Source organism: Pseudonocardia zijingensis, from assembly GCF_042657305.1.
GTDB classification, from domain to species: Bacteria; Actinomycetota; Actinomycetes; order Mycobacteriales; family Pseudonocardiaceae; genus Pseudonocardia; species Pseudonocardia zijingensis.
The window spans coordinates 57672-164616 of the sequence record NZ_JBHSKO010000019.1 but is presented as its reverse complement, the minus strand read 5'-3'; the positions used below and the strand labels follow the sequence as shown (position 1 = coordinate 164616).

101 protein-coding genes, 1 tRNA gene and 5 pseudogenes (1 of these 107 running past the window's edge) are annotated in these 106945 nt (G+C 72.4%); 59 read left to right on the top strand and 48 right to left on the bottom strand.

All coding sequences use genetic code 11. The features are described 5' to 3' along the window. Positions 1 to 113 precede the first annotated feature (113 nt). The 3 genes from ACFPL3_RS29770 to ACFPL3_RS29760 are packed head-to-tail and all read right to left on the bottom strand — an operon-like array spanning position 114 to position 1488. Positions 114 to 482 carry a helix-turn-helix domain-containing protein gene (locus tag ACFPL3_RS29770; protein ID WP_343945116.1) on the bottom strand — a complete coding sequence of 123 codons (369 nt, stop codon included), beginning with the start codon at positions 480 to 482 and terminating at the stop codon, positions 114 to 116. 51 nt (positions 483 to 533) lie between these two features. After that, positions 534 to 854 (bottom strand): epoxide hydrolase N-terminal domain-containing protein, encoded by a 321-nt coding sequence (locus tag ACFPL3_RS29765; RefSeq protein ID WP_379589772.1) that lies wholly within the window; start codon positions 852 to 854, stop codon positions 534 to 536. 25 nt (positions 855 to 879) lie between these two features. Continuing rightward, positions 880 to 1488 (bottom strand): NADPH-dependent FMN reductase, encoded by a 609-nt coding sequence (locus tag ACFPL3_RS29760; protein WP_343945115.1) that lies wholly within the window; start codon positions 1486 to 1488, stop codon positions 880 to 882. A gap of 80 nt (positions 1489 to 1568) precedes the next feature. Here ACFPL3_RS29760 and ACFPL3_RS29755 point away from each other — a divergent pair, with 80 nt between their 5' ends. Continuing rightward, positions 1569 to 2237, top strand: a complete 669-nt coding sequence (locus ACFPL3_RS29755) for a TetR/AcrR family transcriptional regulator (RefSeq protein ID WP_343945114.1) — start codon at positions 1569 to 1571, stop codon at positions 2235 to 2237. 46 nt (positions 2238 to 2283) lie between these two features. Here ACFPL3_RS29755 and ACFPL3_RS29750 read toward each other — a convergent pair whose 3' ends face one another. The 4 genes and pseudogenes from ACFPL3_RS29750 to ACFPL3_RS29740 form a co-directional block, all read right to left on the bottom strand. Next, positions 2284 to 2754 carry a GNAT family N-acetyltransferase gene (locus ACFPL3_RS29750; protein ID WP_343945113.1) on the bottom strand — a complete coding sequence of 157 codons (471 nt, stop codon included), beginning with the start codon at positions 2752 to 2754 and terminating at the stop codon, positions 2284 to 2286. Further along, entirely contained in the window at positions 2751 to 3257 is a 507-nt protein-coding gene (locus ACFPL3_RS42100; RefSeq protein ID WP_465269436.1) for an avidin-fold protein, read from the bottom strand. Before ACFPL3_RS42100 ends, ACFPL3_RS29750 begins: the two co-directional genes overlap by 4 nt. A gap of 61 nt (positions 3258 to 3318) precedes the next feature. Further along, positions 3319 to 3420: pseudogene (locus ACFPL3_RS42095) on the bottom strand (DUF6196 family protein); the annotation flags it as partial. 435 nt (positions 3421 to 3855) lie between these two features. Beyond that, complete coding sequence (locus tag ACFPL3_RS29740; protein ID WP_343945112.1) at positions 3856 to 5085, bottom strand: serine hydrolase domain-containing protein; 1230 nt, start codon at positions 5083 to 5085, stop codon at positions 3856 to 3858. A gap of 136 nt (positions 5086 to 5221) precedes the next feature. Here ACFPL3_RS29740 and ACFPL3_RS29735 point away from each other — a divergent pair, with 136 nt between their 5' ends. Both ACFPL3_RS29735 and ACFPL3_RS29730 read left to right on the top strand, forming a co-directional pair. Continuing rightward, entirely contained in the window at positions 5222 to 5890 is a 669-nt protein-coding gene (locus ACFPL3_RS29735) for a response regulator transcription factor (RefSeq protein WP_343945111.1), read from the top strand. After that, the gene (locus ACFPL3_RS29730) at positions 5875 to 7089 is read left to right on the top strand and encodes a sensor histidine kinase (protein WP_343945110.1); all 1215 of its coding nucleotides are present in this window, start codon (positions 5875 to 5877) and stop codon (positions 7087 to 7089) included. Before ACFPL3_RS29735 ends, ACFPL3_RS29730 begins: the two co-directional genes overlap by 16 nt. 1017 nt (positions 7090 to 8106) lie before the next feature. Here the strand turns inward: ACFPL3_RS29730 and ACFPL3_RS29725 are convergent. The 4 genes and pseudogenes from ACFPL3_RS29725 to ACFPL3_RS42090 form a co-directional block, all read right to left on the bottom strand. Continuing rightward, a complete protein-coding gene (locus ACFPL3_RS29725) occupies positions 8107 to 8796 on the bottom strand; it encodes a GntR family transcriptional regulator (RefSeq protein ID WP_343945109.1) in 690 nt (229 codons plus the stop codon). A gap of 66 nt (positions 8797 to 8862) precedes the next feature. Then, complete coding sequence (locus tag ACFPL3_RS29720; protein WP_379589770.1) at positions 8863 to 9897, bottom strand: D-cysteine desulfhydrase family protein; 1035 nt, start codon at positions 9895 to 9897, stop codon at positions 8863 to 8865. Positions 9898 to 11485: 1588 nt separating this feature from the next. After that, the gene (gene bla / locus ACFPL3_RS29715; RefSeq protein ID WP_379589769.1) at positions 11486 to 12403 is read right to left on the bottom strand and encodes a class A beta-lactamase; all 918 of its coding nucleotides are present in this window, start codon (positions 12401 to 12403) and stop codon (positions 11486 to 11488) included. Between the two features lie 235 nt (positions 12404 to 12638). After that, positions 12639 to 13631, bottom strand: a pseudogene (locus tag ACFPL3_RS42090) (pyridoxal-phosphate dependent enzyme); the annotation flags it as partial. A gap of 58 nt (positions 13632 to 13689) precedes the next feature. On the opposite strand from ACFPL3_RS42090, the gene ACFPL3_RS29700 reads away from it, so the two are divergent. The 4 genes from ACFPL3_RS29700 to ACFPL3_RS29685 all read left to right on the top strand — a co-directional run bounded on the left by ACFPL3_RS29700 (position 13690) and on the right by ACFPL3_RS29685 (position 16050). Then, on the top strand, positions 13690 to 14319 hold the full coding sequence (locus ACFPL3_RS29700) for a LysE family translocator (RefSeq protein ID WP_343945106.1): 630 nt from the start codon (positions 13690 to 13692) through the stop codon (positions 14317 to 14319). Positions 14320 to 14530: 211 nt separating this feature from the next. After that, positions 14531 to 15022, top strand: a complete 492-nt coding sequence (locus ACFPL3_RS29695; protein WP_379589767.1) for a DUF2165 family protein — start codon at positions 14531 to 14533, stop codon at positions 15020 to 15022. Positions 15023 to 15033: 11 nt separating this feature from the next. Next, positions 15034 to 15459 (top strand): VOC family protein, encoded by a 426-nt coding sequence (locus tag ACFPL3_RS29690; RefSeq protein WP_343945104.1) that lies wholly within the window; start codon positions 15034 to 15036, stop codon positions 15457 to 15459. A 54-nt stretch (positions 15460 to 15513) separates the two neighbouring features. Beyond that, the gene (locus ACFPL3_RS29685; protein WP_343945103.1) at positions 15514 to 16050 is read left to right on the top strand and encodes a TetR/AcrR family transcriptional regulator; all 537 of its coding nucleotides are present in this window, start codon (positions 15514 to 15516) and stop codon (positions 16048 to 16050) included. A 340-nt stretch (positions 16051 to 16390) separates the two neighbouring features. Here ACFPL3_RS29685 and ACFPL3_RS29680 read toward each other — a convergent pair whose 3' ends face one another. After that, positions 16391 to 17326 carry a LysR family transcriptional regulator gene (locus ACFPL3_RS29680; protein WP_343945102.1) on the bottom strand — a complete coding sequence of 312 codons (936 nt, stop codon included), beginning with the start codon at positions 17324 to 17326 and terminating at the stop codon, positions 16391 to 16393. A gap of 113 nt (positions 17327 to 17439) precedes the next feature. Here ACFPL3_RS29680 and ACFPL3_RS29675 point away from each other — a divergent pair, with 113 nt between their 5' ends. The 12 genes and pseudogenes from ACFPL3_RS29675 to ACFPL3_RS42070 all read left to right on the top strand — a co-directional run. Then, positions 17440 to 18099 (top strand): flavodoxin family protein, encoded by a 660-nt coding sequence (locus tag ACFPL3_RS29675; RefSeq protein WP_343945101.1) that lies wholly within the window; start codon positions 17440 to 17442, stop codon positions 18097 to 18099. 15 nt (positions 18100 to 18114) lie between these two features. Next, positions 18115 to 19392 carry a serine hydroxymethyltransferase gene (locus ACFPL3_RS29670; protein ID WP_343945119.1) on the top strand — a complete coding sequence of 426 codons (1278 nt, stop codon included), beginning with the start codon at positions 18115 to 18117 and terminating at the stop codon, positions 19390 to 19392. A 37-nt stretch (positions 19393 to 19429) separates the two neighbouring features. Further along, positions 19430 to 21844, top strand: coding sequence for an ABC transporter permease subunit (locus ACFPL3_RS29665; RefSeq protein WP_343945100.1), 2415 nt, complete (start codon positions 19430 to 19432; stop codon positions 21842 to 21844). A gap of 58 nt (positions 21845 to 21902) precedes the next feature. Next, the gene (locus ACFPL3_RS29660) at positions 21903 to 22280 is read left to right on the top strand and encodes an ectoine synthase (protein WP_343945099.1); all 378 of its coding nucleotides are present in this window, start codon (positions 21903 to 21905) and stop codon (positions 22278 to 22280) included. Positions 22281 to 22316: 36 nt separating this feature from the next. Next, entirely contained in the window at positions 22317 to 23459 is a 1143-nt protein-coding gene (locus ACFPL3_RS29655; protein WP_343945098.1) for a Glu/Leu/Phe/Val family dehydrogenase, read from the top strand. A gap of 26 nt (positions 23460 to 23485) precedes the next feature. Further along, positions 23486 to 24988 (top strand): 2-oxoadipate dioxygenase/decarboxylase, encoded by a 1503-nt coding sequence (gene hglS, locus ACFPL3_RS29650; RefSeq protein WP_343945097.1) that lies wholly within the window; start codon positions 23486 to 23488, stop codon positions 24986 to 24988. A gap of 743 nt (positions 24989 to 25731) precedes the next feature. After that, positions 25732 to 26127, top strand: a complete 396-nt coding sequence (locus ACFPL3_RS29645; protein ID WP_343945096.1) for a GntR family transcriptional regulator — start codon at positions 25732 to 25734, stop codon at positions 26125 to 26127. Beyond that, a complete protein-coding gene (locus tag ACFPL3_RS29640; RefSeq protein WP_343945095.1) occupies positions 26120 to 26986 on the top strand; it encodes an ABC transporter ATP-binding protein in 867 nt (288 codons plus the stop codon). The genes ACFPL3_RS29645 and ACFPL3_RS29640 overlap by 8 nt, the downstream gene beginning before the upstream one ends. After that, positions 26983 to 27975, top strand: coding sequence for a hypothetical protein (locus ACFPL3_RS29635; RefSeq protein WP_343945094.1), 993 nt, complete (start codon positions 26983 to 26985; stop codon positions 27973 to 27975). The genes ACFPL3_RS29640 and ACFPL3_RS29635 overlap by 4 nt, the downstream gene beginning before the upstream one ends. Before the next feature lie 41 nt (positions 27976 to 28016). Then, entirely contained in the window at positions 28017 to 28772 is a 756-nt protein-coding gene (locus tag ACFPL3_RS29630; RefSeq protein WP_343945093.1) for a sulfite exporter TauE/SafE family protein, read from the top strand. 7 nt (positions 28773 to 28779) lie between these two features. Then, positions 28780 to 29063, top strand: a pseudogene (locus tag ACFPL3_RS29625) (IS30 family transposase); the annotation flags it as partial. A gap of 9 nt (positions 29064 to 29072) precedes the next feature. Further along, positions 29073 to 29657 (top strand): annotated as a pseudogene (locus ACFPL3_RS42070) (transposase); the annotation flags it as partial. A gap of 46 nt (positions 29658 to 29703) precedes the next feature. On the opposite strand, the gene ACFPL3_RS29615 reads toward ACFPL3_RS42070, so the two are convergent. The 4 genes from ACFPL3_RS29615 to ACFPL3_RS29600 all read right to left on the bottom strand — a co-directional run bounded on the left by ACFPL3_RS29615 (position 29704) and on the right by ACFPL3_RS29600 (position 32282). Beyond that, positions 29704 to 30579 carry a hypothetical protein gene (locus ACFPL3_RS29615; protein ID WP_343945092.1) on the bottom strand — a complete coding sequence of 292 codons (876 nt, stop codon included), beginning with the start codon at positions 30577 to 30579 and terminating at the stop codon, positions 29704 to 29706. Further along, positions 30576 to 31625, bottom strand: a complete 1050-nt coding sequence (locus ACFPL3_RS29610; protein WP_343945091.1) for a tyrosine-type recombinase/integrase — start codon at positions 31623 to 31625, stop codon at positions 30576 to 30578. Before ACFPL3_RS29610 ends, ACFPL3_RS29615 begins: the two co-directional genes overlap by 4 nt. Further along, the gene (locus ACFPL3_RS29605) at positions 31622 to 31993 is read right to left on the bottom strand and encodes an AbrB/MazE/SpoVT family DNA-binding domain-containing protein (RefSeq protein WP_379589766.1); all 372 of its coding nucleotides are present in this window, start codon (positions 31991 to 31993) and stop codon (positions 31622 to 31624) included. The genes ACFPL3_RS29610 and ACFPL3_RS29605 overlap by 4 nt, the downstream gene beginning before the upstream one ends. Positions 31994 to 32198: 205 nt before the next feature. Further along, positions 32199 to 32282, bottom strand: a tRNA-Leu gene (locus ACFPL3_RS29600). Positions 32283 to 32353: 71 nt separating this feature from the next. On the opposite strand from ACFPL3_RS29600, the gene ACFPL3_RS29595 reads away from it, so the two are divergent. Genes ACFPL3_RS29595 through ACFPL3_RS29585 form a run of 3 tightly spaced genes read left to right on the top strand, consistent with a single transcriptional unit; the run spans position 32354 to position 34814 of the window. Next, positions 32354 to 33670: a M20/M25/M40 family metallo-hydrolase gene (locus tag ACFPL3_RS29595; RefSeq protein ID WP_343945089.1), complete on the top strand. Its 1317-nt coding sequence runs from the start codon at positions 32354 to 32356 to the stop codon at positions 33668 to 33670. Continuing rightward, positions 33670 to 34440, top strand: a complete 771-nt coding sequence (locus ACFPL3_RS29590; RefSeq protein WP_379589765.1) for an SDR family oxidoreductase — start codon at positions 33670 to 33672, stop codon at positions 34438 to 34440. Before ACFPL3_RS29595 ends, ACFPL3_RS29590 begins: the two co-directional genes overlap by 1 nt. Beyond that, positions 34425 to 34814 (top strand): hypothetical protein, encoded by a 390-nt coding sequence (locus ACFPL3_RS29585; RefSeq protein ID WP_343945087.1) that lies wholly within the window; start codon positions 34425 to 34427, stop codon positions 34812 to 34814. The genes ACFPL3_RS29590 and ACFPL3_RS29585 overlap by 16 nt, the downstream gene beginning before the upstream one ends. Positions 34815 to 34821: 7 nt before the next feature. Here the strand turns inward: ACFPL3_RS29585 and ACFPL3_RS29580 are convergent, their stop codons facing one another. Beyond that, positions 34822 to 35688, bottom strand: a complete 867-nt coding sequence (locus ACFPL3_RS29580) for an aldo/keto reductase family oxidoreductase (RefSeq protein WP_343945086.1) — start codon at positions 35686 to 35688, stop codon at positions 34822 to 34824. Between the two features lie 101 nt (positions 35689 to 35789). Here ACFPL3_RS29580 and ACFPL3_RS29575 point away from each other — a divergent pair, with 101 nt between their 5' ends. Further along, entirely contained in the window at positions 35790 to 36626 is an 837-nt protein-coding gene (locus tag ACFPL3_RS29575; RefSeq protein WP_343945085.1) for a helix-turn-helix domain-containing protein, read from the top strand. A gap of 4 nt (positions 36627 to 36630) precedes the next feature. On the opposite strand, the gene ACFPL3_RS29570 is transcribed toward ACFPL3_RS29575, so the two are convergent. Beyond that, positions 36631 to 36870 carry a DUF5703 family protein gene (locus tag ACFPL3_RS29570; protein ID WP_343945084.1) on the bottom strand — a complete coding sequence of 80 codons (240 nt, stop codon included), beginning with the start codon at positions 36868 to 36870 and terminating at the stop codon, positions 36631 to 36633. A 112-nt stretch (positions 36871 to 36982) separates the two neighbouring features. Then, positions 36983 to 37927, bottom strand: coding sequence for an aldo/keto reductase (locus ACFPL3_RS29565; RefSeq protein WP_343945083.1), 945 nt, complete (start codon positions 37925 to 37927; stop codon positions 36983 to 36985). A gap of 50 nt (positions 37928 to 37977) precedes the next feature. Between ACFPL3_RS29565 and ACFPL3_RS29560 the strand changes: the two genes are divergently transcribed. Next, positions 37978 to 38799, top strand: a complete 822-nt coding sequence (locus tag ACFPL3_RS29560) for an undecaprenyl-diphosphate phosphatase (protein WP_343945082.1) — start codon at positions 37978 to 37980, stop codon at positions 38797 to 38799. Positions 38800 to 38818: 19 nt separating this feature from the next. On the opposite strand, the gene ACFPL3_RS29555 is transcribed toward ACFPL3_RS29560, so the two are convergent. Continuing rightward, positions 38819 to 39664, bottom strand: a complete 846-nt coding sequence (locus ACFPL3_RS29555; protein WP_343945081.1) for an NAD(P)H-binding protein — start codon at positions 39662 to 39664, stop codon at positions 38819 to 38821. Between the two features lie 91 nt (positions 39665 to 39755). Between ACFPL3_RS29555 and ACFPL3_RS29550 the strand changes: the two genes are divergently transcribed. Genes ACFPL3_RS29550 through ACFPL3_RS29535 form a run of 4 tightly spaced genes read left to right on the top strand, consistent with a single transcriptional unit; the run spans position 39756 to position 42284 of the window. Then, positions 39756 to 40154: a winged helix-turn-helix transcriptional regulator gene (locus ACFPL3_RS29550; RefSeq protein ID WP_343945080.1), complete on the top strand. Its 399-nt coding sequence runs from the start codon at positions 39756 to 39758 to the stop codon at positions 40152 to 40154. Continuing rightward, positions 40151 to 40858, top strand: coding sequence for a histidine phosphatase family protein (locus ACFPL3_RS29545; RefSeq protein ID WP_343945079.1), 708 nt, complete (start codon positions 40151 to 40153; stop codon positions 40856 to 40858). Before ACFPL3_RS29550 ends, ACFPL3_RS29545 begins: the two co-directional genes overlap by 4 nt. Positions 40859 to 40908: 50 nt before the next feature. Further along, positions 40909 to 41478 carry a DUF3090 domain-containing protein gene (locus ACFPL3_RS29540; RefSeq protein ID WP_343945078.1) on the top strand — a complete coding sequence of 190 codons (570 nt, stop codon included), beginning with the start codon at positions 40909 to 40911 and terminating at the stop codon, positions 41476 to 41478. 11 nt (positions 41479 to 41489) lie between these two features. Further along, the gene (locus ACFPL3_RS29535; protein ID WP_343945077.1) at positions 41490 to 42284 is read left to right on the top strand and encodes an SCO1664 family protein; all 795 of its coding nucleotides are present in this window, start codon (positions 41490 to 41492) and stop codon (positions 42282 to 42284) included. A gap of 2 nt (positions 42285 to 42286) precedes the next feature. Here the strand turns inward: ACFPL3_RS29535 and pdxR are convergent, their stop codons facing one another. Beyond that, a complete protein-coding gene (gene pdxR, locus ACFPL3_RS29530; protein ID WP_343945076.1) occupies positions 42287 to 43693 on the bottom strand; it encodes a MocR-like pyridoxine biosynthesis transcription factor PdxR in 1407 nt (468 codons plus the stop codon). Between the two features lie 28 nt (positions 43694 to 43721). Here pdxR and ACFPL3_RS29525 point away from each other — a divergent pair, with 28 nt between their 5' ends. Next, positions 43722 to 44411, top strand: a complete 690-nt coding sequence (locus tag ACFPL3_RS29525) for a B3/B4 domain-containing protein (RefSeq protein ID WP_343945075.1) — start codon at positions 43722 to 43724, stop codon at positions 44409 to 44411. A 76-nt stretch (positions 44412 to 44487) separates the two neighbouring features. After that, entirely contained in the window at positions 44488 to 45354 is an 867-nt protein-coding gene (locus tag ACFPL3_RS29520; RefSeq protein WP_343945074.1) for an LLM class F420-dependent oxidoreductase, read from the top strand. A gap of 63 nt (positions 45355 to 45417) precedes the next feature. Here ACFPL3_RS29520 and rpsT read toward each other — a convergent pair whose 3' ends face one another. Together rpsT and ACFPL3_RS29510 are read right to left on the bottom strand one after the other, a co-directional pair. Then, positions 45418 to 45678: a 30S ribosomal protein S20 gene (gene rpsT, locus ACFPL3_RS29515; RefSeq protein WP_343945073.1), complete on the bottom strand. Its 261-nt coding sequence runs from the start codon at positions 45676 to 45678 to the stop codon at positions 45418 to 45420. Between the two features lie 150 nt (positions 45679 to 45828). Beyond that, entirely contained in the window at positions 45829 to 47547 is a 1719-nt protein-coding gene (locus tag ACFPL3_RS29510; protein WP_379589764.1) for a GGDEF domain-containing protein, read from the bottom strand. 253 nt (positions 47548 to 47800) lie between these two features. Here ACFPL3_RS29510 and mscL point away from each other — a divergent pair, with 253 nt between their 5' ends. The 3 genes from mscL (at position 47801) to ACFPL3_RS29495 (ending at position 50795) form a co-directional block, all read left to right on the top strand. After that, positions 47801 to 48259 (top strand): large conductance mechanosensitive channel protein MscL, encoded by a 459-nt coding sequence (mscL, locus tag ACFPL3_RS29505; protein ID WP_343945071.1) that lies wholly within the window; start codon positions 47801 to 47803, stop codon positions 48257 to 48259. A gap of 65 nt (positions 48260 to 48324) precedes the next feature. Next, entirely contained in the window at positions 48325 to 50163 is a 1839-nt protein-coding gene (lepA, locus tag ACFPL3_RS29500) for a translation elongation factor 4 (protein ID WP_343945070.1), read from the top strand. A gap of 62 nt (positions 50164 to 50225) precedes the next feature. Beyond that, positions 50226 to 50795 (top strand): Uma2 family endonuclease, encoded by a 570-nt coding sequence (locus tag ACFPL3_RS29495; RefSeq protein WP_343945069.1) that lies wholly within the window; start codon positions 50226 to 50228, stop codon positions 50793 to 50795. A 6-nt stretch (positions 50796 to 50801) separates the two neighbouring features. On the opposite strand, the gene ACFPL3_RS29490 is transcribed toward ACFPL3_RS29495, so the two are convergent. Continuing rightward, positions 50802 to 51176, bottom strand: coding sequence for a hypothetical protein (locus tag ACFPL3_RS29490; RefSeq protein ID WP_343945068.1), 375 nt, complete (start codon positions 51174 to 51176; stop codon positions 50802 to 50804). A gap of 69 nt (positions 51177 to 51245) precedes the next feature. On the opposite strand from ACFPL3_RS29490, the gene ACFPL3_RS29485 reads away from it, so the two are divergent. Genes ACFPL3_RS29485 through ACFPL3_RS29475 form a run of 3 tightly spaced genes read left to right on the top strand, consistent with a single transcriptional unit; the run spans position 51246 to position 53357 of the window. After that, the gene (locus ACFPL3_RS29485) at positions 51246 to 51626 is read left to right on the top strand and encodes a hypothetical protein (protein ID WP_343945067.1); all 381 of its coding nucleotides are present in this window, start codon (positions 51246 to 51248) and stop codon (positions 51624 to 51626) included. Between the two features lie 55 nt (positions 51627 to 51681). Then, positions 51682 to 52713 carry a nitronate monooxygenase gene (locus tag ACFPL3_RS29480; protein ID WP_343945066.1) on the top strand — a complete coding sequence of 344 codons (1032 nt, stop codon included), beginning with the start codon at positions 51682 to 51684 and terminating at the stop codon, positions 52711 to 52713. Further along, a complete protein-coding gene (locus ACFPL3_RS29475) occupies positions 52710 to 53357 on the top strand; it encodes an MOSC domain-containing protein (protein WP_343945065.1) in 648 nt (215 codons plus the stop codon). Before ACFPL3_RS29480 ends, ACFPL3_RS29475 begins: the two co-directional genes overlap by 4 nt. A gap of 39 nt (positions 53358 to 53396) precedes the next feature. Here ACFPL3_RS29475 and ACFPL3_RS29470 read toward each other — a convergent pair whose 3' ends face one another. Together ACFPL3_RS29470 and ACFPL3_RS29465 are read right to left on the bottom strand one after the other, a co-directional pair. Continuing rightward, positions 53397 to 53807 (bottom strand): MarR family winged helix-turn-helix transcriptional regulator, encoded by a 411-nt coding sequence (locus tag ACFPL3_RS29470; protein WP_343945118.1) that lies wholly within the window; start codon positions 53805 to 53807, stop codon positions 53397 to 53399. Positions 53808 to 53958: 151 nt separating this feature from the next. Further along, complete coding sequence (locus ACFPL3_RS29465; RefSeq protein ID WP_343945064.1) at positions 53959 to 54924, bottom strand: zinc-binding dehydrogenase; 966 nt, start codon at positions 54922 to 54924, stop codon at positions 53959 to 53961. A gap of 74 nt (positions 54925 to 54998) precedes the next feature. On the opposite strand from ACFPL3_RS29465, the gene ACFPL3_RS29460 reads away from it, so the two are divergent. Together ACFPL3_RS29460 and ACFPL3_RS29455 are read left to right on the top strand one after the other, a co-directional pair. Continuing rightward, complete coding sequence (locus ACFPL3_RS29460; protein ID WP_343945063.1) at positions 54999 to 55205, top strand: hypothetical protein; 207 nt, start codon at positions 54999 to 55001, stop codon at positions 55203 to 55205. A gap of 152 nt (positions 55206 to 55357) precedes the next feature. Beyond that, on the top strand, positions 55358 to 56677 hold the full coding sequence (locus ACFPL3_RS29455; protein ID WP_343945062.1) for a lipopolysaccharide biosynthesis protein: 1320 nt from the start codon (positions 55358 to 55360) through the stop codon (positions 56675 to 56677). Positions 56678 to 56869: 192 nt separating this feature from the next. Here the strand turns inward: ACFPL3_RS29455 and ACFPL3_RS29450 are convergent, their stop codons facing one another. Further along, positions 56870 to 57703 carry an NAD-dependent protein deacetylase gene (locus ACFPL3_RS29450; RefSeq protein WP_379589763.1) on the bottom strand — a complete coding sequence of 278 codons (834 nt, stop codon included), beginning with the start codon at positions 57701 to 57703 and terminating at the stop codon, positions 56870 to 56872. A gap of 76 nt (positions 57704 to 57779) precedes the next feature. On the opposite strand from ACFPL3_RS29450, the gene ACFPL3_RS29445 reads away from it, so the two are divergent. Together ACFPL3_RS29445 and ACFPL3_RS29440 are read left to right on the top strand one after the other, a co-directional pair. Further along, complete coding sequence (locus ACFPL3_RS29445) at positions 57780 to 58367, top strand: TIGR03086 family metal-binding protein (RefSeq protein WP_343945061.1); 588 nt, start codon at positions 57780 to 57782, stop codon at positions 58365 to 58367. After that, positions 58364 to 58804, top strand: a complete 441-nt coding sequence (locus ACFPL3_RS29440; RefSeq protein WP_343945060.1) for a nitroreductase/quinone reductase family protein — start codon at positions 58364 to 58366, stop codon at positions 58802 to 58804. Before ACFPL3_RS29445 ends, ACFPL3_RS29440 begins: the two co-directional genes overlap by 4 nt. 7 nt (positions 58805 to 58811) lie before the next feature. Here the strand turns inward: ACFPL3_RS29440 and ACFPL3_RS29435 are convergent, their stop codons facing one another. Genes ACFPL3_RS29435 through ACFPL3_RS29425 form a run of 3 tightly spaced genes read right to left on the bottom strand, consistent with a single transcriptional unit; the run spans position 58812 to position 62360 of the window. Continuing rightward, a complete protein-coding gene (locus ACFPL3_RS29435; protein ID WP_343945059.1) occupies positions 58812 to 59582 on the bottom strand; it encodes an enoyl-CoA hydratase-related protein in 771 nt (256 codons plus the stop codon). Then, positions 59579 to 61507, bottom strand: coding sequence for an ABC transporter ATP-binding protein (locus tag ACFPL3_RS29430; protein ID WP_379589762.1), 1929 nt, complete (start codon positions 61505 to 61507; stop codon positions 59579 to 59581). Before ACFPL3_RS29430 ends, ACFPL3_RS29435 begins: the two co-directional genes overlap by 4 nt. Before the next feature lie 55 nt (positions 61508 to 61562). After that, positions 61563 to 62360, bottom strand: coding sequence for a helix-turn-helix transcriptional regulator (locus tag ACFPL3_RS29425; protein WP_343945057.1), 798 nt, complete (start codon positions 62358 to 62360; stop codon positions 61563 to 61565). Between the two features lie 85 nt (positions 62361 to 62445). Here ACFPL3_RS29425 and ACFPL3_RS29420 point away from each other — a divergent pair, with 85 nt between their 5' ends. Then, the gene (locus tag ACFPL3_RS29420) at positions 62446 to 62853 is read left to right on the top strand and encodes a PaaI family thioesterase (RefSeq protein ID WP_343945056.1); all 408 of its coding nucleotides are present in this window, start codon (positions 62446 to 62448) and stop codon (positions 62851 to 62853) included. Between the two features lie 190 nt (positions 62854 to 63043). Then, on the top strand, positions 63044 to 63982 hold the full coding sequence (locus ACFPL3_RS29415) for an NADP-dependent oxidoreductase (protein ID WP_343945055.1): 939 nt from the start codon (positions 63044 to 63046) through the stop codon (positions 63980 to 63982). Here ACFPL3_RS29415 and ACFPL3_RS29410 read toward each other — a convergent pair. Next, positions 63972 to 65222: a sensor histidine kinase gene (locus ACFPL3_RS29410; protein WP_343945054.1), complete on the bottom strand. Its 1251-nt coding sequence runs from the start codon at positions 65220 to 65222 to the stop codon at positions 63972 to 63974. The two genes, ACFPL3_RS29415 and ACFPL3_RS29410, sit on opposite strands and share 11 nt — an antisense overlap. Next, the gene (locus tag ACFPL3_RS29405; protein WP_343945053.1) at positions 65219 to 65893 is read right to left on the bottom strand and encodes a response regulator transcription factor; all 675 of its coding nucleotides are present in this window, start codon (positions 65891 to 65893) and stop codon (positions 65219 to 65221) included. Before ACFPL3_RS29405 ends, ACFPL3_RS29410 begins: the two co-directional genes overlap by 4 nt. Before the next feature lie 157 nt (positions 65894 to 66050). Here ACFPL3_RS29405 and ACFPL3_RS29400 point away from each other — a divergent pair, with 157 nt between their 5' ends. Continuing rightward, positions 66051 to 66392 carry a hypothetical protein gene (locus ACFPL3_RS29400; protein WP_379589761.1) on the top strand — a complete coding sequence of 114 codons (342 nt, stop codon included), beginning with the start codon at positions 66051 to 66053 and terminating at the stop codon, positions 66390 to 66392. Between the two features lie 40 nt (positions 66393 to 66432). Here the strand turns inward: ACFPL3_RS29400 and ACFPL3_RS29395 are convergent, their stop codons facing one another. Then, entirely contained in the window at positions 66433 to 67626 is a 1194-nt protein-coding gene (locus tag ACFPL3_RS29395; protein WP_379589760.1) for a coiled-coil domain-containing protein, read from the bottom strand. Between the two features lie 509 nt (positions 67627 to 68135). Between ACFPL3_RS29395 and ACFPL3_RS29390 the strand changes: the two genes are divergently transcribed. Further along, a complete protein-coding gene (locus tag ACFPL3_RS29390; RefSeq protein ID WP_343945869.1) occupies positions 68136 to 69071 on the top strand; it encodes a M23 family metallopeptidase in 936 nt (311 codons plus the stop codon). Here the strand turns inward: ACFPL3_RS29390 and ACFPL3_RS29385 are convergent. Next, entirely contained in the window at positions 69028 to 70353 is a 1326-nt protein-coding gene (locus ACFPL3_RS29385; protein ID WP_343945870.1) for a sulfatase family protein, read from the bottom strand. The genes ACFPL3_RS29390 and ACFPL3_RS29385 overlap by 44 nt on opposite strands. Then, positions 70350 to 71681: an MFS transporter gene (locus ACFPL3_RS29380; protein ID WP_343945871.1), complete on the bottom strand. Its 1332-nt coding sequence runs from the start codon at positions 71679 to 71681 to the stop codon at positions 70350 to 70352. The genes ACFPL3_RS29385 and ACFPL3_RS29380 overlap by 4 nt, the downstream gene beginning before the upstream one ends. Before the next feature lie 81 nt (positions 71682 to 71762). Between ACFPL3_RS29380 and ACFPL3_RS29375 the strand changes: the two genes are divergently transcribed. Next, positions 71763 to 72782 carry a LacI family DNA-binding transcriptional regulator gene (locus ACFPL3_RS29375; protein WP_343945872.1) on the top strand — a complete coding sequence of 340 codons (1020 nt, stop codon included), beginning with the start codon at positions 71763 to 71765 and terminating at the stop codon, positions 72780 to 72782. Positions 72783 to 72785: 3 nt separating this feature from the next. Here the strand turns inward: ACFPL3_RS29375 and ACFPL3_RS29370 are convergent, their stop codons facing one another. Both ACFPL3_RS29370 and sthA read right to left on the bottom strand, forming a co-directional pair. Then, positions 72786 to 73694 (bottom strand): EamA family transporter, encoded by a 909-nt coding sequence (locus ACFPL3_RS29370; RefSeq protein WP_343945873.1) that lies wholly within the window; start codon positions 73692 to 73694, stop codon positions 72786 to 72788. Positions 73695 to 73732: 38 nt separating this feature from the next. After that, complete coding sequence (gene sthA / locus ACFPL3_RS29365; protein ID WP_343945874.1) at positions 73733 to 75139, bottom strand: Si-specific NAD(P)(+) transhydrogenase; 1407 nt, start codon at positions 75137 to 75139, stop codon at positions 73733 to 73735. A gap of 299 nt (positions 75140 to 75438) precedes the next feature. Between sthA and ACFPL3_RS29360 the strand changes: the two genes are divergently transcribed. Then, on the top strand, positions 75439 to 76473 hold the full coding sequence (locus ACFPL3_RS29360) for a DUF4192 domain-containing protein (protein WP_379589759.1): 1035 nt from the start codon (positions 75439 to 75441) through the stop codon (positions 76471 to 76473). Positions 76474 to 76511: 38 nt separating this feature from the next. Here the strand turns inward: ACFPL3_RS29360 and galE are convergent, their stop codons facing one another. Both galE and ACFPL3_RS29350 read right to left on the bottom strand, forming a co-directional pair. After that, a complete protein-coding gene (gene galE / locus ACFPL3_RS29355) occupies positions 76512 to 77471 on the bottom strand; it encodes a UDP-glucose 4-epimerase GalE (protein WP_343942070.1) in 960 nt (319 codons plus the stop codon). A gap of 84 nt (positions 77472 to 77555) precedes the next feature. Then, complete coding sequence (locus ACFPL3_RS29350) at positions 77556 to 78281, bottom strand: metal-dependent transcriptional regulator (protein ID WP_343942069.1); 726 nt, start codon at positions 78279 to 78281, stop codon at positions 77556 to 77558. 81 nt (positions 78282 to 78362) lie between these two features. On the opposite strand from ACFPL3_RS29350, the gene ACFPL3_RS29345 reads away from it, so the two are divergent. The 4 genes from ACFPL3_RS29345 (at position 78363) to ACFPL3_RS29330 (ending at position 84648) form a co-directional block, all read left to right on the top strand. After that, positions 78363 to 79238 carry a sulfurtransferase gene (locus ACFPL3_RS29345; RefSeq protein ID WP_343942068.1) on the top strand — a complete coding sequence of 292 codons (876 nt, stop codon included), beginning with the start codon at positions 78363 to 78365 and terminating at the stop codon, positions 79236 to 79238. After that, the gene (locus tag ACFPL3_RS29340; RefSeq protein ID WP_343942067.1) at positions 79235 to 80404 is read left to right on the top strand and encodes an acetoin utilization protein AcuC; all 1170 of its coding nucleotides are present in this window, start codon (positions 79235 to 79237) and stop codon (positions 80402 to 80404) included. Before ACFPL3_RS29345 ends, ACFPL3_RS29340 begins: the two co-directional genes overlap by 4 nt. 5 nt (positions 80405 to 80409) lie before the next feature. Beyond that, positions 80410 to 83109 (top strand): bifunctional acetate--CoA ligase family protein/GNAT family N-acetyltransferase, encoded by a 2700-nt coding sequence (locus ACFPL3_RS29335; RefSeq protein WP_343942066.1) that lies wholly within the window; start codon positions 80410 to 80412, stop codon positions 83107 to 83109. A 213-nt stretch (positions 83110 to 83322) separates the two neighbouring features. Next, positions 83323 to 84648 (top strand): ferredoxin reductase family protein, encoded by a 1326-nt coding sequence (locus tag ACFPL3_RS29330; protein ID WP_343942065.1) that lies wholly within the window; start codon positions 83323 to 83325, stop codon positions 84646 to 84648. Between the two features lie 25 nt (positions 84649 to 84673). On the opposite strand, the gene ACFPL3_RS29325 is transcribed toward ACFPL3_RS29330, so the two are convergent. Continuing rightward, positions 84674 to 86323 (bottom strand): fumarate hydratase, encoded by a 1650-nt coding sequence (locus ACFPL3_RS29325; RefSeq protein ID WP_343942064.1) that lies wholly within the window; start codon positions 86321 to 86323, stop codon positions 84674 to 84676. A 209-nt stretch (positions 86324 to 86532) separates the two neighbouring features. Here ACFPL3_RS29325 and ACFPL3_RS29320 point away from each other — a divergent pair, with 209 nt between their 5' ends. The 5 genes and pseudogenes from ACFPL3_RS29320 to ACFPL3_RS29300 all read left to right on the top strand — a co-directional run bounded on the left by ACFPL3_RS29320 (position 86533) and on the right by ACFPL3_RS29300 (position 93520). Then, positions 86533 to 88902 carry a xanthine dehydrogenase family protein molybdopterin-binding subunit gene (locus tag ACFPL3_RS29320; RefSeq protein WP_343942063.1) on the top strand — a complete coding sequence of 790 codons (2370 nt, stop codon included), beginning with the start codon at positions 86533 to 86535 and terminating at the stop codon, positions 88900 to 88902. A gap of 221 nt (positions 88903 to 89123) precedes the next feature. Beyond that, on the top strand, positions 89124 to 89954 hold the full coding sequence (locus tag ACFPL3_RS29315) for a fumarylacetoacetate hydrolase family protein (protein ID WP_343942062.1): 831 nt from the start codon (positions 89124 to 89126) through the stop codon (positions 89952 to 89954). Positions 89955 to 89965: 11 nt separating this feature from the next. Continuing rightward, complete coding sequence (locus ACFPL3_RS29310) at positions 89966 to 90694, top strand: maleylpyruvate isomerase family mycothiol-dependent enzyme (protein ID WP_343942061.1); 729 nt, start codon at positions 89966 to 89968, stop codon at positions 90692 to 90694. Between the two features lie 192 nt (positions 90695 to 90886). Continuing rightward, a pseudogene (locus tag ACFPL3_RS29305) lies at positions 90887 to 92301 on the top strand (RNB domain-containing ribonuclease). Positions 92302 to 92419: 118 nt separating this feature from the next. Further along, complete coding sequence (locus tag ACFPL3_RS29300; RefSeq protein WP_343942059.1) at positions 92420 to 93520, top strand: glutamate-cysteine ligase family protein; 1101 nt, start codon at positions 92420 to 92422, stop codon at positions 93518 to 93520. Positions 93521 to 93533: 13 nt separating this feature from the next. Here the strand turns inward: ACFPL3_RS29300 and panB are convergent, their stop codons facing one another. After that, positions 93534 to 94367: a 3-methyl-2-oxobutanoate hydroxymethyltransferase gene (gene panB / locus ACFPL3_RS29295; RefSeq protein WP_343942058.1), complete on the bottom strand. Its 834-nt coding sequence runs from the start codon at positions 94365 to 94367 to the stop codon at positions 93534 to 93536. Between the two features lie 301 nt (positions 94368 to 94668). Between panB and ACFPL3_RS29290 the strand changes: the two genes are divergently transcribed. The 3 genes from ACFPL3_RS29290 to ACFPL3_RS29280 all read left to right on the top strand — a co-directional run bounded on the left by ACFPL3_RS29290 (position 94669) and on the right by ACFPL3_RS29280 (position 98767). Continuing rightward, a complete protein-coding gene (locus ACFPL3_RS29290) occupies positions 94669 to 96270 on the top strand; it encodes an alpha/beta hydrolase (protein WP_343942057.1) in 1602 nt (533 codons plus the stop codon). A gap of 188 nt (positions 96271 to 96458) precedes the next feature. Beyond that, the gene (locus ACFPL3_RS29285; RefSeq protein ID WP_343942056.1) at positions 96459 to 97802 is read left to right on the top strand and encodes a glutamine synthetase family protein; all 1344 of its coding nucleotides are present in this window, start codon (positions 96459 to 96461) and stop codon (positions 97800 to 97802) included. 131 nt (positions 97803 to 97933) lie between these two features. After that, positions 97934 to 98767 carry a GNAT family N-acetyltransferase gene (locus ACFPL3_RS29280; RefSeq protein ID WP_343942055.1) on the top strand — a complete coding sequence of 278 codons (834 nt, stop codon included), beginning with the start codon at positions 97934 to 97936 and terminating at the stop codon, positions 98765 to 98767. A 66-nt stretch (positions 98768 to 98833) separates the two neighbouring features. On the opposite strand, the gene ACFPL3_RS29275 is transcribed toward ACFPL3_RS29280, so the two are convergent. From ACFPL3_RS29275 to ACFPL3_RS29245, 7 genes are all read right to left on the bottom strand, one after another. After that, positions 98834 to 100435 (bottom strand): alpha-L-arabinofuranosidase C-terminal domain-containing protein, encoded by a 1602-nt coding sequence (locus tag ACFPL3_RS29275; protein ID WP_343942054.1) that lies wholly within the window; start codon positions 100433 to 100435, stop codon positions 98834 to 98836. Positions 100436 to 100454: 19 nt separating this feature from the next. Further along, positions 100455 to 101279 carry a carbohydrate ABC transporter permease gene (locus ACFPL3_RS29270; RefSeq protein WP_343942053.1) on the bottom strand — a complete coding sequence of 275 codons (825 nt, stop codon included), beginning with the start codon at positions 101277 to 101279 and terminating at the stop codon, positions 100455 to 100457. Next, complete coding sequence (locus ACFPL3_RS29265) at positions 101280 to 102218, bottom strand: carbohydrate ABC transporter permease (protein ID WP_343942052.1); 939 nt, start codon at positions 102216 to 102218, stop codon at positions 101280 to 101282. Positions 102219 to 102236: 18 nt separating this feature from the next. After that, positions 102237 to 103529, bottom strand: a complete 1293-nt coding sequence (locus tag ACFPL3_RS29260; protein WP_343942051.1) for an extracellular solute-binding protein — start codon at positions 103527 to 103529, stop codon at positions 102237 to 102239. Beyond that, on the bottom strand, positions 103526 to 104992 hold the full coding sequence (locus tag ACFPL3_RS29255) for a sulfatase family protein (protein WP_343942050.1): 1467 nt from the start codon (positions 104990 to 104992) through the stop codon (positions 103526 to 103528). The genes ACFPL3_RS29260 and ACFPL3_RS29255 overlap by 4 nt, the downstream gene beginning before the upstream one ends. Then, the gene (locus tag ACFPL3_RS29250) at positions 104989 to 106116 is read right to left on the bottom strand and encodes an ROK family transcriptional regulator (protein WP_343942049.1); all 1128 of its coding nucleotides are present in this window, start codon (positions 106114 to 106116) and stop codon (positions 104989 to 104991) included. Before ACFPL3_RS29250 ends, ACFPL3_RS29255 begins: the two co-directional genes overlap by 4 nt. A gap of 72 nt (positions 106117 to 106188) precedes the next feature. Next, the gene (locus ACFPL3_RS29245; RefSeq protein WP_343942048.1) at positions 106189 to 106416 is read right to left on the bottom strand and encodes a hypothetical protein; all 228 of its coding nucleotides are present in this window, start codon (positions 106414 to 106416) and stop codon (positions 106189 to 106191) included. Positions 106417 to 106522: 106 nt separating this feature from the next. Between ACFPL3_RS29245 and ACFPL3_RS29240 the strand changes: the two genes are divergently transcribed. Further along, positions 106523 to 106945, top strand: the 5' portion of a protein-coding gene (locus tag ACFPL3_RS29240; RefSeq protein ID WP_343942047.1) for a helix-turn-helix domain-containing protein. It continues 417 nt past the right edge of the window; the window shows 423 of its 840 coding nt (coding positions 1-423); the start codon lies at positions 106523 to 106525; its stop codon lies beyond the right edge, outside the window.

The window sequence follows — 106945 nt, the reverse complement described above, 5'->3', positions numbered from 1 at the left end:
CCATCCGAGACCCACTCCCGCCACTGACCCGCTGTCGACACCGACAGTGAAGCCCTCGCCCCGCCAGTCAGGGACGTTGCCCGGCGTGTCGCCAACCCGGTGAACGTTCATGGTCAACGCACTAGCGACCAGGTGGAGAACGCGGTGATGCCCCAGTCGGCGGGGGACGTCCGGGCGATCAGGCAGATCCACTCACGGACCTGTTCACCGATCTTCTTCCGGCGTCCCCCGCTCGGTTTTGGGTCCAGCGCGTCGAACCCCCGCTCGTTGAACGCGTGGATCACATCGCGGACGTAGTCGTCGCTGACCTGCAGCAACGACGTGATGTCCCAGACGGTCTGGCCCTGGGCGGACATCAGGACCACGATCGCGCGGCGCATCCGGATCGGGTTCTTGGCGGTCCGCGGGATGCGCTGAAGCTTGCGGCCTCCGTCCATCGCCAACGGCCGCACGAACACGCTCGGTCTGCGCGCCACCTTCACCTCCCGCACTCGACGTGCGGGCAGCCTCCCGAGACCAGCAGGCAAGATCAATTACCTGGTCAACACTGCGTGTCGAGCCACTAGTAGCGGGAGCGCGTGTGGGGGCTCGGCCGGTCGGGAGATCATCGTATGCACGCTCAGGCCGTCGACCTCCGCCCAGATGTGCCGGTAGCGGTTGAGCGAGGCCTCGCGGGCTCGCCAGTCGAAGCTGTGCCGCCAGCGTTTCGCGAGAGTGTGCACAAGCTCCGGGTCGATGCCGTCAGACCAGCTGGAGCGGACCGGAACCGTGGGCCGGCGTGTGCCATCCAGCCGGCGCGCCAGGTCGGCCAGGACGTCGTCACTGATGTGGACCCGTTGTTCGCGAAAGCTCATTCGATCGATTTTCCCATGCGTGCTCTCAGCCGCCGACTGCCTGGGCGCGCACCGGGGCCAGTGCGCGACTCCAGACGGTGACCTCTTCCAGTAGCTTCGCCAGGTCCCCGGCGTGGCGCTCGGCGGGCGCAAAGACACCGGTGACGGTCGGTTCGGTGATGTCGATGTCGGTGTAGTCGAAGTCGGTGAAGGTGCTCAGCGTGACCTGGGCGGCGACGTCGGCGAGCTTGAGTTCGGCGGCGATCTGGCGAAGCTGCTCGACCGCGCGCACCCCGCCGTTGACGCCGTAGCTGACGAACCCCGCCGCCTTGTCGTTCCACTCGTAGAACAGGTAGTCGATGGCGTTCTTCAGCGGCCCCGGCACCCCGTGGTTGTACTCCGGTGTGACGAACACGTAGCCGTCATAGGAAGCGATCGCCTCAGACCAGCGCTTGGTGTGCCCGTGCGCGTAGATGCCCCAGGCGCCCGATGCTGGCTCGTCGAGTACTGGCAGGTTGAAGTCGGCCAGGTCGACCAGTTCGACCTCCACGCCTTCGGGGGCAACGTTCCGGGCGGTTCTCAGTGTCCAGTCGGCCACGGCGTTCCCGCGGCGGTGCATGCGGGTGCTGCCAGCGATGATGGCGATACGAGTCACGGCGCCCTCCTTGGGGAGATGTAAAGTACAACGGTGACTTTACCATGGGCGCGGGCGTTCAGCGGAGGGATGGAGCCATCATGAGCCAAGAAGGAGCCGCACCCGAGCAGCCGACCAGCCGGCTACGGCCAGAGAAGCACGAGGCGATCATGATCGGCGGCCGCGAGGTCTTCGCACGTGACGGCTACGCGCGTGCCAGCATCGATGCCGTCGCGACAGCCTCGGGGGTTTCGACACGCACGATCTACAAGCACTTCGCCGACAAGCCTAGGCTGTTCGCCGCGGTCATCGTCGACTCCGCCACGCAGGTCGCCAATGCCGAGATCGCGCTCGTCGAACGTCGTCTATCGCGGGTGATGTCCGCTGAGGAGGTCGAGCCGGCTTTGCTGGCATTCGCGACCGACTGGCTTGACGACACCGGTGACTGGTTGGCCGGCATGGCGCACTCTGCGGCCCACCGGGCATTGATCGGCCAGGTCCAGGCCGAGGCTGCACACCTCGGCTCCGAGGTCATCGCCGAGTGGTGGCAGGCAGGTGCCGGACGGGTCCGCGCGGAGCTGGCCGCCGTTCTCGGCCGGTGGGCCGAGGCCGGGCTGCTGAGTGTCCCCGATTCCGAGCGCGCGGTGGTGCACTTCTCCCGTCTCGTCTCGGCAGTACCCGGTTCGCCGGCATCGACCATCACCGCGGGCGAGCGTTCGGCCTGGATCGCCGACGGCGTGCGCGTGTTCGTGCGCGCATACCAGGCGTGACCCGCGGGGCACCCCTCGCCTCGGGTTCCTCACGAGCTGGGCGTCATCAGTCGAGACGGTAGATGTCTTCGACGACATCACGACGTAGCCCCTCCGCCCACGCCGATTCCCGACCGATGCGCGCGAAGCCTGCGCGGGCAACCACGGTAGCGGAACCGAGATTATGTCGAGCAACGCGGGCGAAGAGCGGCCGTATGGGCTCGATCAGCAGGAAGGCCTGCACGCCCGCTGAGGCGATGCCGCGTCCCCACAGCCCGGGATCCACCCAGTACGTCAGTTCGCGGTCGCCCTCCACGGTGAAACTCCCGATCATGCCGACGAGACGCCGGTCTTCCTCGATCGCTCGCAGCATGACGTCAGGATTGGCCATAATGCGTTCGTAGTGGCTGTCGAACGCGGATCGGTCAGACGGATCCGATCGGGTGAATGCCGCCATCGTGACGGCTTCGCGATTGCTCTCCCAAAGGAACAGCGTACGGAGATCCCTCGGGGTCAAGTGTCGCAACTGGATTGTCACCGTCGGACTGCAGCTCCCCATATCGAACCGAGTCGGCGAAACTCAGCCGGCTCCACCGACTCCCAACGCCACCGGTGACGAGGGTACCTGCTCTGAACCCCTCGAGTTGGCATCCGGCTACAGGCTCGGGGTCGGGGGCAATCAGCACTTGCCTCCTGGAGGTGATTGGTGCCGCTGCCCTCGCCAGAGGACCAGGTGAAGTGTTCGGTGAGCTGCCATCGTCCGTCCTCGGAGCGGGCGAGCTCGGCGATCGACTCGCCGGCCTCGACGCTGCCGTCGACGCTGACCTGCAGGTAGTGGAACCGGGTCTTTGACGTGGCCGGGTCGAGAACACCGACGAGCCAGCCCTGGGCCACCGCGCCGCTACCGTACCGGGCGCTCAGGCGCGGTCCGTCGAGGTCGAAGCAGAAGACCGTGTCCAGACCGATCCGTGCGTTCGGCGCCGTGCGCACGACGCGCATCACGGATCCGTCGAGTGAACCAGCGGATCGAAGGCGCTCCAGAGCCGCCTGCAGTGCGCCGGCGGCGGCCTCGGGGACTCCGTAGTGATGCCGTTTCCTGGTTCTGCCCGCACACGACGAAGAGCCCGCTCCCGGTCGCAGCCTTTATTCGCGAGGCGAGCCATCCTACGAACCCGCTGTCGTCCGCATCGCAGCGCAGTACCAAATCGGAACACCGCGAAACCCTCCGCGGCCGCCGTCCCGACCGGGCACAGTGCGCTTGCCTGCCCCTCGTCGCGGATCACGGCGATCGCGTCGCGGCGTCGGGTCGCAACCGCTCCTTCCGCGAACGCCCAGGAGCGGGGAGCCAGATGAGCTGCGAACGTCGGAATACGCCTCGCAACCGGGTTTCGGTCTGGGCGGGCTCCTCGGATGAGACCGTGATCATGACTTCACCCTCGCGCTAGGAAATTTGTGAGACAACTCTCGCGGCTCGTCGTCGACCTGTCTGCGGCTGCGCTGGTTCCGAAGGGGCGCAGCGTGGTGCGGCGCGGCCTGGACAGGCGGTGGTGCGACAGCCGCATCCACCACGGGACGCCGCGCGAAGAGCGACGGTGGCGGGTCGTCCAGCGCGGCGCCGTTCGCAGCCCGATGGTCGCGCCTACGCGGTCAGGATCTCCTCGGACCTCCGCATCGCGGGCTCCCGCGCTTGGTCCTGGTTCGCGAGGACGACGACGGCGTGACCGGATTCCGGGTAGATGTCGAGTTCGGCCTCGTACCCGGGGGTGCCGCCGTTGTGGCCGACGATGCGGACGCCGTTCATCCGCCGGTCCACGAAGCAGTAGGCGTACTTCGGCGGCTCTCCCGCAGGAGGTCCCTTGCGCTGCCGGCCGTCGCCGGCCGAGGGGTCGGCTACAGGCGGAGGAGCGGGACTGTTCATCGCCACCTTCCCGGTGAGCACGGTGTCGGTCATCGTCGGACCGAGCAGTTGGTGGGTCAGCAGTGCGTGGGCGAAAGCGGCCATGTCGGCGACGGTGGAGATCGAGCCTCCGGCCGGGCTGCCGCCCTTGAGCTGGTCACCGACGTCCTGCAGGTCCGCTCCACTCGGCGATTCGCGCCGGTCACCGCTTCGCGGTCCGGCCTTCACCGGTTGGCCGTCCGGTCCGACGAGGATGTGCGGGTGGGCCATGTCCGGGACGTCGGCGGGGCGGTAGGTGCGGACGTCGGTGTCGACCATCCCAGCGGGGTCGAAGATGCGGTCGCGCACGTGCTCGACGTAGGGGCGACCGGAGACGTGCTCGATGAGAGCTCCGAGGGTGACGATCCCGGCGTTGCTGTAGCTGTAGCGCGAGCCCGGTGTGAACTGCAGCGGCTCGGCGACGATGTGCTCCATCAGCGCGGCGATCGAGTGGTTCTCCTCGGTGATCGGCTCGTCCCGGAAGATGTCGCCGGTGCCGGCGGTGTGGGTGAGCAGGTGGTGCACCGTGACGGTGCGGGCGATGTCGGGCGGGAAGCCTGGCACGTGCTCGCCGATCGGGTCCTCGAACGACACCTTCCCGTCCTCGACGAGCTGGGCCACGGCCACTCCGGTGAACATCTTGCCCATCGAGCCGATGCAGAACAGGGTGGCCGCCGTGTTCGCCTCCCCGGCCTCCCGGTCCGCCATGCCGTACCCGGCCTCGAGCAGCGGTCGGCCGTCGCGGGTGACGAGTACCGCGCCGGAGAACCGTCCGCTCTCGTTGAGCTGTCGCAGATACTGGTCGTAGCCGCTCCACTCGTCGAGGGTGGGAACGGGTTCGCTCGCGGGCGGCGCCGGCGCGTTACCGCAGCCCGCGGCGGCCAGGGGGGTCAGGAGCAGTCCGCTGACGAACGCCCTGCGGGGGATCGGCAATTTCGGTGTTTCCTTCCTGGGAGCGGTGCTGCGCACGGGATCGTGTCGCGCCGCCGCACTTCTACCGGGGCAAGTCGATCGTCGGCCGATCGACAAGCCATAGGTGATCCATAGGTCGGGCTGGGATGCTGATCGGGTGCGGGTGCTGCTGGTCGAGGACGAGCAGCCGCTGGCCGGGTACATCGCGGCGGGGCTGCGCAAGCACGGAGGCGTCGTGGACGTCGCCCACGACGGCGCGACGGCGCTCCAGAAGTGCGAGCTCACGCCCTACGACGTGGTGGTGCTCGACCGGAACCTACCGGGGGTGCACGGCGACACCGTCTGCCGCCGGCTCGCGCAGGACGGCACGGTCCGGGTGCTGATGCTGACCGCCTCGGGTGCTGTGCAGGACCGCGTCGACGGGCTCTCCCTCGGCGCCGACGACTACCTCGGCAAGCCCTTCGCCTTCTCCGAGCTCGTCGCCCGGGTGCGGGCACTGGCCCGGCGCAGCGCACCCGCCCGCCCGCCGGTGCTGCGGGCCGCGGACGTGGTGCTCGATCCGGCACGGCGCAGCGTAGAGCGCGCCGGCCGGATGCTGCACCTGACGCCCAAGGAGTTCGGGGTCCTCGAGCAGCTGTTGGCTGCCGACCAAGACGTGGTCAGCTCCGAGACCCTGCTCGACAAGGTGTGGGACGAGTACGCCGACCCGTTTACCAACGCGGTCCGGATCACCGTCGGCACCCTGCGGCGCAAGCTCGGCGACCCGCCCCTCATCGACACCGTGACCGGTGCCGGCTACCGGATCCGACCGTGTCCGTCCGGCTGAGCGCCCGCAGCCGGCTCGCCCTGCTCTACACCGCGCTGGTGCTGGCCGCCGGCGCCCTGATGACCGCGCTGACCTACGTCCTGGTGCGCCAGAACCTGACGACGCGCTGGGTCCTGCACCGCGTGCTGCCCGCCCCGGGGACAACGGCCCCGGGGCCGGAACCGCCACGGTTGCAGGCGCCCGACATCGCGGAGCAGGTGCGTGGCGCAGCCCTGGCGGAGCTGCTGAGCCAGGCCGCCGTCGCGCTCGCGGTGGTGACCCTGCTGGCCGCAGCGCTCGGGTGGGTGGTGGCCGGGCGCATCCTGGCCCCGATCCGCGCGATCTCCGCCACCGCACAGCGCCTTTCGGCCGAGGACTTGTCGGAGCGCGTGCCCGTCACGTCTCCGGCGGACGAGCTCGCGGCCCTCGCCGTCACCGTCAACGGAATGCTGGACCGCATCCAACGCGGCATCGCCGAACGCGACCGCGTGCTGGAAAGCCAGCGGCTGTTCACCGCCAACGCCGCCCACGAGCTGCGGACACCGTTGACCACCGTGCGAACCGCTATCGACGTCACCCTCGACGGCGATCCCAACACCGCCGAGCTGCTCACGATGGCCGCCGACGTCAGGGACGCGGTGGAGAACGGGCAGCGCACCCTCGACGGCCTGCTGGTGCTGGCCCGCAGCCAGGCCGGAGCGCGCGCGCCGTCGATCATGGACCTCGCAGACACCACCATCGGGGTGCTCGATGGCCTCGCCGCAGAGGCCTCGCGCCGGGGCGTCGCCGTGCACACCGACCTGCGCCCCGCTCCCGTGGTCGGCGAGCGCGTCCTGCTCGAGAGCATGGTGAGCAACCTGCTGGACAATGCCATCCGCTACAACAGGGCCGAGGGGCACGTCGTACTCGCCACCGGCGCATCGGCGACGCACGCGTTCCTCCGCATCTCCAACAGCGGGCCCTACATCGGCGCGGGCGAGGCGGAGCGGTTGCTCCAGCCCTTCGTCCGCGGCGCGTCGACCCGCGTACACGGCGCGTACGCCGACGGCGGTGCGGGCCTCGGCCTGTCGATCGTGCGAGCCGTCGTGTCGACCCACGGCGGGGAGCTTTCGGCGACAGCCCGCCCAGGCGGGGGACTGGACGTCATCGTCCGCATTGCCGCCGCACCCCGTGCAGCTCGCCTCGCGCTGCAGACGGGACCGGCCGATCAGGCTTCATAGTCTCCAGGTATCGGTGCAGCGAGAAGGCGGAGCACCGCGTCCAGGACGAGCCCGGTCACGCAAGCCCGGTCGGGCACCACCGCGGCCAGGTGCGCACGGGCTCGTCGTTCGAGCCGTCTCCTGAGCGAGTCTGACAACTGCCAGCACAATGCCGGAGCGCAGCAGGTCGCGTGATCGGTTTCTCATGTGATGGAACTCCTGCGTGGCCGGCTTCTCCCTGGCGCAACCTCGACGCGCGCTCCGCCCGGCCCGGCCTCCCGCGCCGGCCGGGCCGGGCTTCCGTCGCTGTGACGCTCAGATCCCGTGCCACCGGCTTGGAGGGGGAGGCTGAGGCCGCGAATCGTTCTCTCGACACGGCTCCCTCGGTCCAGGGCCCGACACCGGCCATCGCCGTCGGCACCCGGCGAGTTGGATACCGACCTCCAGTCTCACACGAGCCACCCGGCAAGCGAAGGCAGAGGCGACACCGTCCTGGCGCGCACGGTCAGGACTTGCGAGGCGCCGTGCAGCAGGTTCCATGCTCCCTTAGACACTTAAACTATAGTAACTTGGCGGCGCGATCCGTCCCCCAGGAGCAGCAGCAAGCGAGGCAGGGGAGAGGCATGGCGATTGAAGCGGTGTCGTTACACGGGAAGAGACTTGCCGAACGACTGCGGGACCTCCGCCCCTCGGTGATCCGGCGCATGCTCGCCGTGTCGACCCGTCCGGGCATGATCTCGTTCGCCGGGGGTGGCGTCCTACTCCGTACTCGCGCTGGTCTCGGGATCGCAGGCATGGGCAAGCCCGCCGGGTTTCAGATGTCGAGCACGTAACGAACATCCTCACGACGCGGTCCGCGAGCTTGGCTAGCAAGTCTATTCCGATGTCGCCCGGTCCCATCATCGCTACCGGGATGCGTTCTCGGCTCAAATCTGAAGCATCGTTGCACCGCTTGGGAGAGGGACCGGTGGGTCCGCGCTGATCGAGGTGGGGCAACTCGCGCGGATGCAGTGAGCGTCGGAAGGCTGTCGACAGGTTCTATGATTCAAGCAGGGTCTGGATCCGGGCGGCCGCTGCGCCGATGTGCGCACGAAGCAGGTCTGACGCCGCGTCGCCGTTCTTGTTCGCCGCTGCATTCAGAATTGTCCAATGCTCCCGCTGAGACTCGCGAAAGTAGGGATCTCGGTGGCGCAACAGCATCGAGTATCGGCTTGCGTTCCGCCAAAGGGTCTCGATTATGGTTAGGGTGCGCGGGCGGTCGCATGCGGCGTTGAGTGCGCGGTGGAACCGCCAGTTCAGATCCCCGTAGGCGACGGTATCGTTGATGCGGTCGCCCTCGCGGCAGATTTCCTTCGCGACCATGATCTGTTCGGGTGAGAGTCGCGGCACGGATGCGCGCAGTGCCACCGCTTCCAGATTGGCCCGCAACTCAAATATCTCGGCCGCGTCCGATGCTGTGAGTGGCACGACGAAGGCGCCCCGTCGTGGGTTGATCGCGATGAATCCCTCGAACTCGAGGCGTTGCAGCGCTTCGCGCAGCGGAACGTGGCTGAGGCCCAGGCGTGCGGCAAGTTGGTGCTGGTTGAGGCGGTCACCTGGTTGCAGCTCTCCGTTCAGGATAGCCTCGCGGAGTCGAGTGGTCGCGAATGCGCTCGCAGTCGGGTGCGCAGCCTCGCTTGCCGCGCCCGGCGGAGTGTAGCCTGTCCGCGAATGGCTTTTCGAGTTCATTGAATGTACCGCTCTGCGAGTTGGGCGATGTGACCTGGGGCGTTGTAAGAGTCGCACACTTCCGGTTCATGCGGCGAGTTCCGGAAACAGTGACCGATAGGCGTAGATGGCTGGCGATCCACCGGTGTGTAAAAACACAATCTGAGCGTCGGGCGCCAGCCGGCCCTCCCGAATCAGGCCGCACATTCCCGCCAGAGCCTTGCCGGAATAGACGGGATCTACGAGTAGACCTTCCATGCGGGCAGCCAGCATGATCGCGTCGAGGGTGGACTGGTCTGCGACGCCGTAGGCGTCGCCTGAGTAGCTGGACTCGATGCTGATTTTCTTCTCGAGCGGTGCGAACTCAAGACCGACCTCGTCCGCGAGCTCCCGCAGGATCGAAGCCACGCGTCGATGCACGCCCTCCGGCTCGGCGTCGATGTCGATGCCAATAACCTCGACGTCAAGGTTGAGCATGGCGAGTCCGGCGATCAGGCCCGCTTGCGTCCCTCCGCTCCCGCTGGCGTGAACAATGTGAGTGATGGTGACGTCCATCGCCAGTGCCTGATCGGCAATTTCTAACGCTGCACCGAGGTAGCCGATAGCGCCGAGACGATTCGCGCAACCGTAAGGGACGATATATGGACGACGACCGCTCGCTTTAATGCGCAATGCTATTTCGGCAAGTTTTGAAGTCCGATCGTCGCCAATGGTCATTGGCTCGTGGGTAGCGCCGTAGAGGTGATCAAGAAGGATATTTCCGGTCTGTCGGTAATCGCGGTCGATGTTCGGAACGCGATCTGTGATCACCCCGAAGTGGCACCCCAATCCGAGCTTGGCCGCGGCGGCCGCGACTTGCCGAACTGAGTTCGACTGAATGACGCCCGCCGTGATGAGGACGTCGGCTTCCTTGGCGACGGCGTCCGCGGCCACATACTCAAGCGCGCGCACCTTGTTCCCGCCGACGCCAAGCCCGGTTGCGTCGTCCCGCTTGATCCAGAGTTGAGGGCCGTCGAGGAAGGAGGTGAGTCGCCTCAGCGGCTCGAACGGCGTCGGAAGATGGCCGAGCTCTAGTCGTGGGTGACGACGCAGGACGGCGGCCAGAGCTTCGCGACGCGACATGCGGGGAACTCCCATCAGCTAGGGTCTAGAAATTATACTATCTGGGGGCAGCTGGTGCTCGACGCTGCCGCGAGCGGCACGGCGGAGAGCCGTCGTGTGGAAGGCAGTCGATCGGCGTGGGCGCTGTCCCTTGTCTGCGAGCACGCTTGCGCGCGAGCACCTCATCGACGCAACAGGTGAGGAGGTGAGGAGCTTGCCGAGGTAGGCAATCAAGGAGTGGCGACATCGGTCGCAACACCGTCGCGACCGTCGTGTTTGAGGTCCGCGGCGCGAGGGCTGCATGCTGGTCGCGCGGTTGAGCGGTGGCTCGAGGTCAAGCCACCACTGGGAGGCAGCGGGCAGAGCTTCGCGGGCGACGTGGTGCGGGGTCGAGGTCTGCGCGGCGGGAATGGACTTCACAGCGGCCGGAGGTGCGCCAGCCGATGGGGCTGGCGCCGGTGCGCGCCGAGCAGCGTGTGCTGAAGCGGGGCGTGGTGGGTGGCGGCAGGCGAGCCGGCGCACAGGTCACGCCCAGCTGTGAAGGGACCTTTCGAAGCATGTCCTTCGGATATCTGGCGCTGACCCATCCGGACGCCGTACGGGCACTGGCTTACCACGGGCGCCTTGCAATCTTCTTGCGGCAGTCGGACGGGCCGGTCACGGCGACTGAGTGAGCTCAGGTCGCGGGGCTCGGCCCTTAGGCGTGCAGCTACCACCTCCGCATGCTGGCCAGGTGGGGATGGTGGGAACGCCGATGACGGGCCCTCGCCCACCGGGTCACGCTCCAGCGCGAGCACGGCGCGGTCGACGATTCCGAGCACGCCGTCGCCGCCTGGCTGCTGCTGGAGCAAGGGCTACAGCTCGTATCCGGCACCACTGCCGACTTCAGCCGAGCATGCGCGTGGCGGACGGGACAGCATCCAACTGGCGCGCGACCAGCTCGACGGTTTCCGCCAGCGACAATCCCTCGTGATGACGCGCTCGCCGGTCACACCGAGCAGGTCGCGTGGCGCCCACCACGTCTTCATATCGGCCACGCTGAACTCGGCGGCCTGTGGACGCTCCGCGTGCAGGCGCGGCATCGACCATCACCGCGGGCGAGCGTGCGGCCTGGATCGCCGATGGCGTGCGCGTGTTCGTGCGCGTTAACCACGCGGCACCCCTGCCGCTCCGTCACGAGCCGGGCGCCGTCGGTCGAGGCGGGTGGACGTCTTCGATACCCGCGGCCTCGACGTCAGGATCGGCTGTGCCGCGTTCGTCCGTCGTGGCGGCATCGGGGCTGCCCCTGGGGCAACGGTGCGTCGAGGTCCGCCCGGTCGGCGCTCGTCTCCTGCAGGTGGTTGGTGCCGCCCTCGCCCGTGGATCGTGTGACGTGCTCGGCTGCTTCCTGGGGGTGGTGCTGCGCGCGGTATCTGTCGCAGTGCCGCACGTCCATTTGCGCGGGCCGATTGGCGACCGACCGTCGAGCATGTGCGGTCCATACGCCGGTGCTGGTGCTGGTGCGACGAGCCGTGGACACAGTCCGCTGCGGCGACCGCGTCAACTGGGCTGATTTGCGCGGACCCGGCGCGCAGCGCGAGGACCGCAGAGGCCCCGGTGCGGCCGCCGATTAGCCGAGCTCCTGCGCCACGGCCGCCGCTGCAGCCTCGAGCAGCGCGTTGTTCCACGTCGCGTCCTTGGCCGCCCGGCTCGTCAGCACGGCGACGGCGATCGGGGCCGCGTCGGGCGGCCACACGATCGCGACGTCGTTCGCGGTGCCGTAGCTGCCCGTTCCGGTCTTGTCGCCGACCCGCCAGCCCTCGGGCACACCGGCGCGTATGCGCTTGTCACCGGTCGTGTTGCTGACCAGCCACTCCGTGAACAGGGCACGGTCGTCCAGGTCGAGGTGGTCGTTGAGGACCAGGGCCCGGAAGCTCCCGGCGATCGCGCGCGGGGTCGTGGTGTCGCGCTCGTCGCCGGGTACCGCGGTGTTCAGCTCGGGCTCGGTCCGGTCGAGCCGGGTGACACGGTCCCCCAGCGAGCGCGCGAACTCGGTGACCCCCGCCGGTCCGCCGACGTCGGCGAGCAGCAGGTTGCCGGCGGCGTTGTCGCTGTAGCGGACTGCGGCGTCGCACAGCTGCCGGACGGTCATGCCCCGGGCGACGTGCTGCGCCGCGATCGGGGAGGGGTCGATGAGGTCGGCCTCGGTGTAGCGCACGAGTCGGTCGAGGTACTCGGGAGGTGTGCGCTGCAGCACGGCGGCCGCGGCCAGCCCCTTGAACACCGAGCACATCGCGAACCGCTCGTCGGCCCGGTAGGCCAGCTCCCGGCCGCTGCCGGTGTCCACCGCGTACACACCCAGTCGGGCGTCGAACCGCTGTTCCAGCTCGGGTAGGGAGTTCGTGCTCGGCGGTGTCGTCGGCGCCGCGGACGGCGTCGCGGGCAGGGCGGGTGCGGGCGGCGCGGCCGCGGGGGCGCTGCAACCGGCCAGCGGGAGCAGGAGCGCCGCCGCCAGCACGGAGCGGCGGCGCGGACTCGTCTCGATCATGTGTGACAAGCAAGCAACTCCGCGGTGGGACGGCAAATATGGCAACACGCTGGACGCGATACGGATCGGCTATCGCTGCCGCTACGGCCCACGCCCCAGACCTTCTGCGGCACCCCCGGTTCCGCCGGGTTCGCCGAAGTGGGTTACCCCGGCCGACGCACCGCACCGCACCGGTGCACGGTCGCGACCACGGCATCACCAGGCCGCCCGGGTCCCGGAAGGCCGTCCGCGGGTTCTACGACCGCAGCAGGGTCTGGATCCGAGTGGACGCCGCGCCGATGTGCTCGCGAAGCAGGTCGCGTCGCCGTCCTTGTTCGCAACCGCGTCCAGAATCCTCCGGTGCTCGCGCGTTGACTCGCGGAAGTGGGGATCCCGGTGGCGGAGCAGCATCGAGTATCGGCTGGCGTTCCGCCAGAGGGCTCGACCAGGTCACGGTGCGCGGTCGGTCGCACGTCGCGTTGAGTGCACGGTGGACCGCCAGTTCAGATCCCTGTAGACGACGGTGTCGTTGATACGGTCGCCCTCGCGGCAGATGCCCGTCGCGACCATGATTTGTGGGCGAGAGCCGCGGCACGGATGGGCGCAGCGTCGCGGTCTCCAGATCGGCCCGCAGCTCGAAGATCTCGGCCGCGTCCGATCGTGTGGGCGGTACGACGAAGGCGCCGCGTCGAGGGCTGATCGCGACGAACCCCTTGAACTCGAGGCGTTGCAGCGCTTCGCGCAGCGGAACGTGGCTGAGACCCAGGCATTCCGCTAGTTCCCGCAGGATCGATGCCACGCGGTGATGCACGCCCTCCAGGTCCGCGTCGACGTCGATGCCGATGACCTCGATGTCGAGGCCGAGCGCGGCGAGTCCGGCGATCAGACCCGCCTGACCCCCTCCGCTCCCGCTCGCGTGAACGACGTGGGTGATGGCGACCTCCATCGCCCGTGCCTGATCGGCGATCTCCAACGCCGCGCCGAGGTAGCTGATGGCGCCGAGGCGGTTCGCGCACCCGTACGGGACGACATAGGGGCGAAGGCCGCTCCTTCCGATGCGCGCCGCCATCTCGGTGAGCTTCGCGGTGCGATCGTCACCCACGGACATCGGCTCGTGCGTCGCGCCGTCGAGGTGGTCGAGAAGGATGTTGCCGGTCTGCTGGTAGTCGCGGTCGACGTCAGGCACGCGGTCGGTGATCACTCCGAAGTAGCACCCCACGCCGAACTTGCCGGACGCGGCTGCGACCTGCCGGACCGAGTTCGTCTATCACTGCGAGGCCAGCTGGTGACGTGGAAGGATCACCGAAATGCCCGTTGATCCCCATCTGCTCGCCGCTTTCACGGTGATCACCATCGTTGCCCTGGTCACGCCGGGGCCGGACATGCTGTTCGTGCTCGGGTGCGGAATGCGGGGCGGGACCCGCGCCGGGCTGCTGGCCACCCTCGGGGTGGTCACGGGCGATGCGTTGTACGTCGTCGCGGCCGCCGCCGGGCTCGCCGTCCTGCTGACCGCGTTTCCGGTCGTGTTCGCGGTGCTGCGGTTCGTCGGGGCCGCCTACTTGGTCTACCTCGGGGTCCAGGTCATCCGCCACCGCAAGAACGCCCAGGTCGACGGTCCGGCCGCTGGTGGCATGCCTGGACGGCGCGCGTTCTTCAACGGTGTGGTGTCCTCGGCGGCCAATCCGCAGACGTTCGCGTTCATGGTCGCGTTCTTGCCCCAGTTCATCGATCCGTCGGCGGGTCCGATGTGGCTGCAGTTCGCCGTCCTCGGTGCCGTCCTGATCGTCCTGGAGTTCCTCGCCGACGGAGCGGTCGGGGTCCTGGCCGGACGGATCGGCAGCTGGCTGCGCGATCGGCAGGCCGTGCGGCGCCGGATCGACGCCGCCACCGGAAGCCTGTTCATCGGTCTGGGCGTGCGGTTGGCGGCTGAACGCTGACACAACCCGTCGAGATGGGATTCCGGCCGTCGCCGAGGCTCTGGTCGCGCCCGGCCGAGCTCGACGAGATCGTGCTGGTCAGCGGCTCCTCGCGAGCGCGCGCCAGGTACGTGCCGGAGATCTGCGCGTCGGGCGGTTGTGGGGTGCCGGGGACGACCGGACCTGCATGGCTGATCTGATACAGTTCGTAGTGTACTGATTTGGAGGACGCGTGATCGCTGCCAGCCCACTGTGGGGCACCAAGATGCTGATCGTCGCCGGGCTGGCCGGCTACCTGTCTCTGTTCGTGCTCAACAACCTGACTGACCCGCGCACTAACTCGGCCGCGATCCCGCGGATGATGACCATGCGCGAGCTCAAGGCCGACCCTCCGCTGGGCGGTGGCGTGCTCTGGCGCGCGATCGACTCGCCCGCAGTGCACCGCGTGGCCTACGGCCTGGTCGTCGCGGTTCAGGCGATCGGGGCGGTCCTGCTGTGGTGGGGCGCGGTACTGCTCGGCTGGACCGCCGCGACCGGTGGGGCAACCATCGGGCTGACCGTCGCCAACCTCGGGCTTCTGGTGTTCGTCGCGCTGTTCCTGGGGTTCCTGCTGGTCGGCGTGTGGTTCTCGTACTGGGTCAAGATGGGTCCGGTCCAGCAGGGGCACCTGACGTTGTTGCTGGTCGGGCTGGCCGCCGTGGTCGTCGTCAACCTTCCCGCCTGAGAGGAGCTCCCATGGCAGCGACGGTCCAGCCGTGGCCCGCCGCGCTACCCGTCCGGCAGGTGCGAATAGCTCGACCAACCGACCAACTCGATGCGGTCGTCCGGTTCTACCGTGACGGCCTGGGTCTCGCGGAAATCTTCCGGTTCGAGCATCACGCCGGCTACGACGGCGTGATGCTCGGGCTCCCGGGAACTGACTACCACCTCGAGTTCACCCGCCACCACGACGGCAGCCCGGGCCGGGCGCCCAGCCGGGACAACCTCCTCGTGCTGTACTTCGACTCGGTGAGCGAGGCGAAGGACGTGGCGGACCGACTGGAGGGGCTCGGACACCGCGCGGTCCCGGCGGAGAACCCGTACTGGGCCGAGAACGGCGGTGTCACCGTCGAGGACCCGGACGGCTGGCGGGTCGTGCTCATGCCGAGCCCGGTCTTCTGACCCGTGGCGCAGAGGAGCGCCGGGCGGCAACGGGACCCGGAGATCGACCGGGCGGTGGCCGAGGCCACGCTCGGCCTGCTTGGTGAGGTCGGTTACGCACGGCTGAGTATCGAGCAGGTCGCAAAGCGCGCCCAGGTGCACCGCCCGACGATCTACCGACGGTGGCCGTCCAAGCAGCATCTGGTTACCGACGTGCTGGCGGGCGCGCTCGGCGTTGCGCCCACCCCGGACACCGGCGATCTGCGAACGGACCTGATCGCCGGGATCGGCACGGTTGCCGATGGACTCACCGCGCCGGCACTCGGGCACGTTCTCATCCCGTTCATCGCCGACTTGCACGCCCAGCCCGAGTTGCGCGAGCGGTTCTTCAACGAGGTCTTCCACGCCCGGCGGGCCTCCACCGAGGCCGCTCTGCGTACCGGGATCGAGCGCGGCGAGGTCAAGGCCGACATCGACATGACGTTCGTGCTCGACGCCCTGGCGGCACCGTTGTACTTCCGCCGGCTGTTCGGCCACGAGCCGCTCGATCGGGCGCTGGTCGAGCGCACCGTCGACTTCGTGCTCGCTGCGATCGGAACCGATCGGCGCTGAGACCCGGACGGGGCCCGGTGCGGTTCCGCGGGACCGCCCCGGCTGGGACATCACGCTCGCCAGCCGCGCCCTGCCGTCGGTGTGCGCGCCGATCTTCAGCGGATCCGCGCGTTCCGCGACGACTGGGGCGTCGGAGACCCGCCGCCGGCCCGTCCCGGAGGTGGTGACCGCTGCGCCAGCCCGGGGGACGAGTGGGCGACGGCGACCCCCTGCGGCCTTCGTCTGTCGTGGCCGGGGCTGACGTGGCCGCGCGGGTCGAGCGCGCAGGGCCCGGACGGGCGTCGCCACCGTCCGTGCTGAGGCGTACGCGGCTGCGACGGACTCCAGCTGCCGCCGCACGTCATCCCACGTCTGCGACTGCCGGTGAGCGGGAGTGCGTCAGCGTTGCGACTTCCTTGAGTGCGCCGAGGTAGCCGGCCACCGCCGGGCGCGCTTCGGCGCCGCGCCGCACCGCGGCGTAGACGTGCCGGCGGGTACGGTGGCCCGCCGCCGCGACTGCAACAACACCCTCTGGGAGTGCTACCCGCGCGCCACGCGGCACGAACGCGACGCCCATCTCCGCTTCGACCAGCGCGAGTATTGCCATCCAGTCGCTCGCCCGATGCCGTACCACGGGGCGGAAGCCCGCGGAGGCGCACGCCGAGTGCAGCAACCGGTCGCACGCATCGCCCTCGATGGTGCTGACCCACTCCGCGTGTTCGAGCAGCGACAGGTCCACCACCGCCTGTTGCGCGAACTGGTGCCCGGAGGGAAGGGCGAGGTCGAGGTCGTCGGTTCCCAGCGTGACCCTCGTGTACCGAGCGTCCTCTACCGGCGGCACACCGTCGGCTTCCACGGCCACCACCACGTCGAGGTCGCCGCTGGAGAGCGCATCGAGGCAATCGGGCACTTTGACCTCACGGATGTCCACCCGCAGGCGCGGGTGCCGGATCCGAAGCGCTCGTGCCGCGGGTATCAGCAGTGAAGAGATCGTCGAGGGGAACGAGCCGGCGGTGAGCTGACCCAGCTCCCCCTTGACGGCTGCCTGGACTTCTCCCTCGGCTCGTTCGACCTCTGCGAGCAGGACGTACGCATGATGGACCAGGACGCGCCCGGCGTCTGTAAGTCGCAGCTTGCGACCGTCGGCCTCGGTCAGCGGAGCCCCCACCTCGCGCGTCAACGTCGCCAGCTGCTGTGAGGCGGCGGATGGGGAGACGTGCAGCGTGGACGCTGCCGCGTGGAGCGTGCCCTGCTCGTGCAGCGCCAGCAGGAGTCTCAACCGTGCCAGGTCGAACATGAAGCAGACCTTACCATTACTGGCCACAAAATCCGCCTTGTCTTCAGTGTTCCCGGTCGGAAGCATGAGGCGCGCCAAGTTCCGTCGTAGCAATGAAAAGGTGGCATCGCCTGATGAGGGTTCTCGCCCTGAGCTCCAGTCCGCGCAAGGACGGGAATTCCCGGCTTCTCGCGCAAGCGGTTCTCGACGGTGCGGCGAGCCGTGGTCACGAGGTCGAGATCGTTGATCTCTGCGATGTGGTCAAGGCGCCGCTGGGTGACTGCCGGACGTGTCGCCGCTCAGACGGGAGGTGCTCGATCGATGACGGGTATGAGGATCTCCTGCTGCATCGGGTCTTGTCCGCCGACGCGCTGGTCATGGCGACCCCGCTTTACTGGTACGGCATCTCCGGGCAGCTGAAGATCTTCATCGACCGAATTTTCTGCCATGCCAAAGCGGGCTTTCCGGCCCACGAGGACGTCAAGCGGCGCATCATGAACAAGCGGTTGGCAGTTGTGATCACAGCCGAGGAGACGTATCCCGGTGCCACCCTGGGCGTCAGCGCGCAGATGCAGGAGCTGGCGCGCTACCTCCGGCACGACCTGGTGGGGATCGTGCGCGGAGTCGCGAACTCGCGTGGCGAGGTCACGCGCGATCCGGCCGGCCCCGTGGCGCAGGCGTTCGGTCTCGGCGTTCGACTCTTCGACCTGAGTGTCACCGACTACCGCATGGACAGCATCCGCGATGGCGTCATCTGGCCCGCGGAGCCGGACACGCTGTCCAACTCGGTGTAGGCGAGAGCAATGATGATGGACGTGCTGGGGGCCGATCTGCAGCAGATCGACCCCGAGATCGCCGATCTTCTCGATGCGGAGCTGGGTCGCCAGGAGTCCACTCTCGACATGGTCGCCTCGGAAGGCTTCGCGCCGCTGTCCGTCATGCAGGCGCAGGGGTCGGTACTGACGAACAAGTACGCACAGGGCTACCCCGGGAAACGCGGTTATCCCGGCTGTGAGTACGTCGACCTCGTGGAGGAGGCCGCGGCCCGCCGGGCTCGGGAGCTCTTCGGTGCCGAGCACGCCAACGTGCAGCCGCATTCGGGCGTACAGGCCAATGCGGTGGCCATGATGGCGCTGCTCGAGCCCGGTGACACAATCCTCGGTCTCGACGTCGCACATGGCGGACACGTGACCCACGGCGCTCCGGACAGCTTTGCCGCCCGCTACTACAACCCGATCGCCTATCACGTCAGAGAAGCCGACTGCCTCGTCGACATGGACGAGGTGGAGGCGCTGGCCCGACGCCACCGTCCGCGTCTTGTCGTGGCCGGCTGGTCGGCCTACACCCGGCAGCTCGACTTCGCGCGGTTCCGTGCGATCGCGGATGAGTGTGGCGCCTACTTGATGGTGGACATGGCCCACTTCGCAGGCCTCGTCGCAGCGGGTCTGCATCCGTCGCCGGTGCGCCACGCGGACGTGGTGACCAGCACCACCCACAAGACCCTCAGCGGACCACGCGGCGGGATCGTGCTGACGACGCGGGAACTCGCACCGCGGATCGACGCCGCGCTGTTTCCCGGACATCAGGGCGGGCCGCTTCCCCACGTGATCGCCGCGAAGGCGGTGGCGTTCACGATTGCCGCGACGCCCGAGTTCGCAGACCGGCAGCACCGCACCGTCGCAGGAGCCCGGCAGATAGCGAAGAAGCTCCTGGCATCCGACAGCGCACACGAAGCGTCGGTGCTCACCGGGGGCACCGATGTGCATCTCCTGCTCGTCGATCTCCGTCGATCCCAGCTCGACGGCCTCCACGCACAACGCAGGCTTCTGGACATCGGGGTCACCTCGAACCACCGCAGGTTGCCCTACGACCCTCGCCCTCGGACGAACTCGGGGCTCCGCATCGGAACCGCAGGCCTGGCGACCCGTGGATTCTCCGTTCCTGAGTTCGAGCTGCTCGCGGGTGCCATCCACGACGCATTGCGGCCGGAGCTGGATCAGCAGACGGTCGGCCGGCTCCGCTCCGACGTCACGATGCTGGCGCGGCGGCATCCGGTGTACCCCACCTTGCGCCGCGACCACGTGTGACAGGGCTCGAGCACCCTCACCCAGCTGTGGAGGACTGATGTTCTGGAAGCAGGCAACGCGCCTGGGGGCGGTCTGTGCCGTGGTGACCGTTCTCCTCGCTGGGTGTGCGGCGGGAAGCACACCCGCGGTGGGCGTTGAAGAGATGAAGACCGTCCAGAGCGGTGTTCTGTCAGTCGGCTCGGACCTCACGTATCCGCCGTACGCCTACTTCGACGAGGGACAACCAGCGGGATTCGACATCGAGCTGACCCGAGCGCTCGCCGAACGGATGGGACTGCGGTCGCAGGCGGTCGACACGCGTTTCGAACAGCTCATCCCGGGCGTGAATGCCGGCCAGTTCGACGTGATCGCCTCCGCTCTCTACGTCACCTCCGAACGTTCGGAAGTGGTGCGCTACATCCCGTACTTCACTGCGGGTAGTTCGTTGATCGCGCCGGTCGGAGGTCTGTCGCCGGCGAAACCGGAAGACCTCTGCGGGGTGACGGTCGGTGTCATCCGGGGCGCACATTCGGTGCCGATGCTGCAGGGGGAGGTCAGTGCGGACTGCGTCCAACGCGGCGAGCCAGCGGTGGATGTACGCGTCTTTCCGACGGACCCCGAGGCAACTCAGGCCCTGAGTGCCGGGAATGTCGAGGTACAGCTCAGCGACAGTGGTGTGGCGAAGCACGTCGCCGACGGTTCCGGTGGGCGGTTCGCCATCACCAGTCCCGAGCTGCTGTATCCGGTACCGGTCGGGCTGGCGGTGGCGCGCGGAAATGACGAGCTGGCTGGTGCCATCGAGGTGGCTCTCGGCGAACTACGTCAATCGGGCGGCTATGACCGGCTGCTCGCGGCGTACAACCTGAAACCGCCGGATCCCCGGCTGATCGGGGAGGTGCTCGGTGACTCGTCCGGCGCAGAAGAGCACCGAGGCCCGGCGTTCGACTGGACGTACCTGCTGTCCTTGTTCGTTGACGCCGACTTCTGGCAGGCCTCGCTCACCGTTGTCCAACTGAGTGTTCTCGCCTGGCTGCTCGCTGGTGCATTCGGCCTGCTGCTGGCGATCGGCAGGTTGTCCCGCAGTCGGTGGCTCGCCGTTCCGTGCGCTGGTTACGTCTGGTTCTTCCGTAGCCTTCCCCTGCTCGTGCTCGTCATCGTCGTCTACAACCTGCCGCAGATGGTGCCCGACGTCAGAGCCATCCTGTCCAACGTGTTCATCGCGGGTCTGCTGGCACTTGTGCTCAGCGAATCGGCCTACATGTCGGAGATCCATCGTGGCGGGTTGCTCGCTGTGGGAACAGACCAGCACGAGGCCGGGCTCGCGCTTGGCCTCGGGCGTACCGCAATATTCAGGCACATCGTGCTGCCGCAGGCATTCCGAGTCGCGGTTCCGGCGCTGGGCAACCAGTTCGTGACGATCGTGAAACTGACCTCGCTGCTGAGCGTCATCTCCCTGGCGGAAATCCTGCTCGTTGCACAACGGCTGTACACGCAGAACTTCCAGGTGTTGGAGACCCTGCTCGCCGCCGCGTTCTTCTACGTCGCGATCGTGACCGTCTTCGACTGGTTGCGAGCGTGGCTGGAGAAACGGCTCGACGTCAGCCGCCGAACCGACGGCGTGCTGCGCGAATCTCCACGGGACGAGGACGCTCACGCGCCCGAGGCCGCCCAGCGGCGCCGCCCCCGGCACCCACATTCCGGCGAGGTGGTCGTGCACGCTGCCGGCCTCCGCAAGTGCTACGGCGAGGCCACCGTGCTCGACGGGGTGAGCCTCGACGTGCATCGGGGTGAGGTGGTCGCGATCGTCGGCCCTTCGGGCTCGGGCAAGACCACGCTGATCCGCAGCTTGAACCAGCTCGAGCAGATCGACAGCGGCAGCGTGGAAGTCGCGCACGACCGTGATGTCCCGACGACGACGGCACAGCGGGTGAACAGCACCATCGAACTGCGCCGCCGGGTGGGTATGGTCTTTCAGCGGTTCAACCTGTTTCCACATCTGACCGCGCTGGACAATGTTGTCCTGGCGCCCATGTGTACCGGTCGGATGACGAAGCACAAGGCCGCGGTCGTGGGGCGGGACCTGCTGCACAAAGTCGGGGTGGGTGACCATGTCGAGAAGTATCCACACCAGCTTTCCGGAGGTCAGCAGCAACGCGTCGCAATCGCAAGAACGTTGGCGATGCAGCCGAGTGTCATCCTTTTCGACGAGCCGACGTCGGCCTTGGATCCTGAACTGGTCGGCGGGGTCCTGCGGGTCATCGCCGAGCTGGCGACGGAGGGCCGCACCATGATAGTGGTCACCCACGAGATGCGATTCGCCCGCAACGTGGCCGACTGGGTGGTGTTCATGGAACACGGGCGCATCGTCGAACAGGGACCGCCCGAGCAAGTTTTCGACAACCCGCGGCAGGAACGCACGCAGCGTTTCATCGCACAGCTGGACGCTCCAGCGGCACTGGTGGACGAACACTGAAGCCGCCCCTTCCGCGGCCCAGCAGTGCCAGCAACTCGACAACATTGGAGTCCCGACAATGCTCATCAGGACACTCGACGACGTCCTCGGAACGGCCCACGACGTCGACTGGACCAACGGCACCAGCCGCCGCCTCGTCGTCCGGGACGACGAGCGCGGGTACACGATCACCGACACCTACGTGCGCCCGGGAACGAGCACCTTGCTGCGCTACGACAGCCACCTCGAGGCCTGCTACTGCATCGAGGGTGGTGGTCGGGTCGAGACGTCGGATGCGGCCTTCGACATCGTCGCCGGCACGCTGTACGCGCCCGGCAAGGGGGAGGAGCACCGTCTCAGCTCCACCGACGGTATGCGGCTCATCTGCGTGTTCAACCCCGCGCTCAACGGGGACGAGAATCACAGGCACGCGCCGGGAGAGCCGTCCGGGTACTGAGTACAGGTCGTGATCCCCGGAGGAGGGACCCGTTCCATGACCGATCCGCTCGCCCTCGTCGACGACTGGGGTCCCGAGAAGATCGTGATCGTCTCCCATCGCCGCACCGGGATGAAGGGCGTGCTCGTCATCGACAACACCGCCCGTGGCGTCGGGAAGGGCGGCACCCGCATGAGCCCGACGGTGACGGTGGCGGAGGTCGCCCGGTTGGCGCGCAACATGACGTGGAAGTGGGCGGGCGTCGACCTCTTCTACGGTGGCGCCAAGGCAGGGATCGTTGCCGATCCCACTTCCCGGGACAAGGAGCCCGTGCTGCGCGCGTTCGTCAGGGCGCTGCACAACGAGGTTCCCCGGGAGTACGTCTTCGGGCTGGACATGGGTCTCACCGAGGACGACGCCGCAATTGTTCAGGACGAGTTGGGTGACCGGGGTGCGGCGGTGGGCACGCCCCCGCACCTGGGTGGGGTGGCCTACGACGAGCTCGGCGTGACCGGCTACGGGGTCGCGGAAGCCGCTGACGCGGCCGCGAAACGTGTGGGGCTTCCGCTTGCTGGAGCTCGGGTCGCAATCCAAGGTTTCGGCGCCGTCGGTGCCGCCGCTGCCGCCCGCTTCGCGGAGCTGGGCGCCGACATCGTGGCCATTTCCACCACGCACGGTGCTGTGCATGCCCCGGCCGGATTCGACGTGGCGATGTTGCGAGACGCCCGATCCGAGCACGGGGACGGTCTCATCGAGCACGTTCCCGGCTCAACCTTGGCTCCTGGCGAGGAGCTCGTGGTGGACTGCGACGTACTCGTTCCGGCCGCGCTGCAGGACGTCATCGACGACCACACCGCCCACCGGATCAAGGCTCGGCTCGTCGTGGAGGGCGCCAACCTCCCGACCACACCGAACGCACAAGCGGTCCTCGCGCAGCGCGGCGTCACCGTCGTGCCCGACTTCCTCGCGAACGCCGGCGGTGCCGTGGCCGCGGCCTTTGCCATGGATGCGCGATACTCCGGGTTCCGGCCCGACGTCGAGCGGATTTTTTCGACCATCTCCGAGAAGCTGCGGGCAACCACAGAATCGATCCTCGACATGGCCACACGCACCGGTACCACCCCCCATTCAGCGGGGCGAACCCTCGCTGAGCAGCGCGTGCGGGCAGCGATGCACAGCAAGGGTCGTCTGCCCGTGTGATGAGCGAGGCCGGGATGAGGCGGGAGGTGAGCTATGTCGCGGTCGGCAACGAGCCCGTTCGCAACGTGACGGGGAGAGGCAGTGGTATGGCGGTGATGGAGCAATGGCAGCTGCGTGCGGCATTCGCGCAGCGGCTCTCGCAGATGTACGGACGGGAAGTGCCCGCCTACATGACACTCGTCGACGTGACCCGGGAGGTCAACGAGGACGTCCTGCGGCGGTCGGGCGCAGCCGCCGAGCGGTTGGGGTCGATCGGTCGCGTGACCGCCGAGCGGCACGGAGCGATCCGAGTGGGCACTCCCGCGGAGCTCAGCCAGGTGGCACGGATCTTCGGCGCACTCGGAATGCGGCCGGTCGGGTTCTACGATCTGCGGGAGGCGGCTACCAGCGCTGTACCGGTCGTCTCCACGGCGTTTCGTCCCGTCGACGGCTCGGAGCTCGCGCGCAATCCGTTCCGGGTCTTCACCTCGCTGCTGACCACCGCGGACGCGCAGTTCTTCGATCGGGATCTGCAGAAGAGGATCGACCGGTTCCTGGGCTCCCGACGACTCTTTCAGCCGCGGCTGCTCGAGCTGGCAGACCGGGCCGAGCGGGAACAGGAGATTCCGGAGGCGCTGGGCGAGGAGTTCCTGCAGTTGGCCGTGGCCGCTTTCCAGCTGTCCACCGAACCGGTGGACAAGGCCTGGTACGAGACTCTCGAGCAGGTCTCCAGCGTCGCGGCGGACATTGCGGGGGTCCGCGGCACGCACGTCAACCACCTGACGCCCCGTGTGCTGGACATCGACGAGCTCTACCAGCGGATGACGGGCCAGGGCATCGAGATGATCGACAGGATCCAGGGCCCGCCTCGGTGGAACGGCCCGGATGTGCTGCTGCGCCAGACCTCGTTCCGGGCACTGGCCGAAGCGCGCAGGATGCGCGGCGCCGACGGCGTGATTAAGCCCGGTGCGCTGCGTGTGCGTTTCGGGGAGGTGGAAGCCCGCGGTATCGCGTTGACGCGGGAGGGCCGGGCCCATTACGACGCGCTCCTCTCCGAGATCGACCGCCGTTGCGAGGCCACGCCGATGGTGAACCGCGCGGAGATCGCTCGCTCCGTCTGGGAGCGCGGCTTCCCTGCGACGGAACGCGGCCTGATCGAACGCGGCCTGGCGTTCTTCACCTACCACTGCAACCGCGAGCGGGCGAGGGACGGCGGGTATCCGCCCACGACGCTCACCGAACTCCTCGATCACGGGTGGGTGACTGCCGAGCCCATCGTCTACGAGGATTTCCTGCCCCGTTCGGCCGCCGGGATCTTCCAGTCGAACCTGGCCGGTGAGGGAACTCGGAACAACACCCCCGCCGATACCGGCTACGACCTCAAGTGGCTCGCGGGCGCGATCGACCGAGAGGTTCTCGACCCGCTCGACCTCTACGAACAACAACAGGCCCATTCGATCCAGACCATCGGACACCTGCTCGAGCTCGACCACACCGTCGTCGAGGGACTCGCGTCACGAACCATGGCACCGCGAGGCAAGGAATCCTGAGCGAGACCACGAGCCTGCCGGATGCAGCGGGCCTTCGCGAACAACCCGTGCCTGTCGGGGGACGCATCGGCGCCGCCGCTGCGACGAGTTGCTCGTCTGGAGGATCATCTGGGGTGCGCTGCCGTGACGGCTCGCTCGGGAACGACGCCGGCACCTCTTGAGCACAGGCGCTCGGGCACGACGCTGCGCACCTCTTCCGCGCCGGTGAACACGGCACGCTCGGCGTCCCGTCCGGCCGCGCCCGGGACTCCACCGCCGCCCAGCGCCGCTAACAGACCTCCAGGTACTCCTGGGCCAGGTCGTAGCGCTCGTTGTGGAGGATCGACCGGTCGCGGGCCCAGCCCGCGCGGCGGCGCGTCCGGGCGGGCGTCACCGTGTTCTCGGCACGCGCACCTTCGCCATGTGGTTGAGCGTTGTGCTCCGGCGGGCGAGTGCCCAGGGCTGCTGCAAGGCCAGCGACACCGTGACCCCGTAGCCGAGGTGTTCGTGACCGCGGCCGTCGTCGAGATCGTGAGCACCGAGTGGGGACGTGCCGTGTCGAAGGCCTTCAGCGGGATGGGCCGCAGCGGGTCCCGCGGTGGGTGCAGAGATGGTTGGCCAGATCGCAGCGGGACTGGTCAAGTGTCCGGACCGCCGACACTGCCGGCGAACGGGTCCTTGCAGCACGCCACCCCTGCCGCTTGACGAAACTCGTGATCGCCTCCACTATTCAACTAACATCTTAGTTGTTGAGGACGGGTCGGGTGGAGTTCCGGATCGAGCGCCGGTCGGGTGTGCCGACGTACCTGCAGATCGTCAGGCAGGTCGAGCAGGCCCTGCGGCTCGGCACCCTGCTGCCGGGGGACCGCCTGCCGACGGCGAAGGCGGTGGTCGCGCAGACCGCGGTCAACGTCAATACCGTGCTCAAGGCCTACCGCGAGCTCGAACGCGCGGGTCTCGTCGAGCCCCGACCCGGGCTCGGCACGTTCGTCCTGCAGTCGCTGGCCCGGCCGGAATCCGAGGACGACGCGCGGCTGCGTAGCGAGCTCGAGCAGTGGATGGAACGGGCCGCGCGGGCCGGGATGGACGAGGAGGACGTCGACGCCCTGTTCGCCGACGTCCGGGACACACATTACCGGAGGGGGACGGTCCGTGGTTGAGACCGAGCGGGCGGTGTTGCGGCTCGACGGCGTGGGCAAACAGTTCCGGGCGAGGTGGGCGCTGCGCGACTGCTCGCTGGAGCTGCCGCCGGGCCGTGTGTGCGCGCTGGTGGGTCCGAACGGTGCGGGCAAGACGACATTGCTCACGCTCGCCACCGGGCTGCGCCGGCCGAGCAGCGGCAGGATCGACGTGCTCGGCCACGACCCCGCGCGCACCGGTATGCCGACTGGAGCGAGCTTCGTCGCCCAGCACAAGCCGCTGTACCGCTCGTTCCGGGTGGTCGAGATGCTGCGGGCCGCCGCGGCGCTCAACGTCACCGGGCAGTGGGACGGCGCGTACACGGCCCGTCTCGTGGACCAGGCGGGGATCGGGCTGCAGGAACGAGTCCGGGAGCTGTCGGCCGGCCAGCGAGCGCGCATCGCACTCGCGATCGCGCTGGGCAGGCGGCCGTCTCTGCTGCTGCTCGACGAGCCCCTCGCGGAGCTCGATCCGCTGGCTCGGAGGCAGGTGTTGGGCACCCTGCTCGCCGAGGCCGCCGAGACCGGCATGACCGTGCTGATGTCCTCGCACGTGCTCGCGGACCTCGAGGACGCCTGCGACCACCTCGTGCTGCTGCGCCACGGCCGGGTGCGCCTCGCCGGCGACATCGACGCACTTCTCGACACACACCGGCGCTTGAGCGGGCGGGCCCGCGACACGCTCCCCCGTACGGCTGTCGTCCACACCTCCACCACCGCACGGCAGACCACGGCATTGGTGCGCGGCCCCGGCGACACCCCGACCGGGTTCCAGGTCGACCGCCCTAGCCTCGAGGACGTCGTCCTCGCCTACCTTCAGGAAGCGGAGGATGCTGCGTGATCTGGCTCGTCTGGCGCCGGCAACGCGCCGCCCTGTTGACGGCTGCGGGAATCGTCGCCGCCTGCTGCATCGTGCTCGTCGGAGGACGGGCGGCGCTCGTCGCCCACCTGCTGGAGCACGGCCTCGCCGAGCGGTGCATCGACGCCCCGTCCGAGGCGTGCCGCAGCACCGCCACGACTGCCCTCATGGGCAGCGAACCGGTGACCTTCGCCGTGTTCTTGGGCCCGAGTGAGCTCGTGTTGCTGGCCGTTCCGCTGGTGGTCGGGCTGCTCGCCGGGATCGGGCTGTTCCAGCGGGAGCTCGATGAGGGGACGGACGTCCTCGCACTCACCCAGAGCGTCTCCGTTACGCGTTGGTGGGCGACCGGCCTGCTGGTGGCAGGCGTGCCCGTTGTCCTGCTCCTCGTGCCGCTCGGCCTCGTCGCGGGATGGGCGTACACCCCGTTCGAGCTCATCCACTCGTTCAGCCCTCTGGAAACCCCGCTCTTCGAGAGCTCCGGCCTCGCCCCGATCGCGTACGGGGTCCTTGCGTTCGCGCTCGCGGCCGGCACCGGGCTCGTGGCGCGGGGCAACCTCGCGCCCGCCGTTGTTGCGGTCAGCGGCTACGTCGTCGTCATGTTCGTGCTCGCGACGGTCGCGAGGCCGCAGTACCTGCCTGCCGAGACCGTGCGGCTGGCCATCGACTTCACCCGGCCCGACGCGGCCATCAGGGACGTCCCCGGCTGGACGCTCGGGCGCCGGTGGGTCGACGCGCAAGGCGCTCCGCGTATCAACACCGGCTGTGGCGACGGAAGTCGGCCCCTCGGCCAGTGTCTGCGCGACGCCGGCATCAGCGGCTACGAAGTGCGTACGCAGCCGAACAGCAGGTACTGGGTGTTCCAGCTCATCGAGACTGCGATCCTCCTGGCGCTCTCGGCCGTGGCGCTGACGCTCACCCACCCCCGACTCGTCTCGCGCGTAAAGGACCGCATCGACCTGCTCGGGCGATGATCAACACATGATCAACACATGATCAACACAGAATCACGTCGATGTCGGACATGGTCGCCCAGTCGCTCGTGCTAGTTCTTGCCGGCGTTGTCGCCGGCGCGATCGGTGCGGCCGGTGGGATCACATCGCTGGTCTCCTACTCCGCGTTGCTCGCCGTCGGGTTGGCGCCTCTCCCTGCGACCGTCACGAATCTCGTTGCCGCAGTTGCTTGTGGCCCGGGCTCGGTGCTGACGTCCCGCAGGGAGCTCCGGGCAACACGACCCGCGCTGCTGCAAGCCCTGCCCATCGCGGTGCTGGCCGCTGGTGCCGGTTCCGTGTTGCTGCTGATCACACCGCCGGGTGTCTTCTCGCGGATCGTTCCGTTCCTGGTCGCGTTGGCTTCCCTGGCGCTGCTGGTGCAGCCGTGGCTGTCCACGCTTGCCGCCCGTCGGCCGGACGGCACGCGAGCCGTGACCTGGCCTCTCGTCGGCCTGGTCTCGCTCTACGCCGGGTATTTCGGTGCCGGATCCGGAGTCATGTTGCTCGCGCTGCTGCTCGTGGTCATCGACGATCGCCTTCCCGAGGCGAACGCGATAAAGAACGTGCTGCTCGCCGTTATGGCGTTTGTGTCCGCGGTCGTATTCGCCTTCGGTAGCCCGATCGACTGGATCGCGGCCGCACCGCTCGCCCTCGGCCTCCTCGTGGGCAGTGCGATCGGGCCCGTCATCGCTCGTTACCTGCACCCGAGGACCGTGCGGTGGAGTGTCGCGGCGCTCGGCTCCTGGCTGGCCATCGACCTATGGCTGAACCATTCCTGAAATGTGCGGCAAGGAACTCGCCCAGCATGCCCGGTTCACCATCGACACCGGGATCGCGGTCTACTTCGCCGACCCGCACAGCCCCTGGCAACGCGGCACGAACGAGAACACCAACGGGCTGCTGCGCCAGCACTTCCCCAAAGGCACCGACTCGCCCGCTGGAGCGACGAGGACCTCGCCGCGGTCGCCGCGACCCTCAACGGGAGACCACGCAAGACCCTCGGCTGGAAGACACCGGCTGAGGCGCTCGATGATCGGCTAGCCTCGCTCCAACAGCACGGTGTCGCGTCCACCGGTGGTGTCAACGTGCATGCCCTGCTCGCCACCGGGGTCAACGGAGATGGGCACCGGGAGATCCTCGGGCTGCAGGTGACCTCGGCCGAGGACGGCGCCGGCTGGCTCGGGTTCTTCCGCGACCTCACCGCCCGCGGCCTGACCGGGGTCAAGCTGGTGACCAGCGACGCCCACAACGGGCTCGTAGCCGCGATCGGAGCGGCCCTGCCAGCACAACGCGGAGCGTGCGGCACGCCGGACGAGCCCTTGCTGCGGTACCGGTCCGGACAACCGATCACCGCCCGCCGCTACGACCACCTCTGGCAGCGGCTGGGACGGCACCTGGCCTGGGTACGGACCCAACAGATCTCGACCCACTGGCTGCGACACACGACCCTCACCTGGGTGGAACGCAACTTCGGCTACGCCGTCGCCCGGGCTTACGCCGGGCACAACGGCTCCCGCGACGCAGCCGTCACTTCCACCTATGTCCGCGCGGACATCACTGAAATCGCCGCCGCGCTCGCCGCACTGACCGGCGAACCACACCCGCTTGCGCCCACGCCGGTCGAGAGGCGACGCGGCCCCCTCGTCGCACCAGGGCCCGGCTGACGCCCCAACGCGTGCCGGCGCCCGAGCAGCCTGCACCCGACACGGGTCACGAACTCACGGCCGCCGCCTCCGTCGCGCGCAGCGCGGCGGCGAGTTTCACCGACGTCCCGGCCGAGCAACCGGTCACCGTGCGGCACCAGGACGGCGTCACCGTCGGCGCGTCACCGGTGGCGCACGCCGACGCCAGCACGGCGCGCGCCTCAACCAGGTAGTCGTCGAGCATCCGCCGTCGCGGGGAAGCGCCGCCATGGCCCGAGCCACGACGTCGCGCAGTCTCGACGCCGGGTTGCTGTATGGCTTCTGCGGTGCGGTCACGACGTTCGTGAATCTCGGTCGCCTGCGCTTCGCGAATGGGGGCCGGTTCACGAACGGCAGCGTCGTGGTCAGAGTGACCTACCGCTGCTGCCGTTCGCGCGAGCTGTTCGCGAAGCTCGGGTCCAGCCTCAGCGGCGAGCAGCACGAGCAGCGGCGGTATCGAATGCAGCACCACCCCGGCCGCTGATGGTGCGCCACCATGCAGGCCCCAGGCCTCCCAGGTGTTCATGACGTAGGTCGCCGCGAACGCTGTCCACTTCGTGACCCGCGCCCACACCGCCGGTCGCAGTTGCTGACGGGCGGTGACCTGCTCGCCGCGGATCACGGCGAGCAGCACAACCGAGACCATCGGGTCGAGCAGCCACGCTGCCCACCAGACCGCCGAGAACGCCGGCGCCCCGCCGGCGGCGAAGCGCTGCACGTTGACCGTGGTGAACAGCAGCCCGAGCCCGACCCCGGCCCAGAGCAGCGCGTCGACCTGTGCGCTAATGCCTTCCACCCGCAGGGCCACCACATCCGGGCGGGTCGCAAGGGCGCGAACCTCGGCGGCCTCGCGGGCCTGCCGGGCGAGCTGTTCGGCTCGGTCGATCGCCGGGACCGTGTTCATCGGCCGGCCGTCCGTGCGAGTGGGTGGGGTTCGCCGGTGAGGGCGGCGAGCGCGGCGGCGACCTCCTGAACGTTGGCCCGCACGTAAGTCGAGGTCGACGAGCCGTCCCCGCCGCCGTCGGTGTGCCCGGCGTAGGCGTGGGCGACGGCGAACCCGAAGTTCCGCTCGACCCAGGTCAGGGTCGTGTGCCGCAGCCAGTGTGTGGAGATCTGCTGCGCTGCCACGAAGGGCAGCTGGTTGCCCAGCCGGGTCCACAGGTGGTCATAGCGGCGTCGGGTGATCGGGCGGCCCGATGCGTAGCGCAGCAGCTGCTCGGGCCGGGCAGCGTGCCGTTCGGCGGCGTGCTGGTGCAGATGTGTCATGAGCGTCGGGGACACCGGCTGCCAGCGCACCGTGCCGGCCTTCTCCCGCAGGAAGATCAGGCACTGGTCGGGGTCGAGGTCCTGTGGCCGCAGCGCCAGCCGCCGGCAGGCGGTCTCGACGTGCAGCCGCAACAGCAGGGTGTCCAAAGCCGGATCATCCCCGGTGGTCGCGGCGGCGTGGTGGATCTCGGCGAGCCGCTCGTCCGGGACAGCCTGGCGGGTGCTGGGCAGCCGGCGTGGTTTGGGAACCTTGCGGGCCGGGTTGTCGCCGGGATCGATCAGGCCGTCGTCCTCGGCGTGGCGGTACAGGCAGCGCAGGGCACTGATCAGGTGCTCGGCCGCGCTGCGGCTACCGCGGTCGTTGCGACGGGCCACGACGTTCGCCTTCGTCTGCTCCATGAGTTGCCGGATGTCGGTGGCGCTGATCTCGTCGAGGCGTCGGTCGGGCCAGCGCTCGACGATCCGGTTCCAATACGAGCCGTACACACGCCGGGTGCCCTCGCCGACAGCCTGCCGGACCCGAGGGACGTACTGGCCGAACGTGGGCACCACGGCCCGAGAGCGGGACGCGGCGAGCAGGTCGGCCGGGGAGATTCCCATCCGGTCGAGCAGCAGCCGCGCGGCGTTGAGCTCGGCCTGCCGCCCGTTGTTGGCGGTGGCGTCATGTGGCTGCACCGTGGTCATGACGTGGCTCCCTCGACGATGGCGGCGTGGTGGGCGTCGAGCAGCGCGGTCAGGCCCGCGGGTGGGTGCAGGAAGAGCCGGCCGGCACCGGGTTCGGCGACGAGCAGGACCCGGTCGCCGACCGTGAGGTGACAGGCGCGACGCACGCCGATCGGCAGGCGCAGGTGCCCGTCGTTGCCGACGCGAACCGGTGCCTCCGGGCCGGGGACAGCGAGCACGGACCCGGCGATCAGGGTGAGCGCCAGTGCCTGGCCCGGGTCCCAGGCGAGCGCGCTGAGCACGGCGCGGTCGGCGACACGGCCGCAGCGGTCGAGCACGGCCAGGCCGTACCGCACATCGCGAGCGGGAGGCGCCGGGAGCGCGGGCACCGGCATCGGTCGGGTCGGGTATCGGCGCGGCTCGGTCGTGCCGCCCGTCCGGCGGTGTGCCGGAGGGAGGGCGGGAACAACTGCGGCGCTCACGACGCCGTCCCCCTACCGGAGGGAACGGCAGTGTGTCGCCGGTGCGGAAGGGTGGTGCTCAAGCGCGCTTGAGCACAGAAACGTCAAAAGTTGCAGAGATGCAACACTGGGGTGTCCGAGGGGGGACTTGAACCCCCACCCCCTACTCGGGGACTAGCACCTCAAGCTAGCGCGTCTGCCATTCCGCCACTCGGACTTGCTGGGAGAAGGATAGCCCACACCCTCCGACCCCCCGCGACCGGACCTCCTGGTGGTAGGAAGATCCGCGTGACCAGGCAAGGAGCAGCCGAGGACGAGGTCGTCGAGCTGACATCGGAGCTCATCCGGATCGACACGACGAACACGGGCGATCTCGACACGACGACGGGGGAGCGGGAGGCCGCGGAGTACGTGGCCGGGAAGCTCACGGAAGTCGGGTACGAGGTGGAGGTGCTCGACTCGGGGGCGCCGGGGCGGTCGAACGTGTTCTGCCGGCTTCCGGGGGCGGATCCGTCGCGGGGGGCGTTGCTGGTGCACGGGCACCTGGACGTGGTGCCCGCCGACCCGTCGGAGTGGTCGGTGCACCCGTTCTCCGGGGCGGTGCAGGACGGCTACGTGTGGGGCCGGGGCGCGGTCGACATGAAGGACATGGTCGGCATGACGCTGGCCGTCGCCCGGCAGTTCAAGCGGGACGGGGTGGTGCCGCCGCGGGACATCGTGTTCGCGTTCGTCGCGGACGAGGAGGCCGGTGGGTCCTACGGGGCGCAGTGGCTGGTGAAGCACCGGCCCGACCTGTTCGAGGGGTGCACCGAGGCGGTCGGCGAGGTGGGCGGCTTCTCGCTCACGTTCGGGGAGGACCAGCGGGTCTACCTCATCGAGGCCGCCGAGAAGGGGATCGCGTGGATGCGGCTGCGGGCCCGGGGCAAGCCGGGGCACGGGTCGTTCCTGCACGACGACAACGCCGTCACGCACGTCGCCGAGGCCGTCGCGCGGCTGGGGAACCACCGGTTCCCGCTGGTGCTCACCGACACCGTGCGGGCGTTCCTCGAGCAGATGTCCGAACTCACCGGGCTGGAGTTCCCGGAGGACGACCTGGAGGGGTCGATCGCGAAGCTCGGGCCGCTGTCGCGGATCGTCGGCGCGACCGTCCGCGACACCGCCAACCCGACGATGCTGTCCGCCGGCTACAAGGCCAACGTGATCCCGTCCACGGCCGAGGCCGTGGTCGACTGCCGCGTGCTGCCGGGGCGGGAGGAGGCGTTCCTGCGGGAGGTCGACGAGCTGCTCGGCCCGGACGTCACGCGCGAGTGGGTGCAGAACCTGCGGGCCGTGGAGACGCCGTTCGCGGGGGCGCTCACCGACGCGATGGCCGCCGCGCTGCGCGAGGAGGACTCCACGGCGAAGACCGTGCCGTACATGCTCTCCGGCGGCACCGACGCCAAGTCGTTCGCCGAGCTCGGCATGCAGTGCTACGGGTTCGCGCCGCTGCGGCTGCCCCCGGACCTGGACTTCGCGTCGCTCTTCCACGGCATCGACGAGCGGGTGCCCGTCGACGCACTGACGTTCGGCACCCGGGTGCTCGACCGGTTCCTCAGGACCTGCTGATGGACCTCACGGGCAACGGGGCCCTGGTGACGGGCGGTGCCTCCGGGATCGGGGCGGCAGCGGTGCGGCGGCTCGCCGCGGCGGGGGCGCGGGTCGCGGTGGCCGACCGCGACGAGTCCGCCGCCACGGCGCTCGCCGACGAGGTGGGCGGCATCGCGCTCACCGGTGACGTGGCCGACCCGGAGCGGATGCCGGCGCACGTCGCCGCCGCCGAAGAGGCGTTCGGCCGGCTGGACGTCGTCCTGCTGAACGCGGGCGTGACGGCGGGCCAGTCGGGTGTGGTGGACCTCGACCTGGCCGGCTACCGGCGCATCGTCGGGGTCAACGTCGACCACGTCGTCTTCGGGCTCGCCGCCGCGGTGCCCGCGCTGCGCCGCGCGGGCGGGGGCCGGGTGGTGGCCACCGCCTCGCTCGCCGGGATCGTGCCGATGCCGGGTGATGCCCTCTACACGATGACCAAGCACGCCGTCGTGGGGTACGTGCGGGCCGCGGCACCGGTGCTCGCGCCCGACGGGATCCGGGTGAACGCGGTCTGCCCCGGGTTCGCCGACACCCCGCTGATCGCACGGGCGAAGCCGCAGTTCGGCGACTTCCCGCTGCTGTCGGCCGAGGACGTCGTGGACGCGATCGAGGGCGTGCTGGAGCGCGGCGAACCGGGGGAGTGCTGGTTCGTGCAGCCGGGCCGCGAGCCCGGCCCGTACGGGTTCCGGGGCGCGCCCGGCCCGGCGGGTGGGGCCGCGCCGCCGAAGGTGTCGTGGTCGGACCATTGACCGTGGTCCGCCTGCTCACCACCGCGGACGTCGACAACCGGCCGCCCGGCAGCGGGGTGTCGGTGCAGGCGCGCCACGAGGCGGTGCTTGCCGACGGCCGCCGGGTGCTGCTGCTCGACGACCGCGGCTGGTCCTCGTCCGGGGGCTGGGCCACCACCTCCGCGGCGGACGTCGAGGAGACCGCACGCGTGGTGGTCGGCCCCGACGAGCCGGTCCAGGGCCACACCCGGGAGGACGCCGAGGCGGACCACTGGGCGTACCTCGCCCGGATCCTCCGGCGGCACGGGGTGCGTGCCGACGCGGAGGACCTGGCGCGGCTGCCCCACGACGTCGTGCTCGGCGACCGGTTGCGCGCCCGGATCGGCCACGGCTGATGTCGGGCTACCGCCCGATCGCGTCCAGTTCCGCGAGCGCGTCGGCCGGCAGTTCCAGCCCGGCGCCGGCGACGTTCTCGCGGAGGTGCGCCACCGACGACGTGCCGGGGATCAGCAGGATGTTCTCCGACCGCTGCAGCAGCCAGGCGAGCGCGACGGCCAGCGGGGTGGCGTCGAGCTGCTTCGCGACGGTGTCGAGCGCGTCGGACTGGAGCGGCGAGAACCCGCCCAGCGGGAAGTACGGCACGAAGGCGATGCCCTGGCGCGCGGTGAGGCCGACGAGGTCGTCGTCGCCGCGGCGAGCGACGTTGTAGAGGTTCTGCACGCACACGACGGGGGCGATCGACTGGGCCTCGGCCAGCTGTTCCGCGTTGACGGTGCTGAGGCCGAGGTGGCGGATCAGGCCCTGCTGCCGCAGCTCGGCGAGGGCCGCGAACTGCTCGGCGATGGAGCCGGGCTCGGCCGACTCGAGGCCGCCGACGCGCAGGTTCACCACGTCGAGGACGTCGAGCCCGAGGTGGCGCAGGTTGTCGTGGACCTGGGCGCGCAGCTCGGCCGGGGTGCGGGCGTGGGGCCACCCACCGTTCTCGTCGCGGCGGGCGCCGACCTTCGTGACGATGTGCAGGTCGTCCGGGTACGGGGAGAGCGCCTCGCGGATGATCTCGTTGGTGACGTGCGGGCCGTAGAAGTCGGCCGTGTCGATGTGGGTGATGCCCAGGTCGACGGCTTCGCGCAGCACGGCGATCGCGGCGTCGCGGTCGGCAGGGGGTCCGAAGACGCCGGGGCCCGCGAGCTGCATGGCGCCGTAGCCGACGCGGGTGAGGTCGATGTCGCCGACGGTGTAGCGGCCACCGGGGAGGTCGTTCTGTGCCATGCCCCCATCGTTCGGCGGCCGGCCGGTGGACGGGATCGTCCTGCGTACCCTGGGAGTGACGGGACCAGGATCGGGCGCCGTCCCAGACCTAGGATGAACGTGTGACCAGGTCGAACGCGCTGGGTGAGTACCTGCGGGCGCGCCGCGAGCTGGTGGACCCCGCCGACGTGGGTCTGCACGTGGCGGGAAGGCGGCGGACGCCGGGCCTGCGCCGTGAGGAGGTCGCGACCCTCGCCGGCATCAGCGCCGACTACTACCTGCGGCTCGAACAGGGACGCGACCGCAACCCGTCGCCGCAGGTGCTCGAGGCGCTGGCCCGGGTGTTGCGCCTGGACGCCACGGCCACCCGCTACCTGCTGAGCCTGGCCACCGCGCGACGGCGGACGCAACGGCGACCGCGCCGCGAGGTGGTGCCGGCGGGGATCCGCCAGCTGATCGACGTGATCGGCCTGCCCGCGTTCGTGGAGAACCGGATGTTCGACGTGCTCGCCGCGAACCGGCTCGCCACCGCGTTGTCGCCGCGGATCCGGCCGGGGGAGAACCGCCTGCGCTCGGTGTTGCTCGACGAGGCCGAGCAGGACCTGAACCCCGACTGGGAACAGGCGATCGGCGGCATGGTGGCGGCGTTCCGCACCTCGCTCGGCCCGGAGGTCGACGACGATCCGCGGCTCGCGCAGCTGGTGGGGGAGCTGTCGCTGGGCAGCGAGCTGTTCCGCCAGCTCTGGGCACGCCACGACGTGGTGCCGCTGGTGGGCGGGGTCACGCGCATGCGGCACCCGGAGGTCGGGATGCTCGAGCTGCGCCGGGAGAAGCTCCCGATCGACAACTCGGGTGGCCAGGTCCTCGTGATCTACCACGCGGAGCCGGGCTCGGAGACCGCCCGGTCGCTCGCCCTGCTCGGGTCGCTCGCCGCGGAGCAGGTGTCGCCGGGCGGGTGAAGGATCAGACGGAGAGCTCGGGCAACATTCTCGAACTGCGCCGGCGGCGCAGCACCACCTTCCGCACACCGCCCGGGTAGAGCCGCACCCGGGACAGCTCCCAGCCGCCGAACTCGGCCTGGATCGCCAGCCGTACCGCCGCGGTCATCCGGGACACGTCGCCCGGGAGCTGGACCGGGCGGTACTCCCAGTCCCCGTCGGCAGAATCCCCCTCGACCGCGCCGGTCGGGCCGCTCCGCGCCACCGGCTCACCTCCCTAGCACTTTCCGCCGCCACCTGACGCCACGGTGAACGGCAGGTGGAACGCTTCCACACCATAGGCGCGCCCGGCAGGCCGTGCCACCGTTCACACGCCCTCAGACGGGGTCGCTCACGTCGTCGAGCGCGGTGCGGATCTCGGCGGGGAGTACGAGCGGGTCGGCGGCCATCGAGGCGGTGAGCTGCGCGGCGTCCCGGGCGCCGACGATCGCGGCGCTGACGCCCGGCTGGTCGCGCACCCATGCGAGCGCGACGGAGAGCGGCGACGTGCCGAGCCCGTCGGCCGCGGTGAGCACCGCCTGCACGATCCGGGCGGAGCGCTCGGTGCGGCGCGCCTCGACGTACGGGGCGAGCTCGGGGGAGGCGCCGCGGGAGTCGGCGGGGGTGCCGTCGACGTACTTGCCGGTGAGCACGCCCCTCCCCAGTGGGCCCCACGCGAACAGCCCGACCTTGTGGTGCACGGCCGCGGGCAGTACTTCCGCCTCCGGGTCGCGGCACAGCAGCGAGTACTCGACCTGCGCCGACACCGGCACCGTGGCCCCGCCCAGGGCGCGTCCGCGTTCGGCGAGGGTGGCGAGCTGCCAGCCGGAGGGGCCGACGAGCCCCGCGTACCGGGCCCGGCCGGAGTAGACCGCCACCTGCACCGCCGAGAGCGTCTCCTCGACCGGGACCCGCGGGTCGAACCCGGACAGCTGCCACAGGTCGAGGTGGTCGGTGCCCAGGCGCTCCAACACGGCGTCGAGGCCGTCGAGCAGCGCGCCGCGGGCGGGTCCGTCGCCGAGCGGGCCGCCCGGCACACCGCCACGCCCCGCGATCACGACGTCCTCGCGCCGCACCGAGCGGGCGAGCACCTCGCCCAGCATCTCCTGCGCCGCGCCGTCGCCGTAGCTCCCCGCGGTCTCGACGAGGGTGCCCCCGGCGTCGACGAACGCCGTGAGCTGCTCGGTGGCGTCCTCGACGTCGGTGCCCGTGCCCCAGTTCATGGTGCCGAGCCCGATCTGCGAAACCTCCAGCCCGCTGCCTCCGACCCGTCGCCGCCGCACGGGGGGAAGCCTATGCGGGGCGCGCCGGAGCCCTCGGTACGGTCCCGCGAGTGACGTGGCTGGAAGTGATCGTGCTCGGAGTGGTGCAGGGGCTGACGGAGTTCCTGCCGATCTCCTCGTCCGCGCACCTGCGGATCGTGTCCGAGGTGTTCTTCGGGCGGGACGCAGGTGCTGCGTTCACCGCCGTCACCCAGCTGGGCACGGAGGCGGCCGTGCTCGTCTACTTCGCCCGCGACATCGGGCACCTGTTCCTCACGTGGGTGCGGGGCTTCCGGTTCCCCGCCGTGCGCGCCACGCCGGACTACCGGATCGCCTGGCTCGTGATCATCGGGACGATCCCGATCGGGGTGCTCGGGTTCCTCTTCGAGGACCAGATCCAGACCGCAGCCCGCAACTTGTGGCTCATCGCGACCACGCTCGTGGTGTTCGGCCTGCTGCTGGGGCTCGCCGAGCGGGTGGGCAAGCAGCGCATCGAGCTGCACGAGATGAAGCCCGCCGACGGCATCCTGCTCGGGTTCGCGCAGGCCATGGCACTGATCCCGGGCGTCTCGCGGTCCGGGGGCACGATCACGGCGGGGCTCTTCCTCGGCTTCACCCGCCCGGCAGCGGTGCGCTACTCGTTCCTGCTGGCGATCCCGGCGGTCGTCGCGTCCGGGATCTTCCAGCTCCCGGACGTGTTCGCGGGCGACGGCCCGACAGGCGCGCAGATGCTGGTGGCCACGGTGATCGCGTTCGCGATCGGGTTCGCGTCGATCGCGTGGCTGCTGCGCTACGTCGAGCGGCACAGCGTCTACCTGTTCGTCTGGTACCGGGTGGCGCTGGGGGGCCTGCTGTTCGTCGCGCTGGGCGCGGGGTGGATCGCGGCGACGTAGAACGCCCGCACGAGCGGGGTCAGCGGAAGGCAGCGACGTTGCGTGCGGCCCACTCGGCGAACGTGCGAGGCGCGCGGCCGAGGACCTGCTCGACGTCGGGGCTGATCCGTTGCTCCTCGGGGGTGGGCTCGCCGAGGATGGCGAGGGTGGTCTCGACCACCGGCTCCGGCATGATCTGCAGCATCTGTGCCCGCGCCTCGTCTCGGGTCTGCTCGACGAACCGGATCGGCTCACCGAGCGCGTGCCCGATGGCCTCGGCGCGTCCGCGCGGGGTGCAGAGCGCGGGCCCGGTCAGCTCGTAGACCCGCCCGGCGTGCCGGTCCGCGGTCAGGGCGGCGGCGGCGACCTCGGCGATGTCGGCGGGGTCGACGGTGGGCAGGCCGATGCCGGCGAACGGCGCCGCGACGGTTCGCCGCGTGCGAACCGACTCCGCCCAGGCGAAGGCGTTGGAGTCGAAGCCGCCGGGCCGCAGGATCGTCCAGTCCGTGCCCGACTGCGTGACGGAGTCCTCGAACGACCGGCCCACACCGCCGTGCGAGGACGACTCCGGACGGGTCGCGACGCCCTGGGACGACAGCAGCACGACCCGGTCGACGCCGGCAGCCTTCGCGGTGTCGAGCACGTCCCGGGGGTTCAGCAGGTGGGCGCCGGCCCCGGTGTCGTGCAGGAACAGCGCATCGGCGCCCTCGAGAACCGAGCGCAGCCCGTCCGCGTCGGCCAGGTCCACCCGGCGGTGGCGGACGCCGTCCGGCAGGGCGGGCACCGGATCCCTCCGCGACACCGCTGTCACCCGTGCACCTGCCGTCGCGAGCGCTTCCACGAGCGGTCGTCCGACGTTCCCGGTAGCTCCGGTCACCACAATCATCTTCGCTCTCCTTCCGAGAGGTACTCGGCGGAAGCTACTATCGACAGGACAGTAGGTACCCAGAGGAAAGTATCGACGAGAGCGGGAACATGTGATCGACGGCACAGGAGGCCCCGAGTCGGCCTGCCCGATCGCACCGGTGGTCGACATCGTCTTCAGCCGGTGGACCACCCCCATCCTGTGGGCGCTCCACGAGTACGGGCGGCAGCGGTTCGTGGAGCTGGAGCGTCGCATCGCCACGATCACGCCCAAGGTGCTCACCCAGCGGTTGCGGCAACTGGAGCGTGACGGGCTCGTCCTGCGCACGTACCACGCCGAGGTGCCACCACGGGTCGAGTACGAGATCAGCGACCTCGGCCGCAGCCTGGCGCCGCTGTTCGCGGCGCTGGCCGAGTGGTCCGGCGCCCACCTCGGCGAGGTCGAGCAGGCGCGCCGCGACCACGACGGGCGGCGGGTCGTGCGGGGGCGCACGTACGCTCGGCGCTCGTGACGACGCTCATCCTGCTCCGCCACGGACGCTCGGCGGCCAATGCGTCCGGCGTGCTCGCCGGGCGCGCCGCGGGCGTGGGGCTCGACGACACCGGCCGGGCGCAGGCCGAGAAGCTGGTGGACCGGCTCGCGGGCGTCCCGATCGCGGAGATCGTGTGCTCGCCGATGCTGCGGTGCGAGCAGACCGTGGCGCCGCTGGCGCAGGCCAGGGAGCTCGTGCCGAGCACGGAGCCCGAGCTCGCCGAGGTGGACTACGGCTCGTGGACGGGGCGGGAGCTCAAGACGCTCGTCAAGGAGCCGCTGTGGAAGGTGGTGCAGGCCCACCCCTCGGCGGCCGTCTTCCCCGAGGGGGAGGGCCTCGCCGGCATGCAGGCGCGGGCGGTGGCCGCGGTGCGCAGGCACGGCGCGCGGATCACGGAGGAGCACGGCGCCGGCGCGGTCTGGCTGGCCTGCAGCCACGGCGACGTGATCAAGGCGGTGCTCGCCGACGCGCTCGCGACGCACCTGGACAACTTCCAGCGCATCGTGGTCGACCCGGGCTCCATCAGCGTCGTCCACTACACCGAGACCCGCCCGTTCGTCGCGCGGGTGAACGACCTGGGCGGGGACGTGTCCGGGCTGATCCCGCCCCCGCCGAAGCGCAGGCGGCGCAAGGCTCCCGCACGCAGCTCGGACGCCGTGGTGGGCGGCGACACCGGGGCTTAACCGGCGCAGACGTGCCGTCGGCGCCGGAGCCGACTACTCTCGATGGCGCCATGTCACGCGTCATCCACGTCTTCCGCCAGCCCGAGCGATTCGTCGCGGGCACCGTCGGTGAGCCCGGCGACCGCTCGTTCTACCTCCAGGCGATCCAGGAGGCGCGCACGGTGAGCGTGCTGCTGGAGAAACAGCAGGTGTCCGTGCTCGCCGACCGGATCACCGCGCTCCTGCAGGAGGTGGCCCGCCGCTTCGGCGCCGAGGACCTGCCCGACGAGGAGCCGGGCACCGACCTCGACCCGCTCGCCGTGCCGCTCGAGGAGGAGTTCCGGGTGGGCACGATGGGCCTGGGCTGGGACTCCGAGTCGCGCTCCATCGTGGTGGAGCTGCTCGCGGTCACCGAGGAGGAGGTCGACGAGTCGGTCGTGCTCGACGACACCGAGGAGGGCCCCGACGCGTTGCGCGTGTTCCTGTCGCCGGTGCAGGCGCGGGCGTTCGCCGACCGCGCCGAGCGCGTGGTGTCCGCGGGGCGCCCGCCGTGCCCGCTGTGTGCCGAGCCGCTCGACCCCCAGGGGCACGTCTGCGTGCGGCTCAACGGGTACCACCAACGGTCCCCGGTCGAGGACTGACGCGGGACCCGGTGGACCCCCGAGACCCGGCGGTGCCGGGATTGCTGCGGCACGGCCGAATCGAGATCACCGGCCGCCTGGTCGACGCCTCCAACGCCACCCTCTTCGGCACCATCACCCTCGACGGGGTCACCGCCGAGTGCGTGTACAAGCCGGTGCGCGGCGAGCGCCCGCTGTGGGACTTCCCCGACGGGACGCTCGCCGGCCGGGAGGCGGCCGCCTACCTCGTCTCCGAGGCGGGCGGCTTCCACGTCGTCCCGCCCACGGTGCTGCGCGACGGCCCGTTCGGCCCGGGCATGGTGCAGGTCTGGGTCGACACCGACGAGGAACGCGAACTCGTCGACGTCTGCCGGCCCGCGGACGTGCCGCCGGGCTGGATCGGGGTGCTGCGGGCCCGCGGTGACCACGGCGAGCCCGCGGTGCTCGTGCACGCCGACACGCCCGAGCTGCAGGCGATGGCCGCGTTCGACGTGGTCGCCAACAACGCCGACCGCAAGGGCGGGCACGTCCTCGCGGGCATCGACGGCAACGTCTACGGCGTCGACCACGGCCTGTGCATGCACACCGAGGACAAGCTGCGCACCGTCCTGTGGGGCTGGGTGGGCAAGCCGCTGCCGCGTTTCGTGGTCGAGATGCTCGAGCGGCTGCGGGCCGAGCTGGGCGGTGAGCTCGCCGAGTCGCTGTCGGAGCACATCACGCGCCGCGAGCTGCGCACGCTCGTGCACCGGGTCGAGCACCTGCTCGAGGAATCCTGCTACCCCGAGCCGTCGGGTTACGGGCCTGCAATTCCCTGGCCGGCCTTCTGACGTCAACCGGCACTTCGCGCCATCGCGGCGATGCCGCGCTCGATCCGGTCGGGCGTGACGGATCCGTAGCCCACGACGAGACCGGGCGCCGGGCGGGTCGACCGGGCGTAGGCGGCGAGCGGGATCGCGCGCATCCCCTCGTAGGCGTGGGCCATGGCCTCGAGCGCCGCGGGCGGCACGGGGCGCTGCGGCACGAGCACGGCGTGCAGGCCCGCTGCCACGCCGGTGACCGACCAGCCCGGCAGGTGGCGGGCCACCGCGGCCAGCAGCGCCCGGCGGCGTTCGGCGTAGCGGACGGACATGCGGCGGATGTGGCGGTCGAGCGCGCCGGTCTCGATGAACACCGCGAGCGCGACCTGGTCGAGCACGGGCTCGGCGATGTCGGCCCAGTGCTTGACCTCGGTGAGGGTGGTGGCGAGCCAGGCCGGGGCCACGACCCAGCCGAGCCGCAGGCCGGGGGCGAGGGTCTTGGAGATGCTTCCGCCGTACACGACCCGGTCGGGGGCGAGGCCCTGCAGGGCGCCGACGGGGGAGCGGTCGTAGCGGTACTCGGCGTCGTAGTCGTCCTCGATCACGACGCCGTCGTGCGCCACGGCCCACTCCAGCAGGGCGGCGCGGCGCTCCGGGGCCAGCACGGCGCCGGTGGGGAACTGGTGGGCGGGGGTGACGGACACGGCGCGCAGGTCGGACGCGACGAGCGCGCCGACGTCGACGCCGTGCTCGTCCACCGGGATCGGGTGCGTGGCGAGGCCGCCGATGCGGAAGGTCTCGAGCACGCCGACCGAGCCGGGGTCCTCCACACCGACCGCGGGCACCCCGCTGCGCGCCAGCGCCTCGGCGATCAGCCGGGCCGCCTGCGCGAACCCGCCGGTGACGACGATCCGGTCGAGCGGCGCGACGACCGCGCGCGTGCGTCCCAGGTACGCGGCGAGGGCGCGGCGCAGCCGGGGGTGGCCGCGCGGGTCGCCGTAGCCCAGCTCCGCGTCGGGCAGGGAGTGCATGGCCGTCTCGAGGGCCCGCAGCCACTCGGTGCGGGGGAACGCGCCCAGCGCCGGCACGCCCGGGTTGCCGGGTTCGAACGGCCGCACCGGGGGTGGGGTGCCGCTCTCCGTCGTGTGGACGTCGCTGACGACCGTGCCCCGCCCGGTGTGGGCGCGCAGGTAGCCCTCGGCCACGAGCTGCTCGTAGGCCCGCACCACCACGCCGCGGGAGACCGCGAGGTCGGAAGCGAGGCTGCGGGACGCGGGCAGTCGCGTGCCGGAGGGGAGCCTGCCGGCGCGCACGGCGTGGCGAAGCGCGTCGGCGAGCCCGTCGGTGAGGGCGCGGGGGCCGCGCGCCGTGAGGTCGCCGAGCTCGATGCGCAGCCCCGGATTGGTCCCGTTGATCACGGGCTCGGTGGACTCGGTCACGGGACCAGTCTGGCCTAGCGTGATCCGCGTGTTCTCCTACGACCACGCCGTGCTCGACCGGTACCCGGGCATCCGGGCCGGGATCGTCCGCGCCTCCGGCCTGACCAACGGCCCGACGCCCGCCGCGCTGCTGGAGCGCTACCGCACCACGCAGAAGGAGGTCTGCGACCGCCTCGCCACCACGCCACCGGCCGAGTTCCCCTCGATCGCGGCCTGGCGGCGGGCGTTCGCCGCGTTCGGGGCCAAGCCCACGCAGTACCGCAGCGCCGCGGAGGCGCTGCTGCGGCGCCTGGCCAAACAGGGCGACATCCCGTCGATCAACGCGCTCGTCGACCTCGGCAACCTCGTGTCGATCCGGTACGCCCTGCCGGTGGCGGTGGTGGACCTCGCCGGTATCGACGGGGACATCACCGTGCGGTTCGCCACCGGGTCCGAACGGTTCACCGACCTCGGATCCGACGAGCCGGTCGCCCCGGAGCCGGGCGAGGTGGTGTTCGTCGACCGCTCCGGGGTGGCGTGCGCCCGGCGCTGGTGCTGGCGCCAGAGCGCGCAGAGTGCCACCCGGGAGACCACGACGGACGCGCTCGTCGTGGTGGAGGGGCTGCACGAGGGCGCGGAGCGCGACGTCGCCGCGGCGCGGGCGGAGATCGTGGCGCTCCTGGCCGAGTTCCAGCCCGCCGCCGCCGTCTCCGTCCTGGGATCGGCAGGGCCACCATGACCACCCGTCCGGGCGCGCCGGGAGGGCTAGCGTCGGTGGTGACCGCTGATCGGGACGCAGGCACGGAGGAGCACCAGTGGACATCGGTCTGCACATCGCCGACTTCACCTACCCGTCGGGCCCCGCGCGCCTCGCCGAGGACCTGACCCGCATCGCCACCACCGCCGAGGAGGCCGGGTTCGCGCGCGTGAGCGTGATGGACCACGTGTGGCAGATCCCCGTGCTCGGCCCGCCCGAGCACGAGATGCTCGAGGCCTACACGACGCTGGGGTACCTGGCCGCGCGCACGTCGCGCGTGGAGCTGCTCGCGTGGGTCACGGCGGTGAGCTACCGGGAGCCCGGGATGCTCGCCAAGCTCGTGAGCACGCTCGACGTGCTGTCGGGCGGGCGCGCGATGCTCGGGATCGGGGCCGCGTGGAACGGGGACGAGGCCGCTGGGCTGGGGCTGCCGTTCCCGCCTACGGCGGAGCGGTTCGAGCGGCTCGAGGAGACGCTGCAGATCGTGCAGCAGATGTGGAGCGAGAGCGAGGAACCCTACGTCGGCAAGCACTACCGGCTCGAGCGCACGCTCAACCGGCCCCAGCCGCTGCGCCGCCCGCCCATCCTGATCGGGGGCGGCGGTGAGAAGAAGACGCTGCGGCTGGTGGCGCAGTACGCGCAGGCGTGCAACCTGTTCGCCGGACCGGACCTCGAGCGCAAGCTCGACGTCCTGCGCGGGCACTGCGAGGCCGTCGGCCGGCCCTACGACGAGATCGAGAAGACCGTGATGCTGCCGCTCGACGTCGGTGAGCGGGGCGAGAAGGTCGACGCGCTGCGCGCGGAGCTGGAGCGGCTCGCCCCGCTCGGGGTGCAGGAGGTGCACGGCTGGGTGCCGCGGGTGTGGGAGCTGACGCCGCTGGAGATCATCGGCCGGGAGCTCGTGCCCGCGGCCGCCGAGCTCTGACCGCGCCTCGCGCACGCGAAAGCGCCGATCCGCGGGATGCGGATCGGCGCTTTCGCGGGTCTGTCAGAGCGCGTCGACGCGCTTGGCCATCGCCGACTTGCGGTTGGCGGCCTGGTTCTTGTGGATGACGCCCTTGCTGGCAGCCTTGTCCAGGGCACGGGCGGCCGCACGCTGCAGCTGGGTGGCCGTCTCGGTGTCGCCGGCCTCCGCGGCCTCGCGGAACTGCCGCACGGCGGTGCGGACGGCGGACTTGACCGACTTGTTGCGCAGGCGGCGCTTCTCGTTGGTCTTGACCCGCTTGATCTGGGACTTGATGTTGGCCACGCGAATGCCTCGAGTTCTTCCTGCCGGTGGACTGCTCGCTCTCCGCACCGGCGGCGTGGATCGTTCGTCACGCCGGGCGCTCGACGGTCCATGGTACAGCTCGCCGGATCCCTGGATGACATCGGCCCGGTCCGGGGCGGTGCGGGCGGGCTAGAGACCCGCGATCGGCACCGCCGCGCCGCTGACCACCGCGTTGCCGCCCGCGTGTTTGGCGCGGTACATCGCGGCGTCGGCCGCGGCCAGCGCGGCCGCGGGCTCGCCGTCGACGGGTGCGCGCACCACCCCGATCGACGTCGTGACGCCTGCCGCGAGCTCGGGCGGCAGTGCCGCCACGGCGTCGGCGGCCCGCTGCAGCGCCGCGCGCGCCACCGGCAGCGGCGTGGAGGGCATGACCACCACGAACTCGTCGCCGCCGTAGCGGGCCACGAGGTCCTGCGCGCGCAGGGTGGTGCGCAGGCAGCAGGCGATCTCGCGCAGCACCGCGTCGCCCACGGCGTGCGAGTGGGCGTCGTTGACGTCCTTGAAGCCGTCGAGGTCGATCAGGGCCACGGCGTAGGGGTGGCCGGCCGGGGTGGAGCTGACCTCGGCCAGCCGCATGTCGAGTGCGCGGCGGTTCGGCAGCCCGGTGAGCGGGTCCTGCAGCGCCTGCGCGGCGACGGCGCCGTGCTCGCGCGCGAGCCGGTGGTGCTCGGAGTGGCTGCGCAGCGCGGTGTGCCGCGCCTCCCGCAGCGCCCACAGCTCGCTCTCGAGCGCGGCCGCGTAGAGCTCCAGCGCCTCTGACGGTGTGCCGCCGCGCGCGATGTGCTCCACCCGCGCGACCTCCCGGTGCAGCGCGAGCGTGAGCACGGTCTCGGAGATCGCGCCACCGCGCAGTTCGGCCTGCAGCGGGGCGAGCGCGCAGGCGGCGTCGCGCGGCCGGTTCACGGTGAGCAGGCACCGCGCGGTGGCGATGGCGAGCAGCACCCGGTCCTCGGTGAAGTGCGCCAGCGGGTGCAGCCGCACCAGCATGTCCAGGTGCTCGGGGCCGGGCCGGCGCAGGGCGTACGCAGCGCCGATCACCGAGCACTCCTCGGTGGCGGGCCGCCCGGTGCGCATGGCGGTGACCCAGAGGCCCGCCGCGGTGTGGGCGGTCTGCGCGGCGGCGAGGAACCGGGTGGCCGCGGCGCCGTCGCGGCCACCGCGTTCGAGGCGCAACGCCCACGACAGCTGCAGCCGCACCCGGTTGAGCTGGTGCACCAGCCGGTCCATGATCGAACCGGTCTGTTCCGAGACGGCCACGGCACGTTGCGACACCTCGTCGGCCAACTCGTGCGAACCCAGTTTGATCAGCACGAGCACCAGCCCGTTGAGGCTGTGGGGCAAGTGGCGCGACCAGCGGTCCGGGTCCTCGCCCGGATCCGAACCGGGCGCCGTCAGGTCCGTCAGGATCGCGAAGGCGGACGCGGCGTCGCTGAGCGCGTTCTCCGCGTGGCCGAACACGGCGGTGCGCAACGCGCGCAGCGTGGCGGCCTCGCCGAGGCGGCGCGGGTCGGCGTCGAGCTCGGCGAGCTCGATGAACTCCTGCAGCAGGGCCTCGACGTCGTCGGCGTCGGACTCGTCCTCGCCGAGGAGCCGGATCATGAGGCTCATCCGCAGCAGCTCGGAGACCAGCGTGGACGGGCCCCGGCCGCGCGCCTGCGCCAGCATCGCGTCCAGCCCGCGGCGGGCGGCGGCCTTGCCCGCCCGGTCGGCACGCTGCTCGAAGCGCATCTTGGTGAGCGCCCGGGTGACGATCTGCTCCTCGGTGAGGTGCGGGGCGTCCTGCGCGCACCTGCACTCCGGCGCCCCGCGCAGGAGGGCGCACTCGGCGGCTGTGCGCGTCGATGTCACCGCTCGCTCCCCGCAACCTCTGGTGCCCGGAATCGTGGCATGGCGGAAGGCTCCGGGGAGCGTTGACGACGATCTCGGCCCCAAGATCCAACGGATGGTTGCCTCGCGATCACCCGCTGTGCCCGAATTCCGTCGGCCGGCCGTGCGCGCTGCACCGATAGGCGGGTATTTCCCGCCGGCGCGTGCGTGCGGTCGGTGTTCACCCGATCATCGGCCGCGATGCGGGCGACGGCGCCCGCACCGGGAGGCGGCGATGCGAGGACTGTGGGACGAGTTCAAGGCGTTCGCGCTCGGCGGCAACATGCTGGACCTGGCGCTCGGCTTCATCATCGGCACGGCGTTCGCGGGGCTGGTCGACAGCCTCGCGGGTGACGTCATCATGCAGTTCGTGGCGGCGATCTTCGGGCAGCCCGACTTCTCGGACCTCGCCTTCACCCTCAACGGCTCCCAGATCCGCTACGGGGCCTTCCTGACCGTCGTCATCAACTTCCTGTTGCTGGCGGCGGTGCTGTTCGCGATGGTCAAGCTGCTCAAGCGGCTCGGTCTGGGCAACTTCAAGGCGCAGGGCAGCCGGGAGTGCCCGCGCTGCAAGGAGTTCGTGGCGATCGACGCCACGAAGTGCAAGTACTGCACGGCCGACATCGACCCGGTGGTCGCCGACGACGAGGACGAGGCCCCGCAGGTGGCCACGGAGCAGCGCGTGGCCGAGTAACCCGTTCGGACTGCTCGGGGGTGCGGCGTGGGACGATGGGAGGACCCCGTAGGAAAAGGAACAGAGTGAGCTTCGCCGATCAGACGTTCACGCCGCCGGAGCTGATCCGGAACTTCTGCATCATCGCCCACATCGACCACGGCAAGTCGACCCTGGCCGACCGGATGCTGCAGCTCACCGGCGTGGTCGAGGACCGCATGATGCGCGCCCAGTACCTCGACCGGATGGACATCGAGCGCGAGCGCGGCATCACGATCAAGGCGCAGAACGTGCGCCTGCCGTGGCGCGTCGACGGGCAGGACCACGTCCTGCACCTGATCGACACCCCGGGCCACGTCGACTTCACCTACGAGGTCTCGCGCGCCCTCGAGGCGTGCGAGGGCGCGATCCTGCTCGTCGACGCCGCGCAGGGCATCGAGGCGCAGACGCTCGCCAACCTCTACCTGGCGCTGGACAAGGACCTCACGATCATCCCGGTCCTCAACAAGATCGACCTGCCGGCCGCCGACCCCGACCGCTACGCCGCCGAGATCGCCCACATCGTGGGCTGCGATCCGTGGGACGTCCTGCGGGTGAGCGCGAAGACCGGCGAGGGTGTGGCCGAGCTGCTCGACCAGGTCGTCGACGTGGTGCCGCCGCCGCAGGGCGACGCGGACGCGCCCGCCCGGGCGATGATCTTCGACTCGGTCTACGACACGTACCGCGGCGTCGTCACCTACATCCGCGTGGTCGACGGGAAGATCACCCCACGCGAGCGGATCAAGATGATGTCCACCGGCGCCACCCACGAGCTGCTCGAGGTGGGCATCGTGTCGCCGGAGCCCAAGGCGTCGGCGGGCCTGGGCGTCGGCGAGGTGGGCTACCTCATCACCGGCGTGAAGGACGTGCGGCAGTCGAAGGTCGGCGACACCGTCACCAGCCAGCGCCACGGCGCCACCGAGCCGCTCACCGGCTACCGGGAGCCGCGGCCGATGGTCTACTCCGGGCTCTACCCGGTGGACGGCTCCGACTACCCGGAGCTGCGCGAGGCGCTGGACAAGCTGCAGCTCAACGACGCCGCGCTCACCTACGAGCCGGAGACGTCGGCGGCGCTCGGGTTCGGGTTCCGCTGCGGCTTCCTCGGCCTGCTGCACCTGGAGATCACCCGCGACCGGCTGGAGCGCGAGGCCGGGCTCGACCTCATCTCCACCGCCCCCAACGTCGTCTACCGGGTGGAGCTCGACGACGGCACCGAGCTCACCGTCACCAACCCGTCCGACTGGCCATCGGGCAAGGTCGCGCGCGTGCACGAGCCGGTCGTGAAGGTCACGATCCTGGCGCCGTCGGAGTTCATCGGCGCGATCATGGAGCTGTGCCAGAGCCGCCGCGGGCAGCTCGGCGGCATGGACTACCTGTCGGAGAGCCGGGTCGAGCTGCGCTACACGATGCCGCTCGCGGAGATCATCTTCGACTTCTTCGACGCGCTGAAGTCCCGCACGCGCGGTTACGCCTCACTGGACTACGAGGAGGCGGGCGAGCAGGAGGCCGACCTGGTGAAGGTGGACATCCTGTTGCAGGGCGAGCCGGTCGACGCGTTCTCGGCCATCCGGCACAAGGACCAGGCCTACTCCTACGGCACCTCGATGGCCTCCAAGCTGCGCGAACTGATCCCGCGCCAGCAGTTCGAGGTGCCGATCCAGGCGGCGATCGGGTCGCGCATCATCGCGCGCGAGAACATCCGCGCCATCCGCAAGGACGTCCTCGCGAAGTGCTACGGCGGTGACATCACCCGCAAGCGCAAGCTGCTGGAGAAGCAGAAGGAGGGCAAGAAGCGCATGAAGACCATCGGGCGGGTCGAGGTTCCGCAGGAGGCCTTCGTCGCGGCCCTTTCCACCGAATCCACCGCCGACAAGGCGAAGAAGTAGGGAACCCGCGCGTCCCCGGTTCCGTCTGTGCAGGGCGACGGAAGGAGGGGACCATGGGAGTCATGACCACCGGTCGCACGTCCATCCCGACAGGTCGCCCGTTCACGGTTGCCGACCTGGAGGCGATGCCGGATGACGGCAACCGGTACGAGCTCATCGACGGGATGCTCATCGTGATCCCGGCGCCGGGCTGGAGCCACCAGGAGATGGCACTCTCGCTCGCCGTCGAGCTGCGGGGGGCGTGTCCGCGGGAGCTACGCGTCCTCGTGGCGCCGTTCGCCGTGCAGACGGCGTTCGACAGCGAGGTGCAGCCGGACGTGATCGTCGCCCGCTACACCGACCTCACGGCGCGCAACCTCCCCGCCGCCCCGGTGCTGGCGGTCGAGGTGCTGTCCCACAGCACCGCCCTGCACGACCGCAACACCAAGAAGGCGCACTACCAGCGGATCGGGGTGGCGTCCTACTGGCTGCTCGACCCCGCCGAGCCCGGCGCGCTCACGGCGTTCGAGCTCGACGGCGCCGGGGCGTACCGGGAGGTCGGGCACGTCGTGGGCGACGAGGAGTTCCGCGCGGAGCGCCCCTTCCCGGTCACGATCGTCCCCGCCCGCCTGCTGGACGGCCTGCGCCCCTGAGGCGTGTCAGGCGGGGGTGGTCGTCAGCTCGATCACCGCGCCGTCGGGACCGAGCTCGAGCACGCGGACCGCGAGCGAGCCCTGCTCCGAGCCGAACCGGACGGTGCCGGAGCGGCCGACCACGCCCAGTCCGTTGCCGCTGGGCCGGTGCACCCAGAACGCCACCGCGTAGGGCCCGATCGACGAGACCGACAGCCCGGTGGACCCGGCTCGCCCGTCCAGGGGGATCTCCACCGGGCCGGTCACCCGCAGGGTGCAGTTCCCGTCGCGGCACGCGCCGACGTCGCTGCCCGGCGGCTGGGCCAGCGCGGTGGCGGGCGGACCCAGCACGCCCAGCGCGAGCGCGGTGAGCAGGGCGGTTGCGGCGGTCGAGCGGCGCACGCCTCGACGCTAGATCAGCTCCGGCGCGGCGGCTGCCCGGATGACCCGGTCGGGGGGCACGATGGGGGGATGAGCGCCGCCCCGTTGCCCCATGCCACCGCGATCACCGGGGCCGTGCTGCTCGGCGTGCTGGTGATCGGCATCGCCGCGGGCCGGGCGAAGACCAGGTGGACGCTCCTCGCCACGGGCCTCGTCGTGATCGCGGCCGCCGGTGTGGTGCTCACCGCCGTCGGGGGCGGCCCGGCGAACGACGACCCCGGTGCCGAGCTCGCCGCCCTCTACACGATCACCCTGCCGTTCGCGATCGCCTACGTCGTGGGCTGGCTGGTGGTCCACGGCGGCTGGATCCGCCGCTTCGTGGTGGTCGCCGTCGGTGCGCTGCTGATCGTGGCGTTCCCGTACGCCGCGGCGGGGCAGGCCACCGCCGCCGCGTTCCTGCCCGGCGGCTGATCGGCGGCTCACAACTGCGGTGCCCGCACGGCGGCGCGGCATTAGCGTGAGCGGTGTGCTGACGGCGCTGGACTCCCCGATCGTGGTGGCGCCGATGGCGGGCGGCGCCACCACCCCCGACCTGGTCACCGCCGTGTCCGAGGCTGGTGGGTTCGGATTCCTCGCAGGCGGCTACCTCGGCGCCGACGCGCTGGCTGCCGCCGTCGCCGCCGTGCGGGAGCGCACCGCGCGCCCGTTCGGCGTGAACCTGTTCCTCCCCGGCGAGCGGCGCGACGCCGGCGTGGCCGCGTACCGCGAGCGGCTGGTGGCGGCGGGGCTGGAGCCGGGGGAGCCGGAGTGGGAGGACGACGGGTACCCCGGCAAGCTCGCGCTCCTGCTCGCCGACCCGGTGCCGGTGGTCTCGTTCACCTTCGGCTGCCCCGAGCCCGCCGCGGTCGCCCGGCTGCGCGCGGCGGGCAGCGAGGTGCTCGCCACCGTCACCAGCCCGGACGAGGCGCGGCAGGCCGCAGCGGCGGGCGTCGACGGGCTCGTCGTGCAGGGCGTGGAGGCGGGCGGGCACCGCGGCGTGTTCGACGACGACCCCGGCGACCCGGCGGGCGGGCCGCAGTACGGGCTGCTCGCGCTGCTGCGGCTCGTCGCCGCCGCCACCGATCTGCCGCTGGTGGCCGCGGGCGGCATCGTCGACGGCGCGGGCGTCGCCGCAGTGCTGGCCGCGGGGGCGGTGGCCGCGCAACTCGGCACCGCGTTCCTGGCCTGTCCGGAGGCAGGCACCCGGCCCGCCCACCGGGCCGCCCTCACCGACCCCGGCGGGCCGCCGACGGCGATCACCCGTGCGTTCACCGGGCGCCCCGCCCGGGGCGTCCGCAACGCCTTCCTCGATGCCCACACCACCGCGGCCCCGGCCGCCTACCCACAGGTGCACCACATGACGCGACCGATCAGGGCCGGCGGCGACCCGGCCACCACCAACCTCTGGGCCGGCCAGGCCTACCCGCTCGTCCGGGCCGTGCCGGCGGCCGAGCTCGTGGCCACGCTCCGCGCGGAGGCGCGCGAGGCGGCCGCCCGCGCCACCGGGAGCCTCCGGTGACGGGGCGGGTCGAGTCGGTCAACGTCGCCGTGGTGCGCAGCGACATCGACACGCGGGCCCCGGACGGGCGCACCGGCATCGACAAGCGGCCCGTCGACGGACCGGTGCTGCTGGCGGTCGCCGGCGTGGAGGGCGACACCATCTGCCACACCAAGCACCACGGCGGCCCCGACCAGGCCGTCTACGCCTACGCGAGCGAGGACCTCGCGTTCTGGGCGGCCGAGCTCGGCCAGGACGTGCGCCCCGGCGGGGTGGGGGAGAACCTCACGGTCTCCGGCGTCGACTGCACCGGCGCCGTGCTCGGCGAACGCTGGCGGGTGGGCGAGGCGGTGCTGCAGGTGCGCAGCAGTCGCACGCCGTGCCGGGTGTTCTCCTCGTTCCGCGGCGTGCCGGATCTGGTGAAGCGGTTCATCGCGGCCGGCCGGCCCGGGGCGTACCTCGCCGTGGAACAGTCCGGGCTGGTGTGCGCCGGCGACACGGTGGAGCTGCTCGACCGGCCTGGTCACGGGGTGACCGTGGCCGACCTGATGGCCGCGTCCACCGTGTCGCGGGAGCGGGTGCCCGAGGTGGCCGTGGCCCGGCGGTACATGGGGGTGCGGGACCAGCGGTGGCTCGATCGGGCTCTCGAGTTGTCGGGGACGTGAGTTCCGGGGGATCAGTAGGGGGGTCGGGGGATACGGGGGTCAGACGGGCTGGCTCGCCAGCGCTTCGAGGAGCTCGGCGAGCTGCGCGCGTTCGGGGGTGTGGGCGGAACCGAGGGCCTCGCCCGCTCGGCGTTCGACCCGGCCGCAGACCCGCTCGACGACGGCGCGGCCGCCGCTCGCGAGGTGGACGAGCACGCGCCTGCGGTCGATCGGGTCGGTACGGCGGTAGGCCAGCTGCGCGGCGACCAGGCGGTCGACGACACGGGTGGCGGTGGGGGCCGGCAGAGCGGTGTGCGAGGCGATCTCGCCCATGCTCCGCCCGCCGCCCCGGGCGAGCATCAACAGCACCCGCCATCCGTCACGACTGACGCCCTCGGCGGAGGTGACCGGCGAGAGTGCAGCGGCAACAGCACGGTCCAATCGGTCGAGCAGGTCGACCAGTCCTGTCATCCGCGGCGGCGCCGGGGCGGGGATGCTCCCCGGCGCCATTCGACTTGGTGGCTCAGACACGGTCACACACTGTACGTCCTGAGAAGGCCGAACGGGGTTCTCAGGAACCCGAACCCTTAGACGAACGGCCGATTCAGCGCGATGAACGGTTTCATCGGGTAAATACGATCTTCCCGGAAGTGTCTCCGTCGAGCATCGCGCGGAAGCCCTCGGCCGCCCGATCCATCGGCAACTCGAGCCCGATCTCGGGCGCGATGCCGGCGTTCTCGACGAATTTCAGCAGGTCGACGAGCTCCTGGCGCGTCCCCATGGTCGAGCCGATCACGCGCAGCTGGAGGAAGAACAGCCGCTGGAGGTCGGCACCGGGGTTCGCCCCACTGGTCGAACCTGAGACGACGATCACCCCACCGGGTTTGAGTGCACGCATCGAGTGCGACCACGTGGCGTCACCGACGGTCTCGAAGACGGCGTCGACCCGCTCCGGCAGCCGCTCCCCGGACGGGAACGTGGCGTGGGCGCCGAGGCGCTCGGCCACCGCGCGCTTCTCCTCGGTGCGGCCGGTCACCCAGACCCGCATCCCGGCGGCGCGGCCCAGCTGCACCAGCGCGGTGGACACACCACCGGACGCGCCCTGCACGAGCATCGTCTGCCCCGGCCGCAGCCCGGACTTCGTGAACAGCATCCGGTAGGCGGTGAGCCACGCGGTGCCCATCACCGACGCCTGCGCGGTGGTGAGGTTCGCCGGCTTCGGCACGACGTTGCGCGCGGGCACGACCACCGTGTCCGCGAACGTCCCCTGGTGCTTCTCGGTGAGCAGCGTGCGCCTGGGGTCCAGCGTCTCGTCGCCGTCCCACGCGGGGTCGCCGATCACCGAGTGCACGACGACCTCGGTGCCGTCGGCGAGGGTGCCCGACCCGTCGCAGCCGAGGATCATCGGGAACTGGTCGGGCTTGATCCCGACCCCGCGCAGGGTCCACAGGTCGTGCATGTTGAGGCTCGCGGCGCGGACGTTCACGGCCACCCAGCCCTCCGGCACCTCCGGATCGGGGCGCTCGCCCACGGTGAGCGAGTCGAGCGGAGCGTCGGGGGCTGGCTCTGCGGCGTAGACGGCGAACATGCCGCGGAATCTAGTGCGGATCGCCCGGGGTTACTGTGTGAGCCGCGTCGGGCGAACCGCGTCGTGCGGGAGCCGTGGGGGTGGTGGACGTGGTGCGGGCGTTGGCGGACTGGTGGGACGCCGTCGAGCTCTGGCTCACCCAGCTGCCCTTCGGGTTCCAGGTCGTGCTGGCCACGGTCGTGCTGGTGCCGCTGTGCTGGGGCACCGCCGTCGCCGCCGACCGCGCGGTCGACGCCGCCGCCTCCCGCATCGCCGCGCGGCGCGCGGCGCGTCGCCCCTGACCCGCTCCCGTACCCCGGGCGGGTGACGTAGATCATCCTTCTCAGCGTCGCTTCAGGCTGGAGCTTGCTCTCAGCGTGGCTTCAGTGCTCACCCCACAGGGTGAGAGTCGACCGCGGGGCCCGCGCCCCATCGTCGGCGACCGGAAGGCCACATGACGACGCTGCAGGACCACCCCGAGCCCGTCCGGGGCACCGCCGCGTGGCTGCTGCGCGGCTGGCGCACCCCGCAGCACCGCGACGGGCTCGCGCTCGTCCTGAGCTCCGGGCTCACCTCGGTGCTCGGCCTCGTCTTCTGGATCGTGGCTGCCCGTCTGTACGACCCGGCGACGGTGGGCGTGAACAGCACCGTCCTGTCCGCCATGACGCTGCTGGGCACCGCGGCGCAGCTCAACCTCGGCAACGCGCTCCTGCGCTTCGTCCCGGTGGCGGGCCGGCACGCCCGCGCGCTCGTGGTGGGCTGCTACGCCACGGCGCTCGCGGCGGCCACCCTGGCCGGCGCGGTGTTCGCCGCGGGCGCCCCGTGGTGGGCACCCGAGCTTTACGCGGTGTTCGGCGGCTCCGAGCTGCTGGCGTTCTTCACCCTGGCCACGCCGGTGTGGGCCGTGTTCGTGATGCAGGACTACGTCCTGCCCGCGATCAAGCAGGCCCGGCTCGTGCCCCTGGAGAACCTCGTGTTCTCCCTGCTGAAGATCGTGTTCCTCGCGGGTGCGGCCGCGCTCGGGCTCTGGACCGGGCTCGCCGTGGCCTGGGTGCTCGCCACCGCCGTGATCGTCCTGCTCGTCTCCGCGTACCTGGCCCGGGTGCTCCCGCGCGCGCCCCGCGACGCCGCACCGCCCACGGTCACCGCGCGGGACGTCGCCACGTTCGTCCGCGCCGACTACGCGGGCACCGTGCTCCTCCTGGCCGCGGTGTTCGGCCTGCCGCTCGCCGTGCTGGCCCGGCTCGGACCCGGCGCCGCCGCCGTGTACGGCATCGCCTGGCAGATCGCGTACGCGCTCTACCTGGTCGTCAACGGCATGGGGCAGTCGCTGGTGGCCCACGTCGCCGCCGACCCCGACGAGCTCGAGACCGCCCGGCGCGGCATGGTCCACAAGGCCATGGCGCTGCTCCTGCCCGCCTCGCTCGCGATCTCCGCGGGCGCCTACCCGCTGATGTCGCTCTTCGGGGAGCACTACGCGCAGGAGGGCACCCTGCTGCTCGTGCTGCTCGTGCTCTCGGCCGTGCCGAACGTCATCACCTGGTCGACGGTCTGGGCCGCCCGCGTGCGCCGCGACGGGCGCGTCCTGTTCGGGCTGCCGGCGGCGATCACCGCGGCCGTCATCGGCGGCAGCTGGTTCCTCATGCCCGTGATGGGCCTGGCCGGCACCGGTGTGGCGTGGCTGGGCGCGCAGACCGTCGCGGCCGCCTGCATCCTCCTCGCCCGCGCCCGTCCGGCCGGAGGATCGCGGCCCAGCCCGATCAGCCGCCGCTGATCACGCGCGAGCAGTACCTCACGGCTGCCTGCGGGACCGCGGTGTGCGGGTCGGCCTGATCAACCGACCCGGATCGGCCCGAGAAGTACCGGACGGTCGTAACGTCCGCCGGGACGTGCGGCTCGGTCCGATCTTGCGCTCGGGCGCGGCGCGAGCAGTGCCTCGCTGCTGTCGCGCGGACCGCGGTGTGCGTCAGGCTGCGGTGCTCGCCGCGGCGGCCAGGGTGGAGAGCGTCTCGGAACAGCCCGCGTCCACCCGCACGGTGGCGAGGTCGTCGCCGCGCGTCGCACCCCGGTTGACAATCACGACGGGGATGCCGGCCTTGTGGGCGTGGCGCACGAACCGCAGCCCCGACATCACGGTCAACGACGAGCCCGCCACGAGCAGCGCCGCGGCCGCGTCGACCATCGCGTACGCCCGGGCCACCCGCTCGCGCGGGACGTTCTCCCCGAAGAACACGACGTCCGGCTTGAGCACGCCGCCGCAGCCCGTGCAGCTCGCCGTGCGGAAGCCGTCGACGGCCGCGAGCTCGGCGTCGCCGTCCGGGGCGGCCTCGACGGCGTTGCCCGCGGCCTCGACGAACCCCGGGTTCAGCTCGGCGAGCCGTTCCTGCAGCGCGGCACGGGAGCTGCGCCTGCGGCAGCCCACGCAGACGACGTCGTCGATGCGGCCGTGCAGGTCGATCACGGCGCGGCTGCCTGCCGCCCCGTGCAGCCCGTCGACGTTCTGCGTGATCAGCCCGTGCAGCGCCCCGCAGCGCTCGAGCGCGGCGAGCGCGACGTGGCCCGCGTTCGGGGTGGCCCGCGCCATGCGCGCCCAGCCGACGTGGCTGCGTGCCCAGTACCGCCGCTGCGCAGCCTCGCCGGACAGGAACTCCTGGTACGTCATCGGGGTGCGGCGGGGCGAGCCGGGGCCGCGGTAGTCGGGGATGCCGGAGTCGGTGGACAGCCCGGCACCGGTGAGCGCCACGATCGGGCGGCCGGCGAGCACTCCGAGTGCGCGGTCGAGCGCGGGCGCGAGCAGCACCCCACCAGGCTAACCGGCCCGAGCGGGTGTCGCGTTCGTGCAATACGGCCGGGGCGCCGCCGCCGAGGCTGTGAGCATGCACGCCGACTTCCTGCGCCAGAGCATCGACCTGGCCGTCGCGACCATCCGCGACACCGACACCGCCCGCTTCGACGACCCGTCGCCGTGCGCGGACTACGCCGTCCGGGACGTCGTCAACCACCTCGCGTTCGGGTTCCTGTTGGCCCACCGGTCCGGGGCGCGCGAGCCGTGGGACCCGTCCTGGACCGCCGCCGACCGCACGCCCTACCTCGTCGGGCTGCCCGCCGACAAATGGGCGGCCGCCTGCGCCGACGAGGCCGAGGCCGCCGCCCGCGCCTGGGCCGACCCGGCCGCCTGGGAGGGCGACGCCGAGATGGGCGGCGCCGCGATGCCGGCCGCGGCGGTCGGCTCGATGATGACGGCCGAGTTCGCCGTGCACTCCTGGGACCTGGCCGTCGCCACCGGCCGCACGGTCGACGTCCCCGACGGGCTCGCCCGCGCCGTGCTCGACGGGGTGCTCGCCATCGCACCCTCGGGACGCGAGGGGGGCTGGTTCGCCGCCGAGGTGGCGCTGCCGGCCGACGCCCCACCGTTCCCGCGCGCGCTCGCCGCGTCCGGCCGCGACCCGCGGTGGACGCCGTGACCCGGCCGGGCCTGCCCGCGGACGTGCGCGCCGTCAACAGGCGGGTGATCGCGCAGTTCCGGGCGGGCGGGCCGATCGACGGGATGCACCGCGAGCGGCTCCTGCTGCTCACCACCACGGGCCGCCGCAGCGGCTCGTCCCACACCACGCCGATGATGTTCCACCGCGACGGCGACCGCGTGCTCGTGATCGCCTCGAACGCCGGCGCGCCCGAGCACCCGGACTGGTACCTCAACCTCGTCGCCGTCCCCGAGGTCGTCGTCGAGGTGGGCGACGAGTCCGGGGCGCCCCGCCCGGCCACGGCCGCCACCCTCGGGGGCGACGAGCGCACGCGGATCTGGGAGGTGCTGAAGCGGACCTACCCGTTCTTCGCCGAGCACGAGGCGATCACGGAGCGGACCATCCCGGTGGTGGCGCTGGCCGCCGCTCAGCGGTAGGCGCGGCTCAGGGCTCCTGGGCCCACGCAGGCCTGCGCTTCTCGGCGAAGGCCCGCATGCCCTCCTGCCCCTCCTCGCCCGCGAAGAACCGCGCCGACAGCTCCTGCATCGCCGCGAACTGCGCAGCGAGCTCGGCCGGGCGCTCGCCGCGCAGCATCTCCTTGGTGGCGGCGAGCGCGCCGGGGGCGCCCAGCCGCAGCATCTCCACGTAGCGGGCGACCTCGGCGTCGAGGTCGGCCGCCGGGACCGCGCTGTTGACCAGCCCGATCCGCACGGCCCGCGGCCCGTCGAACGTCTCGCCGGTGAGGAACAGCTCGTGCGCCGCGCGCGGCAGCAGCCGCGGCAGCACGGTGACCGAGATGACCGCGGGCACCACGCCGATCCGGACCTCGCTGAACGCGAACGTGGCCTCCTCCGCCACCACGGCGATGTCGCAGGCCGCCACCAGGCCGACGCCACCGGCCCGCGCCGGGCCCGCGACCCGCGCCACCACCGGCTTCGGGGAGCGCCAGATCCCCTCGAGGATCGCCGGGAACTCGTTGACCCCCTGCTGCCCGGCCCCGGCGTCACGCGACTCCTTCAGGTCCATCCCGGAGCAGAACACCCGCCCGGTGTGGCCGAGCACGATCACGCGCACCGCGTTGTCATCGATCGCCGCCTGCAGGTGGGCCAGCAGCTCGCGGCGCAGCTGCGCGGACAGCGCGTTGCGGTTGGCGGGGGAGTCGAGCGTGATCGTGGCGACGCCGGCATCGACGTCGAGGTGCACCAGCTCCGTCATGCCGGGACCGTATCCCGCCCGGTGTCGCGGTGGCCGTCGTCGTCGGCGTACGCGCGGGCCTGCAACGTGAAGAGCTCGTGGTAGGTGCCGCGGCGCGCCATCAGCTCCGCGTGGGTGCCGTGCTCGGTGATCCGGCCCCGCTCCAGCACCAGGATCTGGTCGGCGTGGCGGACGTTGGCCAGCCGGTGCGTGACCAGGACGGTGATGCGGTCGCGCGCCGTGCCTGCGAGCCCGCGCAGCGCCGCGAACACGGCGTGCTCCGCCCGGGCGTCCAACGCCGCGGTGGGCTCGTCGGCGATCACCACCGGGGCGTCGCGGTAGAGGCCGCGTGCCACCGAGATGCGCTGCCACTGGCCCCCGGACAGGTCGCGCCCGCCCTGGAACTGCCGCGACAGCACCGTGGCCCAGCCCTGGGGGAGGCCGGCCACCACCTCGTCGGTGCCGGAGCGGGCCGCGGCCTCGAGCAACCGGGCGTCGTCGGGGTCGGGGCGCTCGAGGCGGCCGATGCGGACGTTGTTCTCCGCGTGCATCGGCCAGCGCAGCGGGTCCTGCAGCACCACCGCGACCCGCTCGTGCAGCGCGCGCTGGTCGATCCCGGCGACGTCGACGCCGTCCCAGGAGACCGTGCCGGAGTCGGGCAGGTACAGGCCGGTGACGAGCTTGGCGAGGGTGGACTTGCCCGACCCGTTCTCCCCGACGAGCGCGATCACCTCGCCGCGGCGCAGCGTGACGCTCACGTCCTGCACGGCGGGCTGCTCCTGGCCGGGGTAGCGGAACGTGACACCGGACAGCGTGATCTCGGACGGCCCGCCGCGCAGCCGCCGCGTGGCGGGGGAGCGCCTGCGGCGCGCGGCGTCGCGGAGGCAGGAGCGGTAGAGGTCGAGGTAGAAGCTCGCCTCGTAGAGGCGGTTGAACTTGAACACCGTGTTGGCCACCGCCTGGCCCGCGGTGCGCATCGCCAGCGCGGCGGCGCCTGCCAGCGGGAGCGGCAGGCCGCCTGCGTAGAGGAGGAGGGCGAGCACGCCGTACGCCAGGCCGGTGCCGATCCCCGAGATCGTGCGGCCCACCAGCTGGACGACCGTGCGGTCGCGTTCGAGGCGCACGGCGTCGGCGGTGATCACGTCGGCGATCCGGCGGTGTTCGCCCATGAGCACGGACTGGGTGGTGAACGCCCGGACCTCCGCCGCCGGCCCGCGCTCGGTGATGAGGTGCGCGGTGACCCCGAGCCTGCGGTGGGCGGAGTTCATCCGCACGAACGAGTCGAACATCAGCCGTGCCGTACGCACGGTGGCCCACCCGCGCGGCAACGCCGCCAGCAGCACCACCGGCGCCAGCACGGGGTGCAGCACCCCCGCGGTGACGACCGCGGCGGACACCGACACGAGACCCGCGATCAGGTCGCCGGTGTCCTGCACGCAGCTGCGGACCCGCATCGGCCCCTGCCGGGACGCGCGCTCGACGAGCTCGGTGAAGTCGGCGTCGTCGAACGCGACGAGGTCGACACCGAGGACCGCGGCGTGCAGGTCGTGCTGCGCCCGCTGCTCGACCCGCGGCACGAGCGCCCCCTGCACGGCCCCCACCGCGGCGTCGAGCAGGCCGCGCGCCGCGGCGGCCGCGACGACCGTGGCGATGGCGGGCAGCGCCGCCACCACCCGCTCCGGCGTGGGGCCCTGCGCGAGCAGCTGCGTGAAGACGTCGGCGGTGGCGAGCAGCCCGAACGCGGTGACCGCCCCCGCGACGAGCTGCACGGCCCCGGCGAGGAGCGTGAGCCGGGGCGAGGCCCGCCAGGCCCACCGCACGGCCAGCGCGACGGTGCCCGGTGCCTTGGCCGCCACCGCCCGCCAGCCCGCACCGGCCGTGGCCGCGTAGCCCTCGGCCCACTGCGGGGTCTCCATGTCCTCGACGCCGATCAGCGGTTTGCCCACCCGGCCCCACCCCCGGCCGTCATGGTGCCGGGTGGGTCCGACAGTTCGCGCCGCGTCAGCCGAACCGCTCCCGCAGGTACGCGGAGGTGGCGTCGTCGGCGGGGAAGAAGCTCTCGACCGCGATCTCGTCGAGCGTGACGTCCAGCGGGGCGCCGAGCACAGCCACCGTGCTGAAGAGGGTGAGATCCTGGTCGGGGTGGCGCAGCCGCAGCGGCAGCACGATCCGGTCCCGCGGCTGGGCCATCGGGTCCAGCCCGGCGTCGCGGCAGTATCCGACCAGCTCGTCGAGCAGCACCCGCAGCCCCGTGGTGGCCGCCCGCTCGGCCTGCCGCCGCAGCCGCGACACCAGGTGCGCCGCGTACTCGGCCAGGTCGACCACGTGCGGGGCGAGCCCGCGCGGGTGCAGGCTCGCGCGCAGCACGTTCACCGGCGGTGTGAGCAGCTCCGGGTCCACCAGCTCGGTGAGCAGCGAGGTGGCCGCGTTGGCGCCCAGGAGGTTCCACGACCCGTCCACGAGCACCGCCGGGTAGGGGGAGTGGCCCTCCAGGATCCGGTTCAGGGAGCGCCGCACCTCGGTCATCTCGGCGTCGTCGAGCGAGTGCTCCCCGTAGGCGGGTGCGTACCCGGCGGCCAGCATCAGCTCGTTGCGTCCACGCAGGGGCACGTCCAACTCCTCGGCGAGCAGCAGCACCATCTCCCGGCTGGGCCGGGACCGCCCGGTCTCCAGGAAGGACAGGTGCCGGGCGGAGACGTCGGCCTGCAGGCCGAGGTCGAGCTGGGTGAGCCGGCGGCGCCGGCGCCAGTCGCGCAGCAGGGAACCGAAGCTCGTGCCGGTGGCGGTCGCGGCGGTCATGCGGCGACGCTAACGGCCCGCGGGCCGCCGCTCGATGACCCCGTGGGTAATGGACCGGCGTCGGCCGGCCCGCCAGGGTGGCGGCATGACCGACGAGCTCACCGCGCAGCTGCACGCCGCCATGCCGTTCACCGCACTGATCGGGGCCATGGCACTGCGCGCCGGCGCGCAGGAGGTGGCCCTGCGGCTGGAGTGGGACCCCACCCGCTGCACCAGCGGCGGTCTCCTCCACGGCGGCGCCCTGATGGCACTCGCCGACTCCGCTGGTGGCTGGTGCGCATACTTCAACCTCCCCGAGGGCGCCACCGGCACCGCCACCACGACGTCGGCGACCAACTTCCTCCGACCGGTCACCGGTGGGCACGTCGACGCCCTCGCCCGACCGCTGAACGTCGGGCGCACCGTGATCGTGGTCGACACCGAGTTGCGCGACGCGGACGGCCGCCTCGCCGCGCGGGTGACGCAGACGCAGGCGGTGATCCGGAGGCCGTAGCGCGGGGGCCCTCCCGAAGGGCAGGAAAGCCACATTCAGGGCCGGAGAGGCCCTGAATGTGGCTTTCCTGAACTCGCCGGGGGCCTGGCCCGGCGCGGAAAGCCTGCCGTTCGTCGCGCGACGCCCGAGCGGGGCACGTTCGGGCCCGCGCGGCAGGGGGCAGCGGTGGTAGGCATCGCGGGTGGGAACGATGCGCGTCATCACACAGCTGTCGACCGGCGGTCCGGAGGTGCTCGAGCTCGGCGAGGCGGAAATCCCGCAACCCCTCCCCACCGAGATCCGGGTGCGGGTCGGGGCGGCGGGCGTCAACCCGGTCGACTGGAAGACCCGCGCGGGATCGGGGATGGCCTCGGTGATCGGGCCGCCGCCGTTCACGGTGGGCTGGGACGTCGCGGGCACGGTGGACGCGGTCGGGAGGGGCGTCACGCGGTTCGCGGTGGGTGATGCCGTGTTCGGGATGCCGTGGTTCCCGCGGCAGGCGGGCGCGTACGCCGAGTTCGTCACGGCGCCTGCCCGCCAGTTCGCGCACCGGCCGGCCGGGCTCACGGAGGTGGAGGCGGCGGGCCTGTCGCTGGCCGGTCTCACGGCGTGGCAGTGCCTCGTGGACATCGCCGCCGTCCAGCCGGGGCAGCGCGTCCTCGTGCACGCCGCCGCGGGCGGGGTGGGTCACCTCGCGGTGCAGATCGCGAAGGCCCGCGGGGCGTACGTCATCGGCACGGCGTCCGGCCCCAAGCACGACCTGCTGCACGACCTGGGCATCGACGAGGCGGTGGACTACCGCGCGGAGGACTTCGAGAAGGCGGTCGACCCGGTCGACCTGGTGCTGGACACCATCGGGGGCGCCGTCGCGGTGCGTTCGCTCGACGTCATGCACCCGGAGGGCAGGCTCATCTGCCTGCCGTCGGCGGCGGCGGCCGACGCGCTCGCGGCGGCCTCGGAGCGCGGGCTGCGCGCCACGTCGATGCTCGTGGAGCCCGACGGGCACGGGCTCGAGCAGCTCGCCGCCCTCGTGGACGACCGCAGGCTGCGGGTGCTCGTGGCGGAGACGTTCCCGCTGGTGCGGGCCTCGCACGCGCACCGGGCGGGGGAGCTGGGCCGCACCACGGGCAAGCTGGTGCTCACGGTCTGAGCGGCATCCGCGCCCGCAGGAGCGCTCCCGGCGGCCCGCCCGCCACCGCGAGGGTGCCGCCGTGGTGCACGGCGATGTCGCGGGCGATGGCCAGCCCCAGCCCGGCGCCTCCCGCGTCGCGGTCCCTGGCCTCGTCGAGGCGGGTGAAGCGGTCGAAGACGGCCTCGTGCTGGTCGGTGGGGATGCCGGGGCCGTCGTCCTCGACCTCGAGCACGGCCGCGCCGTCCTGTACGCGCAGGTGGACGGTGACCGTGGCCGCCGCGTGCCGCACGGCGTTGTCGACGAGGTTGGCCACCAGCCTGCGCAGCCCGTCGGCGGCGCCGCGCACGACGATGTCGGCGTCGATGGCGAGGTCGACCCGCACGTCGGTGCGGGGGCGGGCCCGCGTCGCCTCCTCGGCGGCGACCTGGCCGAGGTCGACCTCCTCGTGCTCGGGTGGCTCGCCCGCGTCGAGCCGGGCGAGGAGCAGCAGGTCGGTGGTGAGGCGCTGGATCCGCTCGACGTCGGCGAGCGCCTCGGTGGTGAGGGGCTGGGGCGGTGCGATCTCCAGCCGGGTGCGCAGCACGGCGAGCGGGCTGCGCAGTTCGTGTGCGGCGTCCGCGACGAACCGGCGGTGCCGCCCGACGGCCTGTTCGAGCCTGTCGAGGGTGCGGTTCGTGGTCTCGGCGAGGAGCCGGACCTCGTCGCGCGCGTCGGGGACGGGGACGCGCCGGTGCAGGTCGGTGGCGGTGATGTCGGCGAGTTCGCGGCGGATCGCGGACACCGGGGCCAGGGCGCGGCCCATGGCGATCCAGGTGAGCGCGGCGACCAGCAGGAGGAGGGCGGGGATCCCGGGCAGCAGCACGGCCTGCAGGGTCTGCAGGGCGGTGGCGGCCGGGTGCAGCGACGCGCGGGCCTGCACGAGCACCTCGCCGTCGGCGGTGCGCACGGGCAGGCTGGCCACGGCGAAGCGCTCCGTCGGCGCGAAGGCCGGCGCGCTCGGCTCGGGGACGGCGGGCCGCACGACGACGTCCGGCGCCACCGTGCGGATCAGCACCGGTTTCGCGGGTTCGGCGGGTACGGACAGGAGCTCGGCGGTGACCGCGGCGCGGCGTTCGGCTTCGAGGGCCGCGCTCTCGGCGAGGCTGCCTGCGAGCACCCCGGTGAGCACCGCGGAGGCCACCCCGAGTGCCACGGCGACCACCGCTGTGGCGGCGAGCGTGGCGCGCAGCCGCACCGATGTGCGCGGGCGCGCCCTCACGGCGTGGCCTCCAGCCGGTAGCCGGCGCCGCGGACCGTCACCAGCGAGGTCCGCCCGAACGGGGCGTCGATCTTGCGCCGGAGCGCGCTGACGTAGACCTCGACGATGTTGGGGTCGCCGTCGTAGGCGAAGTCCCAGGCCTGCGCGAGCAGCTCCCGTTTCGACACGACCTCGCCCGCGCGCCGCGCCAGCCCGTGCAGCACCGCGAACTCCTTCGGCGTGAGCGGGATGTCCACCTCTCCGCGACGGCAGCGCAGGCCCGCAGGGTCGAGCGTGAGGTCGCCGACCGCGATCGACACCGGCCGCGCCGCGCCGCCGCGGCGCACGAGCGCCCGCAGCCGGGCCAGCAGCACCACGTAGGAGAAGGGCTTGGAGAGGTAGTCGTCCGCCCCGGTGTCGAGCGCCTCGGCCTCGTCGTGCACGCCGTCCTTCGCGGTGAGCATCAGGATCGGCGTCCAGTTCCGCTCGGCCCGCAACGCGGTGCAGACGGAGTAGCCGGACAGCCGCGGCAACATCACGTCGAGGACGATCACGTCGTAGGTGTTCTCGGCCGCGAGCCACAGCGCGTCCCGCCCGTCGTGGGCGACGTCCACCGCGAACCCCTCGTTCGCCAGCCCGCTCGCGAGCACGTCGGTGAGCCGTCGCTCGTCGTCCACCAGCAGCATCCGCACGACGGGCAGTCTCGCGCGCGCGGCTGAGCCGAACCTGAAGACGCGTTCGGGCGCGTTCAGGACCGGTTCAGCCTTACCCGGCCAGGGTCGCCTCCGTCAGTGGAGGACGAGTGGAAGGCGAAGGATGCGCAAGCGTGGGGGATGGAGACCCGTCGCGGTGGCCGTGCTGGTGGCGGCCGGGCTGCCGGTGGTGACGGCGGGGGCGGCCTCGGCCGACGAGCCGGACCGCGGGCCCGTGATCGTGACCTGTGAGGACGGCGAGCTCGTGACGCGCGAGCCGACGGAGGAGGAGCGCGAGCGGCTGCGGGCCCTCCCGGTGCCGCCCGAGCGGGTGCGTGCGGTGCCGGCCCGCCCGGGGACGGGCGTCGGGCCGGACGGCGCCACGGTGCGGGTGGCCCCCGCCGAGCCGGCGCCGCCGCCGGTGACGTGTGACGGCGACGGTCCGCGGGAGCCGCGGGTCGAGCGGGTGGTGCCGGCGCTACCCGCGCCGATCCGCTGACCGCGCGGGGTGGCCGGGGGGCGCGTGCCCGGCCGCCCCGTCACGACGCCGCGCGCCGGGCCTCGGCGACGACCTCGCGCACCCGCTCCTGGATGCCGCGCAGCTCGGAGAGGTAGAGCCAGTAGTCGGGGTGCACGCCGGTGAGCCGCTCCTGGGCGTTGTCTAGCCGCACCGACTGCGCGTCGAGGATCGGCCCGAACTCGCGGACGAGGCCGCGGTCCACCACGAGGCGCTGCGCGTCGCGCAGCACGAACCTGGCGTCGGCGGCGTGGCGGGCCGGATCGGCCTTGACCTCGCGCAGCGCGGCGAGCCGGTCGACCACCGCGTCGTGGCGGTCCTCGGCCCGCGCGAGCGCCGAGCGGGCGGCGGTGACCTGGTCGGCCGCCTCGTCCCAGTCGCCCGCGTCGGCGAGTCGTCCGGCCTCGGCGACGGCGCGCCCGGCGTCGGCGATGGCCTCCCGCGCGGCGTTCTCGGCGCCGGTGAGGTCCCGGGAGCAGGGTTCGGAGAACTCGCGCCGCAGCGCGGAGAGCGCGGGCGCGATGCGGCCCGCCTTGGTCTCCGCGGCGGCGCGGCGGGTGGCGATGCTGGTGAGCGCCGTGCGCACCTGCTGCGCCGTGCGCGGTGCGTCGGCGGCGAGCGACGCGGCCGAGCGGGCCAGCTCGAGCGTGCGCTGGGCCGCCGCCCGACGCTCCCGCAGCCCGGCGCCGGCGGCGTCCAGTGCGGCGGCACCCTGTTCGGCCTCGCCGAGGCGTTCCTCGGCCCGCCGCGAGCGCACGCCCGCAGCGGTGGCGCCCTCCACGGCGGTGCGCGCGGTGACGAGCGCCGTGCGCGCCTCCTGCACCGTGCGAGGCAGCGTGCGCGCGGCGTACTCGGCCTCGTCGAGGGTGCGCGAGTGCCCGGCGCGGAACCGGCGGATGGCCTCCCGCGCCCGTTCGATCTCGCGCAACGCCTTCTCGTCGGCGTCGCGGGCGCCGCGCGTGGACCGGCTGCCGTCGAGCGGGTGTTCCTGGGTGGCGGTGAGGTAGGCGCTGGTGGCCGCATCGCCGACCGCGGCGATCCCGGTCCACTCCTGCCGCAGCCGCGACCCGCTGCCGAGCTCCATGGCCACCCGCACGGCCTCGGCCACCGCGCGCTGTTCGTCGTCGAGGGCGAGGAACGCCTGGGTGGCTGCGTTGCGCGCGGCCAGGACCTCCTCGTCGGGGAACTCGTCCCCACGCTCTGACCTGCGGAACACCTCGCTCCCCTCGCGCGCGCCGGCGGCCCAACCGTACCGGCATGGCGCCGGTCCGGGCACCGGACGAGTGATCCGGGCCGGAGCGCTTGACGGACGGAGAGCGGTTCGATCCTGATCTTGGCCGCGTGCCGCCCGGCGCAGCGGCTGCGGCGATCGGTAGGCCGGGTTGCCCCGTTCGTCGGTACCGGGGCGGGCGGACACCGTCCGGTACCGGCCGGTAACCGCGGTCCGCCGGGGGACACGACATGACCATGCGGTGAACGGCGAGCCATCCCCATGATCGTTTCTGGGGGTCGCGGCGTTACTGCCGCTCGTCGCGCGACTCGGGCCAACGGCCTCAGTCGCCGCGGTCTCGGCTTGTTCAACGCCCAGCGGCCGTTAACGTTGCTCGTGGATCGATAACGACCCGGTCACAAAACCGGACACGGACCGAACGCCCCCCGACGGTCCGCCCGCACCCCCGAGCGGGACGTCCGGCCGGGTCGCCACGAGATCCGGAAGGAAAGGTCGTGGCTCGGCACCGCTCCCCCCAGGGCCGGCGCGCGCACCTCGGGCCCCCGCTGTCCGCCGCACTGGCGGCAGCGGGGGTCGGTGGCGCCCACCGGTCGGTACCCGTCCAGCAGTTGACCTCGTCGCTGCCCGCACGATTCGTCGCCACCGTGGTGGCAGGCGGAGCGCTGGCGGCCACGGCGCAGCACGCTCTTGCCCAGACCCTCCCCGTCGCCGCCGACGGCGCCGCGTTGCGCGTCGCCGTCGAGGAGCTCCTCGGCACCGAACCGGAGCCGATCTCCGCGGCCGACACCTTCGACGCCGCGGGCGCGGCCTCGGTGGCGTTCGCCCCGGTGGTGCCGGAATCGGTCGCCGACCTGCCCGCCGACGCCCCCGTGGCCGACGCGGCGTCCCTGGTCAAGGCCGCCGACCTGCAGGCCGCCGCCGAGGCCGCGGCACGCGCGGCGGAAGAGGCGGCCAAGGCGGCGGAGGCCGCCCGCGCTGCCGAGGCGGCCAAGGCCGCGGAGGCGGCGAAGGCTGCAGAGGCGGCGAAGGAGTCCGCTTCGGCCGGCGGCGCCGTCCAGCTGGTCAGCGGCCGCGTCACGTCCGGTTTCGGCTCCCGCTGGGGCCGCGCCCACCGGGGCCTCGACATCGCCGCGCCGATCGGCACCCCGATCCACGTCCCGCTCGCGGGCACCGTGATCGAGTCCGGCCCGGCGAGCGGCTTCGGCATGTGGGTGCGGGTGCGGCACGAGGACGGCACCGTCACCACCTACGGCCACATCAACCGCTCGCTGGTGAAGAAGGGTCAGGAGGTGGGGGCGGGCGAGGTGATCGCCGAGGTCGGCAACCGCGGCCGCTCCACCGGCCCGCACCTGCACATCGAGGTCAACACCCCGGGCGGCAAGAAGATCAACCCGCGGCCGTGGCTGGACCAGCACGGAATCGGCTACTGATCACCGGCCGCTGCTCGCCCGCCTCCACGATCCGCTCCACCAGCCGCGCGCGCAGCTGCGCGAGCACGTCACGGTGGGCCGGGCTGTCGACGAGGTTGTGCAGCTCGTGCGGGTCGTCCCGCAGGTCGTAGAGGTGGGAGTCGACGTAGCGCGCGGCGGCCGGGGTCGTCCACCCGTCCTCGCCGGGGGCCACGGCCGCGTACTTCCAGCGCGGGGTGCGCAGCGCCCGCCCGACCTGCGACTCGCTGATCTGCACGAGGACGTCGTCGGGCCGCGGGTCCGTCTCGCCCCGCAGGAGCGGGAGCAGTGAGCGGCCGTCCATCTCCGGCGGCACCGCGATGCCCGCGGCGTCGAGGAGCGTCGGCGGGAGGTCGAGGTGGCTCACGAGTCGCCGGGCCGGGCGCCCGTCGTCGAACCCCGGGCCGGCGAAGGCGGTGGGCACCCGGATCGACGCGTCGTGGCAGCTGCGCTTGTATTCGCCGTTGCGCGTCTTGAAGTGGCAGCCGTGGTCGGAGGTGTAGAGCACCACCGTGTCCTCGGCGAGGCCCAGCTCCGTCAGCGTGCTCCGGATCCGGCCGAGGCACTCGTCGACCCGTCGCACCATCCCGTAGTAGCCGGCGATGTGGTCGCGGGTGGTGCCGTCGAGGGCGGCGAGGTCGCCGGGCAGCCAGGGGTCGGGGTAGCGCTCGGCGTAGCCGTGCGGGGCCGGGTAGTCGTCGCGGCTGTTCTGGTGGTGCGGCTCCAGATAGGACAGGAACAGGAAGAACGGCCGGTCCCGCTGCTCGCGCAGGTAGGAGATCGCGGCGTCGGTGAGGGCGTCGGCGCGGTAGCCGGGCAGGTCGTGCGGCTCGCCGCGCTCGTCGTAGAGGGTGGTCTCGTAGGCGTCGGAGGTGAACTCGAGCAGGTTGGACGTCAGCCACCGCTCGTAGCCTCCGCGCTGTTCCGGGCGCACCGGGCCCGCCACGTCGTCGTCGGCGAGGTGCCACTTGCCCATGTAGGCGGTCTCGTATCCGGCGGCGGTGAACCGGTGCGCCAGCGTCGGCTCGCCCACCGGGAGCGGGATGCCGTTGCGGAAGCAGCCGGTGGACGTCGGCCAGCGGCCGGTCTGCAGCGCGGCCCGCGAGGGCGCGCACACGGGCTGGCAGGTGAACGAGTGCTCGACGTGCGTGCCCTCGCGGGCCATCCGGTCGAAGTGCGGCGTGAGCCCGTGCGGGTTGCCGTGCACACCGGTGGTGTCGAAGCGCTGCTGGTCGGTGAAGAAGACGAGGACGTTGCGCGTCACGCAGGGGCCTCCTGGGACCGGGTCTCGAGTTCGGACACGTCGACGTCGCGGGTCTCCGGCAGGAACGCGGTGGCCAGCGCCGACACCAGGCCCAGCCCGACGGCGAGCGTCGCCACCGGCCAGCTCGCGCCGCCCGACGCCACGAGGAGCGCGGTGGCGATCGCGGGCACGAACCCGGCCACCATCGCCGAGAGCTGGTAGGCGAACGACATCCCGGAGTACCGCACGCCGACGCCGAACATCTCGGTGAACAGCGTGGCCTGCAGGCTGGACATGCACACCGCACCGCCGAGCACGGCCAGCGCCATCGCCGTCCAGATCAGGGTGGTGGAGCCGGAGTCGAGCAACCAGAAGTACGGGAACGCGCTCACGGCGACGAACAGGGCGCCGACGAGGTAGACGGGCCTGCGGCCGGCCCGGTCGGAGAGCGCGCCCGCCACGGGGATGAGCGCGAGCCCGAGGAGGTTGTAGAGCACCACGCCGGTGAGCGCCACGCCCGAGCCGTGCCCGAGGCTCGTGGTGACGTAGCTGATCGCGAACGGCTGGTAGATCTGCGAGCTGCCGGCCTCGCCGAGCCGCACGCCGAATGCGACGGCGATGTTGCGCGGGTAGCGGCGCAGCGCGGTGAGCAGCGGGATGCGCTCCTCCCGCCCGGCGGCCTTCACCTGCTGGAACGCGGGCGTCTCCTGGATCGTGAGCCGGACGACGAGCCCGGCGACCAGCAGCACGGCGCTGAACAGGAAGGGGATGCGCCAGCCCCAGGCGAGGAACTGCTCCTCGGGGAGCGCGGCGAACAGGCTCACCACGCTGACGGCGATGAGGTAGCCGATCGCGCCCCCGGTCTGCGGGAGGCTGCCCCAGAAGCCGCGCCGGTGGCGCGGCGCGTGCTCCACGGTGAGCAGCGACGCCCCGCCGAACTCGCCGCCGAGGCCGAGCCCTTGCACGACCCGCAGGAGCACCAGCAGCGCCGGGGCCCAGAGGCCGATCGAGTGGTAGTCGGGGAGGAGCCCGATGAGGAACGTGGCCGTCCCGATGATCATCATCGTGGTCACGAGCACCTGCTTGCGGCCGAGCCGGTCGCCGAGGTGGCCGAACACGAGCGCGCCGAGCGGGCGGGAGACGAACCCGACGCCGAACGTCGCGAGGGAGGCCAGCGTGCCGAGCACCGGGTCGATGTCCGGGAAGAACAGCTTGCTGAAGACGAGCGCCGCCGAGATCCCGTAGAGGTTGAAGTCGTACCACTCGAGCATCGCGCCGGAGAGGCTCGCCGCCACCACCCTGGGCATGGGCTGAGCGGGCATGGGCCGACCGGGCTCGTGCCGCGTCATCGCTGCCTCCTGTGTTATTCGATTAACACAGCAACCTGGGGGTTGTCGCCCTCGGTGTAAAGGCGGGCTAACGTCACCATCGTGCCGCCGCGCCGACCCACCCAACGCGACATCGCCGAGCGCGCGGGGGTCTCCACCGCCACGGTCTCCTACGTGTTGTCCGGTCGCAGGGGAGGCGTGAAACCACCCCCGCCGGAGACGCGGGAGCGGGTGCTGCGCGCCGTCGCCGAGACCGGCTACCAGCTCGACCACGCAGGCCGCAGCCTGCGCAGGCAACGCACCGACGTGGTTGCGCTGATGTACCCGGCACCGTCGAGCCCTTGGTCGGACCGGCTGGCCGAGGAGCTGCAGGTGGCCGCGGCGGAACGCGGCTTCGCGGTCGTCGCGCTCCCGGTGATCACGAGCGCGTCCGGCGCGGCGATCCTGCGCGTCCTGCGCCAGCGCTACATCGACGGCGCCGTGCTCCTGCCGGACTGCCCGCTCGACGGCCCCGAGCTCACCGCGCTCGCCGCCCAGGGCCAGGCGCTGGTGGTCTTCGACGACGACCTCGAGCCCGACGGGTTCGACGTGGTCCGCCAGCACCGCTCCAGCGCCTGCCGCGCCGCCACCGAACGGCTGATCGCCGCAGGTCACCGGCGCATCGCCGTCCTCGCGCACGCCGACGACCACGGCCGCCCGCTCGCCGACGTCAAGCTGCGCAGCCACCTCGACGCCCTCGCCGCCCACGGCATCCCGGCAGACCCCGGGCTCATCCGGCCGGTCGCCGATTCCCGGTCCGACGCCTACGCCGCGGTGCGCGACCTGCTCCGGCTCCCGGACCCCCCGACGGCGTTGCTCTCGGCCACCGACCGGGCCGCCGTCGACGGCATCTGGGCCGCGCGCGACCTCGGCGTCGACGTGCCCGGCGGCCTCGCCGTCATCGGCATCGGCAACATCCCCGAAGGCCTGATGATCTCCCCGCCGCTCACCACCGTGGGTGCGGCGGCCCTCGACTTCTCCCGCGAGGTCGCCCGCCTCTTCGAACGCCTCGACGCCCCCGCCGCGCTCCCGGGAGTGGAGCTCGCGACCCCGTGGGAGCTCATCGTGCGCGCCTCCGGTTGATGCCTACGTCGCGGCGAGCAGCACCGCACCGGTGAGGACGGCGAGCACGGCACCGGCCTGGCGCAGCGAGAGGCGCTCGCGCAGCACCATCCGCGCGAGCACCACGCTCACCGCGGAGTCCAGGGACGCCAGCACGCTGACCACCCCGATATCACCCAGCGTGAACGCCACCGCCAATGAGACGTCGCCACCCGCGGCCAGCAGCCCGGCCCCGAGGAGCACGGGCAGCGCCGCGCGGGGCACGGCCAGCCGTGCGAGCGACCCGGCGAGCGCGATCGGCAGCAGCCCGAGCAGGCCACCGATCTGCAGGCCGGCCGCCACCCAGAGCGGGGACGTCGCGGCCGACCCGCCCGCGTCGATCAGCACGAACGCCGAACCGAAGGCCACGGCGGCGAGCAGCGCGGCCAGCGGCGGCGGGAGCCGCGGGGAGCGGGCACCACCCTCGTCCGGGCACCCGGGACGGGCTCCGGCACACGGTGGGTTCGGCTCCGCCGTCTCGGCCGCCCCCATGGCAGTGGCGAGCACCAACACGCCGAGCACCGCGACGGCCAGGCCCAGCCACCCGAGCACGCCGGGCACCTCGCCGCGAGCCACGCCCACCGCCACCGGGACGGCCGCACCGGACGCGGCCAGCGGAGCCACCACCGACACCGACCCGCGGGCCAACGCCCCGTAGAACAGCACCAGCCCGACGGCCGCCACAGCACCGGCGAGCAGCCCGAACACCAGGCCACCGAGCCGCGGTCCGCCCGCGACCGACCAGGCCATCGTGCCGACGACCAGCGTTCCCGTGAGGTGACCCCAGAACGCCACCGCGATCGGGCGGGCGTGGCGCGCCGCGAGCCCGGCCACGAGATCGCTCGACCCGTAGGCCACGCTCGTCAGCAGCGCCAGCAGTGCCGCGACTGCCACCCCGACCGCCCCCCCGCCGCCCGCCACGCCGGGCCGTGCTACGCCTGGAACACCTCGAGCGCGCGGATCTTGTTCGTCGCGTCCAGCGCCGCCACCTTGTACGCCTCGGAGAGCGTGGGGTAGTTGAGCACCGTGTCCACGAGGTAGTCGACGGTGCCGCCGCATCCCATGATCGCCTGCCCGATGTGCACGAGGTCGGTGGCGCCGGTGCCGAAGACGTGCACGCCCAGCAGGGTGCGGTCGTCGGTGGAGACGAGCAGCTTGAGCATCCCGTAGGAGTCGCCCACGATCGCGCCGCGGGCGAGCTCCCGGTAGCGCGACATCCCCACCTCGTAGGGCACGGACGCGGACGTCAGCTCCGCCTCGGTGCGGCCGCAGTAGGAGATCTCCGGGACCGTGTAGATCCCGATCGGCTGCAGTTCCTGCAGCTCACGGGCCGGCTCGCCGAACGCGTGGTAGGCGGCGAGCCTGCCCTGGTCCATGCTGGTGGCCGCGAGCGCGGGGAAGCCGATCACGTCGCCGACGGCGTAGATGTGCGGCACCGTCGTGCGGTACTGCTTGTCCACGGTGATGCGCCCGCGCTTGTCGGTGGTCAGGCCGGCCTTCTCCAGGTCCAGCTCGTCGGTCACGCCCTGGCGGCCCGCCGAGTACATCACCATGTCGGCCGCGATCCGCTTGCCGCTGGCCAGGCTCGTGACCGTGCCGCGCGGCGTCACCTCGACCTTCTCGACCTCCTCGCCGAACCGGAACGTGACGGACTGGTCGCGCAGGTGGAACTTGAGCGACTCGACCACCTCGGGGTCGCAGAAGTCCAGCATCGAGGGCCGCTTCTCGACCACCGTGACCCGCGTGCCCAGCGCGGCGAACATCGACGCGTACTCGATCCCGATCACGCCCGCGCCGACCACCACCATCGACCCCGGCACCCGCTGCAGCTTGAGCACGCCGTCGGAGTCGAGCACGTGCTCGTCGTCGAACTCCACCTCGGCCGGGCGCGCCGGCTTCGTGCCGGTGGCGATCACGATGTTCTCCGCGGAGACGGTGCTGCGGTCGCCCCGCGCCTCACCCTGCACGGTGACGGTGTGCTCGTCCTCGAACCGGGCGGTGCCCCCGATGATCTCGACGTGGTTGCGCAGCAGCTGGTTGCGGATGACCTCGACCTCGCGGCCGACCACGTGCTGGGTGCGCGCCAGCAGGTCGGCGATCGTGATCTCGCTCTTCACCCGGTAGCTCGCGCCGTACATGTCCCGCTGCGCGAACCCGGTGAGGTACAGCACCGCCTCGCGCAGCGTCTTGGACGGGATGGTGCCGGTGTTGACGCAGACGCCGCCCATCATGTTGCGCCGCTCCGCCACGGCGACGCGCTTTCCCAGCTTGGCGCCCGCGATCGCGGCCTTCTGGCCACCCGGTCCGGAGCCGATCACGAGCAGGTCGTAGTCGTACACGCGACGGTCCTCCCAGGGTCGACGGGCAGCCGAACGCCCTCCACGCAGCACAGCGTTGCCGCAGTGCCGCCTCGCGGCAAGCGCGGGAGATTAACAACAGGCGACGACGAGCTCGGATCCGCCGCCGCCCGCAGGCCCCGGTTGTCCACCTCGCGCCGGAAAGCGCCGCCCGGCGACCGGTTGTCCACAGCCGCACGGAGCAACGCCCGCGCCGCCCGACCGCACCGGCCCATTCTCGTCGCATGACGCCTCCCGCCGACCACCCTCCTGCCACCCCGCGGGTCGAGAGGCCCCCATCCGTGCCCCGGTCCGTGCTCCGCATCCGCGACCAGGGCGACCTGGTGGCCGCGGTCCCGGCGATGCTCGGCTTCCACCCGAGCGAGTCGCTCGTCCTGATGGCCACGGGTGGCGCCTCGGGTCGCCGGATCGGTCTCACGTTGCGCGTCGACCTGCCACCGCCGGAGCACCCGGAGTACGCCGAGCACGCCGAGCTCGTCGCCGCCTCCGCGGTGCGCGGGCTGCTCCTCGATGCGCCTGCGGGTGCGATCTGCATCGTCGTGAGCGCGGCAGCAGGGCGCCCACCCGACGATCTCCCGCACCGGTGGCTGGCCGGGCGGGCGGCCAAGGAGCTCGATCGGCAGTCCGTGCCGGTGCACGCCGCGATGTGGGCCGAGCACACCGTCGGTGGTGCCCGGTGGGCCTGTTACGACCCGTGCGGGTGCGCCGGGCGCGTCCCCGACCCGGCGGCCACCGCGTTCGTCGCGGCGGTGGTGGCCGAGGGCCGGGTGGTGCACGCCGACCGCGCCGAGCTGCTCGCGCTCGTGGCTCCCGCCGACGCCGAGCGGATCCGGCGTCGCGAGGAGGCGCTGATCCGGGCCACCGACGGTGACGTGGGGGACGTCGGCCCCGTGGTCGTCGAGGCGCGAGCCGGCATCGCGGCGGTCGACGCGGCGATCACCGACGCCGCGGCCGGCCGGCTCGACCTCGCCGACGACCGCGTGCTCGCCCTGGCCACGGCCCTGGGCATCGGCGAGGTGCGCACCGCCGCGGTGCAGTGGTGCCTGGGCGGGCGGGCCGCCGCGGCCGAGCAGCTGTGGGCGGCGCTGGCCCGCGAGACCCCGGATCCGGAGTCGGCCGAGCCGGCGGCGCTGCTGGCGGTGTCGGCGCTGCTGCGCGGCGACGGCGCACTCGCCAACGTCGCGCTCGACCGTGCGGAGCGGGCGTGGGCGGGCCACGCCTTCGCGGGGCTGGTCCGGCGCGTGGCGGCCGCCGGCATGCGGCCGTCGGCGGTGCGGGAGTTGCTGCTCGACGCCACCGCGGGAGGTGCCCGGTGAGCGCGCCGGTCAGCCCGCCGGTGGCTGCGGTGCCGCGGTCAGGGCGTCCGGGTGCGGGTGAACTCCCAGGCGTCGCGCACGATCGTGGTGAGGTCGGTGCGCTGTGGGCGCCAGCCGAGTTCGGCCTGGGCGGCCTCGCTCGAGGCGATCAGCACCGCCGGGTCGCCCGCGCGGCGGGGCGCCGACACGGCGGGGATCGGGTGCCCGGTCACGGCGCGGCAGGTTTCCACCACCTCGCGCACCGAGAATCCGCTGCCGGAGCCGAGGTTGTAGATCGCGTGCCGCCCCGGCTGCGCGTGCTCGAGCGCCAGCAGGTGGGCGTCGGCGAGGTCGTCCACGTGGATGTAGTCGCGCACGCACGTGCCGTCCGGGGTCGGCCAGTCCTCCCCGTACACCTGCACGGAGTCGCGGGTGCCCATGGCCACCTGCAGCACGAGCGGGATGAGGTGGGTCTCCACCGCGTGCCGCTCGCCGAACGCGCCGTGGGCACCGGCCACGTTGAAGTAGCGCAGGCTCACGGCGGCGAGGCCGTGCGCCACGGCGTACGACCCGATGGCGTGGTCGATGGCGAGCTTGCTCGCGCCGTAGGGATTGGTCGGCCGCGTCGGGGCGTCCTCCCGGATCGGCACCGACTCCGGCTCGCCGTAGGTCGCCGCCGTGGAGGAGAACACCAGGCGGGGCGTTCCGTGCTTGCGCACGGCCTCGAGCAGCCGGAAGCTCGTCACCACGTTGCCGTTCCAGTACAGCTCCGGGCGCTGCACCGATTCGCCCACCAGCGATTTCGCCGCGAAGTGCAGCACGCCGTCGAAGCCGTCGGCGAGCACGTCGTCGGCGGCCTCGGCGAGATCGGCCTCCACGAACCGCGCACCGCCCGGCACGGCGTCCTTGTGCCCGGTGGAGAGGTCGTCGAGCACGGTCACGTCGTGGCCCGCATCCACCAGGTGGGCGGCACACACGCTGCCGACGTAGCCGGCCCCACCGGTCACCAGCAGCTTCACGGCTCTCCTCCTCCAGGTTCGGCGCGCATCGCGCCACACCGTCTCACGACGGGCGCGCGCCGACCCGGAGGGGCCTGGAGTCGATCAGCGCGCCCGCACGAGCACCGCGTGGGCGATGAGCGGTGCCACCGACGAGGAGGCGCCGTTGCTGGCCACCGTCACGGCGTCACCGAAGCGGGAGATCGCGTTCACGTCCACGTCCTGCCCCGGCACGATGCCCGCGGTCTTGAGGTCGGCCATGAGGTCGGCGTCCACCTGCACGTGCTCGGCGATCCGGCGCACCTCCACCGGGCCACCGCCGCGGCGGGCGAACTCGTCGAGCCGCTGCAGGCCCACCTCGAGCACGGGCGGCGCCGACACCGAACGCGCCGTGGTGGCATCGGCCGTGCCCGGCACCAGCTCGTCGAGGCCCGGGATCGGGTTGCCGTACGGGGAGGTGGTGGGGTTGTCGAGCAGCGTCACGAGCTTGCGCTCCACCGCCTCGCTCATCACGTGCTCCCAGCGGCACGCCTCGGCGTGCACGTACTCCCACTCGAGGCCGATCACGTCCACGAGCAGCCGCTCGGCGAGCCGGTGCTTGCGCATCACCGACACGGCGCGCGACCGGCCTTCTGCCGTGAGCTCGAGGTGGCGGTCGCCCGCCACCACCACCAGCCCGTCGCGTTCCATCCGGGCCACGGTCTGGCTCACCGTCGGCCCGCTCTGGCCGAGTCGCTCCGCGATGCGCGCGCGCAGCGGAACGACGCCCTCCTCCTCGAGTTCGTAGATCGTGCGGAGGTACATCTCGGTGGTATCGATGAGCTCGTTCACGCCCCCAGCCCTTTCGTCAAGAGGACATTCTATCGGTGCAACGGCTCGCCGACGCCCCGCCATCCCGGGCAGGATGACCCGGTGTTCGCACCGCTCGATCCTCTGCTCGCCCCGTCCCGGCTCGCCGCGCTCCTCGACCACCCCGATCCGGCGCGCCGCCCGGTCGTGCTCGACGTGCGGTGGCGGCTCACCGGCCCCCCTGCGCGCCCCGACCACGACGCCGCGCACATCCCCGGGGCCGTCTTCCTCGACATGGACACCGACCTCGCCGACCCGCCCGGGCCGGCCGGGCGCCACCCGCTCCCGTCCGTCGAACGGCTGCAGGCGGCGCTGCGCCGTGCGGGCGTGCGCGACGGGTCCCTGGTCGTCGCCCACGACGACGCCCAGGGCGTCCAGGCCGCGCGGGCGTGGTGGCTGCTGCGCTGGGCCGGGTTCGCCGCGGGCACCGTCGCCGTGCTCGACGGCGGGTACCGCGCCTGGGTGGAGGCGGGCCTGCCCACCACGGCCGAGTCCTCCCGGCCGGCGCCCGGCGACGTCACCGTCCGGCCGGGCGGCATGCCGGTGCTCGACGCCGACGAGGCGGCCGCCCTCGCCCGCAGCGGGGTGCTGCTCGACGCCCGGGCGCCCGAGCGCTACCGGGGTGAGCACGAGCCGATCGACCCCAAGGCGGGCCACATCCCGGGCGCCCGCAACGCGCCGGCCACCGACGTGCTGGGGCCCGACGGCCGCTGGCTCCCGCCCGCGGCGCTGGCCGAGTGGCTGTCCGGGCTGGCCGAGGCGGGGGAGGGGGAGGTCGGCGCCTACTGCGGCTCGGGCGCCACCGCAACGGCGCTCGTGCTGGCCGCGGAGCACGCGGGCTTCCGGCCGCCGGACCGGCCGATCGAGCTCTACGTCGGGTCGTGGTCGAACTGGTCGGCGGATCCGCAGCGGCCGGTCGCCACCGGTGCGGCGCCGTGAGCGCGCGCGCCGCCGTCGTCTGGACCCCGGACTTCCTGCGGTACGACCTCGGCGACGACCACCCGCTCGACCCGGTGCGCCTCGACCTCACGATGCGGCTGGCCACCGAGCTCGGTGTGCTGGAGGGCGTCGATCTGCTCGCACCCGACCAGGCCCCCGACGAGGAGGTGCAGCGGGTGCACGTCCCGTCCTACCTCACCGCCGTGAAGTCGGCGCCCGAGCAGCCCTTCGGCGTGGGCCACGGCCTCGGCACCGACGACAACCCGATCTTCCTGGGGATGCACGAGGCCAGCGCGCTCGTCGTCGGCGGGTCGCTGCTCGCCGCCCAGGAGATCGCGGAGGGGCGCGCCGACCGCGCCGTCAACATCGCGGGCGGGCTCCACCACGCGATGCCCGACCGGGCCTCGGGCTTCTGCGTGTACAACGACTGCGCCGTGGCCATCTCCTGGCTGCTCGACCACGGGTTCGACCGCATCGCCTACGTCGACGTCGACGTGCACCACGGCGACGGCGTCCAGGCCGCGTTCTACCGCGACCCGCGCGTCCTCACGATCTCGCTGCACCAGCACCCGATGACGCTGTGGCCAGGCACCGGGTGGCCGGGCGAGTACGGGGAGGGGGAGGCCGCGGGCACCGCGGTCAACCTCCCGCTGCCACCGGGCACCCCCGACGCGAGCTGGCTGCGCGCCTTCCACGCCGTGGTGCCCTCGCTGCTCACCGAGTTCCGGCCGCAGATCCTCGTCACGCAGTGCGGGGTCGACACCCACGTCGAGGACCCGCTGGCCGACCTGGGCCTCACCGTCGACGGCCACCGCACGATCTACCGGGCGCTGCGCGAGCTGGCCACGCACACCGCGGGCGGCAAGTGGCTCGCCGTGGGCGGCGGCGGGTACGGGCTGTTCCGGGTGGTGCCCCGCTCGTGGACGCACCTGATCGCCACCGTGCTCGACCGCGACGTCGAACCCGACCGCCCGCTGCCCGCGGGCTGGGTGGCCCACACGGCAGGCCTCACCGGCAGGCAGCTGCCGATCTCCATGACCGACGGCGCCGCCACCGGGTACACCCCGTGGACCGAGGGTGCCGACCGGGTGGACCCCGCCGTCCTGGACACCAGGCGGGCGGTGTTCCCCCTCCACGGCCTCGACCCCGACGACCCGAGGGACTGACGGGCATGACCACGAGCAGCGAGCCGGCCGCCGCCCCGACGGAAGGCCTCGGATATCCGCAGCACTGGGAGGCCGACGTCGTGGCCTCCGACGGCGGCATCGTGCACCTGCGGCCGATCGTGCCGGGCGACGCCGATGCGTTGCTGCGGTTCCACCAGAGCCTCTCCGAGCGCACCCGCTACCTGCGCTACTTCGGCCCCTACCCGCGGATACCCCCGCGCGACCTCGAACGCTTCACCACGGTCGACCACCGCACCCGGGTGGCGCTCATCTGCCTGCTCGGCGACGAGATCATCGCCGTGGGCCGCTACGAGGGGCTGGGGGCGGGGGCCGACGGGCGGGTCGAGTCGGCCGAGGTCGCGTTCGTCGTGCGCGACGACCACCAGGGCCGCGGGCTGGGCTCGATCCTGCTCGAGCACCTGGCGGCGGCCGCGCGCGAGAACGGCCTGCGCCGGTTCGAGGCCGAGGTGCTGGTGGAGAACCACCAGATGGTCCGGGTCTTCCGCGACGCGGGGTACCAGGTAAGCCGCGAGTTCGCCGAGGGCGTGCTGCACCTCGAGTTCGACATCGACCCCACGGAGCGCTCGCTCGCCGTGCGCGACTCCCGGGAGCAGCGGGCCGAGGCCCGCAGCGTGCACAACGCGCTGCACCCCACCTCGGTGGCCGTGATCGGCGCGTCCACCGACCCGTCGAAGATCGGCCACGCGGTGCTGGCCAACCTGCTGCGCGCCAACTTCACCGGGCCCGTCTACCCGGTCAACCCGGACGCGCGCTCGGTGCGGGGGGTGCGGGCCTACGCCTCGGTCACCGAGATCCCCGACGAGGTCGACCTCGCGGTGGTCGCGGTGCCCGCCGCCGGCATCGACGAGGTGATGGACTCGTGCCTCGCGAAGGGGGTCACCACCCTCGTGGTGGTGAGCGCCGGGTTCGCCGACGTCGGCGGCAGCGGGGTGGTCGCGGAGCGGCGCCTGGTGTCCGAGGCCCGTGCCCACGGCATGCGGGTGATCGGGCCCAACGCGCTCGGCGTCGTCAACAACGACCCCGCGGTGCGGCTCAACGCCACGCTCGCCCCCGATCTCCCCGGCACCGGCCGGGTGGGGTTCTTCTCGCAGTCCGGTGCGCTGGGCATCGCGATCCTCGCGGCGGCGAAGGAGCGCGGGCTCGGCCTGTCCACGTTCGTCTCCGCGGGCAACCGCGCCGACGTGTCCGGCAACGACCTGCTGCAGTACTGGCAGACCGACCCCGACACCGACGTCGTGCTGCTCTACCTCGAGACGTTCGGCAACCCGCGCAAGTTCGCCCGCCTGGCGCGGCGCCTCGCGCGCACCAAGCCGATCGTCGCCGTGAAGAGCGGGCGGCACTCGGGCCCCACCCCCGCGCTCGCCGCCAGCGCGGCCCCCATCGACGACGCCAGCGTGCGGGCGCTGTTCGAGCAGGCGGGCGTGATCCGCGTCGAGACGCTCACGCAGCTGTTCGACACCGCGCTCCTGCTCGCCTACCAGCCGCTCCCGGCGGGGCCGCGGGTCGCCGTGGTGGGCAACTCGAGCGCGCTGGGCGTCCTCGTGGCCGACGCCGTGCTCGACGGCGGCATGGAGCTCGCGGGCCCGCCGGTCGACGTCGGCACGGCGGCGCCGCCCGAGGAGTTCGCCGCGGCGGTCGCCCGGGCCGTCCGCGACGACCCACCGGACGGCGCCGACGCGCTCATCGCCGTGTTCGTGCCGCCGGTCGCCATCCCGGGCGCGGAGTACGCCCGTGCGTTGCGGGAGGCCGTGGCCGGGTCGGACAAGCCGGTGGTGGCGGTGTTCCTCGCCGTGGAGGGGGTGCCCGCCGAGCTGTCCGTCGCGCGGGAGGACGGCTCGCCCGGGCCCGGCTCGGTGCCGAGCTACCCCAGTCCCGAGCGCGCGGCGGCGGCGTTGGCCCGGGTCAGCCGGTACGCGCGGTGGCGGGCGCAGCCGGTCGGGGAGTTCGTCAGCCCGCCCGGAATCGACGCGGAGCGGGCCCGCGCCCTGGTCGCGCGCCTCGGGGCCGAGCGCACCCACAGCCTCGGCGACGACGACGCGGTCGAGCTGCTCGCCTGCTACGGGGTGGCGGTCACCGACTTCCGCCTCGTGTCCCACGCCGACGCCGCGGTCGCGGCTGCCGAGGAGCTCGGGTACCCGGTGGCGATGAAGGCGGTGGGCGACCGGTGGCGCCACCGCACCGACCTGGTGGGGGTCCGGCTCGACCTGGACGCGGCGTCCGGGGTGCGCCGGGCCCACGCCGACCTCGCCCGGCTCACCGGCCAGAACGAGGTCTACGTGCAGCGGATGGCCCCGAAGGGCAGTTCCTGGGTGCTGGAGATCGTGGACGACCCGTCGTTCGGGTCGCTGCTGTCGTTCGGGATGTCCGGGATGGCCACCGAACTGCTCGGCGACCGTGCGTTCCGGGTGGTCCCGGTGTCCGACCAGGACGCCGCCGCGCTGGTGCGCGCCCCGCGCGCGGCGCCGATCCTGGCCGGGTACCGGGGCACCGAGCCGGTTGACCTGGCCGCGCTGGAGGAGCTGGTGCTGCGGGTCGGCCGCATTGCGGAGGATCTGCCCGAGGTGCGCTCGCTCGCCCTCGACCCGGTGCTCTGCTCGCCCGAGGGGGCGTTCGTCACCGGCGCCCGCATCGTCCTCGGGCCGCCGCCCACCCGCCACGACAGCGGCCCGCGGCGGCTGTCGTGAGGCACACCGCTCCGGGTCGGGCGCCCGCGTGCGCCGAGCGGTCGCCGCCGGCCCGCCTGAGAACGCGATGGGCCGGATGGCCACGAGGTCGTCCGCTGTTCGCAGGGACGGCAGGCCGCTCGCCGACGTGCGCCGGCTGCGCGGCCTCATGCGGGCAACCCGGGCTCTCAGGTTCGGCGTGGTGATCACCGTCCGTGGCTAACCTGCCGCGCCGTGAAGCGATTGGCAGCCCGTGCCGCGTGGGCGGTCGCACTGGTGACGTTGCCCGCGGTGCCCCTGGTGATCCTCGTCCGGCTCGGCGGAGGGAACGTCCTCGCGGTGGACATCCCGGTCCTGCTCGGGGTCCTCGCGGTCGTGGCGCTCGCCGCCACCGTTGTCGTGAGCTCGCGGGTGCGGGCTCTCACCAAGGAGCTGGGGATCGAGCAGATCCTGCGGGTGCACCGCTGGTGCGGCCTCGCTGTGCTCGGCCTCGTGCTGGCCCATGTCGCGGCGGTGGTGCTCCGCAATCCCGCCAAGGGACTGGCCTACCTCGACCTGGTGCACGCGTCACCCACGATGCGGTCCGGCACGATCGCCACGCTGGCGTTCGTGCTCCTGACGGTCACCTCGGTGATGCGCCGCCGGCTGCGGTTGACCTACGGGTTCTGGCGGATCGTGCACGTGGCGCTCGCCGCCACCGCGCTCGCCGGGAGCGCGGTGCACGTCGTCCTGCTGGACAACCTCATCCACGCCGACGGGATGGGCATCTGGTTCACCGCGGTCACCGGGAGCCTCGTCGCGGTGCTGGTCGCCCGGTGGGCCGTGCGACCGCTGCAGTCCGGTTTCCGGGTGCTGCGGGTCCGCCGTGAGTCCGGGGACGTCAGCACCCTCGTCCTCGCCCCCACCGGGGATGGGCCCCTGTCCCGCCGCCGCCCGCTGACGTTCGCCCCGGGCCAGTTCGCCTGGCTGCGCCTGCGTCGCTGGGGTCTGTTCGCCGACCACCCGTTCACGATCGCCTCTGCCGTGCGCGCCGACGGCACGGTGGAGTTCACGGTGCGCCACGTCGGCGACTACACGCACAAGCTGGGCCGGCTGAGCCCGGCGGCGCGGGTCTACCTCGACGGACCGCACGGCGCGTTCAGCGTGGACAACACGCACGCCACCGGGCTCGTCCTCCTCGCGGGCGGCGTGGGCATCACACCCATGATCAGCATGCTGCGCACCCTCGCCGACCGCGGGGACCGCAGGCCCCACCGGCTGCTGGTCAGCGGCCGCACACCCGAGGACCTGCTGTTCGCCGATGAGCTGCGCGAGCTGCAGGAACGCCTGCACCTCACGGTCGTGCCCACGCTGACCCAGCCGCATCCGGCCTGGCGCGGCCCGATCGGCCGGATCGACGCGGACATGCTCACCGCCGTGCTGCCCGGTCCGTTCCGGCGCAACCAGCTCGACTACTTCCTCTGCGGCTCGCCCCCGTTCGTCGACGGGATGGTCAGCACGCTCGACGACATCGGCATCCCCCGCCAGCGGATGCACACCGAGCAGTTCGAGACCGCCTGACCGGCGGCGGGCCGCGGGCCGCTTCCTACCGGCGGAAGGAGATCTGCAGGGTCGGCTGGCTCACCCCGGCGAAGAAGTCGTTGCCCTTGTCATCCACCACGACGAAGGCGGGGAAGTCCTCCACCTCGATGCGCCAGACCGCCTCCATGCCGAGCTCGGGGTACTCGAGCACGTCCACCTTGCGGATGCAGTCCTGGGCGAGCCGGGCGGCGGGACCGCCGATCGAGCCGAGGTAGAACCCGCCGTGGGTGGCGCAGGCATCGGTCACCTGCTTCGACCGGTTGCCCTTGGCCAGCATCACGAGCGAGCCGCCCGCGGCCTGGAACTGCTCCACGTAGGAGTCCATCCGCCCGGCCGTGGTGGGGCCGAAGGAACCCGACGCGTAGCCCTCGGGGGTCTTGGCCGGGCCGGCGTAGTACACGGGGTGGTCGCGCATGTACTGCGGCATCGGCTCGCCGGCCTCCAGCCGCTCGGCGATCTTGGCGTGGGCGATGTCGCGGGCCACGACGAGCGGGCCGGTGAGCGACACGCGCGTCTTCACCGGCAGCGTCGAGAGCTGCGCGCGGATCTCGGACATCGGACGGTTGAGGTCCACGTGCACGACCTCGTCGGACAGGTCGTCCTCGGTGGTCTCGGGCAGGAACCGGGCCGGGTCGCGCTCGAGCTGCTCCAGGAACACGCCCTCGGGGGTGATCTTGGCCTTGGCCTGGCGGTCGGCGGAGCACGACACCGCGATCCCCACGGGGAGCGAGGCGCCGTGGCGGGGCAGCCGGATCACGCGCACGTCGTGGCAGAAGTACTTGCCGCCGAACTGGGCGCCGATCCCGAACTCGCGGGTCAGCTCCAGCACCTGCTGCTCCAGGTCGTGGTCGCGGAACGCGTGCCCCAGCTCGGAGCCCTGGGCGGGGAGGTTGTCCAGGTAGCGGGCGGAGGCCAGCTTGGCCACCTTGAGCGTGTACTCGGCCGACATCCCGCCCACCACCACCGCGAGGTGGTAGGGCGGGCAGGCGGCGGTGCCGAGGGAGCGCAGCTTCTCGTCGAGGAACGCCGCGAGCTTGCGCGGGTTCAGCAGCGCCTTCGTCTCCTGGTAGAGGAAGGTCTTGTTGGCCGAGCCGCCGCCCTTGGCCATCACCAGGAACTCGTACTTCGGCGCCTGTCCCGGTGCGGTGTACAGCTCCACCTGGGCGGGCAGGTTGGTGCCGGTGTTCTTCTCGTCCCAGAACGAGGTGGGGGCCATCTGGGAGTAGCGCAGGTTCAGCTCGTCGTAGGCCTCGAACACGCCCTGGGAGATCGCGCGCTCGTCGTCACCTCCGGTGAGCACGGTCTCGGTGCGCTTGGCCACCACGATCGCCGTGCCGGTGTCCTGGCACATCGGCAGCACCCCGCCCGCCGACACGCACGCGTTGCGCAGCAGGTCGGTGGCCACGAAGCGGTCGTTGGGGGACGCTTCCGGGTCGTCGATGATCGCGCGCAGCTGCGCGAGGTGCGACGGACGCAGCATGTGCTGGATGTCGCGCACCGACTCGCGCACGAGCGCGGTGATCGTGGGGGGCTCGATCTCGAGGAAGGTGCGGCCCGCCGCCTCGACGACGCGGCCCGGGGGTAGGTCGAGGAGCCGGTAGTCGGTGTCGTCCGGGCCGAGGGGGAGTACGTCGGTGTGGTGGAACTGGGGCACCGGGTGAAACTAACAGCGCACCGGGGCCGGGTGCGCAGAACGGGGGAGAATGGGTCGGGAGGCCGGACCGGCCCCCGACCAGTCCGACCTCCCGTCGAGTGCGCGCCCGACTGGCCGACGCGCGAAGCCTCCGGTGGGAGAGGTTCTCCCGACAACGGGCCCACGTCAACTTCTGGGCATCGGCCGCCGGTGAACCGTAGGGTCACCACATGCCTGGCTCGATTCTCGGTACCTCCGTTCGCCGCGTCGAGGACCGTGACCTCATCACCGGTGCAAGTACCTACGTCGGAAACCTCGATCTCGAGGGCGTCCTGCACCTCGCGTTCGTCCGCTCCCCGTTCGCCCACGCCGTGATCACCGGGATCGACACGGCCGCCGCCGCGGCCGCCCCGGGCGTGGTGGCCGTCCACACCGCCGCCGACCTCGACCTGCCCGCCCACCACGGCCTCATGGTCGTGAACAAGGACCTGCCGCGCCCGCCGCTGGCCACCGACCGGGTCCGGTTCGTGGGGGAGGCGGTCGCCGTCGTGGTCGCCGAGACCAAGGCCGCCGCCGTCGATGCCGCCGAGCTGGTGGAGGTCGACTACGACCCGCTGCCCGCGGTGGTCGACATGGAGGCCGCGCTCGAACCCGACGCCGAGCTGCAGTTCCCGGCGCTGGGCAGCAACCTCGCCGACGGCCACCGCTCCACCGACGAGGACGTGCTCGCCGACGCCGAGGTGGTCGTGCGGGGGCGGCTGGTGAACCAGCGGGTGGCCGTGATGCCGATGGAGGGCAACGCGATCGCGGTCCTCCCCGGGGGCCACGAGGGCGAGGACCACGACCTCACGATCTGGGTCTCCACCCAGATGCCCCACGGCTTCCGCGCCCAGGCGGCGGCGCTGTTCGGGCTCGAGCAGGACCGCGTGCGGGTGATCGCGCCGCACGTCGGCGGCGGGTTCGGCGGCAAGGCGGGAATGATCGCCGAGCACACCGCAGCGGTCGGGATCGCGCGGGCGCTCGGCAGGCCCGTCACGTGGGTGGAGACGCGGTCGGAGAACCTGGTGTCGATGCCCCAGGGCCGTGGGCAGGTGGCCTACTACGAGCTGGGCCTCACCCGCGACGGCGTGATCACCGGGCTGCGGGCGCGGGTCGTGGGCGACAGCGGGGCGTACGCCGGGTTCGGCGGTGGCCTCGTGTTCATGTCGACGCACACGATGGCCACCGGGGTGTACCGGATCCCGAAGCTCGCGTTCGAGGGCGCAATCGCGCTCACCAACACCACGCCGATGGGCGCCTTCCGCGGTGCGGGCCGCCCGGAGGCCACGGCGCACATCGAGCGGATCATGGACCTCGCGGCAGCCGAGCTGGGCATCGACCCGGTGGAGCTGCGGCGGCGCAACTTCATCCAGCCCGACGAGTTCCCCTACCAGACCCTCTCCGGGGTGCGCTACGACATCGGCGACTACGACCTGCCCCTGCGCGAGGCGCTGCGGATCGCCGACTACGAGAAGCTCCGCGAGGAGCAAGCCACCCGGCGCGAGGGCGGCGACCCGGTGCAGCTCGGCATCGGCGTCAGCGTGTACGTCGAGATCACCGGTGGCGCGGGCGACGAGTACGGCTCGGTCACCGTGCACCCCGACGGCTCGGCCACCATCTCCGCGGGCACGTCGGCCCACGGGCAAGGCCACGCCACGTCGTTCGCCATGGTCGCGAGCGAGCGGCTCGGCATCCCGATCGAGAAGATCCGGTTCGTGCAGTCCGACACCGCCACGGTGCCGCGCGGTGGGGGCACAGGTGGGTCGCGGTCGCTGCAGATGGCGGGCAACGCCGTCCAGGCTGCGGCCACCGACGTGCTCGAGCAGGGCCGCAAGCGGGCGGCCGCGATGCTGGAGGCGTCGGTCGACGACGTGCAGCTCACCGAGGACGGCGAGTTCGGGGTGGCCGGTGTGCCGTCCGCGACGATCACCTGGGCGCAGGTGGCGAGCGGGGCGGAGGCCGAGGGCGAGCAGCTGTTCGCCGGCCTGGACTTCCACCAGGACAGCGCCACGTTCCCGTTCGGGGCGCACGTCGCGGTGGTGGAGGTCGACACCGACACCGGCCGGGTCACCCCGCGGCGCATCGTCGCCGTGGACGACTGCGGCCGGGTGCTCAACCCGCTGATCGTCGAGGGGCAGCAGCACGGCGGGCTGGCGCAGGGAATCGCGCAGGCGCTGTACGAGGAGGTCGTCTACGACCCGGACGGCCAGCCGCTCACCGGCACGCTCGCCGACTACCGGATGCCGAGCGCGGCCGACCTGATGGTGTTCGAGGCCTCCAACACCGAGACGCCCACGCCGCTCAACCCGTTGGGGGCCAAGGGGATCGGGGAGTCGGCCACGGTCGGCTCCACGCCCGCGGTGCAGAACGCCGTGGTCGACGCGCTCAGCGCGCTCGGCGTGCGGCACGTCGACCTGCCGTGCACGCCGGAGCGGGTGTGGCGGGCCGTGCAGGACGCGCGTGCCGGGCAGCTCGCGCAGCCGTGGCGCGAGCCGCCTGCCGTCTTCGCCACGCTCCCGGTGCGCAGCCAGAGCGGCGACGCCGGCGAGGGCACCATCTGACGGGCCGACCCGCCGGACCACCCGCACCCGGGCGGCGACTCGCGGCCCGGGTGCGGTCGTCCGGGGCCCCGGATCGGGTGAGCGCCGATCGGTTCTTCCCGTTCGTCCGATCCAGGGCTTCGGTGACGGATGCCGGTTCCGTGATCGTCTCGGCCCCCCGATCGTGTGCCGCGCGGCCGGTTGGGCGACACTGCCGCCGTGACGACCGGTGAGGAGTGCGAATGAGGCTCGCGACGATCCGCACGGCGGCAGGCAACCGTGCGGTCCGGGTGGATGCGACGGCTGCGGTGGAGACGGGGGAGGCCGACGTCCGCGCGCTGCTCGAACGACCCGACTGGGCCGAGCACGCCGCGGCAGCGGCCGGGCCGTCGCACGCGCTCGACGGGCTGGACTACGCGCCGCTCGTGCCCTCGCCGGAGAAGATCATCTGCGTCGGGCTGAACTACCGCGACCACGTCCTCGAGATGGGCAACAAGCTCCCCGACCACCCCACGGTCTTCGCGAAGTTCGCGCCCGCGCTCGTCGGCGCCCACGACGACATCGTGCTGCCGCGGGTGTCCACGGCCATCGACTGGGAGGTCGAGCTGACGGTCGTGATCGGGCGGCCGGTGCGGCACGCCACCCCCGAGCAGGCGCAGGCGGCGATCGCCGGCTACACCGTGCTCAACGACGTGAGCGTGCGCGACTACCAGCGCCGCACCTCGCAGTTCCTGCAGGGCAAGACGTTCGAGCGCTCCACCCCGCTGGGGCCGTGGCTCGTGACGCCCGACGAGCTCCCGGACGGCGGCTGGGAGGTCTCCACCGTGCTCGACGGCGAGACGATGCAACGCTCCTCCACTGCGGAGCTGGTGTTCAACCCGGTGGACCTGGTGGTCTACCTGTCGGAGATCGTCACGTTGAACCCGGGTGACGTGATCGCCACCGGCACGCCGGGCGGGGTCGGGCACGCCCGCAAGCCCCCGCGCTACCTCACCGACGGGGCGGAGCTCGTCACCCGCATCGAGGGGATCGGCGAGTGCCGCAACACGTGCCGGCTCGAGGCCGCGTCGTGAAACATCGCGCCGTGAGCGTCGCCGGCACCCGTTCGCTCGCCCACACGCTCGCCTGGGCGGGCGACGGCGCCGCGCACCTGCGGGGCCTCATGATGCGGATGGGCCACGACGCGTTCGCCGCACCCTCGGCCCTGCCGGGCTGGAGCCGCGCCCATGTGCTCACGCACCTCGCGCGCAACGCCGACGCGCTGATCAACCTGTTGGACTGGGCGCGCACGGGGGTGCGCACCCCGGCGTACGCGAGCCGCGAGCAGCGCGACGCCGACATCGAGGCGGGCGCGGCCCGGCCCCCGGCGGAGATCCGCGCCGACGTGGTGGAGACCTCCGACCGGCTGGCGCGCGTGGTGCGGGCGATGCCGGAGCAGGCCTGGTCGGCGCAGGTCCAGAACGCGCAGGGGCGGGACCTGCTCGCCGTCGACATCCCGTGGCTGCGGGCCCGCGAGATGTGGATCCACGCGGTGGACCTCGACGTCGGTGCCTCGTTCGCCGACATGCCGGCCCCGATGGTCACGGCGCTGCTGGCCGACGTCACCGTGGCGATGGGGGAGAAGCCGGACTGCCCGCCCCTGCACCTCGTCGCACCCGACGGCTCCACGTGGGACGTCGGCGACCGGGCGGCGGCCACGACGATCTCCGGCCCGGCCCCCTCCCTCGCGGCCTGGCTGCTCGGGCGCAGCAAGGGACGTGAGCTGCGCAGCTCGGCCGGCCGCACCCTCCCGGCCCTGCCCCGCTGGCTCTGACCCGCGGACGCGGCATTCGCCCCGCGAGCCGCGAGACTCGCCGCGCCAAACGGGAGACTCGCGGGGCAAGGGCGCGAGTCTCGCGTTTGCGGGCGTGAGTTGCGCGTTCCGTGGGCCGAGTCGCGCGTCGGCCGCCGGGTGCGCTCGCCGTTGCCGCCTCCGCGCGGTGGCGGGTCGTGGGAGGCTCGCGTCGTGCAGCCGCCACCGCGTCCCGTTCCCGACTTCGACGCCGTCCGCAGCGAGTTCGCGCTCCCCGACACTTCCCTCCCGGCGTGCTGGCCGAGGCCGCACGGGCGGCGGCCGACGGGCCCGTGACTGGCGGCGGGCGGCGGGACGCCACGGACGTCGAGCTGGTGACGATCGACCCGCCCGGCGCGAAGGACCTGGACCAGGCGCTCGGGGTGGTGCGGCGCGGGTCGGGCTTCCGGGTGCACTACGCGATCGCGGACCTGGGTGCCGTGGTGGTGCCGGGCGGCGAGCTGGACCTGGAGGCGCGCAGGCGGGGGCAGACGGTCTACCTGCCGGACGGGTCGGTGCCGCTGCACCCGCCCGTGCTCTCCGAGGGGGCCGCGAGCCTGCTCCCGGACGGGCCGCGTGCCGCGGTGCTGTGGACGATCGACCTGGACGACGCGGGCGAGCAGGTCGCGGTGTCGGTGGAGCGGGCGGTGGTGCGGTCGCGGGCCCGCCTGGACTACGCGGGCGTGCAGGCCGACGTGGACACGGGGCGGCTGCACCCGGCGCTGGCCGCGTTCGCCGAGCTGGGTCCGCTGCGCCGGGCGCACGCGGTGCGCCGCGGCGCGATCGAGCTGGAGCTGCCGGAGCAGGAGGTGGTGCCCGACGGGGCGGGCGGCTGGACCGTGCGGGTGCGCCGCCGGCTCGACGTCGAGTCGTGGAACGCGGAGATCTCGCTGCTCACAGGGATGGCGGCGGCGAGCATGATGCTGGAGGCGGGCGTCGGCCTGTTGCGCACGTTGCCCGCGCCGGAGCCGGATGCGCTGGCCGCGTTCCGGCGCGCCGCCCGTGAGCTCGGGTTCGCGTGGCCGGACACCATGCCGGTGGCGGAGGCGCTCGCCGGGTTGCCCGCCGACTCGCCCTCGGCACTCGCGCTGCGCCGGTCGGCCACCGTGCTGCTGCGCGGTGCGGGGTACGGCGCGTTCGACCGCTCCGCGGGCACCGAGCCGCCCGCCGACGCGGGCCACGGGGGGATCGGCGCCCCGTACGCGCACGTCACCGCGCCGTTGCGGCGGCTGGTCGACCGGTTCGGCACCGAGGTCTGCCTCGCGGTGAGGGCGGGTGCCGAGCTGCCGGACTGGTTGCGGGAGGCGCTCCCGGCCCTGCCGGACGTCATGGCTGAATCGGACTCCGTGGCGGGCCGGGTGGACCGCGCGTGCGTGGACCGCGCGGAGGCGGCGCTGCTGACCGCGAGCGTCGGGCGGGAGTTCGACGCGGTGGTGTTGCGTGCGGACGGGGAGGCAGGCGAGGTCTACGTGCCCGACCCGCCGGTGCTCGCACGCTGCACGGGCGAGCTCACCGCGGGCGCCGTGGTGCGGGTGCGCCTCGCCGTGGCCGACCCGGCGTCCGGCCGGATCGAGTTCGCGGCCCCCTGAGTCGCCGTCTGAGCCGCCCTCTGTGCCGGCGTCTCGGCGAACGGAGCCCATGGGACGGCTGGTGAGGCTACCCTCATTCGCGGCGGGCGGTCCGCCACGATCACGGGGAGGTGGGCCGGTGCGCGAGCGCGCGTTCCGCTACGGCATCGAGCACGAGATCGCCCTCGTGCACGCAGACGGAGGGTTCGCCGACTACACCTCCACCACGTTCGAGGAACTGCAGTCCGTGGTGGACGCCCTGCCGGAGGACGCGGCCGACTACCCCGACCTGCGCATCGGTGACCAGGGGATCAAGCGCAAGCGCTGGTACGTCGAGGGCTACGAGCGCTTCGACGAGCACGGCGGTCTGGTGCGGTGTGATCCGAAGGGGCTCGAGGTCCGCACCCGCATCCACGGCTCGGTCGAGGCCGCCGTCGCCGCCCTCCAGGAGGATCTGCGGCTGCTCGACGCGCAGCTGGCGCACACCGGCCTGCGCGCCACCACGGTCGCGTTCAACCCCGTGCGCTCGGAGTACCGGATCGAGCCGCCGCTGAACGCGTGGGAGCGCAGCCACCGGCAGGACTCGCCGGAGGAGCGCACCGCACACCTGCACATGTCGACCTACGGCCCTGACCTCAACCTGTCCTGCGCCGACCTCGACGAGGCCGCCGTCGTCGACGCGGGCCGCAAGCTCACGCACTACAGCCCGTGGCTGGTGCCGCTGTCGTTCTCCTCGCCGTTCCGCGACGGCGGGCCGTGGGGCGGGTTGTCGGCGCGCACGGCCGTGCGCACCGGTGCGCGGCCCGCGGCGCTCGTGTTCCTCGCCGGGGAGGAGGGGCAGCTCGCGGCCGACCCGTCGCTCACCCAGGTGGCGCGCCTGCCCGCCGAGGTGGGCCGCATCGAGTTCAAGGCGTTCGACGCCTGCCCCGACCCGCGCTTCTACGGCGAGCTGCTCTCCCTGCTCACCGGAATCGTGCTGGACGACACGCTGCCGGGCAGGCGCACCACCCCGGACGCCGGCCTGCACAAGCACGTGGCCGGGGTCGGGCTCGCCGACGACGACGTGCACGCCGGCACCGGCGAGCTCCTCGACGCCGCCGAACGGGCGCTGGCCGACCGGCCCGCCGACCTCGCCCGGCTCGCGCGGCTGCGCGAGCGCTGGCGCCGGCGGGAGTCACCCGCCGACGCCATGCTGGCGGCCTACCACGCGGGCGTGCCTGTGGCCGGGCTGCGCCCCTGACCAGGGCCGCTGATCAGGTGTAGGAGTGCTCCGGCGCCGGATAGTGGCCGTCCGCCACGTCGGCGCCGAAGCGGCGGGCCGCGTCGAGCAGCACCGAGCCGACGTCCGCGTACTGCTTCACGAACCGCGGCTTGCGGCCCCGGTTCATCCCGGCCATGTCGGACCAGACGAGCACCTGCGCGTCGCAGTCGGGGCCCGCGCCGATCCCGATCGTCGGGATGTCCAGCTCGGCCGTCACGCGCTTGGCCACGTCCGCCGGCACCATCTCCAGCACCACCGAGAAGGCGCCGGCCGCCTGCAGGGCGAGCGCGTCCTCGACGAGCCGGTCGGCCGCGTCTCCACGGCCCTGCACGCGGTAGCCGCCGAGCGCGTGCTCGCTCTGCGGGGTGAAGCCGAGGTGCGCCATCACCGGGATGCCCGCGCCGACGAGGGCCTCGACCTGCGGCACGAACCGCGTCCCGCCCTCCAGCTTCACGGCGTGCGCGCCGCCCTCCTTCATGAAGCGGAACGCGGTGGTGAGCGCCTGCTCGGGGCCGATCTGGTAGCTGCCGAAGGGGAGGTCGGCCACGACGAGCGCGCTGCTGGCTCCCCGCGTGACAGCCTTGACCAGCGGCAACAGCTCGTCGACCGTGACGGGCAGGGTGTTGTCGTAGCCGTAGACGTTGTTGGCGGCGGAGTCGCCGACGAGCAACACCGGGATGCCGGCGTCGTCGAAGATCTCCGCGGTGTAGGCGTCGTAGGCGGTGAGCATGGCCCAGCGCTCACCGCGCTGCTTGAGCGCGTGCAGGTGGGGGATGCGGGTGCGCTTCGGCCGCTCCACCGAGCGGTACGGCGACTCTTCTGGCATCGCTGTCCGTCCTCCCTCGAGGCCCATCGGGTCCCCGGGTCGTCGGGTGCTGACGGGAGAAAGCGTGACATCGCTGGGGAGGTCGGGGCGCGTGGCTGGGACGAGGTTCACACCGTGGGGATCTGACCTCGCGAAATGCGGATCTCGCCCCTCGAGACGGGAGACTCGCGCTGGTGGGGGCGAGTCTCCCGGCTCAGGAGGCGAGTTGCACGTTCCGTGACCGGAGTTCGCCGCGGGCGTCACCGAACGCGCCCGGACGGCACACCGAGCGGAATCGTGGGCCGCTGGCATGCTGGGTGCCGTGCTCGACCCGATCCGCTCCGTCGTCATCGCTGCCTGCTCCGCCGCGCTCGTCCTGTCGGGGTGCAGTCAGCCGGCGGCGCCGGAGCCCGACCCGGCACCCCCGGCGCCTGCGCCTGCACCGGGGCCGCCCGCCGAGCTCGCGCCCTTCTACGACCAGGAGCTGTCCTGGGGTCCCTGCCCGGACTACGCCACGAACGCGCAGGACCGCACGGCGTTCGACGACCCGGAGCTGGAGTGCGCGCGGCTGGAGGTCCCCCTCGACTACGCGGCGCCGCAGGGGCGCACGGCCCAGGTCGGCGTGCTGCGCGACCGGGCGAGCGGCGACCCCATCGGCTCGCTCCTGGTGAACCCGGGCGGGCCGGGAGCGTCCGGGATGAGCCTCGGGGCCACGATGGCGCGCCGCCTGGCGGACAGCCCGCTGGCGGAGCGGTTCGACCTCGTCGGCTTCGACCCGCGCGGCGTCGGGGCGAGCACCCCGACCATCGACTGCCTGGACGACGCCGAGTGGGAGGTGGAGCGCGCCGATCTCGACGTCGACCCGTCACCGGAGGGCGTGGCGCAGACGGAGGCGGAGAACCAGCAGTACGCGCAGCGCTGCATCGAGCGTTCCGGGGGCGCGGACGTGCTGGCGAACGTCGGCACGCGCGACGTGGTGCGCGACATGGACATCCTGCGCGCGGCGCTCGGGGACGAGAAGCTCACCTACCTCGGCTACTCGTACGGCACGCGGCTGGGCTCGGCGTACGCGGAGGCGTTCCCGCAGAACGTGCGGGCGCTCGTGCTCGACGGCGCGCTGGACCCGCGGCAGTCCACGGTGCAGCGCACGGTGGACCAGAGCGCGGGCTTCCAGCAGGCCTTCGACGCGTTCGCCGCCGACTGCGCGCGGCAGCCGGCGTGTCCCCTGGGCACCGACCCCGCGCAGGCCACGGCCGCCTTCCAGGCCCTCACCCGCCCGCTGATCGACCGGCCCGCGCCGGCCTTCGGCGGTGAGCGCACGCTCTCCTACCCTGACGCGGTGACGGGCACGATCCAGGCGCTGTACGTCTCGGACCTCTGGCCGGTGCTCTCGGCCGGGCTGTCCGCGCTCGCGAACGGGGACGGCTCGGTCCTGCTGCGGCTCGCGGACATGTACAACGACCGCGGCCCGGACGGCCACTACGGCAACGGCATCGAGGCGTTCATCGTGATCAGCTGCATCGACGAGGAACGCATCACCGACCGGGCCGAGCAGGGCGAGCTGGTGCGGCGGTCCAACGAGGCGGCGCCGTTCCGCGACGACCGGCGGGGCGTGGTGGCGGCGCTCGACCCGTGCGCGTTCTGGCCGTCGCCGCCCACGAGCGAGCCGCACGTCCCGCAGGTGGACGGACTGCCGCCCACGCTGACGGTCTCCGTGACGGGTGATCCGGCCACGCCGTACCAGGCCGGGGTGGACCTGGCGGAGGCGCTGGAGGGCAGCCTGCTCACCGTGGAGGGCGCGCAGCACACGGTGGCGCTGCAGGGCAACACCTGCGTCGACGACATCGTCAGCGCCTATCTCGTCGACCTGCAGCTGCCGGCCGACGGCGCGCGGTGCAGCCTCGCGCCTCCTCCTGGAAGGTGACCTGTAACACACCCGGGTGCGGCCGCGATCAGACGAGTAGGGCCCGGTGAGCCGAGGGGAGCACCACCCGGTGCTACCGGACCGTGGACAGCGCCCGCCCGGGCACGGGCGGGCGCTGTCGCACGTCCGGGGAGGCGCGGGACACCCGGAAACATGTTCGTAACGCGGCATTCCTAGGCTCGGCGCCCATGGACCGACAGCAGGAGTTCGTGCTCCGCACGCTCGAGGAACGCGACATCCGGTTCGTCCGGCTCTGGTTCACCGATGTCCTCGGGTACCTCAAGTCGGTCGCGGTGGCGCCCGCCGAGCTCGAGGGGGCGTTCGCCGAGGGCATCGGCTTCGACGGTTCCGCGATCGAGGGCTTCGCGCGCGTCTACGAGTCGGACATGGTGGCGCGCCCCGACCCGTCGACGTTCCAGGTGCTGCCGTGGGAGACGTCCCCGGGCGAGCACTACTCGGCGCGCATGTTCTGCGACATCGCGATGCCGGACGGCTCCCCGTCGTGGGCCGACCCGCGCCACGTGCTGCGCCGGGCCCTGTCGCGGGCCGGTGAGGCAGGCTTCACCTGCTACGTCCACCCCGAGATCGAGTTCTACCTGCTGCGCGACCTGCCCTCCGACGGCTCGCGGCCCGAGCCCGCCGACTCCGGCGGCTACTTCGACCAGTCCAGCCACGACGTCGCCCCGCACTTCCGGCGCAACGCCATCGAGACCCTCGAGTCGATGGGCATCTCCGTGGAGTTCAGCCACCACGAGGGCGGGCCCGGCCAGCAGGAGATCGACCTGCGCTACGCCGACGCGCTCACGATGGCGGACAACATCATGACGTTCCGCTACGTGGTGAAGGAGGTCGCGCTCATGCAGGGCGTGCGGGCCTCCTTCATGCCCAAGCCGTTCTCCGAGCACCCCGGCTCGGCCATGCACACCCACTTCTCGCTGTTCGAGGGCGACCGCAACGCCTTCCACGACCCCGACGACCCGTACGAGCTCTCCGAGACCGGCAAGGCCTTCGTCGCGGGGGTGCTGCGGCACGCGCGGGAGATCAGCGCCGTCACCAACCAGTGGGTCAACTCCTACAAGCGCCTGATCACCGGTGGCGAGGCGCCCACCGCCGTCTCGTGGGGGCACGCCAACCGGTCGGCGCTCGTGCGCGTGCCGATGTACTCGCCGGGCAAGGCATCCACGCGGCGCGTGGAGATCCGCACGCTGGACAGCGCGTGCAACCCCTACCTCGCGTTCGCCGTGATCCTGGGCGCCGGCCTCACCGGCGTGCAGAAGGGGTACGAGCTCCCGGCGGCCACCGAGGACGACGTCTGGTCGCTCACCGAGACCGAGCGCCGCGCGCTCGGGTACGAAGCGCTGCCGCAGAACCTCACCGAGGCCCTCGCGGCGATGGAGCACTCGGAGCTCGTGGCCGAGATCCTGGGCGAGCACGTCTTCGACTTCTTCCTGCGCAACAAGCGCAGCGAGTGGGACGGCTACCGGCGCCAGGTCACCCCGTACGAGCTGGCGAGCTACCTGCCCGTGCTCTGAGCTCCCTGAGCCCCAGGAGGTTCAGGAAAGCCACATTCAGGGCCTCTCCGGCCCTGAATGTGGCTTTCCTGCCCTTCGGGGGCGCCCGAAAACCGGTTGGCCGCCCGCGGGCCGGGCGGGATCGTCGCGGCGTGGAGATCGTGTTGCACGACGACCCCGGTTCCTTCGCCGCCGCTGCCGGGCCGCTCCTGCAGGCCGACCCGCTGAGCCACACGGTCGCGCTGAGCGTCCTCGACGCGATGTGCCGGGGCGGCGAGCCGAGCGCGGTCCTGCTCACCGTGCACGAGGTCGGCGAGGTGACTGGTGCGGTGCTGCGCTCCCCGGGCCGCCCGGCCCTGGTCTCGGCGGTGCCGGCCCGGCTCGCGCCGGCCGTCGACCGGGCGCTGGCGCAGGTCGATCCCGCCGTCGACGGGGTGAGCGCACCGGTGGCCGAGGCGGAGGCGTTCGCGGCCGCGCGGGTGGCCCGCACCGGCTGCCGGGCGGAGCCAGCGATGCGGATGCGCCTGTTCACCCTCGGCACGCTCGTGCCGCCGGAAGGGGTGCCCGGGCGGGCGCGCCGCGCCGACGCCGGCGACGTCGCGCTGCTCGGGAAGTGGCGCCACGCGTTCGGCGTGGAGGCCGAGCACGACCAGGGACACGCGGGCGATGCGGAGGAGCTGGTCGCCCGCTCGTTGCGGATGGGTGCCGGCGAGATGCTGTGGGAGGTCGACGGCACGCCGGTTGCGCAGGCGTGCGCGAAGCCGGTGGTCGCGGGCGCGTCGCGGATCGGCCCGGTCTACACCCCGCCGGAGCACCGGGGGCACGGCTACGCCGCGGCGGTGACGGCCGCGGCCTCGCAATGGGCGCTGGACGCGGGTGCGCGCCAGGTCGTGCTCTTCACCGACCTGGCCAACCCCACGACCAACCGGCTCTACCCCCGCATCGGCTACCGCCCGGTGCACGACGCGGTGGAGCTGCGGTTCTGACGGCCCGCCGGGGTTCAGGAAAGCCACATTCAAGGCCTGTGCGGCCCTGAATGTGGCTTTCCTGAACTACCGGGCCCCGAGCTCGACCTCCAGCAGCGTGATCGAGTGCGCCGGGAAGGTGTGGGCGCCCCCGACCAGCTGCACCCGCTCCGGGGCGCCGAGCGCCACAGCCTCCGGCTCGCTGATCGAGTTCGCCGCGAAGAGGTCGTGGGTGTCGGCGCCGATCGTCCGGGCCGTCGCAGTCGGCGGGAGGGCGGCGCCGTCGAGGTCGAGGCGGGCGGTGATCGCCTCGGTGGCGGACCGGTTGATGACGGCGACGTGCAGCGTGCGGCCGTCGGCGCTGCGGGTGGGGGAGACGTCGAGCAGGTTCACCGCGGCCGGCACGGTGCGGAACGAGCCGTCGGGGCGCCGGTCGTCGCCGAGTCGCAGCGCGGTGGTGCGCGCGGGGCCGTGCACGGTGGCGGTGAGCGGCACCGGGCCGGTGTGGTTCTGGTACAGGTCCCACACGTGGTAGGTGGTGGCCTTCACCAGGCCGTCGGGCCGCACGGCGAGCAGCCCGTTGGCGTTGACGAGGTTGACGGTGTTGGCCATGCGCACCGGCACGTCGAGCTGCGAGGCGCGGTGCATCGCGTGGAACACCCCGGCGTAGTAGAGCGCGTCGGCGAGGGTGCGCGGGCTGTAGCGGTTGACGCGCAGCTCGGGCGAGTCCGCGGTGAGCTCCCGCGGCGCGACGCCGCCGTCGGCACCCGGCTGCGGTTCGGGCCACGTCGCCGGCTCGACGTGGCGGATGTTCCACTCGTCCATCGCGATCGAGAGCGGCCGGTCGTGCACGTGGGCCCGGCGGATCGTCTCGGACTGCTCGTGGATCGCCCGCTCGACGTAGAGCGCCTGCGCCACCACGGCGTCGAACTCGGTCTCGCTCGGGTCGATGAGGTGCCGGCTCGCGCCGTAGAGGTGCAGCGAGACGTGGTCGACGCGGTCGCCGAGCCCGGCGACCACCGGCTCGGTCCAGTCCGCGCGCTCGTTGCCGACCGCCACGAAGGACAGGCCGGGGTCGACGAGGTCCATGAAGCGGGCGTGCTCGCGGGCGGCGGCGATGTACTCGGCCACGGGCCGGTGGCCCATCTGCCACGGCCCGTAGACCTCGTTGCCGAGGCCCCAGATCCGCACGCCCCAGGGGTCGGGCCGGCCGTCCGCGGCACGCTGCCGGGCGAGCGTGGTGTCGCCCGCGTAGTTCGTGTACTCCACCCATCGCACCGCGTCGTCGACGTCGCGTGCGTGGTGGGCGAGGTAGGGCTCGGTGCCGACGGCCTCGCACCAGGCGAGGAACTCCGGGGTGCCGAACCGGTTGTCCTCCTCGGAACCCCACGCCAGCTCGAGGCGGCGGGGACGCTGGTCGCGCGGGCCGATGCCGTCCTGCCACCAGTAGGGCGAGGTGAAGTTGCCGCCCGGCCAGCGCACGACCGGCAGACGCAGCGCGCGGCAGGCCTCGAGGACGTCGACGCGGCAGCCGGCGAGCGGGCCGTCGGGGATCGACAGCGGCGAGCCCTCGTCGAACACGCCGCCCTCGATGTTGCCGAAGAACGCCGACTCGAGGAAGTGGCCGTAGATCCGCTCGTCGATCGGCGCGGCGCCGGGGATCGTCGAGATGGTGATGCGGGCGGTCATGGACGTCCTCTCGGGAGCACTAGCCTTTGACGCCGCCCTGCGAGACGCCCTCGATGATGAAGCGCTGCGCGAGGACGTAGACGGCGAGCACGGGCACGCTGGCGATCACGCCACCGGCCATGAGCAGGTCGAAGCGGGTGGTGTTCTCGTTCTGCAGCTGGGCGAGCCCGGCGGGGAGCGTGAGCATGTCGGTGCTGAACAGCACGAACACCGGCCACAGGAAGTCGTTCCAGCTGGTGAGGAACGCGAGCACGGCGAGCGTGGCGATCGCGGGGCGCGCGAGCGGCACCATGATCCGCCAGAACACGCCCCACTGGTTGCAGCCGTCGACGATCGCGGCCTCCTCGATCGAGGCGTGGATGCCGAGGAAGAACTGGCGCAGGAAGAACACCCCGAACGCGCCGGCCGCCGACGGCACCACGAGCGAGGCGTAGCTGTTGAGCCAGCCCAGTTCGTTGACGATGAGGAAGTGCGGGATCAGGAAGATGATCCCCGGCACGAACATCGTGGCGATGATCAGCACGAACAGCGTGCGCTTGAACGGGAACTCCATCCGCGCGAGCGCGTACGCGGCGGTGGTGGCGAGCACGACCACGAGCGCGCTGTGCAGCACGGCGGTGAGCAGGCTGTTGCCCAGCCAGCGCAGCACCGGGATCTGCGGGTCGGTGAGGATCTCGCGGTACGCCGAGAGCGTCGGCGCGTCCGGCAGGAGGGAGAACGCCAGCGAGTTCGCCTCCTGGGGCGACTTGAACGACGTCGAGACCATGAACACCAGCGGCAGCGCGATCACCGCGGTGAGCACGAGCAGCGTGATCGCGAGCGCGATCCGGGGACGCCTGGTCATCTACTCGTTCCCCCCGACCTTGCGGAACAGCAGGTGGACGAGCGCGCTCACGCCCATCAGCGCCGCCGCGAGGATCATGCTCATCGCCGAGGACGAGCCGATGTCGAAGCCCGCGATGCCGGTGTCGGCGATGAAGCCGATCGCGGTGCGGGTGGCGGTGCCGGGCTGTTCCCGGGTGATCAGCGCCGACTGGCCGTACATGTTGGCCGAGGCGATGATCGTGATCGTCACGACGAACTGGAGCACGCGCTTCACCCCGGGCACGGTCACCGCCCACAGCCGCTGCCACGGCCCGGCACCGTCGACCTTCGCCGCGTCGTAGAGCTCGGTGGGCACGTCGGCGAGCGCCGCGAGGTAGATGACGGTGTTGAAGCCGAGCGTCCACCACACGGTGGCCACCACGAGGCCCACCCACCCGGCAGGCAGCGAGGTCGTCCAGGCGACGTCGAGGCCGAGGAGCTGGTTGACCGGCCCGAGCTGGCGGTCGAGCAGGTAGTTCCACAGCAGGCCGACCACCGCGACGCCCAGGACGTAGGGGGCGAAGAACACGGCCCGGAAGAACGTGCGTCCCGGGAAGCGGCGGCCCAGCAGCAGCGCCAGCGCGAACGGGAGCACCACGAGCAGCGGCGCGCTCGCCACGGTGAAGATCGCCGTGGCCCGCATGCCCTTCCAGAACTCCACCGACAGCACGCTCTCGCCGGTGAACAGGTCCACGTAGTTCTCGCCGCCGACGAACGGCTGGTGCGGCAGGCCCAGGCTCCACCGGTGCAGGCTCGCCCAGAGCCCGAGCCCGATGGGGAGCACGACGAACGCCGCGAACAGCACGAAGAACGGGGCGAGGAAGGCGTAGGGCGTCCACGGCCGGCCGCGCAGCGACCGCACCGGACGGGCTGCGGGGGGCGCGTCGGACCGCGGCAGTGCGATCGAGCTGGTGGTCATGGCGTCCTCGGTGATGGGTCAGGCGGCGTAGAGCTGGCGGAACTCGTCGAGCTGGCGCTGCGCGGTGTCCTGGGCGAACGCGAGCGCGTCGGCGGGGCCGGCGCTGCCGAGCACCGCCTCGCTCACCGCGCGCTCGTAGCCGTTGCGCGCGATGTCGCGCGAGCCGGGGATCTGCGGGGGGAAGAACAGGTTCTCGAACACCTCGTCGGTGGCCAGGACCGCCTGGCGGGAGGCCCGGAACACGTCGGTGTCGCGGGCGATCCCGCGCGCCGGGGTGTTGCCCGCCTCCGCCCAGGTCGCGGAGTTGCGGCTGGTCCAGTCCAGGAACACCTGCGCGGCGTGCGCGGTGTCCGGGTCGGCCTGCGACTGGCGGGTGAGCACGAAGTTGTGCGAGTTCGCGAACGCGCCCGGCCGCGGGCCGACCTGGGGGAGCGGCGCCACCTCCCAGGGCAGGTCGGGCGCGGTCTTGCCCAGGTCGGGGATCGTGGCCGGCAGGTCGGTGAGGAACGCGGCGGACCCGTTCTTGAGCGGGGCGCGGTCGTTGGACGCGCCTTGCGGGCTGTACCCGCGCTCCACCGCGGCGCGCATCCACGTGAGGGCCTGCACGCCCGCCTCGGAGCCGAACGTCGCCCGCGTGCCCGACTCGTCGTAGAGGCTCCCGCCGAACTGCCCGAGCAGGCTCACGAACAGCTGCCAGCGCGTGGGCGGCACCCAGTACGGGTTCTGCAGGCCGGAGGCCTGCAGCGCGGCCATCGCGCCGGCGAAGGTGTCGCCCCGCAGCGGCCCGGTGAGGCCGGCCTCGGCGAACGCCTCGGTGTTCCAGAACTGCGCGAGCGTGAAGACGTCGAGCGGCACGCCGTAGCGGCGGCCCTGGTAGGTGCCCTGGTCCCACGCGGCGGGCACGAAGTCGGCGCGCGCGAGCCCGAGCCCGGCGACGACGTCGTCGAGCTCGACGATCGTGCCGCGGATCGCGAACGTGGCGAGCTGGTCCAGGTGCATGATCGCGACGTCAGGCCCCTGGCCCGCCCCGACGGCGGGCACCACCTTCGCGTAGAGGTCGACCGCGTTCAGCGACGACATCTCGACGGTGATCTGCGGGTGCGCCGCGTTGAACGCGTCGACGATCTTGGCCATGGTCGGCCCGTCGCCACCGGTGAACGGGTTCCAGAACTGCAGCGTGCGGTGCGGGCCGGTGTACTCGCCGGGGAACGCGCGGGCCGGGACGCGTGGGGCGTCCGCGTCGACCGAGGCCGAGCAGCCGGCCAGCGCGAGCGCCGCGCCGAGACCGAGGAACCCGCGCCTGCTGATCACTTCGCCACCTCGAACGCGCTCAGGGACGCGTCGTGGTCCTTGCCGCCGACCGGGTACATCGAGGTCATCCAGTGGTAGAAGTTGTCGCCGCGCTCGCGCAGCTGCCGGTAGAGGTTCGCCAGCAGCGCGTCGCGCACCGCCTCGTGGGCCGGGTCGGCGTAGCGGTTGTGCAGCTCGTGCGGGTCCTCGACCAGGTCGTAGAGCTCGTTCACCGACTCGGGGTTCACCACGAGCTTGTAGCGGTCGGTCACCAGCGCCCGCTGCGGGTACGGGAAGTGGTGGCCGTGGAACTCGAGCACGAGGTCCTCGCGCCAGCCGCTCTCGTCGCCCTGGACGATCGGGCGTAGCGAACGGCCGTCGACGGCCCGCTCGGGATCGAGCCCCGTGACGTCCAGGATCGTGGCCGTGAAGTCGAGCAGGGTGGCGAACCGGTCGCTGCGCCGCCCCGCCACCCCGCCGGGCAGGCGGACGATCCCGGGCACCCGGTAGATGTCCTCGTACATCGCCGGGCCCTTGTCGTGCAGCCGGTGCGCCCCGGTGAACTCGCCGTGGTCGGCGGAGAAGAACACCGCGGCGTCGTCGTAGAGGCCCAGTTCGCGCGCCGTGTCGATGATCCGCCCGATCTGCTCGTCGATCATCGTGGTGTAGCCCCAGTAGGCGGCCACCAGCTTGCGTGAGACGTCCTCGGGGATCGTGTCGAACGTCCAGTGCGCCGAGTAGTTCCGCTGCACCGGCGGCTTGCCCTCGAAGGTCTCGGCCACCGACGGCGGCAGCTCGACGTCGTCCGGGTCGTACATGTCGAAGTACTCGCCCGGCACGATGTAGGGCAGGTGCGGGCCGAAGAAGTGCGTGGCGAGGAAGAACGGCCGGTCCGGCTCGGCGGCGTAGCGGCGCAGGGTCTCGATCGCGCGGTCGGCCAGGAAGTGCTCGAACGTCGCCTCCACCGGCTGGCACAGCCGGGCCGCGAGCAGGTTGCCCGGGGTGCCGTTGGGGAAGGTGCCGCGGATCTCGTCGGTGATCGCGTACGGCGGCAGACCCCGTTCCTGCAGGTAGGAGAGGTACTCGGGGTGGTCCACCGGGTTGTGCCAGCCGGGCAGGTGCGGGCCGTCGAACCCGTAGTCCTCCGGGCTCCGGCGCGTGCCGACGTGCCACTTCCCGACCAGGCCCACGTTGTAGCCGGCGCCGCGCAGGTCGTGGCCGAACGTGTACTGGTCGTCGGCCAGCTCCTCGCGGTAGCCGACGTTGCGCTCGTAGTTGGCGAGCAGCTGGTGGCGGTAGGGCGCCGCGCCGGTGAGCAGGCTCGCGCGGGCGGGCGTGCAGATCGCGGTCGGCGTGTAGAAGCGGTCGAACGTGGTGCCCTCGGCGGCCACGGCGTCGAGCGCGGGCGTGCGCACCACCTGGTTGCCGTACGCGCCCAGGGTGTCGGTGCGGTGCTGGTCGGTGAGGAAGAACAGGACGTTCATGCCGTTCCGGTGAGGTGTCGGGGCGCGAGTGGCCCGGTGAACGGGATCGAGGGGTCGTGCAGCACGAGGGCCACGCCACCGAGCGCCCCGTCGAGGTCGCCGAGCTCCGCGAGCCCGACCGTGGCGTCCGGGTTCGCGTGCAGGTGCCGGGCGAGCGTCTGCCGGACGGGGCGCACGAGGTGCTCGCCCAGCACGGTGAGGTCGCCACCGAGCACGACGTGCGGGACGTCCAGCACGTTGCCCGCGCCGGCGAGGACGAGCCCGATCCGCTGGCCCGCCTTCGCCACCACGGCGGCGGCGTCGCGGTCGCCGCGGTCGAGCGCCGCCCCGAGCTCGGCGAGGGTGGTACCGCCCGCCTCCGCGAGCACCGCCTCCACCCCGACGTAGCACTCCAGGCAGCCGCGGTTCGAACAGCGGCACAGCGGCCCGGTCGGGTCGATGCAGACGTGCCCGAACTCGCCCGCCGCGCCGCCTCGGCCGCGGTGCACGCGCCCGTCGAGGATCACGGTGCCGCCGACCCCGCTCGACAGCCGCACGTACAGCGCGTCCGGCACACCCCGCGCCGCACCCCAGACCGATTCGGCGAGCCCGGCGAGCCGCGCGTTGTTGTCGGTGCGGACCGGCACGCCGAACGCGTCGGTGAAGGCGTCCCGGATCGCCTCGACCACCGCGGGCCGCCCCGAGATGCTCCCCGCGATCCCGATCCCCACGGCCGCGAGGCGTGGCGCGCCCCCGGCGAGCACGGTGCGGGCGAGGCGCACCGCGATCGCGCAGCGCGTCTCCCACGGCGTGCTGCGCGGGTAGGGGCGGGTGGCGGAGCCGATGATCGCGTGGGCGGCGTCGGCGGCCACGACCCCCACGCGGGAGTGCCCGAAATCCAGGCCGAGCACCAGACCGGCGGCCGGGTTCAGGGCGAGGGCCTGGGGCGTGCGGCCGGGACCCGTGGCGGTGGCCGGCTCGGTGACCACGACCTTCCCCTGCGCCAGCAGCTCGCCGGTCAGAGCGGAGACCGTGGCCCGCGACAGCCCGGTGGCCGCCACGAGCTCGGCCCGGCTCGCCCGGCCACGTCGGCGCAGGTGGTCGAGGATCCACGACTCGTGGAGGCGGCGAGGGGAGCGCGGCACGGGGCGAGCCTCGGTGCCCGCCCCGGATTCCGTCAATGCCTGCACACCACTTCTGTCGAGGTTTCGACAGAATCAGGCAGAACCGCCCCCGCGGCTGCGCGTCCGGTGGGCCGACTGCGCCGCCACCGCCAGCTCGGCCAGCCGGCACGGCGACCGCGGCGCCGCGTGCGCGCTGCTCGGGCAGCCGCGGCAGCGACCGTCCGGCCCCGCCACGTGCACCACCAGCAGCTGCGACCACAGCCGCGTCCACCCCGCGATCACGGCGCCCGCCTCGGTGATCCGGTCCCGCTCGATCTGCATGCCCGGCGAGGCTCCGGGTGCTCGGTGACGGCTGGATCTTTCACTTGTCACCCCCCGCTGCCACGATCTGTGCTCGAGCGGTCGCGGAGAGCGGGGAGTGTGGGGCGTGCGCAGCGGTTCCCTCGTCCGGAGACGGCAGCTGGCCCGCACCCTGCGCGAGCTGCGGGTGCACGCGGGCCTGACGATCGAGGCGGCCGCGCCGCTGCTCGACTTCTCCCCGAGCAAGCTCAGCCGCATCGAGAACGCCCACCAGGGCGTCGACGTCCACGTCGTGCGCAGCATGCTCGACCCGTTCGACGTCGGCGGCGACCGGTGGAGCGAGATCCTCGAGCTCACCCGCGAGGCCAGTGCCAAGGGGTGGTGGCGGGCGTACGGGCTGGACGACCGCGGCTACATCCCGCTCGAAGCGGAGGCGAGCACCATCCGCGACTTCACGGTGACCTACGTGCCCGGGCTGTTGCAGACCACCGACTACATCCGGGCGTTGTTCGACGCGTCGTTCCGGCGCCGGAGCGAGGCGACCCGCGAA

Excerpts from the sequence above, each read along its gene's own strand:
- ACFPL3_RS29765 (WP_379589772.1), bottom strand. The coding sequence starts at position 854 with ATGAGCTTTCGCGAACAACGGGTCCACATCAGTGACGACGTCCTGGCC.
- ACFPL3_RS29755 (WP_343945114.1), top strand. The coding sequence starts at position 1,569 with ATGAGCCAAGAAGGAGCCGCACCCGAGCAGCCGACCAGCCGGCTACGG.
- ACFPL3_RS29725 (WP_343945109.1), bottom strand. The coding sequence starts at position 8,796 with ATGAACTCGAAAAGCCATTCGCGGACAGGCTACACTCCGCCGGGCGCG.
- ACFPL3_RS29720 (WP_379589770.1), bottom strand. The coding sequence starts at position 9,897 with ATGTCGCGTCGCGAAGCTCTGGCCGCCGTCCTGCGTCGTCACCCACGA.
- bla (WP_379589769.1), bottom strand. The coding sequence starts at position 12,403 with ATGATCGAGACGAGTCCGCGCCGCCGCTCCGTGCTGGCGGCGGCGCTC.
- ACFPL3_RS29700 (WP_343945106.1), top strand. The coding sequence starts at position 13,690 with ATGCCCGTTGATCCCCATCTGCTCGCCGCTTTCACGGTGATCACCATC.
- ACFPL3_RS29690 (WP_343945104.1), top strand. The coding sequence starts at position 15,034 with ATGGCAGCGACGGTCCAGCCGTGGCCCGCCGCGCTACCCGTCCGGCAG.
- ACFPL3_RS29680 (WP_343945102.1), bottom strand. The coding sequence starts at position 17,326 with ATGTTCGACCTGGCACGGTTGAGACTCCTGCTGGCGCTGCACGAGCAG.
- ACFPL3_RS29675 (WP_343945101.1), top strand. The coding sequence starts at position 17,440 with ATGAGGGTTCTCGCCCTGAGCTCCAGTCCGCGCAAGGACGGGAATTCC.
- ACFPL3_RS29670 (WP_343945119.1), top strand. The coding sequence starts at position 18,115 with ATGGACGTGCTGGGGGCCGATCTGCAGCAGATCGACCCCGAGATCGCC.
- ACFPL3_RS29665 (WP_343945100.1), top strand. The coding sequence starts at position 19,430 with ATGTTCTGGAAGCAGGCAACGCGCCTGGGGGCGGTCTGTGCCGTGGTG.
- ACFPL3_RS29660 (WP_343945099.1), top strand. The coding sequence starts at position 21,903 with ATGCTCATCAGGACACTCGACGACGTCCTCGGAACGGCCCACGACGTC.
- ACFPL3_RS29655 (WP_343945098.1), top strand. The coding sequence starts at position 22,317 with ATGACCGATCCGCTCGCCCTCGTCGACGACTGGGGTCCCGAGAAGATC.
- ACFPL3_RS29630 (WP_343945093.1), top strand. The coding sequence starts at position 28,017 with ATGTCGGACATGGTCGCCCAGTCGCTCGTGCTAGTTCTTGCCGGCGTT.
- ACFPL3_RS29615 (WP_343945092.1), bottom strand. The coding sequence starts at position 30,579 with ATGAACACGGTCCCGGCGATCGACCGAGCCGAACAGCTCGCCCGGCAG.
- ACFPL3_RS29610 (WP_343945091.1), bottom strand. The coding sequence starts at position 31,625 with ATGACCACGGTGCAGCCACATGACGCCACCGCCAACAACGGGCGGCAG.
- ACFPL3_RS29590 (WP_379589765.1), top strand. The coding sequence starts at position 33,670 with ATGGACCTCACGGGCAACGGGGCCCTGGTGACGGGCGGTGCCTCCGGG.
- ACFPL3_RS29580 (WP_343945086.1), bottom strand. The coding sequence starts at position 35,688 with ATGGCACAGAACGACCTCCCCGGTGGCCGCTACACCGTCGGCGACATC.
- ACFPL3_RS29555 (WP_343945081.1), bottom strand. The coding sequence starts at position 39,664 with ATGATTGTGGTGACCGGAGCTACCGGGAACGTCGGACGACCGCTCGTG.
- ACFPL3_RS29540 (WP_343945078.1), top strand. The coding sequence starts at position 40,909 with ATGTCACGCGTCATCCACGTCTTCCGCCAGCCCGAGCGATTCGTCGCG.
- mscL (WP_343945071.1), top strand. The coding sequence starts at position 47,801 with ATGCGAGGACTGTGGGACGAGTTCAAGGCGTTCGCGCTCGGCGGCAAC.
- ACFPL3_RS29495 (WP_343945069.1), top strand. The coding sequence starts at position 50,226 with ATGACCACCGGTCGCACGTCCATCCCGACAGGTCGCCCGTTCACGGTT.
- ACFPL3_RS29485 (WP_343945067.1), top strand. The coding sequence starts at position 51,246 with ATGAGCGCCGCCCCGTTGCCCCATGCCACCGCGATCACCGGGGCCGTG.
- ACFPL3_RS29470 (WP_343945118.1), bottom strand. The coding sequence starts at position 53,807 with ATGACAGGACTGGTCGACCTGCTCGACCGATTGGACCGTGCTGTTGCC.
- ACFPL3_RS29465 (WP_343945064.1), bottom strand. The coding sequence starts at position 54,924 with ATGTTCGCCGTCTACGCCGCAGAGCCAGCCCCCGACGCTCCGCTCGAC.
- ACFPL3_RS29455 (WP_343945062.1), top strand. The coding sequence starts at position 55,358 with ATGACGACGCTGCAGGACCACCCCGAGCCCGTCCGGGGCACCGCCGCG.
- ACFPL3_RS29445 (WP_343945061.1), top strand. The coding sequence starts at position 57,780 with ATGCACGCCGACTTCCTGCGCCAGAGCATCGACCTGGCCGTCGCGACC.
- ACFPL3_RS29435 (WP_343945059.1), bottom strand. The coding sequence starts at position 59,582 with ATGACGGAGCTGGTGCACCTCGACGTCGATGCCGGCGTCGCCACGATC.
- ACFPL3_RS29425 (WP_343945057.1), bottom strand. The coding sequence starts at position 62,360 with ATGACCGCCGCGACCGCCACCGGCACGAGCTTCGGTTCCCTGCTGCGC.
- ACFPL3_RS29420 (WP_343945056.1), top strand. The coding sequence starts at position 62,446 with ATGACCGACGAGCTCACCGCGCAGCTGCACGCCGCCATGCCGTTCACC.
- ACFPL3_RS29415 (WP_343945055.1), top strand. The coding sequence starts at position 63,044 with ATGCGCGTCATCACACAGCTGTCGACCGGCGGTCCGGAGGTGCTCGAG.
- ACFPL3_RS29380 (WP_343945871.1), bottom strand. The coding sequence starts at position 71,681 with ATGACGCGGCACGAGCCCGGTCGGCCCATGCCCGCTCAGCCCATGCCC.
- ACFPL3_RS29335 (WP_343942066.1), top strand. The coding sequence starts at position 80,410 with ATGACCACGAGCAGCGAGCCGGCCGCCGCCCCGACGGAAGGCCTCGGA.
- ACFPL3_RS29320 (WP_343942063.1), top strand. The coding sequence starts at position 86,533 with ATGCCTGGCTCGATTCTCGGTACCTCCGTTCGCCGCGTCGAGGACCGT.
- ACFPL3_RS29315 (WP_343942062.1), top strand. The coding sequence starts at position 89,124 with ATGAGGCTCGCGACGATCCGCACGGCGGCAGGCAACCGTGCGGTCCGG.
- panB (WP_343942058.1), bottom strand. The coding sequence starts at position 94,367 with ATGCCAGAAGAGTCGCCGTACCGCTCGGTGGAGCGGCCGAAGCGCACC.
- ACFPL3_RS29285 (WP_343942056.1), top strand. The coding sequence starts at position 96,459 with ATGGACCGACAGCAGGAGTTCGTGCTCCGCACGCTCGAGGAACGCGAC.
- ACFPL3_RS29275 (WP_343942054.1), bottom strand. The coding sequence starts at position 100,435 with ATGACCGCCCGCATCACCATCTCGACGATCCCCGGCGCCGCGCCGATC.
- ACFPL3_RS29270 (WP_343942053.1), bottom strand. The coding sequence starts at position 101,279 with ATGACCAGGCGTCCCCGGATCGCGCTCGCGATCACGCTGCTCGTGCTC.
- ACFPL3_RS29265 (WP_343942052.1), bottom strand. The coding sequence starts at position 102,218 with ATGACCACCAGCTCGATCGCACTGCCGCGGTCCGACGCGCCCCCCGCA.
- ACFPL3_RS29255 (WP_343942050.1), bottom strand. The coding sequence starts at position 104,992 with ATGAACGTCCTGTTCTTCCTCACCGACCAGCACCGCACCGACACCCTG.
- ACFPL3_RS29245 (WP_343942048.1), bottom strand. The coding sequence starts at position 106,416 with ATGCAGATCGAGCGGGACCGGATCACCGAGGCGGGCGCCGTGATCGCG.